Source organism: Rubritalea profundi (genome assembly GCF_002954445.1).
Classification (GTDB): domain Bacteria; phylum Verrucomicrobiota; class Verrucomicrobiia; order Verrucomicrobiales; family Akkermansiaceae; genus Rubritalea; species Rubritalea profundi.
This window is the reverse complement of record NZ_MQWA01000001.1, coordinates 1,362,140-1,447,501: the sequence shown is the minus strand read 5'-3', so window position 1 is coordinate 1,447,501 and position 85,362 is coordinate 1,362,140. Positions and strand designations below refer to the sequence as shown.

The window sequence follows — 85,362 nt, the reverse complement described above, 5'->3', positions numbered from 1 at the left end:
GGGGGCAGACCACCTGCCTGCACCAAGCGATTCCAGACCAGGCAGCGCAATCATAGACGCAGCTCCTTTGAGGAAGTTCCGGCGGTTGATGACTGCTAGGGATTTATTTTTTTGGTGGAGAGGTGTTCGGAGAGACTGGCGCTGACTTGGTCGTAGGATTAGCGTTTTTTTAACGTTTGGGAATTGCGATGATTTCTTCTTCGCTGGGCCAGTATTGGTGCAGATCCTTGAGCGCTGGGATACGCGCGGCGCGGACAATTCGGAAACCTACTGCGGTGGCATCGGTGTGGTACCATACGGACTTGGGGAGTTGTGGGTCGCGAATTTTCCACTCGGGGTCGGAGAGCTTGCGCGATGCGCTGCGCAGGTCTTCAACGTCATCGTCCCAGCTACCGCCGCGCGCCACACGACCATAGAGTTTATTCGGCCAAGGGGCTTCTACCCCAGGGTTTAGTTTGCTTTCTTTGGACGGCAGGCAGATGGGATTAACGGTCGTGCCATTTTTATAAAACTCGGGGTCAAAGCTATCGAGGACCCACTCGGCGACATTGCCATGCATATCGTAGAGCCCCCAGTTGTTGGGTTTTTTGGTGCCGCGTTCTTGATAGCCGTCGCCATCGGTGTTGTCGTAGTACCAGCCGAATTCGTCAATTTTTGATGCGTCGTCGCCAAAGTAATACTTGGTGGTGGTGCCGGCGCGGCAGGCGTATTCCCACTCGGCTTCGGTGGCGAGTCGGTAGAAATGTCCGGTCTTAGCCGACAGCCACATGCAGTATGCCTTGGCGGCGAGTTGGGTCATACAGACGGCGGGGCGGTTCTTTTTACCCATGCCAAAGCTCATATCGAGGTAGGGGCCAGTCGGCCGTGAGACCAGGTCGGCCGCTGCGTCATTGGGATTGATTTGCTTGGCCGTTTTAGGGCGATTTTTGATATCAATATTGAACTGCCAGACTTCGTATTGATCCCAGCTGAGTTCGTACTTTTGGATCCAGAACGGATCAATGTTGATTTCTCTTTTTGGTCCTTCTCCCGCTTCACTTCCGCCGCGGGTGTATTTGCCACCGGCAATGGCCACCATTTCATATTTTACATCTGTGTCGGCAATGGTGTTGCTGTAGTTTTTGCCGTGTTGAATCTTGCCTACGAGCTTTTCAAACCCGAGTTTCTGGTAAAGTTCCGTGGGTGAGATGCCTGCTGTGGCGATTTCTTTTGACGGTCGTTTTTTGGGTTGCAGCTTGGCATCGGCAGGAAATTCAGCGCCTTGTTCGATCCATTTGCGGATCATCGCAGTTTCGCGATAAGTCACAATCTGACCTTTTTTACGAGCCTTGGCGGGAGGCATCATCATGTCGTCATCGTCGGTCTCCTCTGTGAGTAGCATGAGTGTGTAGAACGAACTTTCGAGCGGCTTGCCCGGAACCAGGCAGCGTTCGCCGAGGTCATTCGCCTTGAAGGCAAAGTCCTTGGTGTCTAAGCGTAGGTCACCTTTGTCCTTGGTGGGACCGTGGCAGCTGATGCAGGAGTATTCGAGAATTGGCTGGATATCGTTTTTGAAATCGATTTGCGCCGGCAGCTGATGTTTCTGCGCTTTCAGGGTGACATCCTTGGGCCATTGGGCACCTTCGCTGATCCAGTTTTTGAGAATCTCAGTTTCGGTTTTTGAGAGCACGTGCATGTGCTTGGTTGGTGGCATTACCTCATCATCATCCGCTGCCAGCACGGTGGTGGTATAGAGTAGGCTTTCAAGCGGTTTGCCAGCGATGACCACGGCTTCGCCATCGACACCGTTGAGCATTTGCGCGTAGGTGTCGAGTCGTAGGTCACCCTTGTCCTTGCTGGCCTGGTGACAGCTCACGCAGTTGAACTCGAGAATGGGTTTTACATCGCGAACGAAGTCTGTGGCGCCGAATAGGCAGGGGCTCAGCAGGGAGCATAGGACTAGCTGTTTAAACATGTTTAGTTTTGGTGTGTTTGAATGAGACGGGGGAAGTTGGTCGATTGATAAGTTTTACCCGATGCTACGATCAGGGCTTCCACATCTGGCAGCGATTCGATCAACTGTAAACCTTGATTTGGACCCATGACTGTCACGGCGGATGCGAGGCTGTCTGCAGTCATGGCATCGGCTGCGATGATGGTGACGCGGCAACGGTTGGTGACGCCGATTCCCGTGCGTGGATCGATGATGTGAGAATAGCGATTATTGTTAATTTCTATGAACTGATAGGAGTCACCTGAGGTGGCCACAGCTCCGCGTTGCATGTGGATGAATTTGTCAGTCTGATCTTCTTTATCGCTGATGAATATTTTCCACTGGCTGTAGGGGTGTTTGGTCATGGCCATGTCGCCGCTGCCGTCGACCAGCGCGTGGTTGATGCCTTGGGATTGGAGGGTCGCGAGCGCTTGATCCGCAGCATAGCCTTTGGCAATTCCTCCGAGGTCGAGACGCATGCCTTTCGGTTTGAGAGTGAGGCTGCGGGTTGCCGGATGGAAAAGGAGGTGGCCCATGCCGGATTTCTCTCTGGCGCGTGCGAGTGAGCGGCTTGGTGGCAAGCTCTGGGCAAAGCGGGCCCGACGCCAGAGTAAAGCATGGGCGCCGAAGCTGACATCGAAGGCACCGCTACTGAGTCGATGGATGTTTTTTGCCTTGTTGAGTACTGTCCAGAGTTCTTGGCTGACTTGAATCGGCTTGCTGGAACCGGAGCTTTTCGAAAGCTGAGAAAGCTCGCTGTCGACTTTGTAGTCGCTCATGGCGGCATCGATCTCGGCAACACGCGCAAAAGCGGCATTGGCGGCGGATTGTGCTTTTTTTGAGTCTGCGGCAAAGAGGTCGATACGGAAATCAACTCCCATGTGACGGGATTTAAACGAGTAAAGCTGGGGTTCCGGCTGACACGCCGAGCTGGCGAGCATGCTGCAGAAAAAAAAGTGCCAGAGAAAATACTCCCCAGTGAACTGCCCAACGCGTCAAGGGGGCGGAATATCTTAACATCGTAGCGGATCATGTCGCTCGCCACAGTCGACTGTGGCGAGCTGAGATTACGTTAAAAAGCCTTGGTCATACCCGGAACTGGAATAGGGTAGTAACCATTTTTGTTAGGCAGGGTAGGTGGGTTGCGTCCCAGGCGTAAGATTCGGGGGCAAGTCGTAAATCAGAATTGAGAGCATCTTCCCAGGTCACTGTGACGCCTGAGTAGGATGCCATGCGGCCCATGATGGCCGTGAGAGTCGCTTCCGCGCCATTCTGGCCTTCGTTATAGACTTCTCCTTTATCGAGTGCGGCAATCAGGTGGAACCATTCTTCTTGGTGACCGGAAACATCCCGTCCTTTAAAGCGCCATTTGTTCTCGCCGGTAATGCGGCGTTTGCCGAAATCACATGAGCCTTTGGTGCCGTAAGCGATTTCCTGAACCCGAGATTCGCATTTGGGCATGTGACGTGCCTGTGAGAACATGTGGGAGCCATCGGCGTATTCGTATTCCGTGAAAAAGTGGTCGTAAATCTCGCCATGTTCTTTGCTTTTACGTACTTGTCGTCCGCCCATGCCGCTGCATTTCGCTGGGTGTTCGCCCTTGACCCAGTTGATGACGTCGAGGTTGTGGATGTGTTGTTCAACGATGTGATCGCCACAGAGCCAGTTGAAGTAGTACCAGTTTCTCATCTGATATTCCATTTCTGTCATGCCAGGTTTGCGTGGGCGGGTCCATACGCCGCTGCTATTCCACCAGACGCGTGCGTACTGGAACTCGCCAATAGCACCGTTGTGACATTGCTCAATGGCTTCACGATAATCGTATTGGTGGTGACGCTGCAGTCCGACGGCTAGCATAGTGCCATTGGCCTCGGCGATTTTCGTGGATTCGAGCACTGAGCGGATGCCAAAGCCGTCAACAGCCACTGGCTTCTCCATGAAGACGTGTTTTTTCTTGTTGACCGCGTATTCCAGGTGAATCGGGCGGAAATGCGGAGGAGTCGCCAGAATGACTAAATCGCACTCAACATCGATGGCTTTCTTGTAGGCATCAAATCCGTGGAAAACATTCTCATCAGGCACGTCCATCTGAGATGGGTTGGATTTTTTAAGGTACTCCAGTCCCTCTTTGACGTTATCTTCAAAGGCATCCGCGACGGCTACGATCTTGATTCCCTTGCGCACATGCATCGCCTGATAGGCCGCTCCCTTGCCGCGTCCTCCACAACCCACCAGAACGATCCTGATTTCTTTATCGTTGGCGGTGTTTTTGTTGATGGCAAAGGCATTGATGGATGTCAGGGCTCCGATTGCGGCGGTGCTTTTTACGAAATGGCGTCGACTGAGGTTACTCATAGTGTTTTGATGATAGTTTTTTTAGTGGGTCTCGGTCTATATACCGCCACCGATGGAGGAATCTTACGATACAATAATATAAAATCAAGTGCCGGCGGTGGGACTGACATCCAAGCTGACAGCCATCAACATGACTGGTAACAAGGGCATCTAGAGCGAGCGGGATATTTATTTCTTTTCCATCTGCAGGCTTGCCTGGGCAAATGCTTGACCGATGAGAGCCATGGTTTTGGCGCAGCCGAGGTAGTGGTAGCCGGCGTTGGAGGCACCGCGTTTCCATCGTGCTTCATCGGCGGGAGTGATCAGTTTGGCTCGGTAATCCTTGAGGTATGTTTGTTGCTGGTCCTTGGTCATCTTGCCGTCCTTGTTGGCATGGCCTTTGTGCTTAGAGCGCAGGAAATGACCCATCTGGCGGATCTGAGCGTTTTTCTGATCGATGTCGCCCAGCGGTTGGTCCCAGTAGGGTGCTGTCTCGACGGCTACGACATTGCCTTTGAACTCGGGCAGTGCAGCGGGTGCCGCCATCGCCAGTCTGAAATAGTTAGGTTTATCCTGAACACCATCCACACCCATCACGCCGATGACGAAGGGCATCTTCGGTGCTTTGAAATCCTTGCGCACGTCGCGAATGAAATGCGCCATCAGCTCGGAATACAGGTCAAACCGACCAGGTTTGTTAGATCTTGGATAAGTCTGTCCGTCGACCATGTCGTTCCAGCCTTGGAACCAGACAAAGCCAGCCAGCTCGAATCCTTGTTTCGGATTGTAGTCCGGATAGACTCGCTTGATGTCTGTGAGAATATTTTGGACGTGCTCCGTCATCAGCCGATAATAATGGCCGGTGGCGGTTTTCTTATCGGCCTTCCACTTTTTAAAATCTTTGGGGATGCCATGACCTTCTTGCTTCGGGTAATTTTCTAACTGCCAAGCATTGAGCTTGTAAGGGCCGGCACTGGGCGGTCGAAAATCGGTATGCAGACTCTTGCCTCCCCAGGCGGTCTTGATGATCAGGACTGGGCCGTCATGCGCCTTCTCCATGGTCAGACCAAAGGTGAATTCCGGGCCGATCTTGCCACCATTTTCGGCGGGGTTACGCCGAGCGCCGTAACCAGCGGTGAGCTTGCCGATCCCCTCACCGTTAGTGTCTTTGATCCCTGTGAAATAGGAAATCCAGACCTTGTCACTCACGCGCGGTTTGCCGTCGGGACCGCGCATTTCCTTGAGCAGTGGCGCGGTCGCCGGGTCGTCGCCGATGTAGTCGAAGGTCTCGACCTTGGCGTGGCCTTCCATATTCGACTGGCCTGCCAGAATGTAGACCTTGAGGGGTTTTGCCTCAACTAGCGTTGGGTGGAAAGCAAACCCTGTTATAGCTAGGGCGGTGAGGACGGATCTGGATAGGATGTTAGTCATAATGGTGATTATTGGTCTGAGGCAATATAAGCTTACTCCAATGGCCCCCAGATTTCTTTCAACAAATCATGCAGCACTGGGTCATGGAGCTTGAGTTCTGCACTTACAAACGGGTAAAAGTCGTTGCGGTAAAAGTAGGCTTCAGTTCCTTCGGCGAAGTATTCCTTGTGGTCGGCCGCGGCGTAGGCTCGGACTTTTTTGCCGGTGTAAAGAAGCACCTCGTCGTAGAGGCCAGCTTTCATCGCTTTGTCATACGCCGCTTTGATTCTTGGCTCGTCGAATCCGAGGAACTGGTCGTGGTAGGCGTGGGCTAGCTCGTGCAGGATGACGGCGGGGTGCTTGAGCATGTGGTGTCGGTCCAGCAACGATGCTGCCCGCGTGACGTGGACTTTCTTCGCCAGTCGGGCATCGTAGCCTCGCTCTATAAGCCAAGCCGCGCCGGGGTGGTACGGACCGGGTTCCACATTGATTTGAGGGTGGTCGAACTCGATCCAGATTCCTACCTTCTGGAGTTTTTCAAGTTGCGGTTTTGGAACGAGAATAACGATGCGTTGCAGGTGGTTGGCGAGCATTTTCAGCGACCGAGCTCCCTCATCGGCGTGTTTGCCTTTGAGCAACTTTGGGTCGACGTGGATGGTCCAACCTTCCATTTGTTTGATCACCGGATCGAAACGGTGTTTTTGAGCGGCTTCTTTCTCGGCGACTGGTTTTGGTTGGCTCTCCTCTGCCGTGGCAAAAAAGGCGCACATGGCAGTCACGATGGATAGCTGTAGCAGGGCGGCTCTGAGTCTTTTGATCATCTTGTGACGGAACCTATTCTTTTTCGCGGGAATTCCAACGGGATTCTGCAACCACCCGCCGGCGGTGATCCACGATGCGGGCAATGATTTCACAACCCCGTTGGGGTTTGAGTCTTTTAGAAGGGTATTCCGTGTCGGATGGGCATGCTTTTTCTCAGTCCGGTGTGTTGGAAAGGGGGGCGCCGCTTCCGCATATTTCGCGGTAGAAAGCACTGCAACGGAAAAAATCAGTACAACCGGAGAAATCAGCGCTAAGAGCTCGTTTCATCAACCTAGCTTCATCGTCCCTGCTCTGAAAACTGAACACTGCCAACTGAACACCTTACTATCCATCCAACAAGCGGGGACGATGAAGCCCCGCCGCGGTCGTCAAGCCGACCCTGCCGCAAAGCGGTGTCGAGCCACGCGCAGTCCAGAGGGGGGGAGCTAGGTTTGATTGGCGTTTAGGGGCTAGAATCTTTAATCTGCATTGACACTGCCACTAACAATCAACATCGTCAATTCTATGAGATTGTCCCAATTGTTTTTAGCCATTCTGTCATTCGCGCTGTTATCTGCGACAAATGTGTCAGCTGAGTCTGCTTACTCAGGCCCTAAAGAAAAACTACACATCTACTTGCTCATTGGTCAGTCGAATATGGCGGGGCGTGCCGCTTTCTCTGAGCAGGATGCTGGCCCACTAGAAAACTGCTATTTGTTGAACGCTAAAGATTCTTGGGAGATCGCCCAAAACCCGCTCAATCGTTATTCGACGATTCGCAAGGGCCTAGGCATGCAAAAGATGAACCCAGGGTACACATTCGCTAAGACGCTCCTTGAAGAGCAGTCTGGGATATCCATCGGATTGGTGGTTAACGCCAAGGGGGGAACGAAGATCGAGCAATGGGGCAAGGGAACGCGATTCTACAAAGATGCGCTCCGTCGGGCAAAAGCAGCGCAGGAGACAGGAGTCTTGAAAGGCATTCTTTGGCACCAGGGAGAGAGCAATAATGGCAACCCCGATGGTTACCTGACGAAGCTGCAATCACTGGTTGAGAATTTGAGAGCCGATCTGGGCTCGCCAGAACTTCCATTCGTTGCCGGTCAGGTGATCAATGTTCCAAAAATCAACGAGCAAATCGCGCAGCTTCCCGGTAAAGTTTCAAACACCGCATTTGTAAGCTCTGAAGGGCTAAAGGGGCAGGATAGATGGCATTTCAACACCGAGAGCATGAAGGAACTTGGCAAGCGCTACGCCACGGCCATTTTAAAGCTCAATAAATAGACTCCGCCCGCACTGTTGTCATCAAGCGTTTGGCGATTTATTACATACTCCTAGTTATATCGCCGGTATGATGGATTTGTTGGGTTTATTCTAGCAGCTTTACGTGTCATTCAGATGCCTCGCTCTGTGGCGGCGGTTTCCAACCGCCAAGCCCAAGACTATCAAATACGGACGGGGCGGTTAGAAACCACCGTCACGCTACCTCTCTTACTTGGCATTCACCTTGATCAGGGCAATCGATTTTTCGGCGAAGCGCTGGCCGAGGAGCTGGTATCCCTCGGGGGTGTAGTGCAGGTCGTGGACAATTGTTCCGTCTTCTTGTTTCCTGTCGTTGAGATCGTCGGTGTCGACCCAGGCGCCGCGCGGGTGGGCTTCGGCGAATTCTTGCTGAGTTTTGCGGATGTATTTTTTGCCTGCTAGGCGTTTTGGCTGGTCGAGGCCGCAGTCGCTGATGCGTCCGATGACGATGTTGATTTCTTTGAAATTGATATCGGTCTGGATCTGCCAGATGAGCTCCTTGAGGTAGACATCGTAGGCAGTATTGTTGAGGTCCGATTCGCCCTGCATCCAGACGAAGGTGACGGTCTTGAGCGTCTGGTCTTTGGTGGCGGCTTTGACGCCGTTGATCATAGTGTCGTAAAAATGACCTCTAACCTTTGGCACGCGGCCGGTGGTTGGTGGTGGGAACTCGTGGTTGGATTTCGCCCAGCTGCGGATCGACGCCCCGCTGTAGCCGCTTTTAGCGACGATGATGTTTTCTTTGCCAAACGCCTTGGTGACGGCAGGGGTGAATGACACTTCCGGCTTCATCCCAGCCATGTTCGATTGGCCGGAGAGGATGAACAGGTGCTTGCCACCACCGATAACGATGGCGGGGGAGAGGACCAGCAGCATCCATAATGCAGCGCGTAGAGATCTCATCCGTTTTACTTGGGTGCGATTTAATTGGGTGATGGCGTAACGTAGAAGAGGTTTTTAACCTCTTTTGTGATTCCCCAAGAGCTTAAAAAGCTCTTCTACGTCCACCGAATAATATCACATCCGAATTACTTGATGGGAGTGAGCGTGAAGGACTTAATGCTGATCCCTTTGTTGGGAGCTTTCAGAGTGAGCTGAAGCTTGTTTTTCCCAGCCTTGAATTCCATCGGCACTGCTTTGGTTTCCTCCCAATCGCCGAGGGTAAACGGCACCTTGACTTCGTGTATGTTACGTCTGTTGGCGCGGATGGTGAAGGATCTATCTATGGTGACTGTGACTACCGTGGCGGTGAAATTGTACTTTCCTGCCTCGGGAAGATTGAGCGTGTAAGAGCGGAGTTCTGGGCGCTTTCCGGCTAGGTTATAATGCATTTGTACAAACTTATCATCATAACTTTTCATGAAGCGAATTTTCTCGGTGCTCTCCGGCTTCGAGCAGGCTGCCACGGGGATGGTGATGACTCCGTTGGCATCGGTGGTGATGGTTTTGTCTGCTTCAGTCAGTTCCACTTGTGGGAATTCTTTTTCTTTTGGTTTGAGCGGGCCATCTTCTTCTTCGATCCAATCTGAATTGGGCGATATGGCGGCGACATTGGATTCGGCAAATTCTGCACCGACGGTTGCGAGTTCTTTCAAGTCTTCGTCCTGAACGACGGCTAGCTTTTTATAGTGGGCGAGGGATTTCCAGAATCCGCCACCGACGCCGAATCGCATGCGGTTAACGATGGGCTCATCGAGGGCGTCACCTAGCCAGTTTGCTCTGTGAACCTGATGGTATTCATCTGGCTTACTACGTACTCTGGATTCCAATTCGAAGTCGAGCCCGCATTGTCCGCGAAAGCGATTTTGGGTCCAGTGTGCGCCGAAAACGGTGACCCATCCATCAGGTGTCCAGTGAGCGAGAGCTGCGTGGCCAGTCTGTGGAGCGGGGCGGGAAGGAATACCAAAAGCGTGGGTTGAGGCTCTGCCGGTAAATGCGCGTGGGCCACAGATGCCGCCTTCGAGGAAGTAGTCCTGCATGCTGAGGAGGTTCAGATCTGGACGCACCGGGCGGGGAACATTAGAGGTGTAGGGCACATCAGTTTTAGTGATGCGGCAGTAGCGCCACTGGTAGTCCAGCTTCATGTGATCTGGGCGGTAATTGCGGATCATTTTTCTCATCCAAACGAGGGATTCGAGAGGGCGGAATGCGAAAATGAAGCGGCAATCCCAAGGAGTGAGTGTGTTGAATGCTGGGTCGAGCTCACCGTCTAGGTAGGCTTTTTCATAGCTTAGGAAATACTCGGTGATGGCTTCGGGAGCAGTTTTCCCCTCAGGCACGTGGTTTCCATCGGGATGTTCGAGTGAGCTGGCGAGCGCCCAGAGACGGAAGAAGTCTTTCTCTCTGGCATTCTTGCTGGCTTTTTGAATGGCTTTATAGTTGCGGATCGATTGGCCGAACTTGTTTTCGTAGGCACCGCCGAGCTCCATGACTTCAACGATCAATTTGTCGTCGTTGAGGAGAAGGTCGACGTAAGATTTTTGCTCAGTGCCTTGGCTGGCGAAGGTAGCCATTTCGCGAGCACCGACGGTCAGGAGGGCGCATTTAGCGAGTTTGGCATGCATTTCATTGCCTTTCAAAAATGCCTTGGCCTCTTTGATTATAGGTCTAGCGGCGAGCAAGGCATTGGTTTGAGCCTCTTCATATGCTGGGTTTCCAGCGCAAAACGTCACTGGTGCCATTTTCAGGTCATTCGGGTTTGGCAAAGTCGGTAGTTTGGCAATCGCACCATGGGCGGTAAAATAGGCAGCGCTTTTTTTCTCATCCAGCTTCGGGGCCGCGGCCTTGATTTCTTTCTTCAGGGCGTCGAGCGTGGCTGTGTAGCTGGCCATGAGCTGCTCACCCTGAGCGGTGAGAGGAGCTGGCGCTTTGGCCGCCATGGAAACCGTACTCAGACCGAGCAGGGCTACTGTAGCGGCGCAAAACACGCTGTTGATTGATAGTTTATTCACAAGCTAAGGTTGCCACTAAACGCTGATTACGCCAGCAATCTTTCAATTTATTGTGAAATTATTCGTAAGTGGTCGTATCTATCAGGCAGACTGAGAAATGACCTAGCCATTTCTCTGTCTGCCCTCTTTTTGTGATGCCCTCTTTTGTATAAATCTTGATGGATCTATCTATGCCCTTGTCGAGCGGGCGGATTCGGCGATACTTGCGGCCATGACGCCTTATATACAACTGGACAAAGCCAGTCTTCCCGACGGAAGTTTGCTCACACTGCACAAGCAGGGCGAGGATTTCATCCTGGAATACAACGGGTTGGAGCTGATGAGCACGAACCTGACATGGTCCGAACAGATGCTTGCGGATTTGGGCTGTGTCGATCTGTTACAAGGGTCGACGACCCGGCCGGAGCACCCGCGGGTACTTATTGGCGGGTTGGGCATGGGATTCACCCTCAAACGGGTTCTGGAGTTGGTGGGCTCGCCGGCCACCGTCGATGTTGCGGAATTGATGAATCAGGTCATCGAATGGAACCAAACCTATCTGGTTGAGCACAATGGCCCCTTGCTCGATGACCCGAGAACCAACGTGATTCTGTCCGATCTCTTCGACTGCCTAGGAGAAGGTGACACGTACGATGCGATCCTGATCGATATCGACGACACGCCCGACGATCTGATCACCGAGGACAATGGAAAGCTCTACACGCCAAGTTTTATGGCATTGCTGCGAGAATCGCTCAATCCGGGCGGCTGCCTGGCCTACTGGATGGCGGAGCCATCGCCGAGACTCGAGATGGCGCTGAAGAAAGCCGGCTTCAATTTGACGGAGCATCCGGCGAAACCCCATGAGGAATCAGAAGAGACCTGGCACCGGATCTACGTCGCTCGCCTGAGTTCTTAGTCCTTAGCTTCAGGAAGAGAAATGTAGCAGGGCTAAATTTTATAGGCCCCAGAGGATAAGGTTTTAAGGGATCGGCTGGAACAAGATAGGGTGAGACGGTAAAGCGAGCAAGAAGTAGGAAATACACCGAATCTCTGCCGAGCCCATTTCACATGTTTGGTGGGCGTTTAGATGCTTACGGCAACCACCAGCGGGCCTTGTAAATGCGAGCCTCAGGCAGTGCCCATATCCTGAGCTCATCGATAGTCCGAGGACCGGTGGCATACCATTTTTCTGTGGCTTGCAGCACGAGGACTTGGCCGCCTTTCCCGAGCTGACTGATGCTCTTCACCATGGCCATCTTGTGTCGCTTATCGAGAGGACTGAACGACTCACTCTTACAGTCGAATCTCCAGAGGTGATCCATGTCTGACACAAAATAAGCGTCTTCGTCTGGGATCGGCGTGAGATCGTGCCCACCATGGCGGGGGTGAAGCTTCGAGGCTTCCGTCACAGGAAGATCGAGCGTCAGCTTAGGCTCAAGACGAGGGCTGCCGGAATCCGCCTGATAGTCGTAGCAGATGAGTTGTTTGCCGCCCAGAGCCCACAAACACTGGCGGTCTTGATCCCATTCGACGCCGTGTGCATCGGCCAACTCAGTCGTCTGCAGAATTTTGCCGATCTCAGGATCCCAGAGTGAAAGTTTGTCACCGTTGCTGGATGCCACAACGACCCGGCCATCAGGAAGAAGTTCGGCAGAGTGCGGACTGCCTCCAATGTCAATCGTGGCAATTGCCCGGGCACTCTCGAAGTCGATCAGAGCGGCACCGCCACCACTCGCTGTCACGACGATCTGTTGGCCGTTAAGTACTGGCTTGGCGTCGTCGAGGCTTCGGAACCACGAGCGCTGATCTTCGTCCAGCGTCGGGTCGTGCTGTGGAGACCATGACCAGCTCACGGCATCTGGAGATGCCCAGTCGACTTCACTATCCATGAGCATGATACGATTTGAGGCCTGCTCACAGATCAGGATGGAAGTTTTTTGCTGATCCTTGCTCAGCTCAGGCTGTTTCTCGCAGCCTACAACGGCAATGATAAGAGGCAGGAAAAGGCAAGCTGTGAGGTGACGGTTCATAATGATGCAAAAATGTAGGAACTATCATAACTAGGTGTCAACGATATCCTCCCAAAACTAAAGGCCCCTCGTTCTTCTCCGATTTGAGGTCATCCAGATCGGTAAATGCGTCGTTGTTGCTGTCGAGTCGCTTGAGCTTCTTCCGGCGCAGCCGCTGTCTGATTGTTGCAAGCTAGGCTGCGCTCGATGGTTAAAGCGACCGAGACGGTCGCACTAGGTAGTTTCATACCCCCTGGAAATCATTTGCCAGGGTGCCCGGATGGCGAATGAGGAATCTGGCAATCTCACCGTCGAACGATTCCTTACCAGGGTGTTCAATAGCATCCCGTTCCTGGGATTACGACCACAGACAACTCAGGGGAACGGCCCACATACGGGAGCCAAAAGAGACAACATTTTCACCTGTGTAAAGAACGATGGATGTAAATTTCCTGCCTTTCGCAAGATGTTCCCTGTTGGGTAAAATAGGAAGTTGCGTGGCATTGCAAGATCAGCTATCATCCACACTAATGACAACATTGAACGAAATCGAGGCCAGTGCCATGACACTGCCCGATCAGCAGAGGGCAGCACTAGCATCACACCTGCTGGAGTCACTCCCGGCCGTTCTGCAAGATGATGATGACGGCCTTGCTGAAGCCGTGCGAAGGGATGCCGAGCTTGATGCAGATCCCTCTTTGGGCATGACGATGGAGGAGTTTAAGAGTGCTATTGGACGCTGATGGCAGCTTCCGTCATTTTCCACCATTTGGTTCAGAAGGATGTCAATGGGGTTTTGAGATACTATGCCGATGAGGTGGTTGAGGCATTGGCAGGTCTATTCTATAATGCATTATTGCGCAGCGTTGATCGAGCTTTGACCAATCCTCAGCATTTCCATTTTTTGCGTGATCCTGTCAGACGCGCCAACATACCAAAATTTCCATATCACTTCCTCTATAGGGAGACGCCGCATGGAATTCGTATACTGGTTCTGCGGCATCACAAAAGGCATCCTTTATTTGGGATGCGAAGAAAATAAAGCCAATCGGGTCGATCCACATCCCAAGAAGTGTGATCTTGAGCTACGGGAGGCTCAGAGGCAGGTAATACCTCTTAGCAAAACCAAAGAGACAAATGTTCTTTTTGCTGGCTTTAGGAAAATGCGCTACGCGGAAAGCTTTGAGTGCTGGGCGCTTTCTTGATAAATCGGCGTTTCTCCTCGGTCATGGTGCTCGCACCATTCCCTCGTCTAGCCTTGATGGATCAAAAAATCACTCCAGCATTAGTCTCTTTTGATTCACTAAGTGGTATAAGAGGAGTTGGAGAGAATGCTGCGGTTTGTATAACAGTCAAAACATTCTCGGTATAACCCCTAACCTGTGAAGGGGGTAGGTTGTGTGCAGTGCGGTATATTATGCCACTTCACACTACACGACAATTTTTTTCATACAGAATTACCAGAATTTCTCAAAATGGGTATCTGATACATCAAAGCTCAACATGCCAGAGCCAATAACCACTCTCTCCCTTGGAGTGCTGGGGCTTGACACAGCTCTGTGGCAGGGGCGGCTTGACGCGCGCGGTGGCAGGACCACCCAGAATATAACCACTCCCCTAACTCAAGCGCCACGCAATAAACAACAGGCTTCATCCTATCGGTCTGAACACTGAAAACTGCACACTTGAAACTCCCTCCCCCATGCGTAAAGAAGAGGGGCTCGAAAGAGAATGTGCCTTTATTATTAACTATGCACCATTACTGGCTGCCCCCCTTTTTTAATTTCAATCGTAATGCCCCCGTGCCTGAGCAATGATCAGATGGCCTTCCTCAACTTTGTAAACCAGACAGTGCTCACCGTCGATACGCTTTGACCACCAGCCGGAGAGTTCATTTTTCAGAGGCTCGGGCTTTCCTACCCCCCCGAAGGGATCACGCTGACTTTCCTCGATCATGCGCATTATCCGTTTTGCAATTTTCGGTTGGTACTGCACCCAGTACTGGAGATCCTCAAATGCTTGGGGTTTAAATTCCAAGCGCATTTTCCAGATCTTTCAGAGATTCAAAAACCCGGTGCTCGGTAGCAGGGGTTTCCACCGCCTCCTTCAGACGTCTGGCATTCTTAGGCGATGACAGCAGTTTTTCGGTAGCATCCTCCCCATTAACTCTTTCAAAAAGGGTTTTTCTGAGGATGAATTCTTTGATAGATAGACCGGCAAAGGTCGCCAACGTCTTGATCTGGCGGTGCTGTTCGGCATCGATTTCTATGCTTAATCGACTCATGATGTCAATATTACACAGATTGAACATATTGTCAATTACACCACACCACTCCACGCTACGCTACGTGTTAAGTGTTAAGTGTTATGCCCCCCCTTGGAGTGGAAATCCCAAAACATCACGCGTAGCAGTATAGAGTTTGAAAAGCGCCTTTCGGGGAATCGATGGATACCCCAATCATGATCCAACAAAAAAACCTTGGAGATCAATGGCCGCTGCGGTGAGTTAGGCACCCCCCCCCAAGCCCAGAAGCATGTTGACAGGGCGTAGGGACCGTCTATCAATTGGTCCAGATTTTCTAACTCTAAGTGAACCATAGAATCTGAAGGGTGCCAGCCCCCACAAAAAAAGCAACTTTGTAGCAACGAGCAACTGATTCATGACTCTCGGAAATTTCCACAGAAAACTTATTATCGTCGGCCTACTTGGATGGAGTACGGTTGGCATGGCCACAGCAGAAAAAGCGGCTTATCCGGTGATCCCAGGTCTGCATCACAAGCATCCACTGAGTGTTTCGCAAACTGGTGCTGTGCTGATTGATGAGTTGCGCTGTGCCTCGTGCCACGATGGGATGTCTAGCGCCAACATGAAGGCGGCACCTGATTTGGCGGGGGTGGGGACGCGCTTGTCAGCCGATTACCTGCAACGCTATATTGCTGATCCAGCGGCGACCCATCCGGGCACCACGATGCCGGACATGCTTGCGGGACAGACGAAAGAGCAACGTCGGGTAATCAGTGAGTCGATCAGCCATTATCTGCGTTCCTTGCAAGCGCGCGAGACGGGGGCTAAAAAACCGACGAAACCAGATGCAAAGGCCGGGCAGGAATTGTTCCATGAAATTGGTTGTATTGCCTGCCATTCCCAACGCGATGATGCTGGGAATGAGCTTGTCACCGAGGGAGTCGTTTCGCTGGCCCATGTTTCTAGTAAATACAGGCCCGGTGCTTTGGCAGACTTTTTGCGAGACCCTCTGAAGTCCCGTCCGTCCGGGCGGATGCCGGATATGAATCTTACCCACGACGAGGCCGCTTCTTTGGCGCGTTATCTCAGCGGTGCTGTCACTGCTAATATTCAAGATTCGCCCGCTCCAACCGTGCAGCAGATCAGCGAGGGGAAAAAGAATTTTAAAAAATGGAACTGTGTGGCGTGTCACCAGCCCGAGCAGATCGGCAAGGATTCGGCGATTCATGGCCCCGAGCTTAGTAAGCTCAACTTGGCGGGTGGTTGTCTCTCGCCACAGCCGAAGGATGGCCCGAATTTTCATTTAAATCAAACTCAGAGGGCAGCGATTCAGTCGGCGCTGAAGAAGCCTGTCGTGTTAGCCGCGCCAGCGGATCAAATCAAGATGCGTCTGACCCAGCTCAGCTGCATTGTCTGCCATAACCGCGACGACTATGGTGGCGTTTCTGCCGAGCTGGATGGCTTTTTCCACTCAACTGAGGAAGCGCTGGGTAACGAAGCTCGGATTCCGCCACCGCTGACGCAGGTAGGAGCCAAACTCCGACCCGCATGGATGAACAAGGTGCTATTTGATGGAGCGGTCGTTCGGCCTTACATGAAAACGAGGATGCCACAATTTGGTGCCTCCAGCCTGGCGGGGCTTCCTGAGCTTTTTGCTGAGGTTGACTCCATCGAGCAGGTCGAGATACCGGAACTTGACCGGCAATCTCGCCCCAAGATGCGCAATGGCGCCCACCTCCTCCTCGGTAACAAGGGGCTGAGTTGTATTGCCTGCCATAACTACAACGGCAAAGAATCGCCGGGAATGAAGGGCTTGGATCTGATGACTTCCTACCAGCGACTCCAACCGAGTTGGTTCTATCATTTTATGAAAAACCCCGGCGCTTTCCGTCCCGGTATCATCATGCCGAGCTATTGGCCGAATGATAAAGCAGTGCAGACCGAGATTCTAGATGGCGACACCGATCTTCAATTGCAGGCACTTTGGCATAATTTCTCGCTGGGGCGCTCGGCCCGTGACCCATCGGGACTGCGGAGTGAGCCGACCAAGTTGAAGGTATCTGACAAGACCCGGACCTACCGTGGTCGCAGCAAGATTGCCGGGTTCCGCGGAATTGCGGTCGGCTTCCCCGGAGGGATGAATTACGCCTTCAATGCTCGGAACGGTGCTCTATCAGGAATCTGGCAGGGCGAGTTTGTCAGAGTGAATTGGCAGTCGCAGGGAGCAGGGGATTTCAATCCAGCGAGCAAATCCGTGCAGCTGGCTCAAGATGTCGCGTTTCTCCAGTTGGCCGATGACAAGGCCGCGTGGCCGTTGCGTCCGATAAGAACTAAGGAACAACCGATCAACGCCGATCCACTTTATCCGCGTAAACATGGTTATGCCTTTGCCGGTTACTTTATGGATGAAGCGTCGGTTCCCACTTTCATGTACAAGTGCGGAGCGATCGCGATTGAGGACAAATCCGTCACCGCCAAGGTCGGGGGAGCCACAGTGCTGCGACGGACCTTCCGTTTTTCCACACCCACCCAAGAGACTGTGTATTTCCGCGCGCTCACAGGAGATGTCACGGCGGGTGCCAAGAAGGTATTTAAAACCAACGACGTCGCTATCTCTATAGCCACGGGAGAGGCGATCCTCCGTCCTTCTAGCGATCAGGAAGTCGGGCAGGAATTGCTCATTCGACTTTCCCTGCCAAAAGGGAAATCCAGCTACTCCATTGATTACACATTGCTCAAGTAAGATGAAAAAAGAGAATTTATTACTTCGTCGGTCAATCGCATTGCTAACGCTTTGCGCGACTTATTCGGCAGCCGAAGAGGTCGGCGAACGCTGGGGGACGGCCGACCGCGAACGTGCTTACTACCGCATCGTCGATGTTCCGACCCCGAAAGATGTGGTTATTGAAGCGGGTGCCTTTACCGCATTGCCGGACGACCGGATTGCGGTGGCTACTCGGCGGGGAGACATCTATTTTATATCAGGAATTGATGAGGCCAAGCCACAACCGGACTACCATCTTTTTGCGTCCGGCTTGGATGAAATTTTCGGCCTAGCCTGGAAGGATGACGCTCTCTATGTGACTCAGAGTTGTGAGCTGACCCGGGTCAAGGACACCACGAATGACGGCCGTGCGGATCGTTTCGAAGTGGTCTCGGACGCCTGGGGATACGGAAGTTATCACGAATATGCGTTCGGCTCGAAATTTGATCCAGAGGGAAACCTCTACGTGGCGCTCGGACTTTCTAGCTCGTACCACTCGCGAGAATTGTTTCGTGGTTGGGCCTTTAAAATAACGCCAGAGGGCAAGAGCATCCCGATCGCCAGTGGCCTGCGCAGCCCCGGCGGAATTGGGCCCAACGAACACGGCGCCCTCTTCTATATAGAGAGCCAGGGGCCATGGAACTCGGCCTGCAGCCTGAAATTTGTCAAGGAGGGCGGCTTCATGGGGCATCCCATTAGCTTCAACTGGTACGACTACGCCCCGAATATGGGCAAGGCGCCGACGGCTCCCAAATCACCCTCAAATATGATGGTGGAAAAAGAACGGATCCCAGAGCTCGTCCCCTACGCGGTTGTTTTCCCCTACATCAGTATGGGGCGCTCGATCACCGGTTTCGTTGTCGATCAGACTAAGGGGAAATTCGGACCATTCGAAGACCAGATGTTTCTCGGCGACTACACCCAGTCGCTGGTCATGCGTGCCACCACCGAGCTGGTAAACGGCGTCTGGCAAGGTGCCTGTTATCCATTTCGTGAGGGACTTTCGACCGGTATTCTCAATGTGCAGTTCACCCCAGAAGGTAGGCTGCTTTGCGGTGGAACCAACCGGGGGTGGCCGGTGCGCGGTTTGAAGGCCTTTTCCCTGGAACGCCTAGAATGGACCGGTCTCATGCCTTTCGAAATTCAGCGCATCACCATCACTCCAGACGGATTTCATATTAAGTTCACCAAAGCTGTGGATACTGCAACCGGCTCGAACCCAGAGTCCTACGCAGTAACAACCTTCACCCACGGCTACCACCAAGGCTATGGCGGCCCAGAGATCGATCAAGCCACCCCAAGCGTCAAATCCGTCGCGCTTGCAAAGGACGGCTTGTCCGCCACTATCGTGCTCGACAAGATCACCCTCGGCCACGTGCATGCGTTCGATCTGGGAGCTCTGCGTTCGCTCGATAAAGAAGAACTGCTCCACCGAAACGCCTATTACACAGTCAACGAAGTCCCTAAAAAGTAAGGCCTAAAATTCTTAAAACACTACGCACACACCCGATGAAGATCAAATCCATCCCACGCTCAATTTTATCTATTTTTGCCATGAGCATGTTCATCCAACCAGCCTCAGCACAAGACCATAAGCACCCAGTACCTGAGAGCCCAAAATGGCTGACCTATAAAGGTGGAGAAGGGCCAGGAAAAGGGAAACACATCGTGCTGATCACCGCCGAACAAGAATACCGCAGTGAGCAGTCAATGCCGATGATGGCCGGAATCCTAGCGAAGCATCACGGCTTCGACTGCACCGTGCTTTTTGGAACCAATCCCGACGGCCTAGTTGACCCGACCATGCCGGTGTTCCCCAAGAAAGGGCAGGAAGGTGCCTTCCAGAAACATAATATCTTAGGCTTGGAGCATCTGGAAAAAGCTGACCTCCTCATATTCGTCACCCGCCTGCTCACCTTGCCCGACGAGCAGCAAAAGCAGATTGTCCAGTACTTCGATTCCGGCAAACCGATCATCGGCCTACGCACCGCAAACCACGGATTCCGTGCCCCACTTCCCTACCAAATGGATGGCAAGCAGGTCAACATTGGCCACATCCTCGGCGGCAGCTTTATGAAGCACCACGGGAATTGGCACCAGGATTCAACCCGCGGTGATCTTGTGGAGAACATCAAAAGCCACCCGATCCTCACCGGCGTCAAAGACGTCTGGGGTCCCTCCGATGTTTACCGGACATTCAAGGAAGGCGAAAGTCTCCCAGAAGGCTGCACCGCGCTGGTCTACGGCCAACCGTTGATCGGTCGCAAGCAAGGTGGCGAGACCAACCCAAAAAAAGAACCCCTGCCCGTAGTCTGGTTTAAAAACTGGAAAACTAGCGGTGGGCAATCAGCCCGCATCCTCCACTCAACCATGGGTAGCGGCAAGGATCTCGAAAACCCAGGCCTGCGCCGACTCATCGTCAATGGCGCCTACTGGGGAATGGGAATGGAAAAACAGATCACCGCCACCCGCAGTGTCGACTACACCGGCGAGTACAAACCCCTCGTCAGCGGCTTCCAATACGAAAAGCTCGGAGTCATCCCGCAAAAGCCGTCAGCCTACCGCAAGTAGTCCCGGTCTTTATCCTTCCACCTTGATTCACGAGTCCCTTGTTCGGTTGGATATTCCTTGTTGGCTGTTGGATATTTGCTTTCACACTACAGGACAAATTTTCGTACAAAATTGTCAAAATGGGTTTCTGATGATCTGGAGTGCGTGTGGCTCGACACCGCTCTGCGGTTGGCGTGGCTTGACGCGCGTGGTGGCAGGCCCACCCGGAAAATAACCACTCCGCTAGCTCTCAGACCACACAATCAGCAACAGGCTTCATCCTATCGGTCGGAACACTGAAAACTGCACACTTGAACCTCCTAGCCCATGTGTCAAGCCACAGCCTCACCAGAGCTGCGTCAAGCCTCAGCACTGCAAGGTTTTGTCACACTGAGTGATCACATTGATTGGAGAATCCAGTGCTTAAATTTTTGTCGTGCATTGAGAGATCGGTGAAATGGGAATATCCAACAGCCAGCAAGGAACGCCCAATTTCCAAGGAGCGTGGGTTGATCGTTCAATTTTGACCGCGCAAGATGCGCAAGGAAGGCGGCTTGGGTTGTGGATTCATTTTCAACCACTCATCTCACGGATCTCACGAATTTGCTTGGGTTGAGGATTGGTGCCTTTCCTAATGATTTAACTAACTGGTAACTTCCCGCAATTTACTTCCTCCTTCGTTGAAGCTATGGCGGACAGGTTGCCTGCGGCGTTCGACAGAATTTTCCAGAATTAACCAATGATGGCGCCGCCGATCTTGCGATATTTCAGAAAGAATGAACGAAAGATTTCGTCCTATTATAAGATATATCCACTTTTTAACCCTCATCCTACTGACAAGCGCAATTACACGATTTCGCGTTTTGGACCGGTAGGCATCGGTATCGATTTGATTCAGCCTGGGTTTCAGATGAAGATTCGCAATGTTGAGAAGGGTTCACCTGCGGAGGGTAAGTTAACGAAGGGGCAGGTGATTGAATCTATTAACGGACATGTTTTGAAGGATATCGACCCGCGCATGTGGCTGGGGAATATGATCGCTATGGCTGAAGCCGCCGATGGCAAGATGAAGTTCAAGTTGAAGGATGCACCGACAGCCGTTGTGGTTCAAATCCCTGCGCTCGGGGCTTATAGCAAGACCTGGCCGCTGAACTGCGCGAAGTCCGATAAAATCGTGCGCGACCTTGCCGATTATTTGGCAAAAAATGGAAAGTTCAATGGACCGGGCCTCAACGGGATAGAGCTGCTTTTCATGCTTTCAACGGGTGATGAGAAAGACTTAGAGGTTGCCCGTGGTTGGATAAAGAACGCGGTTGAAAAGCATAAGGATGTAAAGGAGATGACCAGTGATTCATATTGGACATGGATGATAGGATACACTGGCCCGCTGTGTGCGAATACTATTTGCGAACGGGTGATAAGTCAGTGATGCATCTGATAGAGCTAATGACTGACTACTCAAAGCGGACGATGTATAATGGAGGCTGGAGTCAACGCGGTTTAAAAATATCTTTCCCCTATATGGGTGGGGCGCACATCAATGGGTGTGGCGTGCATGCAGCCACTTTCTTACTTTTAGCTAAAGAGTGTTGCGCTAAGGTGGACGAGTTTACCTTGCAGTCATCCTTGAAACAATTTTACCGCTTTGCTGGCCGTGGTAACGTGGCCTACGGTGACCAGCTCCCAGAAAAAAGTTTCGTCGATAACGGCAAGACCGGTGCTCTGGCCTTCACCATGGCAGCCGCCGCTTCCTTGACTCCAGAAGGTGAAAAAAGCATTTACGCCAAAGCGCGTGACATTTCGGCAGTCAAAAGCTTCTACTCCACCTCATGGTTGAACCATGGCCACACCGGTGGCGGCGTCGGCGAAATCTGGCGCGGGGCTTCGATGGGCTTGATGATGGATAAGAAACCCACCAAGCATCGTGAATTCATGGATAACCGCCAGTGGTTTTACGACATCTCACGTCGCTTCGACGGTTCATTTGGGATCGTCGGTGGCGGCCATCGCTACGACAAGGAACTGTGGGGCACTGGCATGGTTTTATTCTACACTGTACCGCGCAAAACATTGCGCATGACCGGCGCACCGAAGACAAAATATTCTAAACATTACCAGTTGCCTAAACGCCCATGGGGCACCGCAGCAGACGAGGCATTTTACAAGCTAGATCCTATCAGTGGTAGTGCGCTTACCAGTAAGGACGTGGATGCGGAAAAGCTGGCCACCCACGGGTCCTGGCCGGTTTATCGGCTGCTGATGGATCCGAAAGTGAGCGATAAAGTCCTGCTCGATTACGCGCATCATCCCGACCACGGAATTCGTCGCTATACGGTCGATGCGATCTACAAACACAAGCGCGACAAGCTTATCCTTACCTTACTCAAGTCGAAAGACCCACGAGCCCGGCAGGCTGGCACGATGGCGATTTATGGAACCTTCAAATCCAAGCCGATGGGCGCGGATCGCCTGACCGGTGAAATGATCAAGCTGCTAACAGACATGATCACCGACCCTGACGAGTCATGGTGGGTCGTCTATAATGCGATGATGAGCTTGAATGTGTGTGATGCAAAAACCATCGAACCACACGTCGACCGTCTGGTCTACTGGCTCGAGCATGATGAGTGGTGGCTGAGTGGTGGCTGAGTACGGCTGCGATGGAGCTATTAAACAAGGTAGTCACTGACCCTAAATACTATAAGAGACTATTGCCGATTTATGGTAAGAAAATCCAAGAAAACCGCAGAGCTTCACCATTGGCACCACTTCGTGGACTAACAGGGCAGTTGAAGAAGGCCAAGCCAGAGGTACAGAAACTCGGTGCGGAAGTTCTAGGCATAGCCTATGGTAATTTTCCCGCTGGCTATCATGCGCCAGGTGGAAGCGATATGCATGGTGGTGCTGACTATTTCCAACGCGTATTAAATAGCACATTGAGCGATACACCGGGTGGAATGGATGTCCTTAAGACGATCCCCAAACGGACATCCGCTTGGCAGAAAAGCAGAAAGAATGCCGATCTCTACAGCTACGACGGTAAGGTCAAAGATAACAAAAAGCGGCATGGCAAATGGACCGTCATTGACTACGTGCAAACCACCAAGGAGTTTAAAAGCGATAAGAAAATGAATCCCGGCAAACCACCTTTCAAAGAGGTCGTGTTACAAGCCGGCGGCAAAACTAGTAACCCTTCTCTGATCTGGACTGGCCAGAACCTGATCGATCTCGGCCGAAACCAAATGCTGCTCATGGAAGGTGTAAGTCTCAGCGGTAAGACCTACCTGTTTATTGAAGCCGGTGGCTTCACCACAGGAAAACCCAATGACTGGCATCCAGGTTGGTATGTGCTGAAGCAGGTGAAATAAGGTTTTTGTGCGATCTCGGGATAGCTTGGCAAAAGGAGGACGTTTTTTCGAGTTAAGCCGAATGGCTACACGATAAAAATTTAAGCACTGGATTCTCCAATCAATGTGAACACTCAGTGTGACAAAACCTTGGAGTTCTGAGGCTTGACGCATGGGGTAGGAGGTTCAAGTGTGCAGTTTTCAGTGTTCAGACTGGTTTGATGAAGCCTGTTGTTGATTGTGTGGTCTGAGAGTTAGCGGAGTGGTTATATTCCGAGTGGTCCTGCCATCGCGCGCGTCAAGCCACGCCAGCCGCAGAGCGGCTTCGAGCCACACGCACTCCAGATTATCAGAAACCCATTTTGACAATTTTGTATGAAAAATTGTCGGGTAGTGTGTAATAAGTTAACTAACTAGAACCGATAACTGGTAACTCCACCTCCTGACGCAAAAAACGGCGCCCTCCCTTTCGGGGAACTGCCGTATGATTTAGTTTTGCTTCGTAGGATGGCCCTTAGGGCTGTCCTGCCTACTACGATTCCCAGCTCGCCTGAGCTTTCTTGATCTGGTCGGCACTCAGCCCAAAAGACTTGAGCAGGCCAGTGGCCATCATCTTGTTCCCCATTGGGTTCATGTGGACGCCATCACGCGTCAGCAACTTGCCGCCTTTCTTGTCCTCACTCGCAGCAATAATAGCCTGCATGTCGGCATTAAGGTCGGCGATGAGGCACTTCTTTTCCTTGGCCAACTCTATCAGAAAGTCGTTGTAACCTTTCAAGGTTTGGTTCAGCTTATTCGTCTGGTCCTCTTTGATCATGGTCGAGGTGAGAATCATTACTTTGATGTCGGCCGCCTGGCACTGATCGACAATCTTGGTGATGTTCACCTTGTACTGGTCGAGAAGAACACCGCGTTTACCATGCCATACGTCATTCACGCCGCAGCTCAGCGTCATCCAGTCAGGCTTCTTGCTGAGCACATGTTTTTCCAAGCGGCCTAGCATCTGGTTTGATTTATGCCCGCTGATTCCTGCCGGAATGGCAGTCGTTTTCACTCCCGCAGACTCTAGCCCGCTAATAGTGAGTAGCACATAGCCATTAGGTTGGGCTCCTGCCGCCGTGATCGAATCACCCATGAAGGCAATTTTCTCACCACTCTTCACAGCGATCTCAGCTCCCTGCACCAGGGAGGAAGCGCCAGCAAGCATTGCAAAAGTTAACAAGCTGCCCATCTGTCCGATTTTCTTTAATTTAGTCGTCATAAGTATTTAAAAAATTCCGCGGTATGGCGATCGATCTGTCAATGGGAATCGGCGCGCATCACCCAACGAGCGAATAGGAATAGCATTGAGTCGTGAAAGAATTCTCCAAACGGGAAGGTATTCTTACTCGTATGAAAAAGATTCTCTCTCTACTCTCTGTTGTCGCTCTTACTTCGCTGGTCCAAGCCGATCACCATGGTGAAAAGTCGGTTCAGTCTGAAGGCTGGACCAACCTCTTTGATGGGAAAACTCTCAATGGTTGGAATCAGAAAGACGGTACCGCGACCTACGTCGTTAAAGACGGTACCATCATAGGCACCACCGCCAAAGGTAGCCCAAACTCCTTTCTCTGCTCCAATAAGGAATATGCAAATTTTGAGATTCAGTTTGATGTCAAAGTCGATAACGCGCTAAACTCAGGTATCCAGATCCGTTCTTCGGAGAAAAAGGCGGACGGCAAAAAACGAGTCAACGGCCCTCAGGTTGAAATCGAAGCGTCAGGCGGCAAGGGTGCCGAATCCGGATACATTTATGGTGAAGCCACCGGCCGCGGCTGGCTCGTTCCTAGGAGCAAACGCACGCCGCACAAGCATTTCAAGGACGGCGAGTGGAACCACTACCGGATCGTTGCCAAAGGCGCCCACTTCCAGACTTGGATCAACGGCAAGCTCGTCTGCGATCTGACCGACGAGGCCATTTATAAAACTCACCCCAAAGGCTTCTTCGGCCTGCAAGTCCATAGTGTCGGCAACGGCGGACCTTTCAGCGTGGCCTGGAAAAATATCAAGCTCAAGGAGCTAAAGTGATCGGTTAGCGGTTTTGCTGACTGCCAGGATGGGGGATTGAATCAGTTTTTTTTCAGAGCTGTCAGCACGCCGTGGAGCATGCGGAGTTCTTCGTCGCTGACCCTACTGCGGGTAAGGAATGCACGGAGGTTTCGTAGGGTGCTGGGCCGTTGGTCTGGGGTTAGAAAAAATTTTGATTCGTCGAGGGCTTGCTCAAGCCGGCTGAGGAAGCCCTTGGTTTCTTCGCGCGTGGCGAGGAGATTCGAGTCGGTGATGGGAGCGGATGGAACAGAGCGGCTTTGACGCCATTCCCAGCCGAAGAGCAGCACCGCCTGGGCGAGGTTCAGCGAAGGGAAGTCAGGATTGGTCGGGAAATGGATGAGGCGGTCAGCGCGCGACAGCGTTTCATTGTCGAGACCAGAGGCTTCGGGACCAAACAGGATGGCAGTTTTAGGCGGTGGCGTGGCATCGACGATTTCACCGACCGCCTCGCGAAGGTCGAGACCGGGTATTTTTAGGGTGCGTTGGCGGGCAGTGGCGGCGAAGACACGCTGGCAATCGCCAATCGCGTCGTCGATATTGTCGTAGATTTTTGCGTTTTCGAGGACGATGTCCGCATCGGCGGCGGTGGCGCGGGCGCGTTCATTTGGCCAGCCGTCGCGCGGTCGGACTAGGCGCAGCTGATTGAGACCGCAATTGAGCATGGCGCGGGCGCACATGCCGATGTTTTCGCCGAGTTGGGTTTCGACGAGGATGATGACCGGTGGGGCTGAGATGGAGGAGGGCATTTGATCTGAGTCTGGTTGGCGGCGATTGCTGTGGAACTTGCGCCAGCTTAACTTCGACATGCTTAGACCATATTCGGCCGATATCCACGGAAATTTCATCACCGGCTAAAATTGGAAGCTTCGAGCATCGCGTAAGAAACCAAGAGTCACAGGATTTTTGAGAGTTGCCTATGAGGAGAAAGAGTGATTTCTTCTAAAAAAACTGAAATAAAGCAAGCGATAAAGCCGTAAACTCTAACTTACTAAGATTACCTATGAAACTTCCTCTTTTATCTATCCTTTTGGGGCTCACAGCATCAATCCATGGCAACGAAATCCTCCTCGAAGCTGAAACCTTCCAAGCTAAAGGTGGTTGGGAAACCGATACTCAGTTCATTGAATCCATGGGGTCGCCCTATCTCAATGCTCACGGATTAGGTCAGCCCGTTGCTGATGCCACGACTCAATTTGACGCCACTGAGCCAGGTACTTACAAAGTCTGGGCACGCACTAAAAACTGGACAAAGGCGCTCAACCGCGAAGGTGCTGCCGGACAGTTCAAACTCTCAATCAACGGCACACCACTTGAGACTACTTTGGGAAATGACGAACCCACTTGGACATGGCAAGCCGCTGGTGAGGCGACGATCAAGAAAGGCTCTAACGCAATCACCCTCAAGGATCTCACAGGCTTCAACGCCCGAGTCGATGCCATTCTCCTCTCAAGCTCCGCCGGATACACCCCCCCAAATGACTCCAAGCCAATGGCTAGTTGGCGAGCGAAGTTACTCAATCATCCGGAGACGCCGGTCCTGAAAGACGGCTACGACATCGTTGTTGTGGGTGGTGGTTACGGAGGCTTAGGCACAGCCATTGCCGCAGCACGCATGGGTGCCAAAGTCGCATTGATCCAGAACCGCCCAGTTCTGGGAGGCAATGGATCATCGGAAATTCAAGTCTGGGCAAAAGGCAGCCTGCCACCATCAGAATACAAGTTCGCAGACATCATTGTTGAAATACAAGACAAAGCAAAATCCTCGCCAGCCACCAAGGAGCAATTCGTCGATGACAAGAAACTCGCCGTCGTCAAAGCTGAAACCAACATCGACCTGTTCCTCTCTCACCACGCCTATGACGTGAAGATGAAAGACGGAAAGATTGACGAAATTATGGTCTTCGATGTCAACTCAGCAGAGCCGAAACGATTCAAAGGGAAATACTACGCCGACTGCACCGGTCATGGCTTTATTGGAATCTGGGCCAATGCCGAATTCCAGGAAACAGCAAAAGGACGGATGGGCATGTCTAACATGTGGACTTGGAAAACCACTGACAAACCAGTCAGCTTCCCAGATGAAAAATGGATGCGACCACTCAAAGAAACCCACTTCCCCTACCCACGAAAAAATCACGCGGAGTGGTTCTGGGAAGGTGGATATGACAACCACCCGATCAATGAGCTTGAAAAAACGAGAGACAGCAATTTGCTAGCCTCCTACTCGGCATGGAACGCCATCAAAAACCATGGTGCCTACAAAAATCGCACCAAAGATAATCTCAATCTACACTCACATGCTGAAATGACTTGGCTTGCCTGTATCGGTGGCACCCGTGAGACACTGCAGCTTATTGGTGATGTCGTTCTCAACGAGCAAGATATCGACTCGAAAAAAGCTTTCGCAGATGGCAGTGTGCTCACCACATGGTCTATTGATCTGCATATCCCACATCCAGTCTATACCGAATTCAACCCCGACAATCCCTTCATCTCAAAAGCTATTCATAAGGTTTCCATCGATCGTAAGATTGGTTACCCGATTCCTTACCGTTGTTTCTACTCAAAAAACATCCCCAACCTGTTCATGGCAGGCAGAAATATCTCTGTAACCCGCGAAGCACTGGGCACGATCAGAGTGATGAAAACTATTGGTATGATGGGTGTCGCCGTTGGCCGTGCAGCAGCCTTGGGGGCGGCACTTGATGCCAGCCCACGTGAGCTCTACCAGAACCACTTGGAAACACTGAAAGCTTCATGGAGGCTCGAAGGTAAGGCTCGCTTCACATCTCCTGAAAAAGCTCTCAAGGCACTTAAAAATAAGCTGCCACCGCCGTTCATTGGCAGCTATGACAGCGAGGACTCCTGCATGAAATCACGCTTCAAAAGGCTTTCTGTGGTGATGGTTCGTGCTTGCACGATCGCATCAGTTTTCGCCTGTATCGGAGTCGTTGCTCACAAGCATCACACGCGCGCTACCAACACGCTTAGCATCCAAGCCGCAGAGCTAACGGAATGGTTCCCTGAGGCCACCACAATAGCCCAACCAACAGGTGATCTGAATGCCACCCCTGTGCTCGACTCCAGCGAGAAAACCATCGGCTACGTCCTTCAAACAGCACCAGCCTCGGATGAAATCATAGGCTATGCTGGCCCCAGCAATGTTCTGATTGCGCTATCCCGGAGTCACAAAATCCTCGGTTTCCGTATCCTCGAGTCAGCAGACACATCATCTCACATCGCCAAGATTGAAGACCCATTCTGGAAACAATTCATAGCTAGGTCACCGAGCACTCTCCCGAATGAACCCATCACGGTTTCAGGTGCCAGCCTCACCACGGAAGCTATTTCCAAATCAATCCGGGCACGGCTCAGCCAAGTTGCCGCCAAACCTTGGTTCCCCAATGAAATCACCCTGACGCAGGCAAAAGCACACTTTCCCGCTGCCGCTAGCCTCAAGATATCTGGAAAAACGCGCTCCGTGTACGATGCGTCTGGAAAACACCTCGGGCTCCTTCTACTTTCGACTGATTGCCCCGATCAGGCAAATGGATTCCAAGGCCCTTCAGCACTACTTATAGCCCTCTCGGCCGATGAAAAAATACTTATCGGAACAAGCTTACTGGCCTCCCGAGACAACACTTATTATGTCGAAGCCACCCAAGAAGAACTCAGCTACACCGAGCAGTTCACGAGTCAAACCGTCGATTCCATTTTAGCCGATACCACTACCGCTACGGACACGCTACTGGTCTCAGGAGCCTCCTACACCGCCACCGCCGTGGTGGAGCAATTACGCAGGAGTCTCCATTGGCTAAGGGCAGCACCCACCCCCATACAGCCGATCATTCACTGGCGACTCCGCGACACCCTTCTGACTGTCTGGCTGATCTTCGCAATCGGTATCGGTCTCACTCATCTACGCGGAAATAAAAAAATCCGCCTCGGCCTACAAATTCTCTGCCTCTTTCTAGGTGGCATCTACCTAGGCACGCTCGTCAGCCAGGGGCTACTGATAGGCTGGGCTCGTCACGGCATCCCGTGGCAGACCTATCCCGCACTGGTCCTGCTATCTTTTGCCGCACTTATTCTCCCTCTGACTACGGGAAAGAATATCTATTGCCAGCAAATATGCCCGCACGGAGCCCTCCAAAATATGCTGTTTGGCTTAACCACTAAAAAACTGCGTATTTCTGGCTCCCTCCACAAGAAGCTAACAGCGCTACCCTGGATTCTACTTGTGACTATCATCGTCTTGGCATTACTGCATTGGACTGGTGACTTCAGCCTGTTTGAGACATTCGATGCTTGGTCAACCGGATTCATTCTATCTCTCCCTGTTGTATTCCTCGTTCTCAGTGTTGTGACCGCGCCATTCATCCGCACACCTTATTGTCATTATGCGTGCCCTACAGGTGCCTTGCTGCATCTCGCCGGCGGCCCCAAAAGTCACCTGCTTCGACGAGACATCGTAGCCCTTATCTTTGCCGTACTAGCATGGATAGCCCTAGCCTTCTAACAACCAATGAAACGGATCGCATTGATTGCCCTCGCAGCTGCCGCCGTGCTGCTCTTTCTGAAAAGTCAGTCAGCCGAAACCGATGCAGCTGCCGGCATGAAAACAATCCACGGCAACGCCATGGGCACCAGCTGGTCGCTGCGCTGCAAAGCCCCGAAACGTTTCCATAACCTTGTCACCAAGACACTCAGCAGATATGAACAGCTACTGAGTCACTGGCAAACGGACTCAGAAATATCTCGCCTCAACGCGGGGGGAATAGCCAAACCCTCCGTGGAGCTTGAAAAATTACTAAGCCACGCCACAGAATTCAAAAAGCATACTGGGGGTGCTTATGACCACACCCTCCTCCGGCAAACTCAGGCCGCAGGATTCGCTCCACCTCTTCTGACTAACGCTCACAGCTACGACCTCTCCGGGCTAGCGAAAGGATATGTGATCGATCAGCTCACACAGCAACTGCATGCCGAAGGAATAAAGGATTTCGTCATCGAGCTAGGCGGTGAGTGCTACGCATCAGGGACACAGGCTAATGGCTCCCCGTGGCCAGTACAGATCCCTTCACCCGTCGGTGGGGAGGCGTTCATCGTCCACCTAAGCAATCAAGCCATTGCAACATCAGGCAACTACCACCAAGTCGCCTCTATAAAAGACGGAAAGATCACCAGTCACCTGATCGACCCAAGCTCAGGCAAACCTAACACGACGCCTGCCCGCTCAGTATCCATCATCGCAGCTGATTGCATCACCGCCGACGCTTACGCGACGGCAAAGTTCATCAACCCAGATTTGACCTTACCCGATGACTACGAAAGCATCACACTTCCCAAAATAAAGCCCTGATAGAGGTTAGTTTTCCTGTTGGATTTTCAACATTTCCTTGGCGTATCCTTCGCCCAGAAGCAGCATGATTTTAGTATCAAAATGCCATCGATCCATGGCCTTGAGACCTTCTGAGCTAACATAGCCTGTGTCGGGTAAAGTTTTAGGTAGCTGGCCAATCTGCTTATTGATTGCTTCGGCATTGTTGACCTGCCCAGCCACGAAAGGTAGCTTGGGTGCCTTAAGCTCACTGCGTAGGTCTTTAACCAGCTCTTCGAGCTGATCAATGTATCCATCGGGCTTACCGTTGTCGCTTTCTCCTTGGTGCCAGAGGATGCCTTTGAGGGTCCCCGTCTTCTGGGCCTCTTGCGCCCGCTTCACTGCGTCGTTATAAAATCGGGTTCCCTTTTTCCATTGCCCAATTTTTGAGCCACCCTTGGCATTAACGATCAAGCCGATCGAGATGCCTTTTTGTGCTCTGAGCATCGCTTCTGCGAAGCTGTAGCCTGGGTTTAGCTTCTGCATGCCGAGCCCCTTACGTATCGTCGAGTAACGGTTGAGAGGGTTCTTCGCTGGCTCCCACTGTGAATCGGCATTCAGTAAGTAGCCATTTGTGATCACAGCCTCTTGCTCTTTGGTGATTGGAGCGCGTCCTGCCATGTTTGATTGGCCAATAAGTAGGTAAATATGCAGGTCTTCTTTAGCTCCACTATAGGCTGAAGGGCTCTTGTCTTGTGCTTGCGCCGCTAGTTCAAACATCAAGGAAATGCATAGAATAAATCGGGCAGTGTGTCGCATTCTAGTTTTCATGATATTTTTAGCGCCGCGTCTGATCTCAATAATGAACGTTCTCGTCGAGCTGTCTAACTTTTCTCCTGATTATGCTGTGAGTCGATCCTGAAAAGTGAAAACTTTCTCATACAGGACGGTGGATACTAATTTGTCTTTTTCTGTAACGGACTTGACCCATGAATGCTCAAAATGACCAACCCATGTTAGTATGATTTTCTTATCGCTATTCGGCTTTCCTTGAAGGAGATTACATCCAGCAATTTTCAAATAATCCATATATATAAAATATCCATGAAATCGAGAAACCCATTCCTAACGACATTCGCCCTGGCTCTCAGCCTACTTGTAATCAACCCAGCGTCAGCGGACGATAGTAAATTGGCGGTCAAGGCCGGCGAAAAAATTGCATTCATGGGTGACTCGATCACTCAGGCTGGCAACAAGAAGAACGGCTATATCAGCTTGGTAATGGATGCGCTCAATAAAGAGGGCCTAAAACTCACCCACGTCCCAGCTGGGAAAGCGGGCAACAAGTCCAATAACATGCTGGCACGTCTGGACACCAGCGTCATCAGTAAAAAGCCCGACTGGATGACCTTGAGTTGCGGAGTCAACGACGTGTGGCACTTTTCCCTTCGCCTCGGCAAGCGAACCTTCGATGGAGTTTCGATTGAAGACTACAAAACTAATATTCGCAAAATCATCGAGAAGGCAGAGGCTGCCGACATCAAAGTTGTTATCCTGACGTCCACGATGATTGGCGAGGACCCCGAGAAGGAGACAAATAAGAAACTCATCCCTTATAACGCGTTCCTGAGAGAGATTGCCAAGGAGAAAGGTCTGCCACTGGCAGACCTGAGCAAGGACATGCATGCTGCTCTCAAGGAAATACCTGATGCTGCGGGAAAGGCTAGGATGTTTGGTGACCCAAAGTATCAGCGTAATATCAAAAATAAACTCACTTCGGATGGTTGCCACATGAATGCCCTAGGCAATATCATGATGGCTAAGGGTGTCTTGAAAGCGTTCGGCCTGAGTGAAGAAAAGATTGTGGCTGCTGAAAAGTCCTGGCTCGGAAAGTGAGTTCAAACTGGGCAAGTGAGCTGCTAGAAATTTACTTCTGGCTAAGTATTACTTGGCTTGGGAGTCGAGGATCAGGTCGGGCTTGCCAGCTTCTTTTCCCGGGAGGTAAGCCGACAAGCGTTTGATCACGGCTTGGAGTTCTGGGCGTTTCTTAACCTGTGACATCAGGTTGTCGAACTCGTGCGGGTCGATTTTTCGATTATAGAGTTCTTCGCTGCCGTCGGCGTAGCGGGTGTAGCGGTAGCGGTCACCTACGAGGCTGTGGTTGTGGCCATAGAGCGTGGTGATCGCCGGGCGGGATTTCTCGGCAGCTGGGTCGTTGATCCAGGGCATCAGGCTCAGGCCATCGAGGTGCTTATCGCTAGGAGCAGTCGTCAGGCCCGTCGCGTCGATCAGCGTGGGGTAGACATCTAGCAATTCGGCTGGGCGGGCGCAGCGCACGCCGCGCGGCGTGTCCTTTAATCGCTTGGGCGGGACGACAATCAACGGCACGTGGGTCGACCGGGACCACAGCGTCTGCTTGGCGATGTGGTCTTTCTCGCCTAGGTGCCAACCGTGATCGGACAGTACAACGATCCATGTGTTGTTGGCCATGTCGCTTTTATCGAGTGCATCGATCACTTTGCCTAGGCTGTGATCCATCGCCGAGGTGCAGGCGAGGTATGCCTGGGTCAGTGTGCGGAGGTTCTTTTCGTCCTCAAGGCACCAGCGTGCGCATGACGCGAAAGACACGCGGGTGCTGATGCGTTTGCTGATCGCAGATAGGTCGTCGAAGTCATCGTGGTATACGGCACCGAGCAGGACGTCTTTTTTCGAGGGAGCGGCGTCGAACCATTTCTTGGGGGCAAACAACGGCAGGTGGGGGTTGTAGAAACCCAGGGCCATGAAACGCGATTTGTCGCCGGGTTTGTATGGCTTGCTGATGTTGTCCGCGGTCCAGTTGGCGATCCGCAGATCGGTGTAGTTTTCTTCCTTCTCGGGGTAGGCTCCGATATCCCAGATGCTGGCTGGAGTAATTTCTTTGGGGATGTTGAGCTTGTTTGGCGGGTAAGGCCCTTGGGTGGTTTTGAAACAAGCGGTGCCGCCAAGCGGTTTGTTCTGGCTGCCGTGCAGGATCTTGCCGGCGTTGAAGGTGTGGTAGCCGGCCTGCTCGAAACGTTTGGTCAACCAGGGCGATTCCTTGCCGGGCTGGAGGAAACCTTTAGCGTCGTGCTTCGAGCGGTTACCATAGATGCCGGAGGTCGTCGGGCGCAGGCCGGACATGAAGCTGGTACGAGACGGTCGACAGATCGGGGCCTGGCAGTGGGCGTTGGTGAACAGGACACCGCGCTGAACCAAGCGGTCCATGTTCGGCGTCGAGGCCTGTGGGTGTCCTCGGCCGACCACTCTTCCGTCGCTGGGGTTAACTGGGTCAGTCATGCAGCCGATCCAGTCGTTGAGATCATCGATGGTGATCAACAGCACGTGGTCGCGCGGCGCATCACTGGATGGAGCAGCGTCGGCATGCAGGCCTGCAGAAAAGAGCAAGATGGCAAGGCACTTAAAGATGCGCTTGCTGCTAGGAATTTGCTTTTTGGATAAGGTGTTCGGAGATGTTGGCATAGGAAAAAAGGGGGGGGCTGACCCCGTTTTGAGGTCCGATTAGCTCACATATTTATAGAACTCGCTATTTTGTAATGAAGCAGCTGGTGGGTAGGCCTTCACCATTGACGAGATTGGCGTCCGTAGGATTGCTTTTCCATGCGTAGCGCGCTTGGGTGGGGTTGCTGACTTGTTTGTTGCTCACAACAATTTTACTACCAGCGATTTTCGCTTCGGCTGGTTTCCATTGGTTGTCCGCGCCAGCAATCTCAAATGATCCGAGTGGTTTGGCATCACGTGATTTCAATCCCGTAGCATGCTCGAAGGTGATTTCAATAGCACTGCCTTTGACAGCATAAGACTTGTAGAGTGGCCCAGATACAACGACGTCTTTCATCCCGTAGTCTTGGTTAAAAGCCCAGCGGGCGAGGCGCTGTCCCACGTCTTTTTTATTCCCTGGGTGAATATTTGTGGGGTGGCCGATGTCGTTAATGGTCGCCATTCCGATGTGGCCAGTTTTGGAATTACTGTCATCGAGCAACCTGCGCATTTCATCCTGGACGTTCACCCAGCCTTGTTTGTCACTCCATTTCTCGAAGTTTGCAATTTGGACGTAATAGAAGGAAAGATTTGAGCCCCAGCGCTTGCGCCAGTCCTGGATCAGGCATTCTAATAATTCTCCGTATGCGTTTGAGCCTTCACCTCGGGCATTTGACTCGCCTTGATACCAGATGGCACCCCGACTGCTGTAGCCTACGATGGGAGCGATCATGCCATTGTATATGGCAGAGGGCATGTTAGGTGAAAGGGCTGGATGTTGTTGGAACTTTGGCCGTCTTGGGCGCTTCCCTTTTTTCTCCTTCTCCCATTTAGCGTCCGCCGCTTTCCAGCTGACCAAAGCTTTCTCATAGTTTGCCTTCGCCTTCGCTGGATCATAGCCTTGCACGGATTTAGCCTTTTGAGCCAGCATTCCTTCTGCCTCAGGGCAGGCCCTCAAGCTTCATCGCTGACAAACGACTGCACCGGTTTCCCTCCCCATGAGCACTCGATCACACCGACAGGAACATTAAGCTTCTGACGGAGCGCTTTTGCAAATTCATAGCCGACGGCGGTGAATCTCCCTGTATTTTCAGGCTTAGTGGCCTGCCAGGCTCCAGCGAAGTCGGTAGATTCTTTGATGGCAGTGATGTTTCTTGAGACATAAACACGGAGGAGGTCGTCGTTATCTTTGGCAATATCAGCTTTATTATCTGTCTTATTCATGGTCCACTCCATGTTGGACTGACCGCTTGCGATCCAAACTTCTCCGATGAGGATGTCGTTGATTTGTTTTTTATCCTGACCTGCTTCGATGGTCATTACCGCACCTTTTTTAGAGGCTTTGAGGCCTTTGAACTCGACGTTCCATTTTCCATCCTTGTCAGCTTTGGCCGTTTGCTTCTGGCCCGCGAAGCTGACATTCACTTCTTGATTTGCATCCACATCGCCCCAGATTTTGGCTCCGGTTTCTTGCTGGAGCACCATCTTGTCTGAGAAGAATGCTGGCATCTTGATATCTGCGACTGCAAGTGAGGGCAAGGCGATCAGGAGGCTACTGCTCCAGAGTGGTTGATTGATAAAACGTATCATGATTTGGCTGTTTGGTGTTTCTGTTGAGAAGAAGCAGGTAACGGTGTGGATTTTTCTTAGCGACGCTCTATTTCTATAGCAGATAAACATATTACGCACCGCAGTTTTTTTCTTTCGTGTGAAACCGTGGAGGGGTCGTGTTTTTACGGCAGCGAGCTGGAGGCTGAAGCTTTTTCGTTGGAGGCTGGAATATATCCTTTCAGTTTACGCATCGCGCTGCCATCCTCCAGCGAGCTTTGGTGCTGGCCTAAAAAACATGTGTATCGAACTGGAATTCAACGATGGAACCCATAGAAAAAGTAGTGAATAGAACAGTCTCACGGTGGGACAGCAATCTGGAGGACACAAGCTCCGTTACCCTCCATAGAATAGTTGTCCTGCTGGTAGTTTTCACCACATTCATTTCAACCGCATTGGCCGCCATTGCGCAGGATGTTAGGGCGCCGGTTGCCTATGGCTCTGTCCCGTCGGACCTGGTCACTCCACCGATGACAAACGAGGCGCCCGCTCCGGGCAAGCGTGTCCGACGAGTGGCCCCAGAGTATAAAGGCACCGAGGTCTACCATACCCTCTACCTGCCCACTAACTGGGAGAAAGGTAAACAATACCCAGTGATTGTTGAATACACTGGCAACAAGTGGGGCCACGGCCCCGGCACCATCGATGTCGCAACCTAGGCTATGGAATGAGCGGCGGCAATGACTGCATCTGGGTGACCATGCCCTACGTCGAAAAGGGCCGCAAAAAAAATGCAGTCAAGTGGTGGGGCGACCGGCAGGCGACCATCGACTACTGCAAGCTCAACCTGCCGCGCCTCTGCAAACAATGGGGCGGCGACCCTAATCGCGTCATCGTTTGCGGGTTCTCCCGGGGCGCTATCGGAACCAGCTACATTGGCCTAGCCGACGACGAAATAGCCTCGCTCTGGGCCGGCATTTTCACCTTCGACCACTTCGACGGCCACAGGCAATGGGGATACCCGCAGGACGACCGACCATCAGCCTTAAAGCGACTTGCCAGGCTCAAAGGCCGACCGGTTTTGGTATGCGGTCAGCATCCAGAAAAAGAAGGATACCTCGAGAACCACCTGGACCTTGCCGACTTCACCTTCCTCAAAGTCCCGACCGGGAAGATATTCAAAATCCCGGGCGGTGCCATCCAATCCCCCCATACCGACATGTGGATGCATCGCGACAGCACCTACCGCCGGCAAGCCCGCGGTTGGCTGAAAGACGTGCTCAGGAGTAAAGAAAAGCAAGGTTTGAAATGATGCAATACTCAAGAAAATCCTAAATCCGAATCATCACCCGAAACAATATCCCATGAAAATCATCCTCACCTCAGTCCTCGTCGCAGCAAGTTTCCTGCAAGCCCACGCCGCGGATTCCACCGATCGATCCGGTGCAAGTAAGCAACCCAACATCCTTCTACTCTTTGCCGACGACCTCGGCCGCTATGCTTCGGCCTATGCCGATCCCAAAATCCCCTCGCCCAACGACATCATCTCCACGCCCGCCTTCGACCGGGTGGCACGGGAAGGCGCGCTTTTCCAGAACGCCTTCGTCTCGGTCCCGTCCTGCACTCCGTCGCGTGCTGCGCTGAATACTGGTCGTCACTTCTTCCGTAACGCGTCGCACTCACAGCTTCACCACGGCTGGCAGAAGGGGGTTGCTGATCCATTCGACAAGATCAAGGGGATGCCCGTCACCCTGCAGGAGGGCGGCTACCACATCGGCCTGACCTATAAACTCCACATGCGGCCCAGCATCATCGGCGGCAAACAAAATATCTACGACAAGGCAGGCAGCAGCTTGAACCAATACTCGCAATTCGTCAGCAAGGCGAAGGACAAAGACGCGGCCAAGGAGATAATCCTCGACCAGGTCCGCGGCAACTTCCGCGACTTCCTTGCCAAACGCAAACCAGGCCAGCCGTTTTTCTATTCGTTTAACCCGACCAATACCCACCGCAAGTGGACCCGTGGATCCGGCAAGGCACTTTGGGGGCTTGATCCGGATGGCTTGAAGGGAAAGCTGCCGCCGGTTCTCCCCGACACCGACGTCCTCCGCGAGGATATGGCTGACTATCTCGCGAGGCGATGGCATTCGATGCCGCCTGCGCAGTCCTCATCGCGGAACTCGAAAAACTCGGCGAACTCGACAACACCATCGTTGTGATCTCCGGCGATCATGGTGCGCCGGGATTCCCGCGCGGGAAATGCAACATGCACGATTTCGGCTCGCGTGTGCTCCTCGCGATCCGCTGGCCGAAACACATTGCGCCCGGCCGTGACGTTAATCGCCCGGTCTCGCTCATTGACCTCGCCCCGACCTTCCTCGCCGCCGCAGGGCTGAAGTCCCAAGATGACCCGAATGGCCAGAACCTGTTACCCGGTATCGCCCCGGGGTCAGACGATTCAAAACTCCGGCCATGGGTTCTGATCGGACGCGAGGTGCATGTCGGTTCGGCCCGTAAAGACAACCTTCCCTACCCGATCCGCGCGATCCGCACCACCGACCACCTCTATGTGATCAATTTCAAGCCAGACCGTTGGCCAATGGGCGATCCGTTCGCCATCCAGGCCGACTCGGCACCATCATTCGACCAACTCGCCAATGACACCTATACTGGCTTCCGCGACATCGACGCCTCGCCTACCAAGGCGTGGATGGTTGAGCACCGCAACGACGAAAAAATGGCTACCTTCCTCGACTTTGCTTGGAATAAACGCCCCGCCGAAGAACTCTATGACCTGCGGAAGGATCCATTCCAGATGAACAACCTCGCTGGCAATCCGGAGTATGAAAGCGTCCGCAAAAAGCTCCGCACCGCACTCATGGACGAACTCAAGGCTAACAAAGATCCTCGTCTCACCAACGACGCCTTCGACCGCCCCCCCTATATAGCGACAAAAAGGAGAAGAAAAAAATCCAAGTCACCAACTCCAAAAACTCAGTAAGAATGACAGACCCCAGCTGGAAAGAGTCCCGTGTTTTCCTTGGTTGAAAAATAAAGTGTCATCCCAAGAGAAATTGCTGTAATCCTGCAATCATCGCAGGCAATATCCCGCAAAAAATAGCCACTTGAACGATAGCATTTCACGACTTTTCCCGTAACTACCCACAGCTTTATGAAATTCCATACTCTCCTCATCACCGTACTGCTCACTGCTGCGGCCCAGGCCGTCGAAGTCTCCGAAAAAGGAAACCTCATCTCGATCGAAAATAAATCTCTCCGGCTTGCCTATGACATGAAGTCTGGCACCTACTCTGGCACCGATCTCAACTCCAGCATCACTGTCTTTTCTGAGGCGCGTTTCACGGTCGATGAATCCGGTTGGCGTGAGAATGATGCCCCTACTCGTAAATGGACATCCAGCAAGATCGATGACAAATTCGGCAAGGGCCAAAAACTCAGCATCACCGAGAAACCCAATGCCGGTTACCGCCTCACTAAGACGTTCCACATCTCCGTCTACGACAACCTTCCCTATGCCGTTCTAGGGTTTTCCGTCACCAACCACCAGCCGCTGCTGGCCCGCATCGGCAGAATTGGTGTCATCGATAATGCAAAATTCTTGCCCGGTAAAAAACTCACCAACCCGCAGGTCCTACGCGGTGGTGCCGGAGCCGAGAAAAACCGCGTCGAAAACCAACTCGAAATCGATGCCCACAACAACCTGCTCGTCACTGGTAAGGTCGATGGCAAGCGCCAATCACTTGTTGTCGGCGGACTGAAATACCGCGACTTCCTGCGCCGCATTCAGCTCAATTACAGAAACAGAGGAAAACTCACCGTCACCATCGAGGACCCGCAGGGCAAGAGACTCGCACCCGGCGACACCTATCACGGCGTCGACACCGTCTTTCTCGATTTCTCCACCGTCGACCCATTCACCTCACTCGAGCGCTACGGCCTCGCCATGCGTACCGCGAACAACGCCAACCCGAACCCCTACGACTTCCCCACCCTCTGCGGCTGGCTGGTTTCCAGCGGGTACGGCGAAGGTCGCCACATCAACGACTCGAAGGAACTCGTCGGACAGATGGAGCTCGCCAAAAAATCTGGCATCCTCAACTACACCCCGGTCGGCATCCGTCTTGAACCCGACTACTACTGTAACCAAAACCACGGCGACACCCAGCAAGGCTGGTGGGATGACAAGCACTGGGCACAATACAAATCGCTCGTTTCCCCCTACGAAACCTTCGGCAAATTCTGTGGCAAACTCCACCAGCTCGGCGGCGTCCCGTTTACTTACATCCAGACCAATATGCCGTCTAACGACTTCGCCATCGCCCACCCCGAGTGGATGCTCAACAACGACATCTCCCGCATCCACGCCGAGCATCGTCACCACATGCCATTCGTGAAATTTGATTTCACCGACCCCGGCTTCCAAGCCCACACCCTCGCCATGTGGACACGCCTCGGCAAGCAAGGGCTGGAAGGCATCAAGTTCGACTACCCAGAATCCGGTTGGTGCCTCAACGGCGGATTCGAAGACAAATCCCACACCACCACCACCGCCTACCGCAAAATCTTTGAACTTTGCCGCGAAGGACTCGGCAAAAAGGCCTACATCCACGAGCGCAACCTAGGTGAATACGGCACCCCGATGCTCGATGTCACCGCTGGCATCGTCGACCTCCAGCGCGTCTGGGGCGATTCGTCCCACTTCGAGCCAGAAATGGCCTCCCGCATGGGCCTGCGTTGGTATAAAAACCGCAGCGTCTTCGGTTACTATCCAGATGGTAAGTCGTTCAAAAAAATGGACACCGACGCCCGCCGCACCATGCTCGGATTTGTCGGACTCGTCTCCGGACGGCTCGAGCTCGGCACCTCCTTTGGCAGCATGAAACCCGAGGAGCAACACGACCTCACCCGCCTCTACCCTGTGCTCAAGGGCACCCAGTCCTTCCGCCCGGTCGATATGCTACTCGAAGGCCGCAAGGACCCCTCAGTTTACGTTTACCGAGTCAACTCCGACTGGTCACAAATTATTCTCTGCAACAATGGCGACAGCCAACAGTCGGTCACCGCCCCGATCTCCGGCAACCAGGCCGACACCGGTTCTCTCGGCCATGATAGCAACGCCAGCTATTACCTCTACGATTTCTGGAACGACAAGTTTCTTGGTGAGATGAAGGGCAGCCAAACCATCAGCATCCCACTCAAACCTCTCCAGGCGCTGACCTATTCGCTTCACCAGAAAAAAGATCACCCGCAGTTCCTCTCGACCAATCGCCACATCATGCAAGGCCTGCTCGATCTCGATGAAGTGAAGTGGGATCAAAAAACAATGACCTACTCCGGCGTCGCCAAGGTTGTCGGTGGTGAACCCTTTGTCATCACCCTAGCGAACAACAATCACACCTCCACTGGAACCAAGGCCTCCACAGGTAAAGCCAATATCACCAGCGCCGATAACGGACTCTCGCGCCTCACCCTCATCAGCGACAAAAATGCCGACATCAAGTGGTCTGTCAGCTGGTCCAAGGCCAAGTAATACCATCTTCACATTTACATTGGCGGTATGATCAAATCTTGGGTTTTTCGCCGACGTAGAGCTTGCCGTTGAAGACGGCGAGCGCGGTGGGTTCGTAGAGACCGCCCATGATGCGCTCGGCCTTGATAGCGGAGCGGTCGTTCTTGGAGGTAATGGCGGGGATCTTGAAGATCTCGCCCTTGAGGAAGGGGGCTTGGTTCTGACGATCGGGACTGATAACCGTGACAAAGAGATTGTCACCCTGGAAGGCTATGGCCGAAATCTTGAGCTCCACCTTGTTTGAGGGGTATATGTTCTCCAGTTTCACGAGGGGATGGAGAGAGTCGGCCTCGAGGGTGCCGGAGAAAATGACAAGAGCTAAATATAGAGAAAATCGGTGCATAGGGTGATGGAGAAGCTGAAAAAGGAAAAGTCAGCTATCTCCCCATGCTAGCTGTGAGCCAACGTTCGACTACTTGGATTCGCCCAAAAATTTCCTCGCGTGCAGCCAGTAGAGCAAGTCGCCGGCCCATGGATGGACGTCCTTGTAGGGAGCTTTGCCTGCCAGCCCCAGCCCATGTCTGCCGTTTTCAAAAACATGCAGAGCAAAGGGCACCTTGGCTTTGCTTAAGGCAGTGGCAAAGGCTAGACTGTTCTCGACCTTGACCGCGCCATCATTGGCGGTGTGCCAAAGGAAGGTGGGTGGAGTTTGGGTGGTCACCTGTAGTTCATTTGATAACTCTTCTATCAATTCGGCTGAAGGGGCAGTGCCGAGCAGGTTTTTTCTCGAACCATGGTGCGTCAACGGCCCCATACTGATGACAGCATAACAAAGAATACCGAGGTCGGGGCGCGAACTAACCCGCTCGATGGGATCTTTGGACGCGGCATCACCCGCATCAAAATGAGTCAGCAGGGTCGAGGCCAGATGGCCGCCTGCCGATGAACCCATGACGCCAATCTTGTGTGGGTCAATCTTCCAAGCAGCCGCGTTAGCGCGCACGGTGCGCAGGGCACGGGCGGCATCGCCCAGCATGACAGGGTGGCGGTAACCGGCCGAGCCGAGCCGATATTTAAGGACAAAGGCATTGATGCCGTGGATCTGGAGAAACTCAGCATAGCCCTTACCTTCATGCGCCGCCAAGCCGCCATAGCCCCCACCTGGGCAAATCACGATGGCTGCGGCCGTGTTGATTTTTTCTGCGGCAAGAAAATGGGTCAGTGTCGGAATATCACGGGGTGTCTGGCCTTTCGAACCAGGCGCGTCACCCTGCCAGAGCTGCACCTCCTTGGCAGCCAGATTGGTGACGAAGGAGAAAGAAATGATGATTGAAAAAACGAGGAGTGCGAGTGGGCGATTCATGATGGTGTGCTGAGGCAGTATACTACGGCCTTAAATCTTTTTCCTGATAAGGCGTACTTCTGTCCTTGGTGGCGGCGCGCGTTTTTTTAACGAGGGAGGCACTGACAGGTTCAGCTTTATTGCCCCATGCGTTGCGGATATAGGTCATTACATCGGCGACATCTTGATCTTTCAGGGCTGGGTTGTGCTTGATGCCGGGCATGACGGCGGCCGGTGTGTATTTTGTCCCGTTGACCGTGACGGGGCCAGTCATGCCGACTAACATTAGCTTTGCGAGCCGCTCGGGATCACCCGCGACCCACTCTGAGGGGGCTAGAGGAGGGCCGAGATTGGGTAGGCCTGCGCCGTTGCCACCGTGGCAGCCGAAGCATGCGGCCTTCGTGATATAGGATTCTTTGCCTCGCTTAAAGGACGCGAGTGCTTCGCTCTTGAGGTGGGCGCCGTCGACAGCAGTCTTTGTTTTGGCGGTTTTCGCTGCAGAGGCCAGAATGTTTTCGAGTGCTTTATTAGCGAGTTTGCCATGCTTTTGCTGAAATGCTTTTGCGTCCGAGCCGAGACCACTGATAAAGGCCTCGTTGATGTACTTCACCTCGGAGTTTTTTAATATGATGTCCAGCGCCTGGTCTGCGAGACCGTTAGTTGCCATGGCTCGAACGAGGGTGTGCATGTTGGAAGGCTTCATGGGTGCGGCTTTAAGAATTTTGCTGATGCCTTCGTCGTTGGTGCGTGCCAGTGCCATGACGTCGAGAGCGGTATTCACTACGGCATCGTTCTGCGATTTGATGGCTGGGTGAAATGCGGCTGCGGGGAATCTTCCCAGACCTTCGAGTGCCCAGAGAGCGTGAATCTGGCCGAGGGGCTTTGAGATGTCTGCTGCCAATTTCACGAGTTCATTCTCGATACTGATGTCACCAGACTCCACAATCAGGCGCTGTGCGGTATCGCGGATGGTGCGGTTTATATGACTGAGGAATTCGACGAGGCGGCCTGGCTCCATGCCTTCGAGTCCAGGTACGGTTGACGGCTTGTTGCTGGAATAGCGGATGCGGTAGATGCGCCCTGTGGATGGCTTAGGCTTGTCCAGACCTCGGCTAAGATATTGCTTACGTGGATAGCTTGTCATATAGGCCTTGTGCTGGAGTAGACCAAAATACATATCCACCATCCAGAGTGTGCCATCGGGTGCCGTGTAGAGATTACATGGGAGGAACCATTCGTCCGTGCTGGCTAGAAACTCTTTATCCCCCATTGGGTGGCTGCCGTTGGCTTATGCCATTGGTCACGTTCGATTTTGATTGTTTTGACGAGATCACCGGCAGGCTCGCAGACAAATGCCGTTCCAAGTACAGATTTAGGAAAGTTATCGCCTCGGTATATGTGGACGCCGCAAGCGGCTGTCACGTTTGCCAGTTTACCATCCTTATCGAGCGTGCCCTTCATGTAGGCTCGGTTTACGCCGGGAGTGATACGGATTGGGTTGGTTTTGTTAGACCCAATGCGGTGTGAAGTTTTGGTCTTAGGCCTGTAGCAGTATTGCTTCGGAAGAAGTTAGGGGAGAACTGATCCGCCCTGAAGAAAGGTGCTGTTGTTATTGTAGTAGAGTCTTCCCCAGTCATCCTTGGAGATATCCCATTGTCCGCGGAAATCGGTGGGTTGCTTGACCCAAGTGCCGTTGATGCGACGGTAGCGGGCGCTGGACTTGGCGGAGTAATACCAGTTATCGTGGCCGTAGAGAAGTCCGTTTGCCTTATGTTCTGCGTTGCCGCCTAGGGCGTATGCTTTGTCAACGATGATCGTTTTACCTACTGGCTTCAGCCCCTCGCGTTTGTGAAATAGAGGACATCGCCGCTGGTGTAGAGGCAACCGTCGCTGGTGACTGCCACCGCGCGTGGTAGGATGAGGCCATCGAGAAAAGTGGTCGTTTTATCGGTTTTCCCATCGCCATTGGTGTCCTCACCTGTACCATCAATATTTGGCATGTAGCTGCGCATTTCTGCCGTCCATGCCCGGCCGTTGGCATCGAACGAGATAGCGACGACCATGTCCACGTCCTTGCCGGAGGCCACAGGATCGACAACATAACCATCCGCAACTTTGAATGCCTTGGTAGCGGCATTGAGATCGAGGTAAGGCGATGGTGGGATTTTGTCGGCAGCAATGGGGTCGATCTGTTTGATACCTTTTCTGTCCTTTTTATCGCCTTGCTGGGCGACAGACCATGAAGAGGAAAGGAAGAGCCCGAGAGCGACTCCGAGAGCGATTTTACTGTAAAAAGATGGCATGAGAAAAAAGTGCTTAGAGTTTCTTTAGGCGCAAGTTCCTCCAGCGAACGTTACATGATTTACCGCCATGGACCTGGAGACCAAAAAAGCCTTCGCGGGTGTCGTGCTCTGGGTCTCCATCGATAAAATTAACACGTTTTTCACCCTTGAGCCAGGTCTGGATGTGATTGTCTTTACAGCGGATCTTGATGGTATTCCACGCGTCCCATTTAAAGAGTTTGGTGCCTTGAGCTGTGAATTTTGCGCAGTGCTCCTTATCGCTTTTCTTCGGGAAAAGCCATTTACGGCGAGCTTCATCAAAAAGTCCGGCAGTCCAGGAGCGGTCGCCATTGTCGCCTTCGCATTGCTAGCCGTAAACACGGCCGTTACCATCCTCAGAAGGTTTTTGTAGGGCGCGAAACATCAGTCCGGAATTGCCCGAGCGGTCGTCAAACTTGAACTCATAGGTCAGCTCGAAGTCGCCGTACGTCTTTTCGGTGCGAAGGAGTGTGTTGCCTTTGACTCTTTCCCCGAAGCCGACGATGCAGTCGTCCTCGACCTTATATTTGCCGTTGCCGCCGACTATTTTCTATCCATTGAGATTTTTGCCATCGAAGAGGTCGATGGATTTTTCAGTCTTTGCTGATGATTCGGCGGTTTTTGTTTTGTTCTCTGCGCAGCAGAGTGTGGAACAGGCAATGGCGGTTATGGATAATAGGTGGTGTAGTTTCCTATAGATCAGGTACTTACACGGGTGAGGAGATAGTCCCCCTTGGTCAAAAAGGAGGCAGGAAGAGACAAGGTGCGAATTTCTATTTCCCCTCCATAATACGGAATATTTTTATCATTGGCCATTTACCTTTGCAATTATTTTCTGATCGAGGGACTCCCCGTTTTTTTCAACAACTTCTGCTAGCTTCGCCCGTAATCAGAAAAGCGTATCAACCCTCCAGAAAATGAGACGAGAAACCATATCCGTGGCGGTGTGGTTGGACAAAGGGGGGGGGACATTTCCCCGGGTCTCAATCGAAATAATCACAATTTATGATCACTTGGATTCAACTAAAACACACACTGCTCGCCAGTCACTTCGGGCTGGACTGAAGAGTTATTCAACGGACTAACAAAAAATAGGTTTGGGAATTGAGGCTAGTGAGTGTAAGCTGACGGCTCATTTATTCTTAGATCTATGAAAAAACTCATTATTACACTCTTTTTAGGGCTAGCGGTGGTTGCTGTAGCAGCTCCTCGTAAGCGCCATTTATTCATCTTTGCCGGTGAAAATAATATGGAGTCAGTCCGCCCTGAGCGCACTGTCATTCCAGCGCTAAAGAAGGATAAAGAAGTGCGGAAAGGTGAGTTGTTATGGGTACGCGAAGCTAGGCGAGAGATGTCGATGCATGATGTAGATGAGGGGTGGAAAGACTCTGAAGGTAAAACCAAGAAAAAGTTCGGTCCAGACTACAAGGTTAAGCAAACAAAGAACTACAAGCGCTTGCTTAAGAATGCCCGCCAAGCCGCGAAGAAGAGGCCTTGCGATACAATCGTCCTTTTCTGGATGCAGGGGGAGAGTGATGCGAAGAATGGCTGGGGCGATGAGTATGCAGCGTCATTTAAGCGTTTTGTAACGAATCTCGAGAAGGATCTAGCTCTAGGGAAAATCAATGTGGTAATCACGCGTATCAGCGATTTCGGCACAGAGAATAAGAAGTATCCAGATTGGCAGAATGTGCGTGATGCGCAAAAGCAGTTGGTCAAAGACAACAAAGGCTGGATCCTTATCGATACCGATGACAAGAATGGGAAACTGAATAAGCTTCAATTTGATAAGAAGGGGATAGCGCGTATTGGCGAGTTGTATGCGGAAATTGCCATTGAATTTGTCACTGGCAAGCAAGTAGCAAAGTAACAAATACTTGGCCGCTAATTAGCTTTCGACATAGGCAGAGATGAATACTGTCCAAAATTATTCATTATTAATCATTGATTGGAGCGTAGCGACCCAGCCACGCAAAAACCTGTAAAATTGCATCTTCTGTAGGACTTTACTAAAGGGCATAAAAAAAGCACACTGCGGTCTGTCGCTAGCGTGCTTTTGTGGATGTGCCACGTTTGACGGAGCTTATACCATCTTCACTGTTACATTGGCGGAATGATCAAATCTTGGGTTTCACTTTGCCAGCAGAGCTGGATTAATGAGGTGGCACTGATTCTTTCATATTCTACCAGCGTTACGCATCAGTCACATAGCTCGCTATGCTCCTTCCTTGCGCCTTGTTAAAATCTAAAATTATCAGCGTCATTCCGACAATCTAACTGTTCAAAAGGTATTATACCACTTAGTGAATCAAAAGAGACAAATGTTGTTTTTTGGGCTTTTAGGAAATTGCGCTTCGCTGAACGAGTGAGCGCTGGGCGCTTTTCAAACTTCAAGTGGTATTATATCTCGTCGTTGTAGTAGACTTTGATGTATTTCATCTCCATTTTTTCATCGTAGCCGCGCTCCATGATCTCGCTTTCACGCTCGGCGAAGTCTGGGGTGAATTTGAGGATGACACCAGTGTCGAGTCGGAGGTTTGCTTTGATCTTGGAGCCTGCTTTCTTGGCAACTTGCTTGTTGATCTCAAACTCTGCAGCAATCGGCTCGCCGTCTTCGTCTTTATAGTTTTCCTTATAGGATGAAAAATTTTCTACGATTTTGGGTTCTTTGAGCACCTCTTCTTCGAAGTTTTTTTCGTTGAACTTATCTTTCTCCGCGAAGAACTGCATGGCATCGTTGGCGACTCGGTATTTGTCCTCTTGAGGCATTTCTTCGGGCAGGCCTTCATCGGCAAATGAAACACACATTTCGGCGTATTTTTTTGTCTTAAATTCGTCGTCCTTAAGAGCGCGAGCACCGAGGAAGTCTCGGACCCAAAAGTTAGTATCGGCACCGCCTTTGTCGAAGGTGTATACTAGGTAGCCAGCTTCTTTCCCGTGGTTAACGATGAGACAACCTTTGTCGATCTTGTCTGGGTAAATGCCGTTGTGGGTGGTGAGTTGGAGGTCTCCGTCCTTGTCGGAAATCTCAAGGAATGGCGTGAGGCTCTCAGATTTCACGATGCTGATAGCATCACAGATGTCACCATCGATCTGAACGCCTTTGATGAAGGCTATGCAGAGGTCGCCAGACTTGATGTTCGGGTGCTTTGTCTTGTCGTAGAGGTGGCGGGCAATCTTACGGGAATAGGTGAGGAAGCGCTCGTCTTGATCGAAGATCGTGTTGGCGTAGCAATGCATCTCGTGGAGGTCGAGCGAGGATGCGTGGTGGAAACGGTAACGATCGAGGTTCTTGAATGGCTTGAGAAACGCGAGCGTGAGGACCTCTTTGTCCTCCTCGCCAAACGAGCAAAGTTCTTTTGATGTTTTGAGCGATTCGCCACGCAGAGGGTTGCCAATTTTGGCAAGAGTAACGTGAGATAGGGTTGCTTTATTGAAGTTCGCTTTTACTGACATGTCTGGTGAGAGGCATTGCGCCAAATGATGGTTTAGGAAAGAAGATTACGTGAAATACGCGAGAAAAGGGTGATTCTATTGCTCGTAGCCTGCTGGCAGTTCAGAGAGCTTATGGAATTTCTCTTTTTCTTCCATTTCTTTGGTTGGATCGTAAAATGTTGCATTGATGACTGATACTCCACCATGCTTGTGCGTTAAGAGCTCTGGGTGAGTATTGCTGACGCTCTTGTAGTAGTTACGCTTGGTCGTCTTACCGAATGTGTTGACTATCGTGTGGCAGTACAACTCAGGAGTGGTGAGAAATAGCACGTGAAGGTTGTTGCTCCGGTCAATTGCCTTGACGGCCTTACGAAAGGCGAGGATGCGGCCCATTGAGTAAGTTGCAAGAATGTGACCACGCTTGACGTCTTCCACTTGGACATAAATCTGAGGGGTCCCGCTACCACTGTAGTTGAGAATTCTGTATTCACGTTCGTCTCCAGTGACTCCGGGAACTCCGACCTTGGTGCGCCATGTTGGGACTCCACGGTTGACTGTGAAATAGACTCCTGGCGAGCGTGTGCCTTCAGAATGACCTTGAGTGGGCGTGCGAATCATCGCGGAGACTTGGTAGTTTCCAGGCTGCGCGAGGTCATAGGCATTATTGAGTATGAAGGAGGACTGAATCCGTTCGGCTGTTGGGATAGTGGTGCCCTTATAGCCGATCTCTTTGACCTTATTGATCACACGGCCACTTTGGTTATGCACAATAAACTCGATCCAACTATTGCCATCGGTGTTTCGGAGGGTGAGAGGGCTGCCCGTTTGGTTAGCTATAGTCACCGTGACGTGGATAGGTTCGTAGCTGAGGTATTGCTTGTTGTTTGATTCAAGGCTAACGCGGATCTGTGCAGCCAGAGGTAGGCTGATGAGCAAAGTGGTGAGTAGAATAAGTAATCGCATGAGTGTGTAGGTTGGGTGGAATTTATTGTGTAGGGGCAGTGCTTGAGACCGTGCGGAAGCCTAAGTCAGCGCGGTAGAGGCTTCGCGCATCTTCTAGCTCTAACTTTGACGGGTTAAGCCATTCTCGAGAGATCGCGGCACTACGTTTTTTAAGGTAGGAACCACCCAGAATAAGGGGCATTTTGGGTTGAGTCGGGAAGGCTGGGTTACTGCTCATTTTAGAACTCCATTCGGCTACGTTACCGGCGAGTCCATGAATGTTGTTGGCTGTGGTGTCACCACTTTCCTGGTCGACGGGTCCCCATTGAGAAGCTGTGAGTGCTCCCTCCCGTAGTGAATGGTGGAGAGTGGCGTGCCATTCTTCCTGAGAGGGAAGCCGGCGGCGCTTGTAGTTACAATAGGTAAAGGCATCCCACCAATCGACACCTATCACTGGGCAGTTAGGGTCGACTTCGAGCCCATTCCAGGCGGCCCCAATTTTTGCGGCGGCATGGAGTTTCTCCCAATCGTGAGGTTGGTGGTTGCGCTTGCTTTCAGGTTGATCTTCGTGTTCGTAGATCGATATTTGCTGGCGGCTGAGAATCTCCATAGTCTCTAGGAATAGGGCGTAATCAGCAATCGTGACTTCGTGGCAATCAATCCAAAAAGTCGAGAGTGCTACCTGGGAGCCATCATGAGTTATGTAGTTGCCTGCTGGAATTTGTGACATGCTAGTGAGCTCCCGTTGTTTCGGGCGCTCGGGCTGATTCATCACCAGCGAGCCAATAATGATGGCGATAGCTGCGCCAATGCCGATGCCAGCGAGCATGATGCGCTTCTTGCTGTTGTCTCGATTGTTGAGCCTCACTGTGGAGTTCTCTAAGGGTATGGTCTCAATTGGCTCGGCGAGTTGTTGCTCGACGCCTTCAGAGAGATCGCGTATTTGCTCCCAAGTGAGCGGGATCTCTCGCTCGAGATCCGCCATATAGTTGAGCAAAGAAAGGGTGCGGGTGGAGCCTGGACAGCCAGGCTCTAGTATTCCTTTGAGGGCCGTAGCGATGGTGTGCTTATCAGTGGTGGCCACATGCGGGTCTCTTTCACCACCCACAGCCATGTTGATCTGACGAGCGAGGCTGTGCTCAGAGATGATGACTTGCTCTGGTAAGATAGGAAGGGTGGCGATGCGGTGTTCTTCCAGGTAGAGGTTCGCCTCTGCAATCTGACGGGTGATGTGGGCAATTTTCCCTGGGGAAAGTTGAGCCGATTTACTCTGTAATATATCGAGAGTTTCACCCGTGAGGTTTTCTCTGGCGTAAAAACAAAGTCGACCTTCTCGTACTGCTTCAAAGACTGAGCCGATGAGAGGGTGGTCTACCTGGGCCTTAGCGCGGACATCGCTGAGAAAGGTCGAGACCGCAGCCTCGTCGGATTGATGCTCAAAGTTGAGGCTGTCGATGATGACTTCTCGGTTAATGGAAACTTGATGGGCCCTCCACGTGCGGATGGTAGTGCCATCGTATAGCAATTCATTGAGCAAATAATCACCTATCTGAGTGCCGGTGCTGAGTCTGTCTATTTCGTGGTTCATCAATAGAATGTGCGTGTGGGCTTAGTGGCGAGGAAGTGCCGGGAGAAGAGGGTTGTCTGGGTTGATATTAGGCAAAGCCTCGTCGAGTGGAAAATCGAGTGGGAAGGCAAACTCATGATTGTTTTGCTGCTCTGCGTGGATCGCGTGAAGGCGGCGCGGATAGGCTTGTTGATCGATGAGTTCATTCTTGTAGTATAGCTCGGTGACGTAGCCGAAGTAGGTGCGCTTGCCAAACAGGTGCTCTTCAGCAACAGCGCTTGGAGGTAGGGTGTAGGTTGATTCCACGATTTCCTCGTCGTTGGCCCAGTCCAGGGGCTCATGCAGCCAGCGGTCTTTGATGTTGTCTGCCCGAGAGAGAGGCACGGCTTCGATCTTTTTCTTATCCACTAGGTCGTAGTGGTGGACTTTGATTTCGAGCTGTTTCGAATCAAAGTCAGCATTGGCGACCGTGCGTATTGGGATAGTCAGTCGGGCTCGAAGCCGGTCAGGCGAAATTCGGCGCATGATGTGACCGATGATGAGGGATTGCTCTTTTTGCGACTGAGGGTTGATGCCATTGGAGAGTTTGAAGGCCGATTTGTGGTAGTAGACACCAATCTCCGGCCCCATCACGAAGAGTTTTTCGTAGATGTTGGTCGCGCGCTCCCACAGACCCATATCCTCAAATAAGAGAGCCTTGCGGTAGAATATAGCGGGCTCATTCGGGGCTATAGACTCTGCTTCCTCAAGCTTGGTTAGAGCTTTGATCAGGTCTCCTTGGTTGTGGGCGGTGTGGGCATCGCGAACCAATTTCTCAACCATAGGGTCCTGGATTGAAGGCGCAGTCTCAGGGATAGCAGGCGGGCTGAAAAGAAGTGTTTGGAAAGTGGTGGACGGCGGCTGGATGGCAGCATCGTCTTTATCCGTGTATTCTTCGAGCATTTCAGCCACGCTACGTGGATTTAAACTGCCGCTCAATGGAACCTCATCAGGTAAAGTGGGAATCGAAACAATCAATGGTGCGCCTTTGACATAACGAACAACCTCGCGGGTTTCACCTGTGCGCGCAGCAATGGCAACACCTACTGAAAGGAGCTGGGCAAAGGCAATACAGGCGAACAACCCGCACGCTATGGTGTAGGCTGGACGCGTTGCTGCCGGCGATTCTTGGGTAGGTGTTCCCATGGATAACGGACTTTAGAGGGTAAATGAGGGCGATGGAAAGGACGATTTTTGATAAATGATTTCCAGTTAGCGAATCTATTCCTCTTGAGGAATGCTGGAGATGGCGTATGGATTTTGCAGAGCGAATGAATGTGGCCCAAATGACTGAGCGAGATATCCTCCTGCATCCAAGTTCTGTAGCCGCTGGGCTGCAGCATCTTGATGGGCTCGTATTTTTTGATAGCTCAGGGAATTTCCCCGACGGAGTGGACGAGATCATCAGTATAGTGGCTGCTCGACCCAGCCAGATCTTACGGGGAAATGTGTCCGATGTTAGCTTAATTGAGGAGATTCTGGCGGAGCATGCGACTGAGTCTAGTGATCTGCCAAATGGCGGACTCTGCGGCTGGATCGAGTACGAAGGTTCCTATTGTTTTGGCGTGTATCCAGAGATGTTGGTTTACCGGCATAGCTCTGGGCAATGGTACGAGCGTGGCAGCCTTTCCTCCGAAATCCTCAGTGACTCAACCACGCCGCTCCTACAGATTGGCAAATTTGCGCAGTCGATGGGACGTGGTGACTACTTGCAAAAAGTGGAGACAATCAAAGAGTACATCGCCGCTGGTGATATCTACCAGGTCAACTTAGCTCAAAAGTTTTCAGCTGCGGTGGTGGGGGAATCAGCCTTTGGGCTTTATTCTCATTTGCGGGCACTTTCTCCTGCTCCTCATTCTAGCTACATGTCACTGGACGGGCGAGAGGTGCTGTCGTCCTCGCCCGAGACATTCTTGCGTTTTGACCAGGATCGGATGGTGACCCGACCGATCAAAGGGACGAGACCCCGTTTTGATGACCCCGCGGCCGACCAGCGCTCAGCGTTTGAGCTTAGAACCTCTGAAAAAGAAGTTTCAGAGTTGGTGATGATCACTGATCTCGGTCGTAATGACCTAGGTCAGGTGTGTGATTTTGGCAGCGTTCAGGTTGAGGCCTTGCTTAAGTTAGAAAAATTCGAGCACGTCTATCATTTGGTTTCCACCGTGAGCGGCAGACTGCAGAAAAATGGTAGTCAGGTTCGCGCCCTGCAGGCATGCTTCCCAGGGGGCAGTATTACAGGGGCTCCCAAAAAACGTGCTATGGAGATCATTGAGGAGTTAGAAGAACTTCCCAGAGGGCTCTACACTGGCGCAATGGGCTACTTTGGTTTCAATGGGCAAAGTCAGTTCAATATCGTCATCCGCACGATGGTGCGTGAAGGGGATCAGCTGCACTACCATGTAGGCGCTGGCATTGTCACTGATTCTACTGCCGAGGCTGAATACGAAGAAACCTTACAAAAGGCAAAAGGGATGCGCGTGGCAGTGGAGGAATACGTTAGAGAGAAGTGATAGGCTCAAGTTTTGAGATTTACAGCGCCTCTGAATGGGTAGATGCTGCGGCGTGGAGAGTTTTGGCTAAGAAAATATCATTCAGGAAGCGATGGGGGCGCCGCGTCAAGTGGTTGTCCGTATCTCTGTTATTACTATTTTTCTACGCCAGCTGGCAAGTGTGGGATATCAATCGTATTGGTTTTAGCGATGACGGAGGTAAAGCCGACTGCGCCATTGTGCTAGGGGCAGCGGCCTACCACACCAAGCCGTCACCGGTGTTTCAGGCGCGTATTGATCATGCGATCAAACTCTATAAAGAAGGTCGAGTGACTAAGGTTTTGCTGACTGGGGGCTACGGTGAAAACGCCAAATTTTCTGAGTCTGAAGTGGCTCTTCAATACTGCAAAAAAAAGGGAGTCCCAGAGAAGGACATTTTGACCGAGAAAGAGTCTCAGACCACGCAGCAGAATATCATAGAGGCAGAAAAGCTGATGCTACAAAATGGTCTTAAGTCAGCGCTCTTAGTGAGTGACCCATGGCACCTCAAGCGTGCTCTAGCAATGACACAAAAGCATGGTGTCGAAGCCGAGCCATCGGCCACCCAAACGAGCATGTATCGATCCGAGAAAAACCAATGGGGGTTTTTACTGCGTGAACTTTATTACCTCCACGTTTGGAGATTAGCAGGGGAGTGAGTTATTTCTGGAACTCATTTTTCTTAAGCAATGCCTGAAATTCTTTGAGGAAGGGTTCTGGTAGACGAACGTTGAGCACCAGTGGGGCGTCTTCTTTAAATTCGCTGAGCCATTGGCGAGCGCCGATGTCCATCATTTCGCGGATCACGTAAATCCCGTACTGCGGCGCATGATTTTTTATCAACTCACCGACCGAGACGACGAGTGATTCCTCGATCTCAAGTTCCGGTTTGAGCTCAAATCTCGCTTTCTTTAAGACGCCTTTTTTCACCAGACTGTCGAGTAATGCATCAATAGCTTTGATGTCGTTCTCGAATTTCTTTGGGTCGGGTTCATCGGCATCCACTCCGAACATATGAATGCGTTGACCTACGTTTTGGCTGTGAACGGAGAGTTCGAGCCACGTTTGAGTGTGTTCGTCAGAGGCCTGGCCTAGGGTGAATGTGCTGAAGAGGGCGCCGGCGCAAAGGAGTGATTTTAGCATAGCTGCTGTGAATAGCGAGCACGATACTTTTCCTCACCCCTTTTCAATTCGAACCATCTGTGAATCTCCTAGAATTCGCGTTCGAGCATGTGACGGGCAATCTGCTCGAGACGAGCAGCCTTTTCACCGAGTGGCTTTAGAGCGTCGAGAGCGAGGGTGGTGAGGCGAGTCGCTTCAGCCTTGGATTCTTCAAGTCCAAGAATCGCGGGGTAGGTGGACTTGTCGACTGACTCATCTTTCCCGGCAGTTTTCCCTAGTTGCTCTGTGGTCTGCGTGACATCGAGGATGTCATCGATGACTTGGAACGCGAGTCCGAGGTTGTAGCCGAAATCCGTGAGTGCTTGGAGTTGTTCGGCTGTGCAGTTAGCGCTCATGCCACCTAACCGAAGCGAGCTACAGAGAAGGGCCGCTGTTTTAGCTTCGTGGATGTGCACGAGTTGCTCTTGGTTGAGCTCTTTTCCTTCGCCTTCGAGGTCGAGAACTTGGCCGCCAATGAGCTTCTTGCTGCCGCCGGTTTCTGAGAGTTCGAGCACGTAGTCGCGCGCGTTGTAGCTCTCAGTCGAGGGTGTCTGAGCAATGATGGTGAATGCTTCAGTAAGTAGAGCATCACCAGTAAGCACCGCGATTCCTTCTCCATAAACCACATGGCTAGTCGGGCGACCACGACGTAGGTCGTCATCGTCCATGCTGGGGAGGTCATCGTGTACTAGAGAATACGTGTGCATGACCTCGACTGCGCAAGCTGGGAAGAGAGCACTTTCTTCTTCACCTGAACAAGCTTCTGCTGCTGCGAGACAGAGAATAGGGCGCAGGCGTTTCCCCCCAGCGAACATGCTGTAGCGCATGGCCTGGTGGATCGTTGCTGGGCGTGTGTCTTCACTTGGGAGAATCTGATCGAGGGCTGCGTCGACAGTTTCTTGCTGGGCTTTAAGCCAAATTTTTAAACTCATAGGGTTCAGGTGTTAAATAAAAAGGTGCTATGTATTTAGTCTGGAAAAGACCTAACGCATAGCACCTAAATTGAAATACGGTATTTCAGCTGGGATGAAATAGACTTAGAGAATTTCTGCGATCTGCACAGCGTTGAGTGCTGCTCCTTTACGGACTTGGTCGCCTACCACCCAGAGGGCGAGGGCGTCGTCGAGCACCTTGTCTTCGCGGATACGGCCGACTAGGCAGTTGTCCTTGAGTGTCGTGTCGAGCGGAGTCGGAAAAATATTCTGTGATGGATCGTCCTTCGCATCGACGCCTGGATAGTCAGCGTACACGGCGCGTGCCTCTGCCACATTCGGAGTCTTTTCAAAGCCGGCAGTGATGGAAACGGAGTGCGAACGATAGACTGGAACTCGAACACAAGTGCAGGTGACTTTCAGTTCTGGGAGCTTAAGGATTTTACGCGCCTCGTTGAGCATTTTGAGTTCTTCCTTGGTGTAGTTGTCCGGCTGGAATACGTCGACTTGTGGGATCACGTTGAACGCGATCTGAGTCGGGTAGACTTCGGAGACTACTTCACCACCATTTGCTAGAGCTTCGCATTGCTGTTTGAGTTCAGCGATGCCAGCCGCACCAGAGCCAGATACCGCTTGGTACGAAGAGGCGATGATAGATTTGAGTCCGTACTTCTTGTGAAGCGGGTAAAGAGCCATCAATGAAATGATGGTGGTGCAGTTCGGGTTGGCGATGATGCCTTTCACGGCGTCCTTCGCGGCTTCCGGGTTGATCTCAGGAACGATGAGGGGAACCTCGTCATCCATGCGGAAGGCTGAGGAATTATCAATGACGATAGCTCCAGCCTTTGCTGCAGAAGGTGCGAAGGTTTCTGAGATGCCGCCGCCAGCAGCGAAAAGCGCGATTTCTACTCCTTCAAATGCTTCGTGAGTCAGTTCTTTTACAACAATCTCTTTGCCCTGAAAGGTAATCTTTTTGCCTGCAGAGCGGGCAGAGGCGAGCAGGGTGAGCTCGCTGATTGGGAAGTCGCGCTGGTCGAGACAAGCGAGCATTTCCTCACCTACGGCACCTGTGGCGCCGACGATTGCGATGTGTTTAGCTTCTTTCATGGTCTTAATTACTCGGGCTCGAGTACGCGAAAGGATACTAGAGTTACCCCATTTAGCAATGCTTGTTCTTGTAATGGGGGACAAAGTGAAAGAAATAATGTTCCACCTACGTTTCTAGCTTGCGTCTAGCAGAAGATTCTACTAGGTTACTAAGTAGTGTTAGGCAATCCCGTTCGGGTGTTGTCTCTAAATGGTAAAGCCAACATCTATGAAAACAATCAAATGCATCATTTTAGTAGTAGCTGCAGCATCTTATGCAGCTCTCTCTTCCTGCGGAAGTAACGCGCCTGCTGAGCCTACCTACGTCGAACCCGCTAAATAATAATTCCCATGAATACCCTTAAAGTTCTCATCTACGCTGCAGCCGCAGCTTCTATCACTTTCCTTAGTTCTTGCTGCGGGTGCATGTAAGCCTGAGGGATGCGCACGCCTTGCGTGTAAATCCAACCCGGGGACGAGTGGTTCCCATCAAACTAAAAATAAAACTAATAAACTAATAAACACTATGAAATTCGTTAAAATCATCGCAATCGCAGCAGCAGCAGCAGGTATCGCTCTTTCCACTTCATGTGGCTCATGTGGCTCATCTCCTGAGGTAGCTCCAGTGCCAATAGCTACAAAATAATCGCTAAGTAGACTATTTGAAGCGGGCTTTCCTAACGGGAACCCGCTTTTTTCTTGCGCTCACGCATGAGGCGCTCAAGATGCAATGCGAAATATATAACTATTTATGAAAGCTCTACGTATTCTAACAATCGCTTCCGCAGCCACGGCTACTTTACTTCTTAGCTCCTGTGGTTGCTGCACAGGTGAAGCCAAGGCTCCACCACTTCGCCCACTTCCATCTTTTACTGATATTCCAGTGACTCCTACGAAGTGATTTTTCAGCCACTGGACTCCTTGTGAGCCCAGTGGCTCTTTTTTTGTGATGAGACTAAGCTTAATAATTATGGCTGTTGCGGCATGTATTGGCCTCAATTCCTGTCAGACGCTAGGTCGGACGATGCAGATACCAGGGAACCTGCTCCAGTCTGTCGGTCGGTCTGCTGGTCTAGCATCGCATGACGATGTCGCTCGACCTGAGCTAGAGTGCGCTCTCGATCCTGAATTTGATTAATCGAAGCTGGATGAGATGGAATGGCTGAACTAGAGCAGCACGATCAGAAAATCACAGCCCTTGAGCAAGGTGTGATTGCACTGTTTGCTGATGGGGTGAAAGTGATTGGCTTGCCCAAGTCGGTGGGGGAAATCTACGGTTTACTCTTTGCTAGAGATGCCGTGCTCTCGCTCGATGATTTGGTGGTCTTGCTCGGCGTGAGTAAAGGGACGGCGAGCCAAGGCCTAAAAATGTTGCGGACCTTGGGGGCTATCAAAGAGGTCCACTCACCGGATTCTCGTAAAACGTATTATCAAGCAGACATTGAGCTAAAAAGCTTGGTGGGCGGTTTTATTCGTGAGGAGGTTCGGCCACACATGAAAAGCGCGAAGGTGAAAATTGGAGCTTTACGTGAGCTTGTGGACAGGGGAGACGACTTTGCTCTAGATCGTATAGAGCGGCTTGATAAATGGCGGCGCAAGGCCAGCTTGTTGTTGCCTATTCTACAGAAAATTCTTTCTAGCTGATGAATGAGCAAGACAGTCATTGGTATGTCGTCCGAGCGCAGCCTAAGCGTGAGCGGATAGCCGCGCGAAGCCTGCGTGAGACGATGGGGCTCGAGGTGGTGTGCCCCTTGGTGAAATTTCGCAAAGCCACTCGGCGCGGAAAGGTTTGGTGGTCCGAAGCAATGTTTCCTGGCTACCTCTTTGTGAAATTTAACAGAAAAGAACACGAGCGTGGTGTCAGGTATGCCCAAGGAGTCTTAACTATTGTGAAGTTTGGCGGGTCAATGCCTGTCATTCCTTGCGCGTTTGTTGAGTCGTTGACTGAGCTGCTAGGCGAGCAAGAGGAAGTGGTGATAGACCACGAAGTGGAAATAGGGGATCAATTTGAGCTGGCAGAAGGGCCGCTGCGTGGTCAAATCGGCGATGTTTTGGAGGTGCTTCCAGGTAAAGAAAGAGTGCGGCTTCTGGTTGAATTTATTGGTGGTGAGCGCGAGGTGGAAGTGGATCTCATGTCCCTCCTCCTGCCAGGGCGTCCCGATACGAAAAAATAAATGACTGCATAGGATTGGCAGCCTCTTTGAAATTGTTCATTTTTATTTGAACTTTTTTCTCAGCCTGCTGTTCTGTCTATTAGTTGATCGCAAATGCTGTCATTCAAACATATCGAATACAACAGCCGTAGGTTTCTGAAATTCCCAATTCAGTACGACCAAGGGCGGTAGCCTGATTGGAACAAAAAAGTTCAATACATTAGTAAGTTGAGCATGCTAAGAATGAAATAATTCTTGCCAAAATTTAAGAGTCAGTTTATGGAGTGACTCGCCATGAATGAACCTCAAGCAGATAGCCGCCGAAAAAGCGTGATGAAAGGAATCACTTGGCGGTGTATTGCGACGCTCACCACCTACCTCATCGCTTGGATGTGGACTGGCGAGACCGAGACTGCTGGCAAGATTGCTGCCGTCGAGTTCTTTCTAAAGTTTTTCATCTACTATGGACACGAACGTCTCTGGCAGTGGCTGCCTGCGCAAGGAGCCCGGTGGAAACAAAAGTTGAGCAAACTAAAAGCATGAGCAATATCTACCCAGAATATGAACGCCAGCTTCCTCAGAGTACCAAACAGGAGCTTCTTGGCCAACGAGGGTTGGTGGTTTGGATGTATGGGCTCTCGGGTTCAGGCAAGTCGACTATCGCGAACGCTGCAGAAAAGGCGCTGAATGCCCAAGGCCGCTACGTGACCATGCTAGATGGAGACAATCTCCGCAGTGGACTCAATGCCGGTCTCGGATTCAGCGATGAAGACCGCAACGAAAACATCCGCCGTGCCGCGGAAGTGGCCAAGCTACTTCGCCACAACGGAGCAATTGTTCTGGTCTCGCTGATCACTCCTCAGAATGTTTTCCGCCAGCAAGTGCGCGACATTCTCGGTGATGAGCAATACCTAGAGGTCTACGTGAAAGCTTCTTTTGAAGCCTGCCAAGAGCGGGATGTCAAAGGGCTTTACGCCAAAGCAAAAGACGGCAAGGTAGCGCATTTCTCAGGTAAAACATCCTCTTTCGAAGAGCCCGATCAAGCAGACCTAGTCATCGAGACCGAAAATCAATCTATCGAGCAAAGCCTCGAAACCCTTCTTCAATCAATCTCCTCTAGTATCCAGTTAGAGAAAATTTCCAAATAAACTGTTATGTCCTCTTATCAATTAAGTCACCTCAAACAACTCGAAGCTGAGGCTATCTACATCCTCCGTGAAACTGCGGCACAGTTCGAAAATCCTGCATTGCTATTCTCTGGCGGCAAGGACTCGATCGTCATGGCGCATCTCGCCTATAAAGCATTCCACCCAGCACGTTTGCCATTCCCATTGGTACACGTTGACACCGGTCACAACTTTAATGAAACAATGGAATTCCGCGATTACTACGTGGATAAGATCGGTGCGCGCCTCGTTGTAGGTTCTGTACAGGAATCCATCGATAAAGGTGATGTTCAGGAAGAAACGGGTCTAGATGCTAGCCGTAATGCTCTCCAGACAACAACACTTCTTAACACTATCGAAGAGCACGGCTATGACGCGTGTCTCGGTGGTGGTCGTCGTGATGAGGAAAAAGCCCGTGCCAAAGAGCGTTTCTTCTCTCACCGTGATGACTTCGGTCAGTGGGATCCTAAGAACCAGCGCCCAGAGCTCTGGAACCTTTTCAACGGTCGCAAGCGCCAGGGTGAAACATTCCGTGTCTTTCCACTCTCCAACTGGACTGAGATGGACATTTGGCAGTACATCAGAGCTGAGAAGATAGAGCTTCCAAGCCTCTATTTCGCCGCTGAGCGTGAGTGTCTTGAGCGCAATGGTGTTATTCTTGCTATCTCTGAGTTCGTGCAACCACGCGAAGGTGAGACTGTAGAAAAGAAGAGCATCCGTTTCCGTACCATGGGTGACGCTACCATCACTGGCGCTATCGAATCTGTCGCTACGGATTACGATGCAATCGTCGATGAAGTGGCTGCTGCTCGCCAGACTGAGCGTGGCAACCGCACAGACGACAAGCGCTCTGAAACTTCCATGGAAGATCGCAAGAAGGAAGGTTACTTTTAGGTCTCTTTTCCAAATCATAATTTTTTAAATCATAAATCACAAATTTTTTCATGGATCTTTTACGTTTTACCACAGCAGGTTCCGTCGACGACGGAAAGTCGACACTCATCGGGCGCTTGCTCTATGATTCCAAATCAATCTTCGAAGACCAACTCGAAGCTATCGAAAGTAGCTCCAAGAAGCGTGGTGACGAGGAAATCAACCTAGCACTCCTCACCGACGGCCTCAAGGCTGAGCGTGAGCAGGGAATCACCATCGATGTGGCCTACCGCTACTTCGCGACTCCTAAGCGCAAGTTCATTATCGCTGACACTCCAGGTCACATCCAGTACACCCGCAACATGGTGACTGGTGCGTCCACAGCGGACATGGCTATCATCCTTATCGATGCCCGTAAGGGGGTGATCGAACAGACCAAGCGTCACACATTCATCGCCAACCTCCTGCGTATCCAGCACGTTGTCGTGGCTGTGAATAAGATGGACCTCGTCGACTACTCTGAAGAGCGTTACAACGAAATCATCAAGGAGTACACTGACCTCGTCAGCCGACTCGGAAACCTCGTCAACATCCACGCGATCCCAATATCTGCGCTTCGCGGTGACAACGTCGTTGATAAGTCAAAAAATATGCCTTGGTACGAAGGAGGCACACTCCTTTACCATCTTGAGACAGTGTATGTTGGTGGTGTCGAGAACCACGTGGAAGCTCGCTTCCCAGTCCAGTGGGTTATCCGTCCTCACTCTAATGAGTGGCATGATTTCCGCGGCTTCGCGGGCCGTGTTGCTGGTGGAGTATTCAAGCCAGGTGACGAAGTGCTGGCACTTCCTTCCGGCTTCAAATCAATCATCAAGTCTATCCACACTTCCGATGGTGAGCTAGCTGAAGCATATGCACCGCAGTCCGTGACCATCACCCTCGATGACGAGATCGATATTTCACGTGGCGATATGATCGTCAAAGCAAACAATCCACCGACATCCACTCAGGATATCGAAGCCATGGTCTGTTGGTTCTCCGAGCGTCCACTCTCAGTCGGCGGAAAGTACATTATCCGTCACACAGAGCAGGAGACTAAAGCGGTGATCCAATCTCTGGATTATCAAGTGGACGTCAACACCTTCCATAAACAAGAAGAAGTGAAAACTCTCGGTATGAACGACATTGGTCGGATCAAGCTCCGCACAGCAAAGGCGCTCCACGTCGATGCCTACAATAAGAACCGCCACACTGGTTCATTCATCCTAGTCGACGCCAGCTCCAACGAAACTGTGGCTGCCGGCATGATCGCCTAAGCTCTTACGCAGTCCACTAGCTGATCTAGTGGGCTGCTTTTCATCGTTTAGATGAAAATATTACTAACAGAAAAATCTAGTAATAGATTTAAGTTCTGTTAGGCTGCAAGGCAATGGATAAAAAATTGTATATTTTCTCAGTCGCTGCCGCTCTTATTGCTAACGCTCAATCTGCTGTGCTTATTGATTTCACCAACCAAAGTGGGATTTACGACGTAAAGACGACTGTCGATGTAGCCTTGAATGATCCTGTTCACTCGGTGGATTTTATAATGACTGTTACAGCGTATCAATTCGATTCAGCCGTGGTGAATCTCAATTCGAATGCCGGAGGTTTAGGAGTCGCCGATGATTCCGTCGATTTTGATGGTGGCGAAATTATCACTATTTCATTCAACTTTGATGTAGATATAGATTACATCGAATTTGGTGGTATTGGAGCTGCTGATGCCATAGATGCAGCTTCATTGAAATTCGGCAGTGATCCTGCTTTATTACTATACACGGATCAACCCGATTTCGCGGGAGATACAGATATTTGGAATCCAGATCCTCTTTATCGCCTAATGGCTGGTGATATTATCGTACTCAAAGCGGCAGGTGCCACAGGAGCTAGTTTTGACCTCGAAAATATGGGCGTGGCAGCCGTCCCAGAACCCTCATATTCCCTTTTACTCGGTTTAGGTGGACTAACCCTACTATCCCGACATAAAAGACCGGCAACTAAGAAATAGTTACTAGTTATTGGTTCCACCAGCCAAGCCTTTCCCCCTTATTTAGCTTCTTCCTAGTTTCATCTAGCCATTCTGAACACTGAACACTGAACACTTCAGCCTGAAAACTTCCTTTCTCACTTCTCACTTCTCACTTTCCCATGCCCGTCCCACTTCTCGATGTAAATGCCCAGAACCTTCCACTCCAGGAAGAACTAAAAGCCGCCTTCGACCGCGTCCTCCAATCTGGACGCTTCATCATGGGTGAAGAAATGGAAGCCTTCGAGCGCGAAGTGGCAGAGATGGTAGGAGCGAAACATGCCATCAGCGTATCGTCGGGCACAGATGCTCTTTTACTGGCTCTGATGGCACTCGGTATCGGTGAAGGGGACGAGGTCCTATGCCCGTCATTCACCTTCTTCGCCACGGCTGGCTGTATCGCCCGCACCGGCGCAATCCCTGTATTTGTCGATAGCTGCCCAGTTGATTTCAATATAGATCTCTTAGATGCAGCAACGAAGCTGACAAGTAAGACCAAAGCAATCATGCCCGTCCACCTTTTTGGTCAAGCGGCTGATATGGACGAAATCATGGCCTTTGCCGAGCAGAACGGACTAAAAGTGATAGAAGATGGCGCCCAAGCAATCGGAGCCAAATACAAAGGCCGCGGAGTCGGCTCTATTGGTGACTTCGGAGCCTATTCCTTTTTTCCATCAAAAAACCTCGGCGGCTTCGGTGACGCCGGCATGCTGGTGACCAACAATGACGCACTCGCTGAAATGGCGCTGATGCTACGCAACCACGGAATGAATCCGAAGTACTACCATAAGTACATCGGCGGCAACTTTCGCTGCGATGCGCTCCAGGCAGCTTTGCTCCGAGTAAAGCTTCGTGAGTACGATAGATACACTACAAATCGCCAAACCAACGCCAGCTACTACACCGAGAAGCTCCTCCAACTTCCAGGAGTCACCCAGCAGATCCCACCGATCACGGCAGCGCTGATAAGCAAAATACGCGCCTCACTGAAGCCAATGCCCAGCTCGTTCTACCTGTATCGTATGACCACAACGAGCACATCTGGAATCAATTCACCATCCGTGTCCTAGACGGCCAGCGCGATGCTCTCAGAGAGCATCTCACCGACTTAGGCATCGGCTGTGACACCTACTACCCAGTTCCCATGCACCAACAAGAATGCTTCGCAGACCTCCCTCAGCAGGCCCTCCCCGTGTGCGAACAACTCGCCAAGGAAGTCATTAGCATCCCAATCTACCCAGAACTCACCCTCGCCCAAAAAGACGAAGTCATCTCAGCAATCGCCAGCTTTTTAGTAGCAAGTAGCAAGTAGCAAGTAGCAAGTAGCAAGTAGCAAGTAGCAAGTAGCAAGTAGCTAGACGCTAGCAACTCGAACTACACAGTCCCTAGCGCCTCCAAGTGTCAAAAGTCCAAGGTCGAAAGTCAAACCAACGAAGTCTGGTGACTTCAATTCAAAAAACAACCATCGCGACCACGCGATCTAATCAGACCTTTGACCTTTGACCTTTGACCTTTGACCTACCTACCTACCTACCTACCTACCTACCTACCTTCCTACCTTCCTACCTTCCTACCTTCCTACCTTCCTACCTTCCTACCTTCCTACCTTCCTACCTTCGACACTCCCCAACTCCCCCGCAACCTTGCTTCATCGTCCAAGCCCCTTGCCCCTTGACCCTTGACCAATGACTCCCCGCAGGGGCCCCTTCCATCGTCCAAGCCCTTTCTCCTTTCACCTCTATCCTTCCTCCCCGTTCCATCGTACAAACTCTGAACACTGCCAACTGAACACTTCCTCCCCCCGCTTCATCGTCATGGCAATCACAAATTTTAAATCATAAATCTCAAATTTTTCTATGCGCATTCTAATCACAGGAGGAGCCGGTTTCCTCGGCTCCCATCTCTCAGAACGTCTTCTCAACGAAGGCCACGAAGTCCTTTGTCTCGACAACTTCTTCACCGGCTTTAAGCGCAACATCGCGCACTTATTGCCCAACCCGAACTTCGAACTGATCCGTCATGACGTGATCGACCCGTTCAAATTCGAAGTCGACCAAATTTACAACCTCGCCTGCCCAGCCTCACCACCGCACTACCAACACAACCCGATCAAGACCACCAAGACCTCGGTCATGGGTGCGATCAACTCGCTTGGCCTCGCCAAGCGGGTCAAAGCACGCGTTTTCCAGGCATCGACTTCCGAGGTCTACGGCGACCCAGCGGTGCACCCGCAGCCTGAAAGCTATTGGGGCAACGTCAACCCTATCGGAATTCGCTCTTGTTACGATGAAGGTAAACGCGTCGCAGAAACTCTCTTCTTCGACTACCATCGCCAGAATGGAGTCGATATCCGCATTGTGCGCATCTTCAACACCTATGGGCCACGCATGAACCCAGACGACGGTCGGGTGGTCTCTAACTTTATCGCTCAGGCCCTCCGCGGCGAAGATATCACTATCTACGGCGATGGCACACAGACCCGTTCATTTTGTTACGTCGACGACCTCATCGAAGGCTTCTGCCGCATGATGAATCAAGACCAAGTCACTGGCCCAATCAATATTGGAAATCCAAATGAGTTCACCATGCTGGAGCTCGCAGAAAAGGTGATCGCCAAGGTTGGTGGATCCACCAAGCTGACCTATCACCCACTTCCAGGCGACGACCCGAAGCAACGTCAGCCAGACATCACGTTCGCCAAAAATCATCTCGACTGGCAACCCACAGTTTCCCTAGATGAAGGCCTAGACCGCACCATCGCCTACTTCCGTGAACTATTAAGTAAGTAGCGCGACCGTCCCGGTCGCTTCACAACCCAAGGCCCTTCTTCTACCCGCTTCATCGTCCAGGCTCTGAACACTGAACACTGAACACTCCTCACTTATCACTTTCTCCTTTAGCCTCTCTCTACCGCTTCATCGGATTGGCAACTTTAGCCCAATTCCGTACTTTCTGTAAATTCTGTGGTAAAAATCCGCTTCATCCTACAAGCAGCTTTCGAAATTTTCGTCCCTTTCGCGGTAGAGCTTGTGTCATCAACCGAGCAGCTTATTCGTGAGATTTGTGCTATTCGTGGTAGAAAAGTTTCATCTGGATGGCAGCATTTCTAGCGCCTCCCACACTCCCCAACTCCCCCGCAACCTTGCTTCATCGTCCAAGCCCCTTGACTAATGCCCTTTGACCAATGACACCCCGCAGCTTCACTCCCCAACTCCCCAACTCCCCAACTCACCAACTCACCAACTCACCAACTCACCAACTCACCAACTTCCCCGCAACCTTGCTTCATCGTCCAAGCCCCTTGACTAATGGCCTTTGACCAATGACACCCCGCAGGGGCTCCACTCCATCATGAAAACAGCACTCATTACAGGAATCACAGGCCAAGATGGTTCCTACCTAGCCGAACTTCTTCTCGAAAAAGGTTACGAAGTACATGGAATCAAACGCCGATCTTCGCTTTTTAATACAGCTCGTGTTGATCACATCTACCAAGACCCTCATATTGAAAATTCTAGGTTCCACCTCCACTATGGAGACCTAACGGATTCATCTAACCTCATTCGCATCATGAAAGAGGTCGAACCTGATGAGGTCTACAATCTAGGAGCTCAGTCACACGTAGCAGTTTCATTCGAAGTTCCAGAATACACTGCGGATGTCGATGCCTTGGGAACATTGAGATTACTTGAAGCGATCCGCTTTCTGGGCTTTGAAAAGAAGACAAAGTTCTACCAGGCATCAACCTCAGAGCTCTACGGAGAAGTCCAAGAAATCCCTCAGACTGAGACAACTCCATTCCATCCACGTTCACCCTACGCGGTGGCCAAGATGTATGCCTACTGGATTGCGGTAAACTACCGTGAGTCCTACGGTATTTACGCCTGCAATGGCATCCTCTTTAACCACGAATCTCCACGCCGCGGCGAAACATTTGTCACCCGCAAGATCACCCGTGCGATAGCCAATATTTCTCAAGGCATAGAAAAGTGCCTCTATCTAGGGAACATGGACGCCCTACGTGACTGGGGACATGCCAAAGACTACGTGCGCATGCAGTGGATGATGCTCCAGCAAGACACCCCAGAAGATTTCGTGATCGCTACCGGTAAGCAAATTTCAGTCCGCCAGTTCGTCACACTTTCAGCAAAAGAAGCCGGCATCGAGCTTGAGTTCAAAGGTGAAGGCGTCGATGAAACTGCCACAGTGGTATCCGTCGACTCAGCTAAAGCACCTTCAGTGAATGTTGGTGATGTTATCGTAAAGGTAGATCCACGCTACTTCCGCCCAGCAGAAGTTGAGACACTTTTAGGCGATCCGACAAAAGCCAAAGAAAAACTCGGATGGGTCCCCGAAATCACCGTCGAAGAAATGTGCGCCGAAATGGTCGCTTACGACACAGACCAAGCCAAACGCCACGCTCTTCTTAAATCTCACGGACACGATGTTTCAGTCGCGACTGAATAGTTTTGGAGTTCGGAAGTTGAGAAGTTGAGAAGTTCGGAAGTTCGGAAGTTCGGAAGTTGATTTACAGCCTATAATATAAGCCGATGAAAGTAGAACGATTCGAGGATATGATTGCGTGGAAGAAAGCGCGCGGATTGACATCTTCGATTTATAAGCTGACGGGAGAGCCTCCCCTCAACAAAGACTTTGGTCTGATTGATCAAATTCGTAGAGCGTCAGGCTCGATTATGCACAATATAGCAGAAGGATTTGATGCGGGCTCGAATGCTGAATTCATCCGATTCTTACGCTACAGCTACCGCTCAGCAAGCGAAGTTCAAAGCCAACTCTACATCATGTCTGATGTTCACGATCTAGATGACAAAACGTTCAAAGAGCTCTACGAAGCAGCGACAGAAATCAAAAAAGTCATCTCAGGCCTGATAGGTTACCTTTTGAAGAAGAAGTAGGAGTGCGGAAGTACGGGCAACTCCCCAACTCCCCAACTCCCACACTCCAACTCCCACACTCCAACTCCCACACTCCACCACTCCACCACTCCACCACTCCACCAACTCCCCCAACTCCACCCCATGACTTCTCAACTTCTCAACTCCTCGACTCCAAAACTCCCAGAATCAACCCTCCTCGTCCTAGGAGCAACCGGCATGGTTGGCTCGGCCCTCGTTCGTCAGGCAAAGCAACTCGGCTACGGTGAGATCCTGACGCCTAGAAGCAAGGACTTAGATCTTTGCTGTCAGACCGAGACGCATAGATATATTGCAGACCACGAGCCAGATCAGGTAATTGTAGCCGCCGCAAAAGTCGGTGGTATTCACGCCAATAGCACCTATCCTGCCGAGTTCATTTACAAGAATCTGATGATTGCCTCCAACGCAATCGAAGGCTCTTACCAAGCAGGCGTCACACAATTACTCTTCCTCGGAAGTTCCTGTATTTACCCGAAGCTCGCACCTCAGCCTATGCCTGAAGATTGCCTTCTGACCAGCGAGTTAGAGCCAACCAATGAAGCCTACGCTATTGCTAAAATTGCAGGGCTCAAGCTGTGCCAGTACTACCGAAAGCAATATGGTGTGAAATACCATTCCGCCATGCCGACCAACCTCTACGGACCAGGCGATAACTACCACCCAGACAACTCCCACGTCATCCCTGGCATGCTGCGCCGCTTCCACCAAGCCAAAGAATCCGGTGCCGACTCCGTCACCATCTGGGGCAGCGGCACACCCAAACGAGAATTCCTCTACGTAGAAGACCTCGCCAGCGCCTGCTTCCACATCATGCAGCAGGAATCACCCGCCGACTGGATAAACTGCGGCTATGGTGACGACGTCTCCATTATGCAGCTAGCCCAATCAATTGCCAAAACAGTAGGCTTCAAAGGAGAAATCCTCAACGACCCCAGCAAACCCGACGGCACCCCACGCAAACTCATGGACAACACAAAGCTCCGCCAACTTGGCTGGAAACCCAAAGTAGACCTAGAACAAGGCCTAGCCCTAGCCTACCAAGATTTTAAACAGTCCCTCGCAAAGGACGAAGTCCGAGCAGTCTAAAACCTCTATCGCGACCACGCGATATCACTAGACCTTCGACTTTCCGACCTTCGACACTCCCACAAACCTAACGTCTCTAGTCACCGCTTAGCGTACGAAAACCTATCGCGACCACGCGATGAAACTCGACCTTTGACCTTCCGACCTTCGACACTCACCTCAACCTAGAGTCCCGGCTCACATAATGGCTTCCGAACTCCCAGACTCCCGAACTACCCAACTTCTCCACTACTTAACTCTAAAATATTTATAAAATGCCTGTAGCAATTGTAACTGGATCAGCCGGACTCATAGGATCGGAAGCATGTAAACGCCTTGATAAAGAAGGATTTACCGTCATCGGGATTGATAACGATATGCGTGCCTACTTTTTTGGCAGTGAGGCATCCACCGAGAGCAATCAAGTTTCATTGACCGAATCACTGACGAATTACACTCCAAAGAAGGTAGACATTCGTGACATAGATAAAATAAATGCATTATTTTCCGAGTACGGAGCTGATATTACTCTAGTGATTCATACTGCAGCCCAACCATCCCACGACTGGGCAGCTAAAGAGCCAATCACGGACTTCACGGTCAACGCTAATGGAACTCTCAATTTATTAGAGGCCGCAAGAAACTATTGTCCCGATGCTGTTTTCATCTTCACCAGTACAAACAAAGTCTACGGTGACACACCAAATAGTTTACCTTTGGTGGAGTTAGAAAAACGCTGGGAAATATCTGAGTCTCATCCATACCATAAAGGGATCGATGAATTGATGTCTATCGACCAGACCAAGCATTCACTATTTGGAGCCAGCAAGGTCGCCGCTGACGTGTTAGTGCAAGAATACGGCAAATACTTTGGAATGAAGACAGCCGTATTTAGAGGTGGTTGTCTCACTGGACCAGCGCACGCAGGAACTGAGCTTCACGGGTTTTTAGCATACCTCATGAAGTGTATTGTCGAACAACGACCGTATCGAATATTTGGCTATAAAGGTAAGCAAGTGAGAGACAATATTCATAGCCATGACTTAGTTACAGCGTTCATGGAATTCTACAAAACTCCGCGCAGCGGTGAAGTGTATAACATCGGTGGCAGCAGGCACTCCAATTGCTCGATGCTTGAGGCCATTGAAATAGGTGAAAGACTCTCCGGTAACAAACTCGACTTCACCTACGTCGAGGATAACCGCGTTGGCGACCATATTTGGTATGTGAGCGATGTGAGTAAATTTCAAGCTCACTACCCGGATTGGAAGTACCAATACTCGATCGATAATATTCTTTCTGAGATTTACACAGCCTGCGCTGCAAATCTGAAATAATCGTGAGCGTCGAACAAAAATCCATCACTGTGATCAACACGCCTTGTGTGCTAACAACGCATGCCAAGTTGACGCAGGATATAACAGAAGTTTGCCAGTCAAGCACTGGCAGTACGTTGTCGGTGGACTTTACCAATGTTCACATCGTCGCGATGCGCTCCGAGGACTCCGATTTTGAGTCGACTACATCGTCAGTCGACTGGTTTGTCTCAGACAGCCAAGTCCTCACATGGGCAATATCCTGGCTAGGTGGTAAAAAGGGGCAACACGAACGCGTGTACGGACCGGACTTTCTCGATTACTTCGTACGTAATGGCGACCCCATGCTGACGCATTATTTCTTTGGAGCATCTCAAGAATGTTTGGATAAGCTCCTGATAGAACTTAAAAAAATAAACCCAGAACTGAAAATTGCGGGTTCGCGCAATGGCTATTTCAAGGACGCCGACAACCCGCGGATCGTCGATGACATCAATGAATCAAATGCAGACGTGCTCTGGGTCGGCCTAGGAACCCCAAAGCAACAAGCTTGGATCAACCAACACAAAGGACAGCTCAAAGTCGGCGCTGCGCTCGCAGTTGGCTTCGCCTTCGATGTCAATGCGGGCACAAAGACTGACGCACCAAAGTTCCTAGGCCCCCTCGGCCTCACCTGGCTCTATCGCCTAGCCGCCGAACCCCGCCGCCTCTGGCACCGCTACACCCACTATAATTGGGTGTTTATCAGAGATTTATATCGATCTGTAAATAAGGCTTAAATTCAATCAAAGATTAAAGACTCGGGCGCCAACCTAGTTTGATCGGTCTAGGCTGCCCAAAACAAGAACGCTCGATAGCCAAAAGCAAACACGAATTCCCACCTACCTGCTACTTAGGCATAGGAGCCACCTTCGCCTCCCACGCCGGCGAAATCGATCAAGCGCCGCCCATTTTTCAGAAATTCGGCCTCGAGTGGCTCTACAGAATGTGCAAAGAACCACGCCGCCTCTTTAGAAGGTATTTTACCTATAACAGCCTATTTGTTTACTACTCGCTGAGGAGCTGAAATCACAAAAGAGAAGTGAGCGCTTCATCGTCCCAGTTCTGAAACCTGAACACTGCAGCCTGAAAACTTCCCCCGCCTTCCACGCCGGTGAAATCCCCCAAGCCCCAGGCCTGTTCCAGAAATTCGGAATGGAATGGCTCTACCGACTATGCAAAGAACCGCGACGCCTCTTTAGAAGGTATTTTACATATAACAGCCTATTTGTTTACTACTCGCTGAATAACTGAAAGCACAAAAGAGAAGTGAGCGCTTCATTGACCCAGTTCTGAAACCTGAACACTGCAGCCTGAAAACTTCCCTCGCTTTTCGTCTGGTATTCGGTACTCGGAAAGTAGCAGTGGTCGTCAAAGCTCTTCAATAATCATAAAAAATGATCTTTCCTGCACGATTAGTGGTTAACTTTCTTTCAGTTAGGCGTTGAGTGTTACTGAGCTACTTATTTTTAGTGAACTAGCTGAGAGTAAACCACCGTCCCAGTTCTGAAAACTGAAAACTGAACACTGCAGCCTGAAAACTTCTCCCGCCTTCCACGCTGGTGAAGTCGATCAAGCCCCGCCCATTTTTCAGAAATTCGGAATGGAATGGCTTTACCGGTTAGCCGCCGAACCTCGTAAGTTGTTCAAACGCTACTTTACCTACAATGGGTTGTTTGTGTGGTATTTCATGCTAAAACCATTCAAATCTACAATAAATGAATCAAGGGATTAAAAACATAGCAGTGATCATTGCTGCATTACTAATTGCTGTTTTTTTAGGGCAATGGGTGGTCACTGATCCCAAGTTAGCTGGTATAACAATCGCCATTTTTGGTGCAATTGGCTTGTTCTTTGCCTTAGGAAAAAATGTGTGGATGCTGATTTTCGTGGGTAGCAGTTTGAGCATGAGCTTCCCCTTTATTCCAGGTGGGTTCACCTCTAGGGAACTTGCGTTGCTGTTTGTGATTGGATGCTCAGTGCTATTGCTAGTGACCAGAAAGATTTCTATTCGACTGCAAATGACCTCACTTGAGTGGGTCGCCATGTTACTCTGTCTGTTTATTTTACAAGCCTACATGAGGAATCCTGTAGGAATCAATATGTTTGGTTCAGAGTATGTTGGAGGAAGACCCTATTTCAACTGTGTGATTGCCTTAATTGGTGGGGTGGTGCTCGCGTCCACTCAAACGAATTTGGCCACGATCAAGCGACTCTATTGGTGGAGCTTGCTGAGCATGGGGTTCTCGGCGTGCATTCACGTGGCTGCCCATGTTTCTGGGACAATAGCCAGCTACACGGGCAGGGTTTTCGGAGTGTATGGTAAATTAGCAGATCCCATCACGCAGGTCGATAATGGAAGGTCGGGAAGAAATTCAGGTGGGTCGAAAGTAGCACATTTTTGTTCTAGGTGGCTTGCTGCCTCTGTTAGTCCTCTGAGAGCATTATTCCATCCTCTGTGGGCGGCTGTTTTACTAGCTTCTCTTGTGGGAGCAGGGGTCAGTGGCTTCAGGAATGTGATCGCTTCCACGGTGCTGACTCTGGCATTGGCTACTTTTTATTGGGGTGGAATGCGAGCTGTCATCAAGGCTACATGCATTAGTGGTGTACTCTACTTTCTGCTGAACGTGGTGAATTTAATGACTCCTTTACCTGCAAGTATTCAACGTTCATTATCGTTCCTGCCAGGTACTTGGGAAGAACTACATATCGAAGACGCAAATGCGTCTACTGATTGGCGACTGGAAATGTGGAAAGAGGCTCTTCTAGGTGATGTCTACATCGAAAATAAATGGATCGGTGATGGTTTAGGTATTCGTCGTGATAACCTGGCTTACATGGAAGAAATGTCCTATGCTGCGGTGTTGTCAGATGAGATGTCTCAAGAACGAGCGATGATAGCAGGAGATTACCATTCGGGACCAGTCTCGACGATTGCTGTCATTGGCTATATCGGCTTAATTTTTGTGATCATAGCTCTGATCATGGTGGCGAATAGAGCGCATCGATTGATTTTACACTCTCGAGGGAAAGCCTACTTTCGAGAGGTGTTGTTCTTTTGTATTCCTATGGTGTGGCTTCCTGTTTTTTTCTTGTTCATCTTTGGCGATGTCAAATCAGTATTTGGGATTATATTTATCAATATAGGGCTGATAAGAATGCTGGAGAGAAACCGAAGCTCGTTCGAAGTCGAACACACTATCGAACCCTAATAGAGCTCGGCTTATTTTAAACTATATAAATGCGATTATACATTAATAAGCTGAAGCAAGTATTGGTCTCCAAGCTTGGCATGGACCGCGCTATCGCAGCATCATCGCTCACCCAGATGATTCGCTTCGTCACAGGGCCGATTACGATGGTCCTGATGATCAGGCATTTCACTCCTGAGGAGCAAGGCTTCTTCTACAGCTTCGCCGGTGTCATTGGACTCCAAGTCTTCCTAGAAGCTGGCTTCGCTCAGAGTATCACTCAGTTCACTAGTAAAGAATTCGCCTCTCTGCGCTTCAATACTAGTGGCGCTCTCACCGGCGATCCGGCAGCACTCTCACGCCTTCGCTCCCTTCTCGCCCAATCGAATCGCTACTATTGCTCGATGGCCGCGGTCTTAACCGTTGCCCTCTCTATCGGCGGCTACTGGTTCTTCTCTTCAAAGTCCAGTCACGGCGTTCCTTGGCACATCCCATGGTTTGTGGTCTGCTTCACTTCGGGGCTTGGTTTTCTCCTAACACCTTACTGGGCCTTTTTGGTAGGCTGCAACCGTGTCGCGCAAGTTGCCACCTACCGGTTCTGGGCCACTCTTGTTGGATTCACGGTTACAGCAACTGGACTAATCCTTGGTTTTGGCATTTATGTCGTTGTCTATGGGGCCCTGTTTAATCTGGTCTTTCCCATCGTCTATCTCACCACCCGCTGGCGGAAACTGCTATTGCAGGTCCTTCGCCCACCGGGAAAATATATCATTTCATGGCGTGAAGATATATGGGGGTTTCAATGGAGGATCGCCCTCACTTGGATGAGCCGCTATTTTCTTGAATCGGGAATTGCTCCGCTAGCCTTCCAAATCTCAGGTCCACTTATGGCAGGAAAGATTGGAATGACCTTCCAAGTAGTGCGGATGATTGGTGGAATAAGCAATACGTGGACCGCGACCAAAATTCCTTATTGGGGGGCATTAGCCGCAGGGAACCGATGGGAGGAGCTTGAGTTTTCGTGGAGAAGCGCCGCGCGTAGAAACGTCCTATTAACTTTTATCGGATTGCTAGCATTTGTCGTGGCTTTTCCATTGCTCAATAGTATATGGCCAACTGCGAGCAACAGGTTTCTTGCTATTACTGATATAGCTTATTTTTCTGTAGGTTGGTTTTTCTATTCCTTCTGGTTAGTTTCTATGCACTACACTAGAGCGTTACGGCAAGAGCCGTACACATTTCTCCATGTAGCGGTAGGACTCGTATTCTTATCTGGGTGCCTTTTGCTTTATAAGAACTTTGGTGATTCGACAATTCCCCTCATATTTTGCCTGGTTCATATAGTTCCTGCTTACATAGCTGTCAGGTTGAGAGGTAATATTAGAAATTCTCTTCTCGTTCAAAAATCGGACACATACCATGAATAATATACAAAAAAATGACCTTGGACCACATCCTGACTTTCCGGATTGTCGGGTACGCTTCGATGAGAAGTCTGGTTTTTATCGCACATTTCCTTATCCATCAGAAGTGTCTCTAGAGAAATTCTACACGAAGGAATATCGTGAAATTCGAAAGGAAGAACCAGATGAAGCGTATGTTGCGTTTATGCGTCACAGAGCAAAGGCACAAAAAGATTTTATTATTAAACACAATGCAGGACGAAAATTCGAAAAGGCGCTAGACATTGGTTGTGGCTGTGGTGAATTGTTGAATGCCCTTCAACCTCATGCCAAGTTTCTAGTGGGCTATGAAACCGATTCAATGATGGCGTCTCACGCACTTAATCATAAGCGATCTGAGTCCATTGAAATTAGCAACTCTCATTTTGTGTCTGAAAATAAATTACCTGAGAACGATCTAATAGTAATGAGCCATGTTTTTGAGCATATTCCAAATCCGGTGAGATTTTTGTCTGAACTTCGTTGTCGAGTAATGGCTCCGGGTGGGGTTCTTTTTCTGGAGGTTCCTAACGAAACTGATGAGTGGGTGAAAAAGCAAATCAAATGGGGTGTGCGAGGACTAGGTCACGTTAATTACTTTAGCCCGAAATCACTAGAACAGATACTCACTGCAGCAGGATTTGAGGGGGTGTCATCCAGTGTATGTGGGATGTCAGTTAAGAAACACATGTCGTTGCGCAGACCAAGAAATAGAGTAGTTCGTAAATTGAGAAAATATTGTTCAAAAATGCGTAAACCGAAATCAGCTTTACCCGATTACCTTGTCAGACCTAAAAACGAAAAACGAATTTATATTCAAACTATAGCAGTTAACCCATATTCATAGATGAAGTCCCTCATACCACTGGCCCTACGCATTAAAATACGACAATTTATTGATCGGCATTGGTCCGCTAGGCACTACGATAGCCCATTCTTTGGCTGGATGTGGTCTGTAATAAATTCCGACTATAAAACGTCTGGATTAAGTTTTAAACTCCCGAAGGACATGATGCCAATGGGATTTAGATCACGCTTCTTTTTCGACGTTTATGAAATTCAAGAACGTGAGCTAGCATTAAAGCATATTAAACCGAGTGACTCAATTCTGGAGCTTGGCGCGTGTATTGGTGTGGTTTCCTGTGTCTGTAACGAATTATTGGATGACAAGCAACGGCACGTCGTTGTAGAGGCTAATCCATTACTAATACCATGGCTAGAAAAGAATAAATCACTGAATAGCGCGCAATTCACAATTGAACATGCCATGTTGAGTGACTCCAGCGACGGCTCCTTTCGGATAGAAAAGTTTATCGTAAGCGGTAGCGCAAATACGACCACGGGTAAGCGAGTGACTGTACCTGTCATTAGCTTTACGGAGTCGTGCTCTAAGCATCATTTTTCACCCTCTGTTATCGTCATGGATATTGAGGGTGGGGAGCTCAATTTCATCACAGAAAATTTCTCCACTATTGAAAATTGTTCTGACTTGAGAATGATGATAATCGAGATGCATCCTTTCATAATCGGAGAAGAAGCTGTGCGGGAAGTCAAAAAACTACTTAAAGCTCTTAGATTCGAATGTCTCGAATCTATGGGGCTAGTTGAGGTATGGAAACGCCAATGAAACCTATCTGTATCATTCCTGCCCGAGGTGGCTCCAAAGGTTTACCTCGTAAGAACGTGTTGCCGCTTTGCGGACGGCCCTTACTCGCGTGGAACGTTATGGCAGCCGTGGAAGCCTACGGCGGAGATTCTGTGTTCGTAACAACGGACGACACAGAGATCGCCAAGGTAGCCATTACATATGGGGCTCGTGTGATCATGCGGCCCGCGCAATTAGCCGAGGATAATAGTAGCTCTGAAGATGCTCTCATTCATGCCTTGCAGGAAATTTGCGAACAGAATGGCTCGCTGCCCGAGAAATTCCTCTTCCTTCAATGTACCTCACCACTCACCGCAGCTCAGGATATCCGCGCAATTATGGAGACGATGGAGGGCTCTCAAGCGGACTCTGCATTTTCTGCTACGCCGTCTCATCGTTTTTTGTGGCGTCCCGATGACAATGGCAATGCCGCTGGCGTCAATCACGATTCTCGGATCCGCCTCCGCCGTCAGGACTGCGATCCTGAATACTCCGAAAACGGTGCGATTTACGCCATGCGTACGGAGGGCTTCCTGAAAAACAAACATCGATTCTTCGGCAAGACGGTTGTTCACGAGATGCCTGAAGAGCGTTCTTGGGAGGTTGATAGCCCTACAGATTTTGCCGTTGCTGAAATCCTGCTGGGAAACCGGATCAGTATGGAAAAATTCCAATTGCTTCCTTCTAAAATTGAAGCGGTAATCTTCGATTTCGATGGAGTCATGACCGACAACCGAGTCACGACTGATCAACACGGCAACGAATCGGTTGCATGCGATCGCTCCGACGGTATGGGAATCTCAAAGCTGCGTGAATCAGGTATTCGCCTATTGGTATTATCGACTGAAGAAAATCCTGTCGTGGCGGCCCGATGTAGCAAGCTAAAAATCGAATGCATCCACGGCCAATCCGACAAAGCGGCCCGTCTCAGACAATGGCTTAAAGAAGAGCAAATCAATCCAGAGAATACTGTTTACCTAGGGAACGACATCAACGATACTGGTTGCCTAGATATCGTCGGCTGCCCTGTCGTCGTCGCAGACGCATATTCGGAAGCCAAACAACACGCACTCATCGTGCTCGAAATGCCCGGAGGCAAAGGAGCAGTGAGAGAGCTGTGTGATCTTATTTTAAATGGTTCCCGATGATGGAGCAACTACGACACAACTTAACTATGAACACAACACAGACAACTTAACTATGAATACACCACCATTCCTAATCGCCGAAATCGGCTGTAACCACAAAGGCGACATGGCGATCGCCAAAGAACTCATCACCACCGCAGCCTTGTTCTGCAAGGTCGATGCTGTGAAATTCCAGAAGCGACACTCCAAGGAACTTCTGAGTGAGGAGCAATACAACTCTCCCCACCCGAATCCCGCAAACTCTTACGGGAATACCTACGGCGAGCACCGTGAAGCCCTGGAACTCTCGCTTGATCAAAATCGCGAACTCAAAGAATGGTGTGAGGAGCTAGGACTCGTCTATGCAACCTCCGTTTGGGACATGACCTCGGCCCGTGAAATTGTTTCTCTGGAGCCTAAGTTCATCAAGATCCCTTCCGCCACCAACTTGAATAGTGAGATCCTCGATTACCTCTGTAGGAATTACAACGGTGAGATTCACCTATCGGTAGGCATGACCACCCAGGCCGAGGAGTTGGCCATTGTCGAACGCTTTGAAAAGCACGGCCGCAATAAAGACCTTGTGCTCTATAGCTGCACTTCCGGCTATCCTGTTGCTTTTGAAGATATTTGCCTCCGGGAAATCACCCGCCTCCGCGAATCCTATGGCAACCGGGTGAAAAAGATCGGCTTCAGCGGCCACCATCTTGGCATCGCAGCAGACATAGGCGCACTTGCCCTTGGTGCAGAGGTTTTTGAACGCCACTTCACCATGGACCGTACCTGGAAAGGCACTGACCACGCAGCGAGTCTTGAGCCCGATGGGATGCGACGTCTCGCCCGTGACCTCCGAAACGTCAATAAGTCTTTGGCTTACAAACCAACAGAAATTCTCGAAGTCGAAGCGGTGCAAAGAGCGAAGTTGAAAATCTGAGTATTTTTTTCCAACCATTTAGAATATCCTGATCGCTCATGCGAAAAAACGGTAAACACCTTCAAAGCTATGGCTATGATGACTTCCAGGAGTTTTTGGCCAACTTTACGATGATCTCCAAAGATCCAAGATTGCTCTACCTATCGGATGCGATATTCCACCTACTTCTACCACGAGAGGCGGGGGTAGAAAAACGGTTCAAATTCGGGTGGTTTATCTGGACCCTCTCAATCTTGAAAAAACTGATCGCGGTTCAATTGAGCACCAAGGCGGAAACCCCAAACACAGAATCATCACCTCAAAGTCCATCGTACGGATTTCGGTTTCTCGACACGCCGGCACACGGGGGTAGTTTAGCTCCAATTCTGGATCAAGTCCCATTGACGAGTCGTTTACTCTATGGGCGTGAAGGCGAACCCTTGGAGCTTATGAATAGTCTCTCGATCCTTGGATGCAGGGCGTCCCTCCGGGCACTAAAAGGTGCCGTTACGACCGCCCGTAGAATCCACAGTATCGTCACACTTGTTACAAATTCGACCAATAAATATATACCAGCGGATTTCACGGCTAGAATGGCCGAATTTGTCCTCACACAGCAGCTGGTATTAACCAGTCTAAGAAAAAATCTCTGCCCTCATCAGGCCATATTTCTAACGTTTGAATTGAATCCCGAATCAAAAGCATGGGTGCAATGGGCCAGAGATTCCGGCACGCGAGTGATCCACGTCATGCATGGCCAGTCGTTACCCATCTACCAGATTACCATGGCCACCGATCTTGTATTGTTTTCTAAAGTGGATGAGCAGTGGTTTCGTGAAAGAGTCGATCCGAGTATAAAGCTGTGGACCATTGGGCACCCTCGCCTGGAAAGCACACTTGCATCTGTAGGCTTACAAGAAACTTCTACCTCACCTCGTCGGCCTCGCATCGCCTTTTTCTCTCAACCGATCGAATGCGATTATAGTCGTGAACTTCGTATGCAAGATTGGAAGATTCTCTCTGGGCTTAATGCTGCTGCAGAAGTTCGCTTCCGTCTTCATCCACGAGAAGACCGTGAAACCGCTATTCAGGATTTAAAGACTTTAGGGCTCGACTTCGTCGAACCCAGCGATGCTGGACTAGAAGAAGACCTTCGCTGGTGTGATGCAATTGCCTCGTCATGGTCAACTGTGAGCATGGAAGCTGCTGTATGCGGTAGGGGGGTCTTCTGGACCTGCTCTACACCTGAAAAATATGAGGCATCTCAGGCACTGCGGGATTACGGGATCGGCACTCTTGTCCAACAAGTTGGTGACTGGAAAAATCACCTTCAGGACTGGAAATGTGGCGGGTGGGATGCACCTGTGATGGTTCCAGAATCGAAACTGAAAAAACTTGGCATGATTGGTGACACACAAACGCCATGGGCCGAGAGGCTTGAATTGACATCGTAGACCACATCCGAGTCAAACGTCTAAGTGCGCAGTGGCATCATTCAAAATGTCTTAATAAATGGATACGTATACAGTCATGCAATCTCACACCTCAATAGGCTTGCTTTGTCATTCCTATCATGAGGAGGTTTTAATCCTGTTGTATGAAATGGTTGCGCCCTCATGCCGTAATCTGATACTTTTTTTAAGTCCTCAAGTTTACAAAAATACTGAAAAGTTATGGGCGAAACACCATCTATTAGAGCAGATACATATATTGGAAGGCAATCAAAGTTCATTTTACAATCAAGCGTTGGATCTAGCAAACAAATTAGAAGTTGGAACGTTGATTGGAACTGAAGCGCCGACAATATGTGACTTTGATTACTCGCGATATACCGGGTCACTAAACTGGGTCCTCCATGAATTGAAAGTTGATTTCAATCTCGATTGGGTGCCTCCTTGGAGAGGAAGAAAAACACGCAGAAGAAAAAAATGGACTACATATGTTCAGGCGGCTGATGGTTATTATGTCTTGTCTCCAGAGATGCTTGTGTTTGCAAAAACACACACTTCCAAACCAGTAGTCGTAATTCCAATACGTCAAGTAGATCAGGTTTTTAATGAGAAAAATCATGATCATGCACTTACCATTGTCATTAGCGGTCGAGTAAATGAATGCAAGGATTACACTCGATCAATACAGTTGATTTACGCTCTGAACGAGTCAGGCCATAAAATCAATCTCATAATGCTAGGTCGCCTAGACACAACCATCTATGGATCTAAAATCAAACATCTAGCCGATCAGGCCAATTTACGCCATCCTAAGATAATCACTTATTTTGACCACTATATTGAAGATGAAACATTTGGTGAAATCATCAGTCGATGCGACTGCCTGCTAGCTCCATTAAATCGCAACAATTCATTTTTAAATAAATGCTTTTCAAGGAAAAACTTGATAGATTATCATATCTCTAATCATATAACTGGATCATACGAGGAAGCTGTGCGTTACGGAAAACCTATCATATACCTGAATGGTTTTATGATCCACACCCAGCTCCTAAAGGGACTTTTATATACGAAAGTTCTACTCAGTTGAAAGACATACTAATATCTCTACTTCGTGATGAGCGCGCTTCCAGCAAGAACTGATGAATCAATTTCAGCAGCTCAAAAATCCAGCAGCTATCTATAGCGATTATAAAAAAATTCACGGAAGCATGAAACAACTCATAGTAAATCGCACCCACCCCCTCAGACCCTTCCTAGGGCTAATTCAAAAAACTCGGCACCTGTGTCAGTGGTATCTAGATCGCACCGCAAAACGTATATCAATTGACGGCGCGGAAGTTTCCTTCTTGGGACAATTACTTAAATTTCCACCGAAGACCGGCTTCCTCTACTCAGATGCCCTATTCTGGAAAGGGCCTGAAGCATACGAGAGAGAAACTAGTATCGTTATCGATACATTGCTTGATGGCGCGGACACGTTTCTAGATGTAGGATCCAACATTGGCATCTATTCTGTCTTTGCAAAGCTCAAGTATCCTCAAATTACCGTACACGCCTTTGAGCCTATTCCTGATATTTTCAGAAAAAACATAGCGTTTCATAGGGCGAATGGCCTTGATGTGACACTGGCGCACAACATTGGATGCGGAGACACGAACACAACCCAGCAGATCTACTTACCATGCCCTGAAAACGCTCTCGAAGAAGAGCAAACAGCAACGTTGCGCCCCGACTCTTGGCAGGCATCAAGCAATGAGATGAGGCTCATCGATATCGAGTGTGTTTCGATCGATCAATTCATGGAAGGCTACAAAAAACAGATCGGGTGCTGTTTTATGAAAATTGATGTCGAAGATTTTGAGGCTGCTGTTCTACGCGGTGCCAGTGAATTCATCACTAAGAATTCACCATTTATCCTCTGCGAAATCCTACCTCGAGAGCATGGCAATGTTGAAACCGTTGCCCTAGTCAGGAAACTGGGTTACCGAAGTTTTGCCGTAACCCGCGAGGGGCTTTTCGAGATAAAAGGCGACGACTTCAATAGACCAAGATCAATAAAAGACTTTTTGCTGATCCCAGCAGACAAGCTTGATGCAGGCATCCACTACATAGCGTTCTCCGAAATCAAACAAATTCGCTAATAGGTCTGTCTAGCGGATTCAGCTGCAATACGTCACTACAAGCAGTTCATTCGCATCGGCGACCATCAGGTATGGCATACATCAGCCGTCCGCAAAATTAGCGGCCCTGCAAAACCACGCTTCACGATTGGTTTTGGTTAATCACCTATTGTTTGCCGCGTCTACATTCACAAAGCATCGAGCTATGGGCGTGGGTGTTAAAACAGTCATTAAAGCGTGTCTTCACACGTTCTTAGAAGAGCTGCTCACAGGCTCGCTTCCTACGATCACCGCATCGAATTCGAATGAAAATCGCCTTACTCACCACCGACAACCGCGAGCAGCAGAAGCGCTACGATCTGGAAATGCCATTTTTCGGCACGGCTCCGACAGCGCTTCTCGCAGGGATGGCATTGCTACCTGAAGAAGTTGAAGTCCACGTGATATCGTGCTCGAAAAGAAAAATGAATGCCCCCGCGAAGCTGGCGCCTAACATCTTCTTTTACCAGCATCGTTCCTCATCTCGGCTGGGGGAGGTCCGCCTTTGCTGGCTGTGCCATGGCAGTAAGAAGGCAGATACGAGAGATTAGACCCGATATCGTCCATGGCCAGGGCACTGAACGGGACTGCGCAATGAGCGCGGTTTTTTCAGGGTACCCAAACGTCCTTACCATTCACGGGAATATGAGGGCTCTTGCACTTCGTCCAGAGTTGCGAGCTAGTCGCTATTACAAAATGATATCAGTACTGGAGTCGTTTTGTCTCCGACGTACCGCGGGAGTGATCTGTAACTCCGCTTATACGGAAGACCTTGTTAGCCCCCGAGCTCGCCGCACATGGAGAGTACCAAATGCAATCCAGTCGGAGTTCTTTCAAGTGAGTAATTCTCTCTCGAGAGGAGAAGTTCCTCAAATTCTAAATGTGGGTACAATCACTCCATGGAAGTGTCAGCTTGAAGTACTCATAGAAATCAGGCTCTTATGGCAGCAGGGTTACCGATTCAAAATGTTATTCGCTGGCGAATTGTCCACCTCGAGCTCTTATGGGAAGGACTTCCATGAAGAACTTCAACGAGCGGAAGAAGCAGGTTATGCCACTCATGTTGGCTTTCTTGATGTTCACGGACTCATTGAATTGATGGACCAGTCTCATGCAATGATCCACTGCCCTTCGGAAGAGGCATTTGGGCTGGTTGTCGCGGAAGCTATGGCAAGGGGGCTCAAATTTTTCGGGTCCAATGTCGGAGGCGTCCGTGATATCGCATGCATGATTGATGAAGCTGAACTTGATTCGGATATCTGTAATCTTATGGAACAAGTACGCTTGTGGATTGAAAGCGGAGCTCCTCGGTCGGACTCTTTGAAGGAAAGGATGGCCAGTCTTTATCACCCCAGAGTCATCGCTGAGCGCCATATAGAAATCTATAAAGAGGCTCGATCTAATAAACGTCTATCATGAGTCTACGATCACTAGAAATTCGACCCACAGATGTCTGATCTTGGATTTTCCTGCTTTTTGTCTCGTGACGGACCGTAATATGAAAGCCTGACTGGAGGCGTTCATGTTGGCTCCAATGACAGGGAACCGTTTGAAACTTTCACAGAGCTATATAATAGTATCGCGAGCTAGACTTGCAGCATTTCAAAAGATACTTTATCGAAGGCTTCTTGAGGAAAAGCAGTTATTCACGCGGTTTTCCATACTCTTTACCCGACTTATAATTCCCGCACATCACTCATGAAAGTTCTTATCGATTCCTCAGGCCTCCCATTTTCTCTAGCTCACGGTGGAGCAACAACCCAGGTTGTGGAAACTGTGAATGCATTGCGTGAAATCGGAGTTGACGTTGAATACGCTCGCTGGTGGGATAGCCATCAACATGGTGACTTAATTCACGTTTTTGGGACACCAAGTAAGGCCTACATTGATTTTGCTCGAGCTAAACGCATACCGGTGATTAATACCACTTTGTTTACTGAGACTTGCAACAGGTCTCCAGAGAACCTCCGTATACAGGGACTTATGGTGTCAGCCCTGTTGAAAATACCAGCAATACCACCATGGGGAGCGATTCGCTCCCAACTCAAGTGGAGTTCATACAAAGCCTGCGACCTCAACATAGTCGGACTAAATGTGGAGGCTGATGTGTTACGTAAGGTATATTCGGTCCCAGATGAAAAAATAAAACTCATACCACTTGGACTATCTCAGCATTTTCTCAAGGCTAGTCACGGGGAACAATTAAGCGACAGTCTTATCACGACAGGCACGATCACTGAACGCAAGCGCTCCCTAGAATTGGCAACAATGGCCAAAGCTGCCAAAGTGCCGGTCCATTTTATAGGTAAACCTTACGATGAGGATGGGGCTTACTGGAAAAGTTTCAAAGCCTTGATCGATGACAAGTATGTGATGCATACCCCTCATACCGAAAGTGTGGATGAGATGGTTCGATTGCTGAAGCAATCCAAGGGCTATATACTCTATAGTGACTATGAGAATTGGTGTTTATCTGCCCATGAAGCCATCGCCTGTGGAATTCCTATATTGATCCCTGATCAGCCATGGAGTCGCGAGTTGTTCGGTGACCAAGCCAGTTATCTTCTTCCAGGAAAGATAGATGAGAACACTCTGCGATTAAAAACGTTTTACGACTCTATCCCATCGCTCAAAGCACCAGACATCAGTCTTTATTCTTGGAACGATGTAGCTCGCCAATTGGTTGCAACTTACGAGGGAATACTCCAAACTCCATCTTCTTAACCACTAACTAGAACGGCGCAGGTCCATGTTGAATTGGAAATTCAAGGTTTCGTTCAAATTAAATGCTA

Annotated in this window: 81 protein-coding genes and 3 pseudogenes; 53 read left to right on the top strand and 31 right to left on the bottom strand. The window is 50.6% G+C overall.

What is annotated here, in order from left to right:
- Window positions 1-169: 169 nt before the first annotated feature.
- The 5 genes from BSZ32_RS06325 to BSZ32_RS06305 form a co-directional block, all read right to left on the bottom strand.
- Window positions 170-1,954 (bottom strand): SUMF1/EgtB/PvdO family nonheme iron enzyme, encoded by a 1,785-nt coding sequence (locus tag BSZ32_RS06325; protein ID WP_105042658.1) that lies wholly within the window; start codon window positions 1,952-1,954, stop codon window positions 170-172.
- A 2-nt stretch (window positions 1,955-1,956) separates the two neighbouring features.
- Window positions 1,957-2,853 carry an FAD:protein FMN transferase gene (locus BSZ32_RS06320; RefSeq protein WP_165788685.1) on the bottom strand — a complete coding sequence of 299 codons (897 nt, stop codon included), beginning with the start codon at window positions 2,851-2,853 and terminating at the stop codon, window positions 1,957-1,959.
- Between the two features lie 205 nt (window positions 2,854-3,058).
- Entirely contained in the window at window positions 3,059-4,327 is a 1,269-nt protein-coding gene (locus BSZ32_RS06315; protein ID WP_206018738.1) for a Gfo/Idh/MocA family protein, read from the bottom strand.
- A gap of 168 nt (window positions 4,328-4,495) precedes the next feature.
- Window positions 4,496-5,737 (bottom strand): sialate O-acetylesterase, encoded by a 1,242-nt coding sequence (locus BSZ32_RS06310; protein WP_105042656.1) that lies wholly within the window; start codon window positions 5,735-5,737, stop codon window positions 4,496-4,498.
- Window positions 5,738-5,769: 32 nt separating this feature from the next.
- Window positions 5,770-6,630 carry a M90 metallopeptidase family protein gene (locus BSZ32_RS06305; RefSeq protein ID WP_105042655.1) on the bottom strand — a complete coding sequence of 287 codons (861 nt, stop codon included), beginning with the start codon at window positions 6,628-6,630 and terminating at the stop codon, window positions 5,770-5,772.
- Window positions 6,631-7,102: 472 nt separating this feature from the next.
- On the opposite strand from BSZ32_RS06305, the gene BSZ32_RS06300 reads away from it, so the two are divergent.
- Window positions 7,103-7,801, top strand: a complete 699-nt coding sequence (locus BSZ32_RS06300) for a sialate O-acetylesterase (protein ID WP_165788684.1) — start codon at window positions 7,103-7,105, stop codon at window positions 7,799-7,801.
- Window positions 7,802-8,008: 207 nt separating this feature from the next.
- On the opposite strand, the gene BSZ32_RS06295 is transcribed toward BSZ32_RS06300, so the two are convergent.
- Both BSZ32_RS06295 and BSZ32_RS06290 read right to left on the bottom strand, forming a co-directional pair.
- Window positions 8,009-8,722 carry a sialate O-acetylesterase gene (locus BSZ32_RS06295; RefSeq protein ID WP_105042653.1) on the bottom strand — a complete coding sequence of 238 codons (714 nt, stop codon included), beginning with the start codon at window positions 8,720-8,722 and terminating at the stop codon, window positions 8,009-8,011.
- Between the two features lie 125 nt (window positions 8,723-8,847).
- Entirely contained in the window at window positions 8,848-10,770 is a 1,923-nt protein-coding gene (locus tag BSZ32_RS06290) for a carbohydrate-binding protein (RefSeq protein WP_105042652.1), read from the bottom strand.
- A 211-nt stretch (window positions 10,771-10,981) separates the two neighbouring features.
- On the opposite strand from BSZ32_RS06290, the gene BSZ32_RS06285 reads away from it, so the two are divergent.
- Window positions 10,982-11,668, top strand: a complete 687-nt coding sequence (locus BSZ32_RS06285; protein ID WP_105042651.1) for a spermidine synthase family protein — start codon at window positions 10,982-10,984, stop codon at window positions 11,666-11,668.
- Between the two features lie 175 nt (window positions 11,669-11,843).
- Here the strand turns inward: BSZ32_RS06285 and BSZ32_RS06280 are convergent, their stop codons facing one another.
- Window positions 11,844-12,782 (bottom strand): DUF6528 family protein, encoded by a 939-nt coding sequence (locus tag BSZ32_RS06280; protein ID WP_105042650.1) that lies wholly within the window; start codon window positions 12,780-12,782, stop codon window positions 11,844-11,846.
- Between the two features lie 89 nt (window positions 12,783-12,871).
- Window positions 12,872-13,009 (bottom strand): hypothetical protein, encoded by a 138-nt coding sequence (locus BSZ32_RS18720; protein WP_165788683.1) that lies wholly within the window; start codon window positions 13,007-13,009, stop codon window positions 12,872-12,874.
- A 282-nt stretch (window positions 13,010-13,291) separates the two neighbouring features.
- On the opposite strand from BSZ32_RS18720, the gene BSZ32_RS06275 reads away from it, so the two are divergent.
- Together BSZ32_RS06275 and BSZ32_RS20305 are read left to right on the top strand one after the other, a co-directional pair.
- Window positions 13,292-13,504, top strand: a complete 213-nt coding sequence (locus tag BSZ32_RS06275) for an addiction module protein (RefSeq protein WP_105044781.1) — start codon at window positions 13,292-13,294, stop codon at window positions 13,502-13,504.
- Window positions 13,504-13,803 carry a type II toxin-antitoxin system RelE/ParE family toxin gene (locus BSZ32_RS20305; protein ID WP_105042649.1) on the top strand — a complete coding sequence of 100 codons (300 nt, stop codon included), beginning with the start codon at window positions 13,504-13,506 and terminating at the stop codon, window positions 13,801-13,803. Before BSZ32_RS06275 ends, BSZ32_RS20305 begins: the two co-directional genes overlap by 1 nt.
- A 743-nt stretch (window positions 13,804-14,546) precedes the next feature.
- Here BSZ32_RS20305 and BSZ32_RS06265 read toward each other — a convergent pair.
- Together BSZ32_RS06265 and BSZ32_RS06260 are read right to left on the bottom strand one after the other, a co-directional pair.
- The gene (locus BSZ32_RS06265; protein ID WP_105042648.1) at window positions 14,547-14,804 is read right to left on the bottom strand and encodes a Txe/YoeB family addiction module toxin; all 258 of its coding nucleotides are present in this window, start codon (window positions 14,802-14,804) and stop codon (window positions 14,547-14,549) included.
- A complete protein-coding gene (locus BSZ32_RS06260) occupies window positions 14,788-15,045 on the bottom strand; it encodes a hypothetical protein (protein WP_165788682.1) in 258 nt (85 codons plus the stop codon). Before BSZ32_RS06260 ends, BSZ32_RS06265 begins: the two co-directional genes overlap by 17 nt.
- Before the next feature lie 442 nt (window positions 15,046-15,487).
- On the opposite strand from BSZ32_RS06260, the gene BSZ32_RS06255 reads away from it, so the two are divergent.
- The 5 genes and pseudogenes from BSZ32_RS06255 to BSZ32_RS06230 all read left to right on the top strand — a co-directional run bounded on the left by BSZ32_RS06255 (window position 15,488) and on the right by BSZ32_RS06230 (window position 23,688).
- Window positions 15,488-17,749, top strand: a complete 2,262-nt coding sequence (locus BSZ32_RS06255; RefSeq protein WP_165788681.1) for a c-type cytochrome — start codon at window positions 15,488-15,490, stop codon at window positions 17,747-17,749.
- Window position 17,750: 1 nt separating this feature from the next.
- Complete coding sequence (locus tag BSZ32_RS06250) at window positions 17,751-19,244, top strand: DUF7133 domain-containing protein (RefSeq protein WP_105042645.1); 1,494 nt, start codon at window positions 17,751-17,753, stop codon at window positions 19,242-19,244.
- A 35-nt stretch (window positions 19,245-19,279) separates the two neighbouring features.
- Complete coding sequence (locus BSZ32_RS06245; protein ID WP_105042644.1) at window positions 19,280-20,341, top strand: ThuA domain-containing protein; 1,062 nt, start codon at window positions 19,280-19,282, stop codon at window positions 20,339-20,341.
- 718 nt (window positions 20,342-21,059) lie between these two features.
- Window positions 21,060-22,969 (top strand): annotated as a pseudogene (locus tag BSZ32_RS20560) (DUF6288 domain-containing protein).
- Between the two features lie 11 nt (window positions 22,970-22,980).
- The gene (locus BSZ32_RS06230; protein ID WP_129589621.1) at window positions 22,981-23,688 is read left to right on the top strand and encodes a hypothetical protein; all 708 of its coding nucleotides are present in this window, start codon (window positions 22,981-22,983) and stop codon (window positions 23,686-23,688) included.
- A 511-nt stretch (window positions 23,689-24,199) separates the two neighbouring features.
- Here BSZ32_RS06230 and BSZ32_RS06225 read toward each other — a convergent pair.
- Complete coding sequence (locus BSZ32_RS06225) at window positions 24,200-24,928, bottom strand: SGNH/GDSL hydrolase family protein (protein WP_105042640.1); 729 nt, start codon at window positions 24,926-24,928, stop codon at window positions 24,200-24,202.
- A gap of 131 nt (window positions 24,929-25,059) precedes the next feature.
- Here BSZ32_RS06225 and BSZ32_RS06220 point away from each other — a divergent pair, with 131 nt between their 5' ends.
- Window positions 25,060-25,734, top strand: coding sequence for a 3-keto-disaccharide hydrolase (locus BSZ32_RS06220; RefSeq protein WP_105042639.1), 675 nt, complete (start codon window positions 25,060-25,062; stop codon window positions 25,732-25,734).
- Window positions 25,735-25,775: 41 nt separating this feature from the next.
- On the opposite strand, the gene BSZ32_RS06215 is transcribed toward BSZ32_RS06220, so the two are convergent.
- Window positions 25,776-26,561: an RNA methyltransferase gene (locus tag BSZ32_RS06215; protein WP_206018737.1), complete on the bottom strand. Its 786-nt coding sequence runs from the start codon at window positions 26,559-26,561 to the stop codon at window positions 25,776-25,778.
- A gap of 194 nt (window positions 26,562-26,755) precedes the next feature.
- Between BSZ32_RS06215 and BSZ32_RS06210 the strand changes: the two genes are divergently transcribed.
- Together BSZ32_RS06210 and BSZ32_RS06205 are read left to right on the top strand one after the other, a co-directional pair.
- Window positions 26,756-30,274 carry an FAD-dependent oxidoreductase gene (locus BSZ32_RS06210; protein ID WP_105042638.1) on the top strand — a complete coding sequence of 1,173 codons (3,519 nt, stop codon included), beginning with the start codon at window positions 26,756-26,758 and terminating at the stop codon, window positions 30,272-30,274.
- Between the two features lie 6 nt (window positions 30,275-30,280).
- Window positions 30,281-31,117 carry an FAD:protein FMN transferase gene (locus tag BSZ32_RS06205; RefSeq protein ID WP_105042637.1) on the top strand — a complete coding sequence of 279 codons (837 nt, stop codon included), beginning with the start codon at window positions 30,281-30,283 and terminating at the stop codon, window positions 31,115-31,117.
- Window positions 31,118-31,123: 6 nt separating this feature from the next.
- Here BSZ32_RS06205 and BSZ32_RS06200 read toward each other — a convergent pair whose 3' ends face one another.
- A complete protein-coding gene (locus BSZ32_RS06200) occupies window positions 31,124-31,906 on the bottom strand; it encodes a sialate O-acetylesterase (protein WP_105042636.1) in 783 nt (260 codons plus the stop codon).
- Between the two features lie 273 nt (window positions 31,907-32,179).
- Between BSZ32_RS06200 and BSZ32_RS06190 the strand changes: the two genes are divergently transcribed.
- Window positions 32,180-32,971: an SGNH/GDSL hydrolase family protein gene (locus BSZ32_RS06190; protein WP_105042634.1), complete on the top strand. Its 792-nt coding sequence runs from the start codon at window positions 32,180-32,182 to the stop codon at window positions 32,969-32,971.
- Between the two features lie 48 nt (window positions 32,972-33,019).
- On the opposite strand, the gene BSZ32_RS06185 is transcribed toward BSZ32_RS06190, so the two are convergent.
- The 3 genes from BSZ32_RS06185 to BSZ32_RS06175 form a co-directional block, all read right to left on the bottom strand.
- Window positions 33,020-34,573 (bottom strand): sulfatase, encoded by a 1,554-nt coding sequence (locus BSZ32_RS06185; protein ID WP_105042633.1) that lies wholly within the window; start codon window positions 34,571-34,573, stop codon window positions 33,020-33,022.
- A gap of 64 nt (window positions 34,574-34,637) precedes the next feature.
- A complete protein-coding gene (locus tag BSZ32_RS06180) occupies window positions 34,638-35,522 on the bottom strand; it encodes a sialate O-acetylesterase (protein ID WP_105042632.1) in 885 nt (294 codons plus the stop codon).
- Window positions 35,523-35,545: 23 nt separating this feature from the next.
- Entirely contained in the window at window positions 35,546-36,181 is a 636-nt protein-coding gene (locus tag BSZ32_RS06175) for a sialate O-acetylesterase (protein WP_165788680.1), read from the bottom strand.
- 281 nt (window positions 36,182-36,462) lie between these two features.
- Here BSZ32_RS06175 and BSZ32_RS06170 point away from each other — a divergent pair, with 281 nt between their 5' ends.
- The 5 genes from BSZ32_RS06170 (at window position 36,463) to BSZ32_RS06150 (ending at window position 41,690) form a co-directional block, all read left to right on the top strand.
- Window positions 36,463-36,858, top strand: coding sequence for a hypothetical protein (locus tag BSZ32_RS06170; protein WP_105042630.1), 396 nt, complete (start codon window positions 36,463-36,465; stop codon window positions 36,856-36,858).
- A 41-nt stretch (window positions 36,859-36,899) separates the two neighbouring features.
- Window positions 36,900-37,451 (top strand): alpha/beta hydrolase, encoded by a 552-nt coding sequence (locus BSZ32_RS06165; RefSeq protein WP_129589619.1) that lies wholly within the window; start codon window positions 36,900-36,902, stop codon window positions 37,449-37,451.
- 52 nt (window positions 37,452-37,503) lie between these two features.
- Window positions 37,504-38,358: a sulfatase-like hydrolase/transferase gene (locus BSZ32_RS20035; protein WP_105042628.1), complete on the top strand. Its 855-nt coding sequence runs from the start codon at window positions 37,504-37,506 to the stop codon at window positions 38,356-38,358.
- Window positions 38,280-39,140: a sulfatase/phosphatase domain-containing protein gene (locus BSZ32_RS20030; RefSeq protein ID WP_105042627.1), complete on the top strand. Its 861-nt coding sequence runs from the start codon at window positions 38,280-38,282 to the stop codon at window positions 39,138-39,140. Before BSZ32_RS20035 ends, BSZ32_RS20030 begins: the two co-directional genes overlap by 79 nt.
- 171 nt (window positions 39,141-39,311) lie before the next feature.
- Window positions 39,312-41,690, top strand: a complete 2,379-nt coding sequence (locus BSZ32_RS06150) for an alpha-amylase family protein (protein ID WP_105042626.1) — start codon at window positions 39,312-39,314, stop codon at window positions 41,688-41,690.
- Between the two features lie 31 nt (window positions 41,691-41,721).
- Here BSZ32_RS06150 and BSZ32_RS06145 read toward each other — a convergent pair whose 3' ends face one another.
- From BSZ32_RS06145 to BSZ32_RS20555, 7 genes and pseudogenes are all read right to left on the bottom strand, one after another.
- The gene (locus tag BSZ32_RS06145) at window positions 41,722-42,072 is read right to left on the bottom strand and encodes a hypothetical protein (protein ID WP_105042625.1); all 351 of its coding nucleotides are present in this window, start codon (window positions 42,070-42,072) and stop codon (window positions 41,722-41,724) included.
- Between the two features lie 69 nt (window positions 42,073-42,141).
- Entirely contained in the window at window positions 42,142-43,032 is an 891-nt protein-coding gene (locus tag BSZ32_RS06140; protein ID WP_105042624.1) for an alpha/beta hydrolase, read from the bottom strand.
- Between the two features lie 22 nt (window positions 43,033-43,054).
- Window positions 43,055-44,281, bottom strand: coding sequence for a c-type cytochrome (locus BSZ32_RS06135; RefSeq protein ID WP_105042623.1), 1,227 nt, complete (start codon window positions 44,279-44,281; stop codon window positions 43,055-43,057).
- Window positions 44,260-44,532 (bottom strand): annotated as a pseudogene (locus BSZ32_RS18300) (DUF7133 domain-containing protein); the annotation flags it as partial. The gene BSZ32_RS06135 and the pseudogene BSZ32_RS18300, both read right to left, overlap by 22 nt.
- Before the next feature lie 48 nt (window positions 44,533-44,580).
- Window positions 44,581-44,895, bottom strand: coding sequence for a hypothetical protein (locus BSZ32_RS18295; RefSeq protein ID WP_129589617.1), 315 nt, complete (start codon window positions 44,893-44,895; stop codon window positions 44,581-44,583).
- Window positions 44,844-45,314 carry a DUF7133 domain-containing protein gene (locus BSZ32_RS06125; RefSeq protein ID WP_105042621.1) on the bottom strand — a complete coding sequence of 157 codons (471 nt, stop codon included), beginning with the start codon at window positions 45,312-45,314 and terminating at the stop codon, window positions 44,844-44,846. Before BSZ32_RS06125 ends, BSZ32_RS18295 begins: the two co-directional genes overlap by 52 nt.
- Window positions 45,315-45,327: 13 nt before the next feature.
- Window positions 45,328-45,837, bottom strand: a pseudogene (locus tag BSZ32_RS20555) (3-keto-disaccharide hydrolase).
- Between the two features lie 645 nt (window positions 45,838-46,482).
- Between BSZ32_RS20555 and BSZ32_RS06110 the strand changes: the two are divergent.
- Window positions 46,483-47,202, top strand: coding sequence for a sialate O-acetylesterase (locus tag BSZ32_RS06110; protein WP_105042620.1), 720 nt, complete (start codon window positions 46,483-46,485; stop codon window positions 47,200-47,202).
- Between the two features lie 530 nt (window positions 47,203-47,732).
- Here BSZ32_RS06110 and BSZ32_RS06105 read toward each other — a convergent pair.
- The 4 genes from BSZ32_RS06105 to BSZ32_RS06090 form a co-directional block, all read right to left on the bottom strand.
- On the bottom strand, window positions 47,733-48,788 hold the full coding sequence (locus BSZ32_RS06105; RefSeq protein WP_105042619.1) for a nucleoid-associated protein: 1,056 nt from the start codon (window positions 48,786-48,788) through the stop codon (window positions 47,733-47,735).
- Window positions 48,789-48,863: 75 nt separating this feature from the next.
- A complete protein-coding gene (locus BSZ32_RS06100) occupies window positions 48,864-49,730 on the bottom strand; it encodes a hypothetical protein (protein ID WP_105042618.1) in 867 nt (288 codons plus the stop codon).
- 22 nt (window positions 49,731-49,752) lie between these two features.
- Window positions 49,753-51,297 (bottom strand): SUMF1/EgtB/PvdO family nonheme iron enzyme, encoded by a 1,545-nt coding sequence (locus BSZ32_RS06095; RefSeq protein ID WP_105042617.1) that lies wholly within the window; start codon window positions 51,295-51,297, stop codon window positions 49,753-49,755.
- Between the two features lie 21 nt (window positions 51,298-51,318).
- Window positions 51,319-52,461: a tetratricopeptide repeat protein gene (locus BSZ32_RS06090; protein WP_105042616.1), complete on the bottom strand. Its 1,143-nt coding sequence runs from the start codon at window positions 52,459-52,461 to the stop codon at window positions 51,319-51,321.
- Window positions 52,462-52,601: 140 nt separating this feature from the next.
- Here BSZ32_RS06090 and pabB point away from each other — a divergent pair, with 140 nt between their 5' ends.
- Both pabB and BSZ32_RS06080 read left to right on the top strand, forming a co-directional pair.
- The gene (gene pabB / locus BSZ32_RS06085; RefSeq protein WP_165788679.1) at window positions 52,602-53,825 is read left to right on the top strand and encodes an aminodeoxychorismate synthase component I; all 1,224 of its coding nucleotides are present in this window, start codon (window positions 52,602-52,604) and stop codon (window positions 53,823-53,825) included.
- Window positions 53,826-53,887: 62 nt separating this feature from the next.
- Window positions 53,888-54,502: a YdcF family protein gene (locus BSZ32_RS06080; RefSeq protein ID WP_165788678.1), complete on the top strand. Its 615-nt coding sequence runs from the start codon at window positions 53,888-53,890 to the stop codon at window positions 54,500-54,502.
- Between the two features lies 1 nt (window position 54,503).
- Here the strand turns inward: BSZ32_RS06080 and BSZ32_RS06075 are convergent, their stop codons facing one another.
- The 3 genes from BSZ32_RS06075 to BSZ32_RS06065 form a co-directional block, all read right to left on the bottom strand.
- Entirely contained in the window at window positions 54,504-54,986 is a 483-nt protein-coding gene (locus BSZ32_RS06075; RefSeq protein ID WP_105042613.1) for a hypothetical protein, read from the bottom strand.
- Between the two features lie 68 nt (window positions 54,987-55,054).
- On the bottom strand, window positions 55,055-55,936 hold the full coding sequence (locus tag BSZ32_RS06070) for a polyprenyl synthetase family protein (protein WP_105042612.1): 882 nt from the start codon (window positions 55,934-55,936) through the stop codon (window positions 55,055-55,057).
- Between the two features lie 105 nt (window positions 55,937-56,041).
- On the bottom strand, window positions 56,042-57,043 hold the full coding sequence (locus BSZ32_RS06065; protein ID WP_105042611.1) for an aspartate-semialdehyde dehydrogenase: 1,002 nt from the start codon (window positions 57,041-57,043) through the stop codon (window positions 56,042-56,044).
- 730 nt (window positions 57,044-57,773) lie between these two features.
- Between BSZ32_RS06065 and BSZ32_RS18715 the strand changes: the two genes are divergently transcribed.
- The 32 genes from BSZ32_RS18715 to BSZ32_RS05915 all read left to right on the top strand — a co-directional run bounded on the left by BSZ32_RS18715 (window position 57,774) and on the right by BSZ32_RS05915 (window position 85,294).
- A complete protein-coding gene (locus BSZ32_RS18715; protein ID WP_165788677.1) occupies window positions 57,774-57,923 on the top strand; it encodes a hypothetical protein in 150 nt (49 codons plus the stop codon).
- Window positions 57,924-57,992: 69 nt separating this feature from the next.
- Window positions 57,993-58,160: a hypothetical protein gene (locus BSZ32_RS18710; protein ID WP_165788676.1), complete on the top strand. Its 168-nt coding sequence runs from the start codon at window positions 57,993-57,995 to the stop codon at window positions 58,158-58,160.
- Window positions 58,161-58,180: 20 nt separating this feature from the next.
- A complete protein-coding gene (locus tag BSZ32_RS06060) occupies window positions 58,181-58,666 on the top strand; it encodes a GbsR/MarR family transcriptional regulator (RefSeq protein WP_105042610.1) in 486 nt (161 codons plus the stop codon).
- Window positions 58,666-59,196, top strand: a complete 531-nt coding sequence (nusG, locus tag BSZ32_RS06055; RefSeq protein WP_105042609.1) for a transcription termination/antitermination protein NusG — start codon at window positions 58,666-58,668, stop codon at window positions 59,194-59,196. Before BSZ32_RS06060 ends, nusG begins: the two co-directional genes overlap by 1 nt.
- A 273-nt stretch (window positions 59,197-59,469) precedes the next feature.
- A complete protein-coding gene (locus BSZ32_RS06050; RefSeq protein WP_105042608.1) occupies window positions 59,470-59,718 on the top strand; it encodes a DUF2061 domain-containing protein in 249 nt (82 codons plus the stop codon).
- Window positions 59,715-60,323: an adenylyl-sulfate kinase gene (cysC, locus tag BSZ32_RS06045; protein WP_105042607.1), complete on the top strand. Its 609-nt coding sequence runs from the start codon at window positions 59,715-59,717 to the stop codon at window positions 60,321-60,323. Before BSZ32_RS06050 ends, cysC begins: the two co-directional genes overlap by 4 nt.
- Before the next feature lie 6 nt (window positions 60,324-60,329).
- Window positions 60,330-61,235 (top strand): sulfate adenylyltransferase subunit CysD, encoded by a 906-nt coding sequence (cysD, locus tag BSZ32_RS06040; protein WP_105042606.1) that lies wholly within the window; start codon window positions 60,330-60,332, stop codon window positions 61,233-61,235.
- A 50-nt stretch (window positions 61,236-61,285) separates the two neighbouring features.
- A complete protein-coding gene (cysN, locus tag BSZ32_RS06035; RefSeq protein ID WP_105042605.1) occupies window positions 61,286-62,530 on the top strand; it encodes a sulfate adenylyltransferase subunit CysN in 1,245 nt (414 codons plus the stop codon).
- 113 nt (window positions 62,531-62,643) lie between these two features.
- Window positions 62,644-63,264, top strand: coding sequence for a PEP-CTERM sorting domain-containing protein (locus BSZ32_RS06030; RefSeq protein ID WP_105042604.1), 621 nt, complete (start codon window positions 62,644-62,646; stop codon window positions 63,262-63,264).
- Window positions 63,265-63,404: 140 nt separating this feature from the next.
- On the top strand, window positions 63,405-64,352 hold the full coding sequence (locus BSZ32_RS19665; RefSeq protein ID WP_425500428.1) for a DegT/DnrJ/EryC1/StrS family aminotransferase: 948 nt from the start codon (window positions 63,405-63,407) through the stop codon (window positions 64,350-64,352).
- The gene (locus BSZ32_RS20550) at window positions 64,322-64,594 is read left to right on the top strand and encodes a DegT/DnrJ/EryC1/StrS family aminotransferase (protein WP_425500442.1); all 273 of its coding nucleotides are present in this window, start codon (window positions 64,322-64,324) and stop codon (window positions 64,592-64,594) included. The genes BSZ32_RS19665 and BSZ32_RS20550 overlap by 31 nt, the downstream gene beginning before the upstream one ends.
- A gap of 544 nt (window positions 64,595-65,138) precedes the next feature.
- Window positions 65,139-66,071 carry a UDP-glucuronic acid decarboxylase family protein gene (locus tag BSZ32_RS06015; RefSeq protein ID WP_105042602.1) on the top strand — a complete coding sequence of 311 codons (933 nt, stop codon included), beginning with the start codon at window positions 65,139-65,141 and terminating at the stop codon, window positions 66,069-66,071.
- 562 nt (window positions 66,072-66,633) lie between these two features.
- Window positions 66,634-67,749, top strand: coding sequence for a GDP-mannose 4,6-dehydratase (gene gmd, locus BSZ32_RS06010; protein ID WP_105042601.1), 1,116 nt, complete (start codon window positions 66,634-66,636; stop codon window positions 67,747-67,749).
- A gap of 83 nt (window positions 67,750-67,832) precedes the next feature.
- Window positions 67,833-68,198, top strand: a complete 366-nt coding sequence (locus BSZ32_RS06005; RefSeq protein ID WP_105042600.1) for a four helix bundle protein — start codon at window positions 67,833-67,835, stop codon at window positions 68,196-68,198.
- 123 nt (window positions 68,199-68,321) lie between these two features.
- Window positions 68,322-69,305, top strand: a complete 984-nt coding sequence (locus tag BSZ32_RS06000; RefSeq protein ID WP_105042599.1) for a GDP-L-fucose synthase family protein — start codon at window positions 68,322-68,324, stop codon at window positions 69,303-69,305.
- Window positions 69,306-69,559: 254 nt separating this feature from the next.
- Window positions 69,560-70,621, top strand: coding sequence for an NAD-dependent epimerase/dehydratase family protein (locus tag BSZ32_RS05995; RefSeq protein WP_105042598.1), 1,062 nt, complete (start codon window positions 69,560-69,562; stop codon window positions 70,619-70,621).
- Window positions 70,622-70,623: 2 nt separating this feature from the next.
- Window positions 70,624-71,379 carry a WecB/TagA/CpsF family glycosyltransferase gene (locus BSZ32_RS05990; RefSeq protein WP_129589616.1) on the top strand — a complete coding sequence of 252 codons (756 nt, stop codon included), beginning with the start codon at window positions 70,624-70,626 and terminating at the stop codon, window positions 71,377-71,379.
- Between the two features lie 38 nt (window positions 71,380-71,417).
- Window positions 71,418-71,666, top strand: coding sequence for a WecB/TagA/CpsF family glycosyltransferase (locus BSZ32_RS20545; protein WP_105042596.1), 249 nt, complete (start codon window positions 71,418-71,420; stop codon window positions 71,664-71,666).
- Window positions 71,639-71,893 (top strand): WecB/TagA/CpsF family glycosyltransferase, encoded by a 255-nt coding sequence (locus tag BSZ32_RS20300; RefSeq protein WP_105042595.1) that lies wholly within the window; start codon window positions 71,639-71,641, stop codon window positions 71,891-71,893. Before BSZ32_RS20545 ends, BSZ32_RS20300 begins: the two co-directional genes overlap by 28 nt.
- Before the next feature lie 259 nt (window positions 71,894-72,152).
- Window positions 72,153-72,374: a WecB/TagA/CpsF family glycosyltransferase gene (locus BSZ32_RS20295; RefSeq protein ID WP_105042594.1), complete on the top strand. Its 222-nt coding sequence runs from the start codon at window positions 72,153-72,155 to the stop codon at window positions 72,372-72,374.
- Window positions 72,358-73,851, top strand: coding sequence for a hypothetical protein (locus BSZ32_RS05970; RefSeq protein WP_105042593.1), 1,494 nt, complete (start codon window positions 72,358-72,360; stop codon window positions 73,849-73,851). The genes BSZ32_RS20295 and BSZ32_RS05970 overlap by 17 nt, the downstream gene beginning before the upstream one ends.
- 29 nt (window positions 73,852-73,880) lie before the next feature.
- Window positions 73,881-75,257, top strand: coding sequence for a polysaccharide biosynthesis protein (locus BSZ32_RS05965; protein ID WP_105042592.1), 1,377 nt, complete (start codon window positions 73,881-73,883; stop codon window positions 75,255-75,257).
- A complete protein-coding gene (locus tag BSZ32_RS05960; protein WP_105042591.1) occupies window positions 75,250-76,119 on the top strand; it encodes a class I SAM-dependent methyltransferase in 870 nt (289 codons plus the stop codon). The genes BSZ32_RS05965 and BSZ32_RS05960 overlap by 8 nt, the downstream gene beginning before the upstream one ends.
- On the top strand, window positions 76,120-76,899 hold the full coding sequence (locus BSZ32_RS05955) for an FkbM family methyltransferase (RefSeq protein ID WP_105042590.1): 780 nt from the start codon (window positions 76,120-76,122) through the stop codon (window positions 76,897-76,899).
- Entirely contained in the window at window positions 76,896-78,065 is a 1,170-nt protein-coding gene (locus tag BSZ32_RS05950) for an acylneuraminate cytidylyltransferase (protein ID WP_165788675.1), read from the top strand. The genes BSZ32_RS05955 and BSZ32_RS05950 overlap by 4 nt, the downstream gene beginning before the upstream one ends.
- Window positions 78,066-78,117: 52 nt before the next feature.
- Window positions 78,118-78,978: an N-acetylneuraminate synthase family protein gene (locus tag BSZ32_RS05945; protein WP_105042588.1), complete on the top strand. Its 861-nt coding sequence runs from the start codon at window positions 78,118-78,120 to the stop codon at window positions 78,976-78,978.
- 38 nt (window positions 78,979-79,016) lie between these two features.
- Window positions 79,017-80,411, top strand: coding sequence for a hypothetical protein (locus BSZ32_RS05940; RefSeq protein WP_105042587.1), 1,395 nt, complete (start codon window positions 79,017-79,019; stop codon window positions 80,409-80,411).
- Window positions 80,412-80,469: 58 nt separating this feature from the next.
- Window positions 80,470-81,498, top strand: coding sequence for a glycosyltransferase (locus BSZ32_RS05935; RefSeq protein ID WP_105042586.1), 1,029 nt, complete (start codon window positions 80,470-80,472; stop codon window positions 81,496-81,498).
- 259 nt (window positions 81,499-81,757) lie between these two features.
- Window positions 81,758-82,552 carry an FkbM family methyltransferase gene (locus BSZ32_RS05930; RefSeq protein WP_206018736.1) on the top strand — a complete coding sequence of 265 codons (795 nt, stop codon included), beginning with the start codon at window positions 81,758-81,760 and terminating at the stop codon, window positions 82,550-82,552.
- A gap of 284 nt (window positions 82,553-82,836) precedes the next feature.
- Window positions 82,837-83,121: a hypothetical protein gene (locus tag BSZ32_RS19655; RefSeq protein WP_240610572.1), complete on the top strand. Its 285-nt coding sequence runs from the start codon at window positions 82,837-82,839 to the stop codon at window positions 83,119-83,121.
- A complete protein-coding gene (locus tag BSZ32_RS19650) occupies window positions 83,090-83,989 on the top strand; it encodes a glycosyltransferase family 4 protein (protein ID WP_338066234.1) in 900 nt (299 codons plus the stop codon). The genes BSZ32_RS19655 and BSZ32_RS19650 overlap by 32 nt, the downstream gene beginning before the upstream one ends.
- A 279-nt stretch (window positions 83,990-84,268) precedes the next feature.
- Window positions 84,269-85,294, top strand: coding sequence for a glycosyltransferase (locus tag BSZ32_RS05915; protein WP_105042582.1), 1,026 nt, complete (start codon window positions 84,269-84,271; stop codon window positions 85,292-85,294).
- Window positions 85,295-85,362 lie beyond the last annotated feature (68 nt).

Bases quoted from the DNA above. Each gene is read 5' to 3' on its own strand.
- BSZ32_RS06325 (WP_105042658.1), bottom strand. From the start codon at position 1,954: ATGTTTAAACAGCTAGTCCTATGCTCCCTGCTGAGCCCCTGCCTATTC.
- BSZ32_RS06320 (WP_165788685.1), bottom strand. From the start codon at position 2,853: ATGGGAGTTGATTTCCGTATCGACCTCTTTGCCGCAGACTCAAAAAAA.
- BSZ32_RS06315 (WP_206018738.1), bottom strand. From the start codon at position 4,327: ATGAGTAACCTCAGTCGACGCCATTTCGTAAAAAGCACCGCCGCAATC.
- BSZ32_RS06310 (WP_105042656.1), bottom strand. From the start codon at position 5,737: ATGACTAACATCCTATCCAGATCCGTCCTCACCGCCCTAGCTATAACA.
- BSZ32_RS06295 (WP_105042653.1), bottom strand. From the start codon at position 8,722: ATGAGATCTCTACGCGCTGCATTATGGATGCTGCTGGTCCTCTCCCCC.
- BSZ32_RS06285 (WP_105042651.1), top strand. From the start codon at position 10,982: ATGACGCCTTATATACAACTGGACAAAGCCAGTCTTCCCGACGGAAGT.
- BSZ32_RS06280 (WP_105042650.1), bottom strand. From the start codon at position 12,782: ATGAACCGTCACCTCACAGCTTGCCTTTTCCTGCCTCTTATCATTGCC.
- BSZ32_RS18720 (WP_165788683.1), bottom strand. From the start codon at position 13,009: ATGAAACTACCTAGTGCGACCGTCTCGGTCGCTTTAACCATCGAGCGC.
- BSZ32_RS06275 (WP_105044781.1), top strand. From the start codon at position 13,292: ATGACAACATTGAACGAAATCGAGGCCAGTGCCATGACACTGCCCGAT.
- BSZ32_RS20305 (WP_105042649.1), top strand. From the start codon at position 13,504: ATGGCAGCTTCCGTCATTTTCCACCATTTGGTTCAGAAGGATGTCAAT.
- BSZ32_RS06265 (WP_105042648.1), bottom strand. From the start codon at position 14,804: ATGCGCTTGGAATTTAAACCCCAAGCATTTGAGGATCTCCAGTACTGG.
- BSZ32_RS06260 (WP_165788682.1), bottom strand. From the start codon at position 15,045: ATGAGTCGATTAAGCATAGAAATCGATGCCGAACAGCACCGCCAGATC.
- BSZ32_RS06255 (WP_165788681.1), top strand. From the start codon at position 15,488: ATGGCCACAGCAGAAAAAGCGGCTTATCCGGTGATCCCAGGTCTGCAT.
- BSZ32_RS06250 (WP_105042645.1), top strand. From the start codon at position 17,751: ATGAAAAAAGAGAATTTATTACTTCGTCGGTCAATCGCATTGCTAACG.
- BSZ32_RS06245 (WP_105042644.1), top strand. From the start codon at position 19,280: ATGAAGATCAAATCCATCCCACGCTCAATTTTATCTATTTTTGCCATG.
- BSZ32_RS06230 (WP_129589621.1), top strand. From the start codon at position 22,981: ATGGAGCTATTAAACAAGGTAGTCACTGACCCTAAATACTATAAGAGA.
- BSZ32_RS06225 (WP_105042640.1), bottom strand. From the start codon at position 24,928: ATGACGACTAAATTAAAGAAAATCGGACAGATGGGCAGCTTGTTAACT.
- BSZ32_RS06220 (WP_105042639.1), top strand. From the start codon at position 25,060: ATGAAAAAGATTCTCTCTCTACTCTCTGTTGTCGCTCTTACTTCGCTG.
- BSZ32_RS06215 (WP_206018737.1), bottom strand. From the start codon at position 26,561: ATGTCGAAGTTAAGCTGGCGCAAGTTCCACAGCAATCGCCGCCAACCA.
- BSZ32_RS06210 (WP_105042638.1), top strand. From the start codon at position 26,756: ATGAAACTTCCTCTTTTATCTATCCTTTTGGGGCTCACAGCATCAATC.
- BSZ32_RS06205 (WP_105042637.1), top strand. From the start codon at position 30,281: ATGAAACGGATCGCATTGATTGCCCTCGCAGCTGCCGCCGTGCTGCTC.
- BSZ32_RS06200 (WP_105042636.1), bottom strand. From the start codon at position 31,906: ATGAAAACTAGAATGCGACACACTGCCCGATTTATTCTATGCATTTCC.
- BSZ32_RS06190 (WP_105042634.1), top strand. From the start codon at position 32,180: ATGAAATCGAGAAACCCATTCCTAACGACATTCGCCCTGGCTCTCAGC.
- BSZ32_RS06185 (WP_105042633.1), bottom strand. From the start codon at position 34,573: ATGCCAACATCTCCGAACACCTTATCCAAAAAGCAAATTCCTAGCAGC.
- BSZ32_RS06180 (WP_105042632.1), bottom strand. From the start codon at position 35,522: ATGCTGGCTCAAAAGGCTAAATCCGTGCAAGGCTATGATCCAGCGAAG.
- BSZ32_RS06175 (WP_165788680.1), bottom strand. From the start codon at position 36,181: ATGATACGTTTTATCAATCAACCACTCTGGAGCAGTAGCCTCCTGATC.
- BSZ32_RS06170 (WP_105042630.1), top strand. From the start codon at position 36,463: ATGGAACCCATAGAAAAAGTAGTGAATAGAACAGTCTCACGGTGGGAC.
- BSZ32_RS06165 (WP_129589619.1), top strand. From the start codon at position 36,900: ATGCCCTACGTCGAAAAGGGCCGCAAAAAAAATGCAGTCAAGTGGTGG.
- BSZ32_RS20035 (WP_105042628.1), top strand. From the start codon at position 37,504: ATGAAAATCATCCTCACCTCAGTCCTCGTCGCAGCAAGTTTCCTGCAA.
- BSZ32_RS20030 (WP_105042627.1), top strand. From the start codon at position 38,280: ATGGCATTCGATGCCGCCTGCGCAGTCCTCATCGCGGAACTCGAAAAA.
- BSZ32_RS06150 (WP_105042626.1), top strand. From the start codon at position 39,312: ATGAAATTCCATACTCTCCTCATCACCGTACTGCTCACTGCTGCGGCC.
- BSZ32_RS06145 (WP_105042625.1), bottom strand. From the start codon at position 42,072: ATGCACCGATTTTCTCTATATTTAGCTCTTGTCATTTTCTCCGGCACC.
- BSZ32_RS06140 (WP_105042624.1), bottom strand. From the start codon at position 43,032: ATGAATCGCCCACTCGCACTCCTCGTTTTTTCAATCATCATTTCTTTC.
- BSZ32_RS06135 (WP_105042623.1), bottom strand. From the start codon at position 44,281: ATGGGGGATAAAGAGTTTCTAGCCAGCACGGACGAATGGTTCCTCCCA.
- BSZ32_RS06125 (WP_105042621.1), bottom strand. From the start codon at position 45,314: ATGCCATCTTTTTACAGTAAAATCGCTCTCGGAGTCGCTCTCGGGCTC.
- BSZ32_RS06110 (WP_105042620.1), top strand. From the start codon at position 46,483: ATGAAAAAACTCATTATTACACTCTTTTTAGGGCTAGCGGTGGTTGCT.
- BSZ32_RS06105 (WP_105042619.1), bottom strand. From the start codon at position 48,788: ATGTCAGTAAAAGCGAACTTCAATAAAGCAACCCTATCTCACGTTACT.
- BSZ32_RS06100 (WP_105042618.1), bottom strand. From the start codon at position 49,730: ATGCGATTACTTATTCTACTCACCACTTTGCTCATCAGCCTACCTCTG.
- BSZ32_RS06095 (WP_105042617.1), bottom strand. From the start codon at position 51,297: ATGAACCACGAAATAGACAGACTCAGCACCGGCACTCAGATAGGTGAT.
- BSZ32_RS06090 (WP_105042616.1), bottom strand. From the start codon at position 52,461: ATGGGAACACCTACCCAAGAATCGCCGGCAGCAACGCGTCCAGCCTAC.
- pabB (WP_165788679.1), top strand. From the start codon at position 52,602: ATGACTGAGCGAGATATCCTCCTGCATCCAAGTTCTGTAGCCGCTGGG.
- BSZ32_RS06075 (WP_105042613.1), bottom strand. From the start codon at position 54,986: ATGCTAAAATCACTCCTTTGCGCCGGCGCCCTCTTCAGCACATTCACC.
- BSZ32_RS06070 (WP_105042612.1), bottom strand. From the start codon at position 55,936: ATGAGTTTAAAAATTTGGCTTAAAGCCCAGCAAGAAACTGTCGACGCA.
- BSZ32_RS06065 (WP_105042611.1), bottom strand. From the start codon at position 57,043: ATGAAAGAAGCTAAACACATCGCAATCGTCGGCGCCACAGGTGCCGTA.
- BSZ32_RS18715 (WP_165788677.1), top strand. From the start codon at position 57,774: ATGAAAGCTCTACGTATTCTAACAATCGCTTCCGCAGCCACGGCTACT.
- BSZ32_RS18710 (WP_165788676.1), top strand. From the start codon at position 57,993: ATGGCTGTTGCGGCATGTATTGGCCTCAATTCCTGTCAGACGCTAGGT.
- BSZ32_RS06060 (WP_105042610.1), top strand. From the start codon at position 58,181: ATGGCTGAACTAGAGCAGCACGATCAGAAAATCACAGCCCTTGAGCAA.
- nusG (WP_105042609.1), top strand. From the start codon at position 58,666: ATGAATGAGCAAGACAGTCATTGGTATGTCGTCCGAGCGCAGCCTAAG.
- BSZ32_RS06050 (WP_105042608.1), top strand. From the start codon at position 59,470: ATGAATGAACCTCAAGCAGATAGCCGCCGAAAAAGCGTGATGAAAGGA.
- cysC (WP_105042607.1), top strand. From the start codon at position 59,715: ATGAGCAATATCTACCCAGAATATGAACGCCAGCTTCCTCAGAGTACC.
- cysD (WP_105042606.1), top strand. From the start codon at position 60,330: ATGTCCTCTTATCAATTAAGTCACCTCAAACAACTCGAAGCTGAGGCT.
- cysN (WP_105042605.1), top strand. From the start codon at position 61,286: ATGGATCTTTTACGTTTTACCACAGCAGGTTCCGTCGACGACGGAAAG.
- BSZ32_RS06030 (WP_105042604.1), top strand. From the start codon at position 62,644: ATGGATAAAAAATTGTATATTTTCTCAGTCGCTGCCGCTCTTATTGCT.
- BSZ32_RS19665 (WP_425500428.1), top strand. From the start codon at position 63,405: ATGCCCGTCCCACTTCTCGATGTAAATGCCCAGAACCTTCCACTCCAG.
- BSZ32_RS06015 (WP_105042602.1), top strand. From the start codon at position 65,139: ATGCGCATTCTAATCACAGGAGGAGCCGGTTTCCTCGGCTCCCATCTC.
- gmd (WP_105042601.1), top strand. From the start codon at position 66,634: ATGAAAACAGCACTCATTACAGGAATCACAGGCCAAGATGGTTCCTAC.
- BSZ32_RS06005 (WP_105042600.1), top strand. From the start codon at position 67,833: ATGAAAGTAGAACGATTCGAGGATATGATTGCGTGGAAGAAAGCGCGC.
- BSZ32_RS06000 (WP_105042599.1), top strand. From the start codon at position 68,322: ATGACTTCTCAACTTCTCAACTCCTCGACTCCAAAACTCCCAGAATCA.
- BSZ32_RS05995 (WP_105042598.1), top strand. From the start codon at position 69,560: ATGCCTGTAGCAATTGTAACTGGATCAGCCGGACTCATAGGATCGGAA.
- BSZ32_RS05970 (WP_105042593.1), top strand. From the start codon at position 72,358: ATGAATCAAGGGATTAAAAACATAGCAGTGATCATTGCTGCATTACTA.
- BSZ32_RS05965 (WP_105042592.1), top strand. From the start codon at position 73,881: ATGCGATTATACATTAATAAGCTGAAGCAAGTATTGGTCTCCAAGCTT.
- BSZ32_RS05960 (WP_105042591.1), top strand. From the start codon at position 75,250: ATGAATAATATACAAAAAAATGACCTTGGACCACATCCTGACTTTCCG.
- BSZ32_RS05955 (WP_105042590.1), top strand. From the start codon at position 76,120: ATGAAGTCCCTCATACCACTGGCCCTACGCATTAAAATACGACAATTT.
- BSZ32_RS05950 (WP_165788675.1), top strand. From the start codon at position 76,896: ATGAAACCTATCTGTATCATTCCTGCCCGAGGTGGCTCCAAAGGTTTA.
- BSZ32_RS05945 (WP_105042588.1), top strand. From the start codon at position 78,118: ATGAATACACCACCATTCCTAATCGCCGAAATCGGCTGTAACCACAAA.
- BSZ32_RS05940 (WP_105042587.1), top strand. From the start codon at position 79,017: ATGCGAAAAAACGGTAAACACCTTCAAAGCTATGGCTATGATGACTTC.
- BSZ32_RS05935 (WP_105042586.1), top strand. From the start codon at position 80,470: ATGGATACGTATACAGTCATGCAATCTCACACCTCAATAGGCTTGCTT.
- BSZ32_RS19655 (WP_240610572.1), top strand. From the start codon at position 82,837: ATGAAAATCGCCTTACTCACCACCGACAACCGCGAGCAGCAGAAGCGC.
- BSZ32_RS19650 (WP_338066234.1), top strand. From the start codon at position 83,090: ATGGCAGTAAGAAGGCAGATACGAGAGATTAGACCCGATATCGTCCAT.
- BSZ32_RS05915 (WP_105042582.1), top strand. From the start codon at position 84,269: ATGAAAGTTCTTATCGATTCCTCAGGCCTCCCATTTTCTCTAGCTCAC.